General features: G+C 67.5%; 92 protein-coding genes, 1 tRNA gene and 1 pseudogene. 63 read left to right on the top strand and 31 right to left on the bottom strand.

Annotated elements, in window-relative coordinates:
* Nucleotides 1–367, top strand: a 367-nt coding sequence (locus MT490_RS15675) for a hypothetical protein (protein ID WP_297389732.1), incomplete at its 5' end; no start/stop codon positions are given.
* 72 nt (nucleotides 368–439) lie between these two features.
* On the opposite strand, the gene MT490_RS15680 is transcribed toward MT490_RS15675, so the two are convergent.
* Nucleotides 440–1,045 (bottom strand): hypothetical protein, encoded by a 606-nt coding sequence (locus MT490_RS15680; RefSeq protein ID WP_297389734.1) that lies wholly within the window; start codon nucleotides 1,043–1,045, stop codon nucleotides 440–442.
* Between the two features lie 108 nt (nucleotides 1,046–1,153).
* Entirely contained in the window at nucleotides 1,154–1,645 is a 492-nt protein-coding gene (locus MT490_RS15685) for a helix-turn-helix transcriptional regulator (protein ID WP_297389737.1), read from the bottom strand.
* A 69-nt stretch (nucleotides 1,646–1,714) separates the two neighbouring features.
* Between MT490_RS15685 and MT490_RS15690 the strand changes: the two genes are divergently transcribed.
* Entirely contained in the window at nucleotides 1,715–2,833 is a 1,119-nt protein-coding gene (locus MT490_RS15690; RefSeq protein ID WP_297389740.1) for a histidine kinase, read from the top strand.
* The gene (locus MT490_RS15695; protein WP_297389741.1) at nucleotides 2,830–3,609 is read left to right on the top strand and encodes a LytTR family DNA-binding domain-containing protein; all 780 of its coding nucleotides are present in this window, start codon (nucleotides 2,830–2,832) and stop codon (nucleotides 3,607–3,609) included. The genes MT490_RS15690 and MT490_RS15695 overlap by 4 nt, the downstream gene beginning before the upstream one ends.
* Nucleotides 3,610–3,653: 44 nt before the next feature.
* On the opposite strand, the gene MT490_RS15700 is transcribed toward MT490_RS15695, so the two are convergent.
* Entirely contained in the window at nucleotides 3,654–4,187 is a 534-nt protein-coding gene (locus MT490_RS15700) for a hypothetical protein (RefSeq protein ID WP_297389744.1), read from the bottom strand.
* Between the two features lie 195 nt (nucleotides 4,188–4,382).
* Here MT490_RS15700 and MT490_RS15705 point away from each other — a divergent pair, with 195 nt between their 5' ends.
* The 3 genes from MT490_RS15705 (at nucleotide 4,383) to MT490_RS15715 (ending at nucleotide 7,128) form a co-directional block, all read left to right on the top strand.
* Entirely contained in the window at nucleotides 4,383–5,363 is a 981-nt protein-coding gene (locus MT490_RS15705) for a DUF4189 domain-containing protein (RefSeq protein ID WP_297389745.1), read from the top strand.
* 102 nt (nucleotides 5,364–5,465) lie between these two features.
* Nucleotides 5,466–6,164 carry a hypothetical protein gene (locus MT490_RS15710; protein ID WP_297389747.1) on the top strand — a complete coding sequence of 233 codons (699 nt, stop codon included), beginning with the start codon at nucleotides 5,466–5,468 and terminating at the stop codon, nucleotides 6,162–6,164.
* A 169-nt stretch (nucleotides 6,165–6,333) separates the two neighbouring features.
* A complete protein-coding gene (locus tag MT490_RS15715) occupies nucleotides 6,334–7,128 on the top strand; it encodes a LytTR family DNA-binding domain-containing protein (protein WP_297389750.1) in 795 nt (264 codons plus the stop codon).
* A gap of 124 nt (nucleotides 7,129–7,252) precedes the next feature.
* On the opposite strand, the gene MT490_RS15720 is transcribed toward MT490_RS15715, so the two are convergent.
* Entirely contained in the window at nucleotides 7,253–7,432 is a 180-nt protein-coding gene (locus MT490_RS15720) for a hypothetical protein (RefSeq protein ID WP_297389753.1), read from the bottom strand.
* Here MT490_RS15720 and MT490_RS15725 point away from each other — a divergent pair.
* Together MT490_RS15725 and MT490_RS15730 are read left to right on the top strand one after the other, a co-directional pair.
* Nucleotides 7,415–7,873: a hypothetical protein gene (locus MT490_RS15725; RefSeq protein ID WP_297389756.1), complete on the top strand. Its 459-nt coding sequence runs from the start codon at nucleotides 7,415–7,417 to the stop codon at nucleotides 7,871–7,873. The genes MT490_RS15720 and MT490_RS15725 overlap by 18 nt on opposite strands.
* Before the next feature lie 61 nt (nucleotides 7,874–7,934).
* Nucleotides 7,935–11,093: a TonB-dependent receptor gene (locus tag MT490_RS15730; protein WP_297389758.1), complete on the top strand. Its 3,159-nt coding sequence runs from the start codon at nucleotides 7,935–7,937 to the stop codon at nucleotides 11,091–11,093.
* A gap of 865 nt (nucleotides 11,094–11,958) precedes the next feature.
* Here the strand turns inward: MT490_RS15730 and MT490_RS15735 are convergent.
* The 3 genes from MT490_RS15735 to MT490_RS15745 all read right to left on the bottom strand — a co-directional run bounded on the left by MT490_RS15735 (nucleotide 11,959) and on the right by MT490_RS15745 (nucleotide 16,315).
* A tRNA-Trp gene (locus tag MT490_RS15735) sits at nucleotides 11,959–12,035 on the bottom strand.
* A gap of 47 nt (nucleotides 12,036–12,082) precedes the next feature.
* Nucleotides 12,083–14,440, bottom strand: a complete 2,358-nt coding sequence (locus MT490_RS15740) for a GGDEF and EAL domain-containing protein (protein WP_297389760.1) — start codon at nucleotides 14,438–14,440, stop codon at nucleotides 12,083–12,085.
* Between the two features lie 138 nt (nucleotides 14,441–14,578).
* The gene (locus MT490_RS15745; RefSeq protein ID WP_297389762.1) at nucleotides 14,579–16,315 is read right to left on the bottom strand and encodes a fatty acyl-AMP ligase; all 1,737 of its coding nucleotides are present in this window, start codon (nucleotides 16,313–16,315) and stop codon (nucleotides 14,579–14,581) included.
* 190 nt (nucleotides 16,316–16,505) lie between these two features.
* Here MT490_RS15745 and MT490_RS15750 point away from each other — a divergent pair, with 190 nt between their 5' ends.
* The 5 genes and pseudogenes from MT490_RS15750 to MT490_RS15770 form a co-directional block, all read left to right on the top strand.
* Nucleotides 16,506–17,018, top strand: coding sequence for a RecX family transcriptional regulator (locus MT490_RS15750; RefSeq protein ID WP_297389765.1), 513 nt, complete (start codon nucleotides 16,506–16,508; stop codon nucleotides 17,016–17,018).
* An 86-nt stretch (nucleotides 17,019–17,104) separates the two neighbouring features.
* A complete protein-coding gene (locus MT490_RS15755) occupies nucleotides 17,105–17,689 on the top strand; it encodes a cold shock protein (RefSeq protein ID WP_297389767.1) in 585 nt (194 codons plus the stop codon).
* A 4-nt stretch (nucleotides 17,690–17,693) separates the two neighbouring features.
* Entirely contained in the window at nucleotides 17,694–18,197 is a 504-nt protein-coding gene (locus MT490_RS15760; protein ID WP_297389770.1) for a DUF192 domain-containing protein, read from the top strand.
* A 65-nt stretch (nucleotides 18,198–18,262) separates the two neighbouring features.
* On the top strand, nucleotides 18,263–18,655 hold the full coding sequence (locus MT490_RS15765; RefSeq protein ID WP_297389774.1) for an NADH:ubiquinone oxidoreductase subunit NDUFA12: 393 nt from the start codon (nucleotides 18,263–18,265) through the stop codon (nucleotides 18,653–18,655).
* A 191-nt stretch (nucleotides 18,656–18,846) separates the two neighbouring features.
* Nucleotides 18,847–19,080 (top strand): annotated as a pseudogene (locus MT490_RS15770) (DUF2155 domain-containing protein); the annotation flags it as partial.
* Nucleotides 19,081–19,115: 35 nt separating this feature from the next.
* On the opposite strand, the gene aat reads toward MT490_RS15770, so the two are convergent.
* The 4 genes from aat to MT490_RS15790 all read right to left on the bottom strand — a co-directional run bounded on the left by aat (nucleotide 19,116) and on the right by MT490_RS15790 (nucleotide 22,488).
* Nucleotides 19,116–19,865, bottom strand: coding sequence for a leucyl/phenylalanyl-tRNA--protein transferase (gene aat, locus MT490_RS15775; protein ID WP_297389776.1), 750 nt, complete (start codon nucleotides 19,863–19,865; stop codon nucleotides 19,116–19,118).
* Between the two features lie 7 nt (nucleotides 19,866–19,872).
* The gene (locus tag MT490_RS15780) at nucleotides 19,873–20,604 is read right to left on the bottom strand and encodes a ParA family protein (protein WP_297389779.1); all 732 of its coding nucleotides are present in this window, start codon (nucleotides 20,602–20,604) and stop codon (nucleotides 19,873–19,875) included.
* A gap of 93 nt (nucleotides 20,605–20,697) precedes the next feature.
* Complete coding sequence (locus MT490_RS15785; protein ID WP_297389782.1) at nucleotides 20,698–21,084, bottom strand: hypothetical protein; 387 nt, start codon at nucleotides 21,082–21,084, stop codon at nucleotides 20,698–20,700.
* A 114-nt stretch (nucleotides 21,085–21,198) separates the two neighbouring features.
* Nucleotides 21,199–22,488, bottom strand: a complete 1,290-nt coding sequence (locus MT490_RS15790; protein ID WP_297389784.1) for a type VI secretion protein ImpB — start codon at nucleotides 22,486–22,488, stop codon at nucleotides 21,199–21,201.
* A 202-nt stretch (nucleotides 22,489–22,690) separates the two neighbouring features.
* On the opposite strand from MT490_RS15790, the gene MT490_RS15795 reads away from it, so the two are divergent.
* Nucleotides 22,691–23,179 carry a hypothetical protein gene (locus tag MT490_RS15795; RefSeq protein ID WP_297389787.1) on the top strand — a complete coding sequence of 163 codons (489 nt, stop codon included), beginning with the start codon at nucleotides 22,691–22,693 and terminating at the stop codon, nucleotides 23,177–23,179.
* Nucleotides 23,180–23,340: 161 nt separating this feature from the next.
* Here MT490_RS15795 and MT490_RS15800 read toward each other — a convergent pair whose 3' ends face one another.
* Genes MT490_RS15800 through MT490_RS15830 form a run of 7 tightly spaced genes read right to left on the bottom strand, consistent with a single transcriptional unit; the run spans nucleotide 23,341 to nucleotide 26,959 of the window.
* Nucleotides 23,341–23,745 (bottom strand): potassium channel family protein, encoded by a 405-nt coding sequence (locus MT490_RS15800; protein ID WP_297389789.1) that lies wholly within the window; start codon nucleotides 23,743–23,745, stop codon nucleotides 23,341–23,343.
* 2 nt (nucleotides 23,746–23,747) lie between these two features.
* The gene (locus tag MT490_RS15805; RefSeq protein ID WP_297389792.1) at nucleotides 23,748–24,893 is read right to left on the bottom strand and encodes a glutathionylspermidine synthase family protein; all 1,146 of its coding nucleotides are present in this window, start codon (nucleotides 24,891–24,893) and stop codon (nucleotides 23,748–23,750) included.
* Between the two features lie 4 nt (nucleotides 24,894–24,897).
* Nucleotides 24,898–25,320 carry a hypothetical protein gene (locus MT490_RS15810; protein ID WP_297389795.1) on the bottom strand — a complete coding sequence of 141 codons (423 nt, stop codon included), beginning with the start codon at nucleotides 25,318–25,320 and terminating at the stop codon, nucleotides 24,898–24,900.
* A 25-nt stretch (nucleotides 25,321–25,345) separates the two neighbouring features.
* The gene (locus tag MT490_RS15815; RefSeq protein WP_297389796.1) at nucleotides 25,346–25,753 is read right to left on the bottom strand and encodes a DUF350 domain-containing protein; all 408 of its coding nucleotides are present in this window, start codon (nucleotides 25,751–25,753) and stop codon (nucleotides 25,346–25,348) included.
* Between the two features lie 41 nt (nucleotides 25,754–25,794).
* Nucleotides 25,795–26,307: a DNA-deoxyinosine glycosylase gene (locus MT490_RS15820; RefSeq protein ID WP_297389799.1), complete on the bottom strand. Its 513-nt coding sequence runs from the start codon at nucleotides 26,305–26,307 to the stop codon at nucleotides 25,795–25,797.
* A complete protein-coding gene (locus MT490_RS15825; protein WP_297389802.1) occupies nucleotides 26,304–26,696 on the bottom strand; it encodes a type II toxin-antitoxin system VapC family toxin in 393 nt (130 codons plus the stop codon). The genes MT490_RS15820 and MT490_RS15825 overlap by 4 nt, the downstream gene beginning before the upstream one ends.
* The gene (locus MT490_RS15830) at nucleotides 26,693–26,959 is read right to left on the bottom strand and encodes a type II toxin-antitoxin system VapB family antitoxin (protein ID WP_297389805.1); all 267 of its coding nucleotides are present in this window, start codon (nucleotides 26,957–26,959) and stop codon (nucleotides 26,693–26,695) included. Before MT490_RS15830 ends, MT490_RS15825 begins: the two co-directional genes overlap by 4 nt.
* Before the next feature lie 72 nt (nucleotides 26,960–27,031).
* Here MT490_RS15830 and MT490_RS15835 point away from each other — a divergent pair, with 72 nt between their 5' ends.
* The 20 genes from MT490_RS15835 to MT490_RS15930 all read left to right on the top strand — a co-directional run bounded on the left by MT490_RS15835 (nucleotide 27,032) and on the right by MT490_RS15930 (nucleotide 50,124).
* Nucleotides 27,032–27,361, top strand: coding sequence for a DUF962 domain-containing protein (locus MT490_RS15835; RefSeq protein WP_297389808.1), 330 nt, complete (start codon nucleotides 27,032–27,034; stop codon nucleotides 27,359–27,361).
* 46 nt (nucleotides 27,362–27,407) lie between these two features.
* Nucleotides 27,408–28,400, top strand: coding sequence for a cysteine synthase A (locus MT490_RS15840; RefSeq protein WP_297389811.1), 993 nt, complete (start codon nucleotides 27,408–27,410; stop codon nucleotides 28,398–28,400).
* Nucleotides 28,401–28,485: 85 nt separating this feature from the next.
* Nucleotides 28,486–28,758, top strand: coding sequence for a hypothetical protein (locus MT490_RS15845; RefSeq protein ID WP_297389814.1), 273 nt, complete (start codon nucleotides 28,486–28,488; stop codon nucleotides 28,756–28,758).
* A gap of 428 nt (nucleotides 28,759–29,186) precedes the next feature.
* Entirely contained in the window at nucleotides 29,187–29,672 is a 486-nt protein-coding gene (locus MT490_RS15850; RefSeq protein WP_297389817.1) for a division/cell wall cluster transcriptional repressor MraZ, read from the top strand.
* Nucleotides 29,669–30,613, top strand: coding sequence for a 16S rRNA (cytosine(1402)-N(4))-methyltransferase RsmH (gene rsmH, locus MT490_RS15855; protein ID WP_297389819.1), 945 nt, complete (start codon nucleotides 29,669–29,671; stop codon nucleotides 30,611–30,613). The genes MT490_RS15850 and rsmH overlap by 4 nt, the downstream gene beginning before the upstream one ends.
* A complete protein-coding gene (locus tag MT490_RS15860) occupies nucleotides 30,613–31,185 on the top strand; it encodes a hypothetical protein (RefSeq protein WP_297389823.1) in 573 nt (190 codons plus the stop codon). Before rsmH ends, MT490_RS15860 begins: the two co-directional genes overlap by 1 nt.
* On the top strand, nucleotides 31,182–32,885 hold the full coding sequence (locus MT490_RS15865; RefSeq protein WP_297389825.1) for a penicillin-binding protein 2: 1,704 nt from the start codon (nucleotides 31,182–31,184) through the stop codon (nucleotides 32,883–32,885). The genes MT490_RS15860 and MT490_RS15865 overlap by 4 nt, the downstream gene beginning before the upstream one ends.
* Nucleotides 32,882–34,297 (top strand): UDP-N-acetylmuramoyl-L-alanyl-D-glutamate--2,6-diaminopimelate ligase, encoded by a 1,416-nt coding sequence (locus tag MT490_RS15870; RefSeq protein WP_297389828.1) that lies wholly within the window; start codon nucleotides 32,882–32,884, stop codon nucleotides 34,295–34,297. The genes MT490_RS15865 and MT490_RS15870 overlap by 4 nt, the downstream gene beginning before the upstream one ends.
* A 190-nt stretch (nucleotides 34,298–34,487) precedes the next feature.
* Nucleotides 34,488–35,867 (top strand): UDP-N-acetylmuramoyl-tripeptide--D-alanyl-D-alanine ligase, encoded by a 1,380-nt coding sequence (murF, locus tag MT490_RS15875; protein ID WP_297389831.1) that lies wholly within the window; start codon nucleotides 34,488–34,490, stop codon nucleotides 35,865–35,867.
* Nucleotides 35,867–36,937: a phospho-N-acetylmuramoyl-pentapeptide-transferase gene (gene mraY, locus MT490_RS15880; RefSeq protein WP_297389834.1), complete on the top strand. Its 1,071-nt coding sequence runs from the start codon at nucleotides 35,867–35,869 to the stop codon at nucleotides 36,935–36,937. Before murF ends, mraY begins: the two co-directional genes overlap by 1 nt.
* Before the next feature lie 200 nt (nucleotides 36,938–37,137).
* On the top strand, nucleotides 37,138–38,319 hold the full coding sequence (murD, locus tag MT490_RS15885; protein ID WP_297389837.1) for a UDP-N-acetylmuramoyl-L-alanine--D-glutamate ligase: 1,182 nt from the start codon (nucleotides 37,138–37,140) through the stop codon (nucleotides 38,317–38,319).
* Entirely contained in the window at nucleotides 38,316–39,545 is a 1,230-nt protein-coding gene (locus tag MT490_RS15890; RefSeq protein ID WP_297389840.1) for a putative peptidoglycan glycosyltransferase FtsW, read from the top strand. Before murD ends, MT490_RS15890 begins: the two co-directional genes overlap by 4 nt.
* Nucleotides 39,542–40,693, top strand: coding sequence for an undecaprenyldiphospho-muramoylpentapeptide beta-N-acetylglucosaminyltransferase (gene murG / locus MT490_RS15895; protein ID WP_297389843.1), 1,152 nt, complete (start codon nucleotides 39,542–39,544; stop codon nucleotides 40,691–40,693). Before MT490_RS15890 ends, murG begins: the two co-directional genes overlap by 4 nt.
* The gene (murC, locus tag MT490_RS15900) at nucleotides 40,690–42,108 is read left to right on the top strand and encodes a UDP-N-acetylmuramate--L-alanine ligase (RefSeq protein WP_297389846.1); all 1,419 of its coding nucleotides are present in this window, start codon (nucleotides 40,690–40,692) and stop codon (nucleotides 42,106–42,108) included. Before murG ends, murC begins: the two co-directional genes overlap by 4 nt.
* Before the next feature lie 309 nt (nucleotides 42,109–42,417).
* Nucleotides 42,418–43,320, top strand: coding sequence for a UDP-N-acetylmuramate dehydrogenase (murB, locus tag MT490_RS15905; protein WP_297389848.1), 903 nt, complete (start codon nucleotides 42,418–42,420; stop codon nucleotides 43,318–43,320).
* A 139-nt stretch (nucleotides 43,321–43,459) separates the two neighbouring features.
* Nucleotides 43,460–44,383 carry a D-alanine--D-alanine ligase gene (locus tag MT490_RS15910; RefSeq protein WP_297389851.1) on the top strand — a complete coding sequence of 308 codons (924 nt, stop codon included), beginning with the start codon at nucleotides 43,460–43,462 and terminating at the stop codon, nucleotides 44,381–44,383.
* Nucleotides 44,380–45,282 (top strand): cell division protein FtsQ/DivIB, encoded by a 903-nt coding sequence (locus MT490_RS15915; RefSeq protein WP_297389854.1) that lies wholly within the window; start codon nucleotides 44,380–44,382, stop codon nucleotides 45,280–45,282. Before MT490_RS15910 ends, MT490_RS15915 begins: the two co-directional genes overlap by 4 nt.
* 3 nt (nucleotides 45,283–45,285) lie before the next feature.
* Entirely contained in the window at nucleotides 45,286–46,548 is a 1,263-nt protein-coding gene (gene ftsA, locus MT490_RS15920; RefSeq protein ID WP_297389857.1) for a cell division protein FtsA, read from the top strand.
* A gap of 111 nt (nucleotides 46,549–46,659) precedes the next feature.
* The gene (gene ftsZ / locus MT490_RS15925; RefSeq protein WP_297389860.1) at nucleotides 46,660–48,144 is read left to right on the top strand and encodes a cell division protein FtsZ; all 1,485 of its coding nucleotides are present in this window, start codon (nucleotides 46,660–46,662) and stop codon (nucleotides 48,142–48,144) included.
* 90 nt (nucleotides 48,145–48,234) lie between these two features.
* Complete coding sequence (locus MT490_RS15930) at nucleotides 48,235–50,124, top strand: SPOR domain-containing protein (RefSeq protein WP_297389862.1); 1,890 nt, start codon at nucleotides 48,235–48,237, stop codon at nucleotides 50,122–50,124.
* 12 nt (nucleotides 50,125–50,136) lie between these two features.
* Here MT490_RS15930 and MT490_RS15935 read toward each other — a convergent pair whose 3' ends face one another.
* Nucleotides 50,137–51,345: a serine hydrolase domain-containing protein gene (locus MT490_RS15935; RefSeq protein WP_297389864.1), complete on the bottom strand. Its 1,209-nt coding sequence runs from the start codon at nucleotides 51,343–51,345 to the stop codon at nucleotides 50,137–50,139.
* Nucleotides 51,346–51,436: 91 nt separating this feature from the next.
* On the opposite strand from MT490_RS15935, the gene MT490_RS15940 reads away from it, so the two are divergent.
* Entirely contained in the window at nucleotides 51,437–52,603 is a 1,167-nt protein-coding gene (locus MT490_RS15940) for a deoxyguanosinetriphosphate triphosphohydrolase (protein ID WP_297389867.1), read from the top strand.
* Between the two features lie 50 nt (nucleotides 52,604–52,653).
* Here the strand turns inward: MT490_RS15940 and MT490_RS15945 are convergent, their stop codons facing one another.
* Entirely contained in the window at nucleotides 52,654–52,926 is a 273-nt protein-coding gene (locus MT490_RS15945) for a hypothetical protein (protein WP_297389869.1), read from the bottom strand.
* A 220-nt stretch (nucleotides 52,927–53,146) separates the two neighbouring features.
* Between MT490_RS15945 and MT490_RS15950 the strand changes: the two genes are divergently transcribed.
* The 11 genes from MT490_RS15950 (at nucleotide 53,147) to tatC (ending at nucleotide 63,898) form a co-directional block, all read left to right on the top strand.
* On the top strand, nucleotides 53,147–54,628 hold the full coding sequence (locus MT490_RS15950) for a DUF1800 domain-containing protein (RefSeq protein ID WP_297389872.1): 1,482 nt from the start codon (nucleotides 53,147–53,149) through the stop codon (nucleotides 54,626–54,628).
* Between the two features lie 3 nt (nucleotides 54,629–54,631).
* Entirely contained in the window at nucleotides 54,632–55,783 is a 1,152-nt protein-coding gene (locus tag MT490_RS15955; protein ID WP_297389875.1) for a DUF1501 domain-containing protein, read from the top strand.
* Nucleotides 55,784–56,363: 580 nt separating this feature from the next.
* Entirely contained in the window at nucleotides 56,364–57,071 is a 708-nt protein-coding gene (locus MT490_RS15960; RefSeq protein ID WP_297389878.1) for a DNA helicase, read from the top strand.
* Between the two features lie 178 nt (nucleotides 57,072–57,249).
* Entirely contained in the window at nucleotides 57,250–58,974 is a 1,725-nt protein-coding gene (gene argS, locus MT490_RS15965; RefSeq protein WP_297389881.1) for an arginine--tRNA ligase, read from the top strand.
* Nucleotides 58,974–59,699: an SPOR domain-containing protein gene (locus MT490_RS15970; protein WP_297389884.1), complete on the top strand. Its 726-nt coding sequence runs from the start codon at nucleotides 58,974–58,976 to the stop codon at nucleotides 59,697–59,699. Before argS ends, MT490_RS15970 begins: the two co-directional genes overlap by 1 nt.
* 145 nt (nucleotides 59,700–59,844) lie before the next feature.
* Nucleotides 59,845–60,852, top strand: coding sequence for a beta-N-acetylhexosaminidase (gene nagZ, locus MT490_RS15975; RefSeq protein WP_297389887.1), 1,008 nt, complete (start codon nucleotides 59,845–59,847; stop codon nucleotides 60,850–60,852).
* 152 nt (nucleotides 60,853–61,004) lie between these two features.
* Nucleotides 61,005–61,742 carry a ScpA family protein gene (locus MT490_RS15980; protein ID WP_297389890.1) on the top strand — a complete coding sequence of 246 codons (738 nt, stop codon included), beginning with the start codon at nucleotides 61,005–61,007 and terminating at the stop codon, nucleotides 61,740–61,742.
* Nucleotides 61,739–62,317, top strand: a complete 579-nt coding sequence (gene scpB, locus MT490_RS15985) for an SMC-Scp complex subunit ScpB (protein WP_297389893.1) — start codon at nucleotides 61,739–61,741, stop codon at nucleotides 62,315–62,317. The genes MT490_RS15980 and scpB overlap by 4 nt, the downstream gene beginning before the upstream one ends.
* 92 nt (nucleotides 62,318–62,409) lie before the next feature.
* Nucleotides 62,410–62,655, top strand: a complete 246-nt coding sequence (locus MT490_RS15990) for a twin-arginine translocase TatA/TatE family subunit (RefSeq protein ID WP_297389896.1) — start codon at nucleotides 62,410–62,412, stop codon at nucleotides 62,653–62,655.
* A gap of 62 nt (nucleotides 62,656–62,717) precedes the next feature.
* On the top strand, nucleotides 62,718–63,134 hold the full coding sequence (gene tatB / locus MT490_RS15995) for a Sec-independent protein translocase protein TatB (protein ID WP_297389901.1): 417 nt from the start codon (nucleotides 62,718–62,720) through the stop codon (nucleotides 63,132–63,134).
* On the top strand, nucleotides 63,131–63,898 hold the full coding sequence (gene tatC, locus MT490_RS16000; protein WP_297389903.1) for a twin-arginine translocase subunit TatC: 768 nt from the start codon (nucleotides 63,131–63,133) through the stop codon (nucleotides 63,896–63,898). Before tatB ends, tatC begins: the two co-directional genes overlap by 4 nt.
* Nucleotides 63,899–63,951: 53 nt before the next feature.
* Here tatC and MT490_RS16005 read toward each other — a convergent pair whose 3' ends face one another.
* The 3 genes from MT490_RS16005 to MT490_RS16015 form a co-directional block, all read right to left on the bottom strand.
* A complete protein-coding gene (locus tag MT490_RS16005) occupies nucleotides 63,952–64,086 on the bottom strand; it encodes an entericidin EcnA/B family protein (protein WP_297389906.1) in 135 nt (44 codons plus the stop codon).
* Nucleotides 64,087–64,364: 278 nt separating this feature from the next.
* Nucleotides 64,365–65,933 carry a sensor histidine kinase gene (locus MT490_RS16010; RefSeq protein ID WP_297389908.1) on the bottom strand — a complete coding sequence of 523 codons (1,569 nt, stop codon included), beginning with the start codon at nucleotides 65,931–65,933 and terminating at the stop codon, nucleotides 64,365–64,367.
* A 9-nt stretch (nucleotides 65,934–65,942) separates the two neighbouring features.
* A complete protein-coding gene (locus MT490_RS16015; protein WP_297389911.1) occupies nucleotides 65,943–66,110 on the bottom strand; it encodes a NepR family anti-sigma factor in 168 nt (55 codons plus the stop codon).
* A gap of 277 nt (nucleotides 66,111–66,387) precedes the next feature.
* Between MT490_RS16015 and MT490_RS16020 the strand changes: the two genes are divergently transcribed.
* The 3 genes from MT490_RS16020 (at nucleotide 66,388) to MT490_RS16030 (ending at nucleotide 68,143) form a co-directional block, all read left to right on the top strand.
* The gene (locus tag MT490_RS16020) at nucleotides 66,388–67,191 is read left to right on the top strand and encodes a response regulator (protein WP_297389914.1); all 804 of its coding nucleotides are present in this window, start codon (nucleotides 66,388–66,390) and stop codon (nucleotides 67,189–67,191) included.
* A gap of 60 nt (nucleotides 67,192–67,251) precedes the next feature.
* Complete coding sequence (locus MT490_RS16025) at nucleotides 67,252–67,389, top strand: hypothetical protein (RefSeq protein WP_297389917.1); 138 nt, start codon at nucleotides 67,252–67,254, stop codon at nucleotides 67,387–67,389.
* 97 nt (nucleotides 67,390–67,486) lie between these two features.
* Nucleotides 67,487–68,143 carry a sigma-70 family RNA polymerase sigma factor gene (locus tag MT490_RS16030; RefSeq protein WP_297389920.1) on the top strand — a complete coding sequence of 219 codons (657 nt, stop codon included), beginning with the start codon at nucleotides 67,487–67,489 and terminating at the stop codon, nucleotides 68,141–68,143.
* Nucleotides 68,144–68,152: 9 nt separating this feature from the next.
* Here MT490_RS16030 and MT490_RS16035 read toward each other — a convergent pair whose 3' ends face one another.
* Entirely contained in the window at nucleotides 68,153–68,332 is a 180-nt protein-coding gene (locus MT490_RS16035; RefSeq protein ID WP_297389923.1) for a hypothetical protein, read from the bottom strand.
* Between the two features lie 85 nt (nucleotides 68,333–68,417).
* Between MT490_RS16035 and MT490_RS16040 the strand changes: the two genes are divergently transcribed.
* The 4 genes from MT490_RS16040 to MT490_RS16055 all read left to right on the top strand — a co-directional run bounded on the left by MT490_RS16040 (nucleotide 68,418) and on the right by MT490_RS16055 (nucleotide 73,677).
* Nucleotides 68,418–71,093: a bifunctional [glutamine synthetase] adenylyltransferase/[glutamine synthetase]-adenylyl-L-tyrosine phosphorylase gene (locus MT490_RS16040; RefSeq protein ID WP_297389925.1), complete on the top strand. Its 2,676-nt coding sequence runs from the start codon at nucleotides 68,418–68,420 to the stop codon at nucleotides 71,091–71,093.
* A 13-nt stretch (nucleotides 71,094–71,106) separates the two neighbouring features.
* Complete coding sequence (locus MT490_RS16045) at nucleotides 71,107–71,568, top strand: peroxiredoxin (RefSeq protein WP_297389928.1); 462 nt, start codon at nucleotides 71,107–71,109, stop codon at nucleotides 71,566–71,568.
* Nucleotides 71,565–72,362 (top strand): ferritin-like domain-containing protein, encoded by a 798-nt coding sequence (locus MT490_RS16050; protein WP_297389931.1) that lies wholly within the window; start codon nucleotides 71,565–71,567, stop codon nucleotides 72,360–72,362. Before MT490_RS16045 ends, MT490_RS16050 begins: the two co-directional genes overlap by 4 nt.
* 121 nt (nucleotides 72,363–72,483) lie before the next feature.
* Complete coding sequence (locus MT490_RS16055; RefSeq protein ID WP_297389933.1) at nucleotides 72,484–73,677, top strand: M23 family metallopeptidase; 1,194 nt, start codon at nucleotides 72,484–72,486, stop codon at nucleotides 73,675–73,677.
* A 240-nt stretch (nucleotides 73,678–73,917) separates the two neighbouring features.
* On the opposite strand, the gene MT490_RS16060 is transcribed toward MT490_RS16055, so the two are convergent.
* The gene (locus tag MT490_RS16060; protein WP_297389935.1) at nucleotides 73,918–74,574 is read right to left on the bottom strand and encodes a PilZ domain-containing protein; all 657 of its coding nucleotides are present in this window, start codon (nucleotides 74,572–74,574) and stop codon (nucleotides 73,918–73,920) included.
* A 239-nt stretch (nucleotides 74,575–74,813) separates the two neighbouring features.
* On the opposite strand from MT490_RS16060, the gene erpA reads away from it, so the two are divergent.
* The 3 genes from erpA (at nucleotide 74,814) to MT490_RS16075 (ending at nucleotide 76,490) form a co-directional block, all read left to right on the top strand.
* Nucleotides 74,814–75,155, top strand: a complete 342-nt coding sequence (gene erpA / locus MT490_RS16065) for an iron-sulfur cluster insertion protein ErpA (protein WP_297389938.1) — start codon at nucleotides 74,814–74,816, stop codon at nucleotides 75,153–75,155.
* A complete protein-coding gene (gene xth, locus MT490_RS16070; RefSeq protein WP_297389980.1) occupies nucleotides 75,152–75,931 on the top strand; it encodes an exodeoxyribonuclease III in 780 nt (259 codons plus the stop codon). Before erpA ends, xth begins: the two co-directional genes overlap by 4 nt.
* Before the next feature lie 277 nt (nucleotides 75,932–76,208).
* Complete coding sequence (locus MT490_RS16075) at nucleotides 76,209–76,490, top strand: hypothetical protein (RefSeq protein WP_297389940.1); 282 nt, start codon at nucleotides 76,209–76,211, stop codon at nucleotides 76,488–76,490.
* Nucleotides 76,491–76,533: 43 nt separating this feature from the next.
* Here MT490_RS16075 and MT490_RS16080 read toward each other — a convergent pair whose 3' ends face one another.
* Nucleotides 76,534–77,685 carry an N-acetyltransferase gene (locus MT490_RS16080; RefSeq protein WP_297389943.1) on the bottom strand — a complete coding sequence of 384 codons (1,152 nt, stop codon included), beginning with the start codon at nucleotides 77,683–77,685 and terminating at the stop codon, nucleotides 76,534–76,536.
* A 134-nt stretch (nucleotides 77,686–77,819) separates the two neighbouring features.
* Between MT490_RS16080 and MT490_RS16085 the strand changes: the two genes are divergently transcribed.
* Nucleotides 77,820–78,923, top strand: a complete 1,104-nt coding sequence (locus tag MT490_RS16085) for a fatty acid desaturase (protein WP_297389946.1) — start codon at nucleotides 77,820–77,822, stop codon at nucleotides 78,921–78,923.
* A gap of 63 nt (nucleotides 78,924–78,986) precedes the next feature.
* On the opposite strand, the gene MT490_RS16090 is transcribed toward MT490_RS16085, so the two are convergent.
* Genes MT490_RS16090 through lptF form a run of 4 tightly spaced genes read right to left on the bottom strand, consistent with a single transcriptional unit; the run spans nucleotide 78,987 to nucleotide 82,209 of the window.
* On the bottom strand, nucleotides 78,987–79,259 hold the full coding sequence (locus MT490_RS16090; protein ID WP_297389949.1) for a hypothetical protein: 273 nt from the start codon (nucleotides 79,257–79,259) through the stop codon (nucleotides 78,987–78,989).
* A 37-nt stretch (nucleotides 79,260–79,296) separates the two neighbouring features.
* The gene (locus tag MT490_RS16095) at nucleotides 79,297–79,905 is read right to left on the bottom strand and encodes a DNA-3-methyladenine glycosylase I (RefSeq protein WP_297389951.1); all 609 of its coding nucleotides are present in this window, start codon (nucleotides 79,903–79,905) and stop codon (nucleotides 79,297–79,299) included.
* Between the two features lie 7 nt (nucleotides 79,906–79,912).
* Nucleotides 79,913–81,010, bottom strand: a complete 1,098-nt coding sequence (gene lptG, locus MT490_RS16100) for an LPS export ABC transporter permease LptG (RefSeq protein ID WP_297389953.1) — start codon at nucleotides 81,008–81,010, stop codon at nucleotides 79,913–79,915.
* Nucleotides 81,007–82,209 (bottom strand): LPS export ABC transporter permease LptF, encoded by a 1,203-nt coding sequence (gene lptF, locus MT490_RS16105; protein ID WP_297389956.1) that lies wholly within the window; start codon nucleotides 82,207–82,209, stop codon nucleotides 81,007–81,009. The genes lptG and lptF overlap by 4 nt, the downstream gene beginning before the upstream one ends.
* A gap of 160 nt (nucleotides 82,210–82,369) precedes the next feature.
* Between lptF and obgE the strand changes: the two genes are divergently transcribed.
* The 3 genes from obgE to MT490_RS16120 all read left to right on the top strand — a co-directional run bounded on the left by obgE (nucleotide 82,370) and on the right by MT490_RS16120 (nucleotide 85,587).
* Nucleotides 82,370–83,419, top strand: a complete 1,050-nt coding sequence (gene obgE, locus MT490_RS16110) for a GTPase ObgE (RefSeq protein ID WP_297389958.1) — start codon at nucleotides 82,370–82,372, stop codon at nucleotides 83,417–83,419.
* 1 nt (nucleotide 83,420) lies between these two features.
* A complete protein-coding gene (gene proB, locus MT490_RS16115) occupies nucleotides 83,421–84,533 on the top strand; it encodes a glutamate 5-kinase (RefSeq protein ID WP_297389962.1) in 1,113 nt (370 codons plus the stop codon).
* 148 nt (nucleotides 84,534–84,681) lie between these two features.
* Nucleotides 84,682–85,587, top strand: coding sequence for an NAD-dependent epimerase/dehydratase family protein (locus MT490_RS16120; protein WP_297389965.1), 906 nt, complete (start codon nucleotides 84,682–84,684; stop codon nucleotides 85,585–85,587).
* 6 nt (nucleotides 85,588–85,593) lie between these two features.
* Here MT490_RS16120 and MT490_RS16125 read toward each other — a convergent pair whose 3' ends face one another.
* Nucleotides 85,594–86,136 (bottom strand): hypothetical protein, encoded by a 543-nt coding sequence (locus MT490_RS16125; protein ID WP_297389968.1) that lies wholly within the window; start codon nucleotides 86,134–86,136, stop codon nucleotides 85,594–85,596.
* A 179-nt stretch (nucleotides 86,137–86,315) separates the two neighbouring features.
* Here MT490_RS16125 and MT490_RS16130 point away from each other — a divergent pair, with 179 nt between their 5' ends.
* From MT490_RS16130 to MT490_RS16140, 3 genes are read left to right on the top strand one after another with little or no spacing between them, the layout of a single operon-like run.
* Complete coding sequence (locus MT490_RS16130) at nucleotides 86,316–86,558, top strand: acyl carrier protein (RefSeq protein ID WP_297389971.1); 243 nt, start codon at nucleotides 86,316–86,318, stop codon at nucleotides 86,556–86,558.
* 1 nt (nucleotide 86,559) lies between these two features.
* Complete coding sequence (locus MT490_RS16135; protein WP_297389974.1) at nucleotides 86,560–87,822, top strand: aminotransferase class I/II-fold pyridoxal phosphate-dependent enzyme; 1,263 nt, start codon at nucleotides 86,560–86,562, stop codon at nucleotides 87,820–87,822.
* A gap of 52 nt (nucleotides 87,823–87,874) precedes the next feature.
* Complete coding sequence (locus MT490_RS16140) at nucleotides 87,875–89,857, top strand: ATP-binding protein (RefSeq protein WP_297389978.1); 1,983 nt, start codon at nucleotides 87,875–87,877, stop codon at nucleotides 89,855–89,857.
* Nucleotides 89,858–89,931: the final 74 nt, after the last annotated feature.

An 89,931-nucleotide genomic window follows, 5' to 3' on the forward strand; every position in this document is an offset into this window, starting at 1 on the left:
TGTCGACATGCTGTTACGCGAACGAAGCGACTTTCTTGATCGTATTGACCCTGACCCTCCCGCCGGGCCAGTCGGCACGTGGGAAAACAGCATGGGCCGGGTGACGGTCAGCAAACAGGATGACGGCATATTCGTCACCTTCATCATCGCGATCGAGGATTTTGCAGGCGGCTGCTGGCTGCCGGCCACCGGGCTTCCGAAGATGATGAGCGGCGAAGCCGTGGCGGTGAACGGCGTGGAAGTGCGCCGCCGGCGTGACAGCCTCGAGCTGACGCTGGATGGCGGCACCTATGGCCAGGCGGACCCCTGTGCAATGATGGGCGGTATCTATTTCCCGGTCCGTCCCCCGCAGGCAATGGGTCCATGATGATCGCCGCCATCGGGCGTCAAGAGGCTGGCAGTTGGCCTCGCATTGCAGCGATGCCTGGGATGTACCGCTTCATGGTTTGTAGCGGATGTCCGACACCAATTCCCAGCAACCACCTGCAGGGCGGAACAAGAGTTGTCCGTCACTCGGACCGGCAGAGTCGTAGGGTTTGCCGTCGAGGGTGACGGCGTTGCCAAGATCATCGCCGCCATCCGACCTTCCGTCATAGTGGACTCGGGTCCATTCCACGGCCAGCTGATTTTGCGGGCCCTTATAGATCGAAATTTCGACATATTCGTCGTCATCGCCCGGCCGGAGGGGGCGTACCGGTTTGCGGTAATAGTCGACCATCATGATCGGGAAATCGCGGTAGCGTGAGCCAGGGATTTCAGACTGACGAAGCGGCCTGCTATCCTGTGTTTCCAGCGAGAAGGTGATTTTGGGTGCGGAATATTTTCGCCGCACCGCTGCGGACTGGATGAAGACATCGAAAAACGCATTGGCATCGGCGTCCGTGCAGGCTGCTGCGGCTTGGCGAAGCGACATGCGATCGGACTCGGTAAGCTGCTGGGCGAGAGGCTTCGGCCCCGCCGCCGCATGGCCCGTACCGCAGGCGGCAAACAGTAGCAGCGTGGCAATCACGGGCCAGGCCGAAATGCGCAGATTGTTGAACATCATGTCTCCAAAAAAGCGACGCAGGAACCGGCCTTCGCAAGATCCCGAAAAGGGCATGAGCCTGGTTTCGTACCGGTTCATCCGGTGGCGCGCTTTGCTCCCGTGACTGCGCTAACGTCCATTCCAATGCAGGGGATCATCCGGTGCCTCAACGGGTGCATCCGCCAATAGTCGAACGTGTCGGCGGGACGGGAATTGCAGAATTTGCAGGAGCTTCGAAACGTGGTTTCGCACCGTGAAATGAGAGATGCCGAGCTTGCGGCCGATTTCCTTGTTCGACAGCCCGCAAATCAAATGGTTCAAAATGTCATGCTGGCGATCGGTCAGCGCGAAAGCGCCAAGGTGCGGCTTCGCACTCTGCGTCTCCTGAGGAGGTGCTTGCCCGCCCGGTCCGAGAGCGAGCAATTGGGTATGGGGGAGGAATTCGTACAGTCGCCGGAAGCTGTCCTCGTCCTGACTGTCGATCACGGCCAGGATCGCAAGCTTCCTGGCGCCGCCCGTGCCACCGCGCGACAGGAGCCTGGCAAGGTCTTCGGAACGCGAAACAGATGGACAGGAGGGCTCCATGACGTTCCTGTCATGCGCAGGGCGGCGCGTGTCCATCTGCGGCGATGCGGCGCGCTTTGACCGGTGGACGAATGGCGGGAAAATTCTACGAATGGCTTGGAACGCATGACGATCGTTGCCCCAACAGCCGCCGGTTCTGTCTCCACGATCCATGACGTGGCTGCGTCGAGCCCGGGTTTTTGGAACGAACTGGGCGGTGCCACCCTCAAGCTCGCCGCGCTGTTCTGGCTGTCGGTTCTGATCACCGACAGCATCCTCTGGGGCGTGGCCGGTACGGATCCCGTCGAATCGGCGATCGGCAAGCTCGTCCTCAACAGCTTCGGGGCATTGCTGACGATCGTCGTCACGGCGCTGCTGTTCCGGTTCCGCCGGGCGAACCTCTTGACCAAGGCTGTGCTGGCCTTCGCATTCTCGCTCATCGCCGCGCCCGTCTACGGCCTGTTCGACTATGCGGTGCATCAATGGTGGGTGTGGCCGGTCATGCTCGAATTCAGCATGACCAATTTCGGCTATACGCTGGTCTCCAGCGCGGCGATGTTCTTCGGCTGGTCGTGCCTCTATGTCTCGCTGATCTACAGCTTCGAGGTTCGGGATCGCGAACGGAGCCTGGCCGCGGCGCGGGAGGAGGCACTGGCGGCGCAGATGCGGGCGCTGCGGTATCAGGTGAACCCGCATTTCCTGTTCAACACGCTGAACTCGATCGCGGGGTTGATGGAGGAAGGGGCGACCGCCCGCGCCGAACGCATGGTCCTTTCATTGTCGACCTTCCTGCGCACCACCCTGGCGCTCGATCCCATGCACGATGTGACGCTGGCCGATGAACTAACCTTGCAGGAGGACTATCTCGATATCGAAACCGAGCGCTTTTCCGATCGGATGAGCTACGCCATCGATGCGCCGGACGACGTCCGCCGGGCCTTGGTCCCAACCCTCATTCTGCAGCCGCTGATCGAAAACGCGGTCAAGCACGGCGTCGGGCGTTCGAGCGAGCCGATCGGCATCCGCATAGTCGCCCGGCGTGATGCCGGGCGACTTTCGATTCTGGTCGAGAACGATGTTCAGCGCGGTGACGGAGTCCTCGCGCCGGAGGGTTTCGGGATCGGGTTGCGCAATGTCGCCGATCGCATTCGAACCCGCTTCGGCAGCGAGGGGAGCCTCATGACCACCATGTCCGATGGCGACGCCTTCCTCGCCCGGGTCGAATTGCCGTGGCGAACGGCATGAACGGGCTGGCCGTGCTCGTCGTGGACGACGAACCACTGGCACGGCGGCGCGTCGTGCGCTTGCTGCGCCAGCTATCCTGGGTAGGCGCGGTGGAAGAGGCGGGAAACGTGCGGCAGGCGAAGGAGAAGCTGGCCGATTTTGACCCACGGATCCTCCTGCTCGACATCCAGATGCCCGGCGGCAGCGGCTTCGATCTCGTGCGACACCTGCCGCAACCCGCGCCGGCGCTGATCTTCATCACCGCCTTCGACGATCAGGCCCTGCGCGCCTTCGATGCGAATGCGGTCGATTATGTCACCAAGCCGATCGAGCCGGGACGCTTCCACGCGGCGCTGGAACGGGCGCGGACATCCGCCGAGCGGCAGAGCAGCGCGGACAGGATCATCGAGCTCGAGGAAGTGGTCGCCACCCTGCGCCGCCGGCCCGAGGCGCAGCCTCCACGAACGGCGGAGTTCTGGGTCAAGGCGAAGGGCGACTACATCCGGATCGCTTCGGCGGCGATAACGCGCATCCAGGCGGAACGCGACTATGTGCGCATCCATGCCGATGGGCAGGACTATCTCTACAGCGAGAATCTGGCGACGATCGAGCGCAGCCTCGCGCCCGACGAGTTCGTCCGTATCCACCGCAGCACGATCGTTCGCGTCGATGCGATCGAACGGATGAAGCCGGGCACCTTCTCCTCCCTGATCGCGGTGCTTTCCGACGGATCGGAAGTGCGGGTCGGGCGAACCTATACCGCCGGCATCCGGGGACGACTCATGCGGCAGGACTGAGCCCATCGTTCAACCCACTTGCGGGCGAAGCCGGCCGGGGATCCCTATTCGGCGTCTTCGAATGTGCTGAGCGTATGGCCCCTCGAGCTCTTGGTGACCAACTCGCGGCCACGACATTCGAGGCTCTGCTCCTCCCAGCTGTGGCTATATTCGATCTGCCCGAGATCGGGCCGCGGGCGGCCGTGCCGATACCACAGGCGCGCCGCGTAGCGCGCTCGCCTCTGACCGACACGCTCCACTCCCTTGGTCTTGGCCTCGACCTTGACTTCGCGGCTCGTCCCATCGGCATATGCGGTTAGCGCCAGCGCTGCCGCGCGGCCTGCCGCCTCGGCTGCATGAAGCCTGGCCAGGCAGGCCCGAGGGTTGGGGAGCATCTCGTGCATCGCCGGCAATTCGACCTCGTCGCTGGCAAGCGCCGGCGCGAACGGTAGCGCCAGATAAAGCAGAATGCCCAGTCGCAGCCGGGTGCCTTGATCGGCGAAACTACGGGTCCGTGAAATTGGATCGGCCTCCTCGGTGGCCCAGTCTGATAGACGATCAGGAGCGTAGGATGACCAGACGGGAATGTACTGGTTCATTTCTGCGGCCGACGCCGACCATGATCTTGCGTTAAGTCGCGGCAGTGAGAACCGCTCATTATTTGGTGCTGGAGACAGCGGCCCCGCCATCCGCATGTCGCGAACCCTCCGATCACTCGGAGCGGGGTCGTTGATGGCCCTGAACCCGGCGGGAAAGCCGGTTGCCCATACGCTGTCATCCGAAGGAGTGAGGGAATGAGTCGCCTGCTGGCTGCCGTGCTGATGACTGCGATTGCCTTCGGCCTGGCCATATTGACGCCCTTCGGCAGCGAAGGGAGGGCCGGGCAAGAACAAGGCTGCCCGCCGGGGCTTGCTCCCATCGGGCAGGCGCCGGGTCCCATCTGTGTTCCGATGCCCGGCTACGGCCTGGGTCCATCATCACAGCCACCGCGTCAGCCGGAGCCGCCGCCGATGCCCCTCCCGAACTATTACGGCGCTTTTGCAGCCGACCCGGAGCATGCAAAGCTGTCCTGGGCGGCACACTATCCGACGCGCCAGGCCGCCGCACAGGCAGCCATCGAGTCGTGCTCCCGGGGTTCGAAAACGCGGTGCCAGTCGCTGGGCGAATTCCGCAACCAATGCGCGGCTGTCGCCATCAACCAGAGCCGCAAGGTTTTCGTCGAGTTCGCCGAGATCCATCGAACGGCCGCGCGCAAGGCGCTGAAAACGTGCAATGCCGCCAGTCCGGACGAGGCATGCGGCCTATGGAAGATGCCGATCTGCGCGAGTGGAATCTACGGCGCGCAAGACAATGCGCGCGCGGATCAGGCTACGATAGCCGAGATGGATGCCTTCGCGGACGAAGTCGACAAGCGCGAATATTGGGGTGCGGTCGTCAGCGGCAATGGCCAGACCATGTCACGCATGAACCGGCCGAGCAGGGCGGTTGCCGAACGCGAAGCCTTGGCCAAGGAGACGTGCAGCGATTGCACGCTAAAGGTGAGCTTCAAGAACAGTTGCGTCGGCATCGCCTGGCCCGCCGATGACCGGCACTTCCTCGAAACCGTCGTCAATCGGGATCCGCAGGCCGCCGAAGCCGGCGCGCGCCGGCAATGTTCGGCGAAATATGGCCAGTGTGTCGGCACCGCCCGGTGTAGCGGGCGGATGGTGCTGGGCGATTTCCCGCATGGCGCCCCGCATTTCGACAGAGCTTCCAGTACTTGGCGAGACAAATAGATCAGGGCGGCAGGATGCGCGCTGCGGTGCCCGACTTTAGCTTCGTCGGCTCACATCTCCAAGGTGGGCGGTATGCCGAGACCCATATTGACGGAGAATATGATGCGTTTCCCAGTGACCCGGATTTCCCCGCGGCGTTTCATGTCGTTTGCAGCCCTGGCACCGCTCGGGTTGCTCCTGCTGCTCGTGCCGTCGCGGCCGGCGGCGGCGCAGGACTATGTCTGCCCGAACGGCGCGGGGCCGGGCGAAACGGTGGTCGCCATGCAATCGCAGGCTCCGGGCGCTCCGCCGGTGCCGATCTGCAGACGCGCGCCACAGGCACCGCAAAGCGCCCCTTCGGGGCCTGCGATGCCGCAAACCCCGATGATGTCCTATGTCAGGCCGAGACTCTATGGCGTGCATGTCACCGACGTCGACCGCACCGCACTCTACTCGTCGAACTGGAACCAGGATCCGCAGAATACTCTCGACATGGCGATCGAGTATTGCGAGCGGCAGACGGGCAAGAAATGCGTTTCGCTGGGGGGCTTTGTCGACGAATGCCAGGCCATCGTCATCGATGCCAGGCGCGCCACCTATCGCGGCCTCGACATCGACCCGCGCTTTGCCGCGCGGACTGCCATGGAAGCATGCGGCAACAAGGGCCCGATCGGACAATGCCGGCTCTGGCGGCTGCCGCTCTGCTCGGGACTGGGCTATGGCGAGGGCAATTATGTCGGCAACGACAACGGCCGCACGCCCGAGCAGATCCAGAACGAAATCGAGACGATGACCCGGGAACTGGCAGCCGAACTGAAATAGAAGCGAGCGCCGGGATGACCGGACGCCCGGATCGAGCGCGCGCGCCATGCCGTGATGTACTGGTACGTGCCGACGGCTCGCCTGCGCTGCTCAGCGCGTTATCGTTGCGGCCAAATCCCGCTGCGCAACGTGAAGAGGCGGCAAAGCGGCGTGGCGCGAGGAGTGACGGGTGGTGATCCGGGCTGTGCTCTGCGACGATGAGCCGATCGCCCGCCGCTGGCTGATCAGACGACTCGGCCAGATCACCGATGTCGAGGTGGTAGGCGCGGCGGAGCATGGTCGGGCGGCGCTCGACCTCATCATGTCACTACGGCCCGATCTGGTGCTGCTGGATATCGAGATGCCGGATCTCGATGGTCTTGCGGTAGCAGCGGAGCTTACATGCTGCTGCGATCATGCGCCGTTGGTTGTGTTCACCACCGCCTATCCCGAATTCGCGCGCTCGGCGTTTGACACCGGCGTGATCGACTTCTTGACCAAGCCGGTGCTCATGCAGCGGCTCGAGGTCGCCATTGCCAGGGTGCGCAGCGCGCTCGCCAATCGCGCCGCCGCGGCGCAACTCGCCGAACTGGCGAGGCAGCTTGATGCGCTGCGTGGGAACGGACGCACGCTCGATGCCGATCCGCATATCTGGATACATCGGCGGGGTGAAGCCTTGCGCCTCTCGCTGGAGCGCATCGACGCCGTCCATGCTGAAGCCGAATATGTCCGCATCGTCACGCGCGAGGCGACGTATCTGCACCGCGAGAGCCTCTCCGATTTCATCACGCGTCTGGATCCGGCGCATTATGTCCGCATCCACCGCTCGTTCGTGGTCAATCGCGCCAACATTCTCGCCGTGCGGCGCAGGTCGACCGGCAGCTACCGGTTGACCTTGCGCGACGGAACCGAGCTTCCCGTCGGCAAGAGCTATCGCAGCACGATCCGCGACATTGCGGCATTCGAGGCCGCCGACCAGCGCTGACCGCGCCTGGGCGACAGACCGACCCGATCATCCGCCAATTGCAATCAGCTCCCGAATCAGAACCGCCGGCCGTTTTTCCATCGCCTGATCGATCCTTCATGGCCGGGCACGCGAGGGTGCTCGTTCAGGCAAACGGGCGCGCGGCGCAGGCGAACGCGGGACGTTGGTGGGTATGGGCGGGACGATCAGCGCCGACCGGTCCGCTCATGGCTTTGAGCGCGACGGTCGTGGCTTCGCTGATCAGCCGCGGCGAGGCGATCTGTACTCCTTCGTCGAGGAGACTGCCGTGCAAATCGAAGGCCATAGCCAGCCCCTGCCGGGATCGCCGGGCCAATTCCACCACAGCCATGCCCGTCGCCACCTCGAACAGACGAGCGGGACCGTGATCAAACGCGGCGCGTTCGTCGTGTGGACCGATCCACTGGAAGTCTTGTGCAACGGTACCACGATCCCTTTGTCGCCGACCGAAGCCTGTCTGTTTCGCATTGTCGCGCTACGTGGGCGCGCGTCTTACGCGGCGATCGACGATGCTCTGATCGCCTTCGGATCGAAGCCGGCCACGCGCCCGGTCGTGATGCTCCACATCCGGCGCAAGTTCGCCGCGCTCGGTTACCCCGACCCGTTTGAGCGCCTCGGCAACCAGGGTGTGCGACTGCGCGTGACCGCTGATGAGACGGGATCGACCGCGACCATGATCGGCCTGGAAAGCAATGGGGCACGGTTGCCTGTGCCGTTCGGTCATTGAGCGCAACAGCATCAGGGGCATCGAGAAGTTATATAAAAGCACATTAAAACAGGGAGATAATATGATTCAGGGACGTTTGCTCGCCAGCACGATGCTGGCCCCGGTGGTGTTCGTGCTGGCCGCGCCCGCGGCATTTGCGCAGGATGAAGCGGCGCTGGAAGCGGCCAGCACCCAGGACGCAGCCACATCTCCCGGCGCAAAGCCTCAGGAGGTCGCGGGCTCGCAGGAGTCCGGGAGCGAGGCCGACTCCGGGGCGGACAATGACATCGTGGTTACCGGCTCGCTGTTTCGTCGCACCAATGCCGAGACGCCGTCGCCGGTGACCGTGCTGAGCTCCGAGACGCTCGCGCAACGCGGCATCAACACCGTCGCCGAGGCGCTGCAGCGCGTGTCGGCCAATGGCGCGGGGGCGGTGACCCAAGGCTGGAACAACGGCAACAATTTCGCGACCGGCGCCAATGCCGCGTCGCTGCGCGGGCTGACCGTCCAGTCGACACTCACCATCTTCGACGGCCTGCGTATGGCACCCTATCCACTGGCCGACGATGGTCACCGCAATTTCGTCGATCTGAACACCATCCCCAGTTCGATCATCGACCGAATCGAGGTCCTGCGCGACGGTGCGTCCTCGACCTACGGCGCCGACGCCGTCGCCGGCGTGATCAACGTCATCACCAAGAAGCAGGTGACCGGTCTCCACCTCAACGGCTCGGCGGGCATCTCGCAGCGCGGTGACGCAGGCGAGCGGCGCATCGACGCGACGTGGGGCTATGGCGATCTCGAGCGCCAGGGATTCAATTTCTACATCAACGCCGAATATCAGCGGCAGGACGTCCTGTGGGCGCGCGACCGCGACTATCCGTTCAATACTACCAATTTCAGCAGCGATTGCGCGCCGTCCGTCGGGCGCGCGCCGGGCACCCAGGGTGCTGGCGATCTCGGGGTTCCCGCGGGCACCATCGTGTGCCGCGCCAACGGCATCCAGAACTCGATCCGCCGGTCCAACACCCCGGCCGCGACACTCGTCGGAGGACTGGTGTTCAACGGCCTGTTCGCGACCCCGGTTCCGATCGTGCGCGGGGTGGGGCAGCCCGATCCGGTAACCGGCGCGGTTCCCAATTTGACCCGGTATAATTTGCTCAACACGGCAGACGGCTGCCGCGGATTCACGCCGGTCAACGTGCCCCAGAACCTTTCGGCGACCGCTGGCCCGCTGCAATGCTCGCGCGACAACCGTGCGCTCTACGCCTCGATCCTGCCCGCCCAGGAGCGCTTCGGCGGCACATTCCGCATCACCGCCAATCTGGGGGATCGCGCGCAATTCCATGCGATGGCCAACTATTATCAGGTGAGCACCGACACCCAGGCGAATCCGGTCGGTTTCACCGGAACCACGCCGCCGCCGACCCAGTTCGCGTTCGCCTCGCTATATCTTCCGGTTTACGTTTGTTCGAGCGGCGTGGGCTCGACGACGATGCTCAACACCGGCTGCACCGCCGCCAATGGCCGGCTCAATCCCAACAATCCGTTCGCTGCGGCAGGCAATCGCGCCCAAATCCTAGCGACCTACGACCGACCACGTGAACTGAGCACCAAGGCACGCAGCTTGCGCGGGGCGATGGGCATCTCGGGCTCATTCGGGGACGACTGGGCTTACCAGGTCGAGGGCACCGTCTCCAACGTGCGCCTCGACGTGATCAACCGCAATGTGTTGATCCCGCAGCGCGTGCTCGATGTCGTGGCGCAGGGCAGCTACAATTTCGTCAACCCGTCGTTCAATACCGAGGCGATCCGCGACTATATCGCCCCGCTGAGCGTCAATCGCTCGAACTCGGACCTGTGGCAGGCCTCGGCGACCTTGTCGAAGGCGCTGTTCGAGCTTCCCGGCGGCCCATTGCAAGCCGCGATCGGGGCGGCCTACCGGCATGAGTCGATCGACAATCCCAGTGCCAATCCCGCGAATGCCGCGAACCCGGCGTCGCGCTATTACGTGATCAACGCGGTCGGCGCGATCGGCAGCCGCAACGTCAAATCGGCCTATTTCGAGATCAATGCACCGATCGTCGAGCAGCTCGAGATCAATGCGTCGGGCCGCTACGACGATTATTCGTCGGGCCAGTCCAACTTCTCGCCCAAGATCGGCGCGAAGTTCACGCCGATCCCGCAGCTCGCGGTTCGCGGCACGTATTCCAAGGGTTTCCGCATCCCGAGCTTCAATGAGGCTTACGGCTTGCCCACTACCGGCTTTGTGACGCGCCAGCTCAATGCTTCGACGCCCGGCTATGCCCAGTTCGTCGCCGCACATGGCGGCAACCAATATGCGACCACGCAGTTCGCCGTCGGTCAGACCAATGTAGGCAATGCCGCGCTCGCGCCGGAGAAATCGACCAGCTGGACGGTTGGCGCGATTTTCGAGCCGGTGCGCAACGTCAGCTTCACGATCGACTATTACAATATCGAGGTGCGCGACCTGATCGCCAACGCGACCTACAATATCGATGACGTGTTTGCGCAATATTACAGCAATAACGGAGTCGTGAATATTCCGGGCATCCGCGTCACGCCGGGCGTTCCGGACGTCAGCTTCCCCAATGCGCTGCCGCATATCGGCTTTATCGAGGCGTCGTTCGAGAATACCGACTCGCAGCGCGTCTCGGGTATCGATCTCGGTGCAAGCGTGCGGCTGCCGATCACCGACCATATCGCGCTGACCAGCATCTTTGACGCTTCCTACACGATCAGCTTCAAGCGCGTGTATGCCGACCGCGTCGAAGAATATGCCGGAACCTTGTCGCCGTGCGACGTCACGTCCTGTTCGGGGGCGCCGCGTTGGCGTGGAAGCTGGCAGAACACGCTGCAGGCTGGCGGCACTTCGGTTTCGCTGACCGCCTATTATACGAGCGGCTATGATCTTGCCTCGATCGACTATGGCGGCGTGAAGGGCGATTGCTTCGGCAATATCGGCGCGTCGGTGGTGACCTATGAGGACGGCGTGACGCCGGTACAGTGCACGGGTGGCGCGACCTGGAATGTCGACATGGCGCTCAGCCAGAAGGTCGGCGACCGCTTCACGCTCTACGCCAACGTCCTGAACATCCTCGACCTCAAGCCGCCGGTCGATCCCAGCGCCGCCTACAGCATCTTTCAATATAATCCCGCCTGGGCCGGGGCGAATGTGCTGGGGCGCTATTTCAGGGTCGGTGCGAGAATGAGCTTCTGAGACATCGGTGGGGCAGGGCGCGCGACCGCCCTGTTCCGCCGCGCATGTGCAAACCAAATTGGCCGCCGTGCGATCGATCCGATGCCGGTCGGCGAGATGATCGGTCGGTGGCCTGACGACGATGGAGTTTAGCTAGGGTTGATCAGGATATCGGCGCAGCGCGGAAGCGTGAAGCGCCCGGCGAGGAGCGTGCATGGGAACGGCTACTATCGCGCGCTCGTCTCGCGAAAGCAGACGGGCAGCTTGCGGCCTGAATCATGCCGCTCTAACCCCTCGGCTCAGAGACGGGAGCGCTGCAGAACACGCTTGTCCAGGCCCCCGGCGCTCTCCTTCAAAGCATGTGCTGCCTCCTGCAGCCACAAGGAGATTGATGGATAGAATTCTGGACAGGAGAAGAACAAGGCGCTCGATTTTCCACGATGGCATTTGTTCACGTCGAAAATCGCAAAGGTTCTCAGATGCCCTAATGAAAGAGACTAAAGAGGTCTGGGAGCCATACTATGGAAGAAACTTAACCGACGAAGAGGCCGGCGACATAATAAGGAACGTTTGCGGATTCTTCAGGACATTTCACATGGATGACGCACAGGGAAAGCGCAAGAAGCGTACGGAATAAACAAAAACCCAAGGTGCTCTCGGTGGCCGATTTTCACCAGCGACCGAAATAAGGCGCTTGGATTGGGATGCCCGCCGCCATGACGGCGATTGGCCGATGACCTTTTCGGATTCGAACCAGAACCAATATATATTTCTTGTTTATCAGTGGTTTGGCTGCCTAGCGGAGACGCCTACCCTCCGTGTATGAAATTCGAACTTTCATCGTAAACAATTACGATAAAAGAGGAAAATAAGCATATTCGGGAGATGGCAGGGGCGCTCGGATTCGAACCGAGGGCCTTCGGTTTTGGAGACCGACGCTCTAACCAGCTGAGCTACGCCCCTGTGCGGCCGAAGCCCTTAGCGGGCCCTTGCGGCGCTAGCAAGGCTTCTCACGCGGCGACGCTGCCGCTGATCTGCCGCATCGCCAGTGCGCGCGCCTCGAGCACCGGCAGCGGACGGCCGAAATAATAGCCCTGGACCTTGGTGCAGCCCAGTCGCTGGATCATCTGGTGCTCCTCCTCGGTCTCGACGCCCTCGGCGGTCGTCGCCATGCCGAGGCTGTCGGCGAGCGCGACCACGGCGCGGATGATCGCGATCGCCTCCTTGGTGCCCTTGGAAGCGCCCTGGACGAAGCTGCGGTCGATCTTGATCGAACTGAAGCGGGTATGCGCGAGATAGCCGAGCGACGAATAGCCCGTCCCGAAATCGTCGAGGCTGAGGCGCACGCCGAGATCGAGGATTTTCTCGAGCACTTCCACCGCCACGGTGCCCTCGCGCATGAAGACGCTTTCGGTGACCTCGAGCTCGAGGCGCTCGGGGGGTAGGCCGGACTGGGCCAGCGCCTGCGCGACGATGCCGACAAAGGCGGGGTTATGCAGCTGCTCGGGGCTGACATTGACCGCGATGCGCACGGGAAGGTCCCAGCGCGCCGCCTCGTGGCACGCGGTGCGCAGCACCCATTCGCCGATCGGCGCGATCAGCCGGGCCTCTTCGGCGAGCGGCACGAACTTGGCGGGCGAGACGTTGCCGAATTCGGGATGCGTCCAGCGCAGCAGTGCCTCGAAGCCGGTGAGCTGGCTCGTCTCGGCATTGACCACCGGCTGATAGTTGAGGTGCATCTCGCCCTGCTCGACCGCGCTGCGCAAGGCGATCTCGAGCACGCGGCGCTCCTCGGCGGCCATGTGGAGCTGGGGCTCATAGGCGTGGAAGACGCCGCCGCCGGCGTCCTTCGAGCGATAGAGCGCGAGGTCGGCCGAGCGGATCAGCATCTCGGCGGTGCGCCCGTCGCGCGGGCCGACCGCGACGCCGACCGACGCGCCGATATAAAGCGTGTGCTGGTCCACCTCATAAGGATGCGACAGCGAATCGATGATCGTCTGGGCGAGCTGCTCGGTGCGATGGGTGTCGGTCGCATCGCGGACGACCACGGCGAATTCGTCGCCGCCGAGCCGGCCGATCATCTCGTTTTCGGTCATCAGCAGCTTGAGCCGCTCCGAGACCCGCCCGAGCAGGCGGTCGCCCACGGGGTGGCCCAGCGTGTCGTTGACCGCCTTGAACCGGTCGAGGTCGATCATCATGAACGCGCAGCGCGAGCCCCATTTGTCGGCGTCGGCCATGGCGCGGGCGAGCGTTTCGTTGATCAGCAGGCGATTGGGCAGCCCGGTGAGCGTGTCGAAGCGTGCCATGTGGCTGATCTTGTCGGCGGACTTGCGTGCCTCGGTGACGTCCGAGCCGACGCCGCGGAAGCCGATGAACGCACCGCGCTCGTCATAGCGCGGGCTCGCCGACATCTCCCACCAGCGCTCGTCCTCGGCGACATAGACCGGGAGCAGCAGGTCGCGGAACGGCTCGCGCGCCTTGAGCTTGTCGGCGAGCGCGCGCAGGCCGGGCGCGAAATTGCCGTCTTCCCAGGTCGGCCCGGCGAGCAGCTGGAGGAAGGGAGTGCCGTTGATCGTCTTCGGATCGGCGCCGAGCGAGACGGCGAAGCGCGGATTGGCGCGTGCGACGCGGCGCTGCGCGTCGATCTCCCAGAGCCAGTCGGAGCCCGAATCCTCGAATTCGCGGAGCAGCAGGCTGACGGTCTCGTCGCGCTCGGCGAGCGCCATCTCGCCGGCGCGGATGACGACGAGCGCGCGTCCGCGGCCGAAGGTGGCGATCGCGAGCAGCAGGGTGAAGAGCGCGGTCGCCGCGGCGAGCACCGGCGACGCGACCAGCGCCAGCATCGTCGTGATCGAGGCGCCGACGATCGATACGAAGGCGATGGTGGCGAGCGGCAGCGCGGCCATCGCGACCGCCGAAGCGGTCATCAGCAGCGAAATGATGACCCATAGGCCGAGCGCGGCGCCCGCATCGGCGGCATGGCCGAACGCCAGCGGCGGAATCGACCAGACCGCACCGAGCGCAATCCCGTCCAGCACGGTATCGCGAACGTCCCTGAGCGATGCGGTGACGGCGGCGCGGTGGCGGCGGGAAAGGCGGCGGAACGCGACCGCGCAGCCGACCGCCGCGACCAGCGCGCCCCAGCTCGCGAGCTGCCAGAGCGGCATCCGCGGCGCGAGGAGCATCGTGACGAGCGATGCGCCGACCAGATTGGCCGCGAGCATGAACAGCGCCAGCTGGCTGCCGGCATGCAATTGCGCGGCGCGAATCGGGCCCCAATCGATGGCGTCCGCCGGATCGTAAAGACCCAGGAGCGCGCGCGCGTCGATGCGCGGCCGGGCAAATTGGGAAATGGTCTGGCTGGTCACCCGGCGGGGTTAACCGAGGGGTGGTTAGCGAGAGGTTAGATTTGGCGGCGAAACGGATGAAATTTACATCGCTTCCGGATCATCGTCCTACGCGCGCAAAGCCTGAGGCGAGCCGGCAGCGCCGGCCCGCCCGGCGGTTCAGGCCGCGAGATCGTAGGGCTTGATCTCGCCGTTCAGATAGAGATTGCGCGCCTTGGCGCGGCTGAGCTTGCCCGAGCTGGTGCGCGGCAGCGTGCGCGGCGGCACCAGCTCGATCACGCAGTTCATGCCGGTGACCGAGCGGACGCGCTCGCGGATCTCGTCGCGCAGGCGGATGCGTTCCTTCTCGTCCGAGGTACGGCACTGGACGAGCACTGCGGGCGTTTCCTCGCCGCCGGGCGTGGTGATCGCGAAGGCCGCGACGTCGCCCTGCTTGAAGGCCGGCAGCTGCTCCACCGCCCATTCGATGTCCTGCGGCCAGTGGTTGCGGCCGTTGACGATGATCATGTCCTTCGCCCGGCCGACGATGTAGACGTAACCCTCGGAAATATAGCCCATGTCGCCGGTGTCGAGCCAGCCGTCCTTCATGCAGGCGTCGGTCGACTCCTGGTCGCGGAAATAGCCGACCATCACCGAGGGACCGCGGCACCACACCTTGCCGATCGCCTTTTCGGGCAGCGGCGTGCCGTCTTCCTCGCGGATCTGGACCTCCATGTCCTTCACCGGCTTGCCGCAATTGACGATCGCGCGGAAACGCTGCGGGCGGTCCTCACGCGCCACGTCGCCGCCGGAGAGCTGGGTCTCCTCGACGAGTTCGACGACGATGCCCTCGCCCGGCGGCATGATCGACACCGCAAGCGTCGCCTCGGCAAGGCCGTAGCTGGGCAGGAAGGTGGTCGCCTTGAACCCGGCATCGGCGAAGGCGTCGACGAACGACTGCATCACGTCCGGGCGGATCATGTCGGCGCCGTTGCCCGCGACGCGCCAGCGCGACAGGTCGAAGCGGTCGCTCGCCTTGGTCTGGCTCGACATGCGGCGCGCGCATATGTCGTAGCCGAAGGTCGGCGAGTAGGAGAGGGTGGTGCCCTGATTGCGGCTGATCAGGTCGAGCCAGGCGAGCGGGCGCCGGGCGAAATCCTCGGTCTTGAGATAGTCGGTCGAGACCTGGTTGGCGACGACCGACAGGAAGCAGCCGACCAGTCCCATGTCATGGTACCAGGGCAGCCAGGAGATGCAGCGATCGCTCTCTTGGAGCTGCATGCCGTGGCTGTGCGCCGACAGGTTGTTGAGCAGCGCGTGGTGGGTGATCGCAACCCCGTGCGGGAAGCGCGTCGAGCCGCTCGAATATTGGAGATAGGCGATGTCGCTGGTGCTCGCCTCGGGCAGCGCCACCTCGGGCGCGTCGCGCTCGGCGAATTCGGACCAGTCGATCCCCTGCACGCCGGTGATCCGCGCCGCCTCGGCGCACATCGCGCCGATCTCGGGCGGGAAGATCAGCATCGAGGGATCGCAGCTGTCGAGCTGGACGCGGAGCTGGTCGATATAGGATTGGGCGCCGCCGAAGCTGGTCGGCAGCGGCAGCGGCACCGGCCAGGCGCCAGCATAGACGACGCCGAAGAACAGCGAGGCGAACTCGACGCCGGTCTCCGCGATCAGCGCGATACGGTCCTCGGGCTTCACGCCGGCGGCGATCAGGCGGCGCGCCTGCGTCAGCGCGTCCCGGCGCAGCTCGGAGAAGGGATACGGCCGCGTCAGATTGCCGCGCGCGTCGTGGAAGTTGAGTCCGCGAACCCCCTGCGCCGCATAGTCGAGGGCCTCGCCGAGGGTGGCGAAGTCCGCGAGGCGGCGGGGGTGACTGTCCTCGGTCGGGGTAGGAACGGGTTTTCCCGTCTCCATGACACCCTGATGCGATCCCGTTTCGTCCAATACCATTCTTTGTCTCGTGCCCCTGTGAGCTGGCAGACCCGTTGTGCCCCCACAACGCATACTAAATGCGGACGGCTCTGCTACGCACTGGCGTTCAAAATCGGTTGGCACTGTGGCACAATCATGGCGCATGACCCGCCCGAGGCGCCCGCTAACCCCCTTGAACGCTACCGATCTGGAGCGATTCGCACTCCGTTACGTCGAGCGCTACGCCACCACAAGGGGCAGGCTCTCGGACTATCTGAAGCGCAAGATTCGCGAGCGTGGCTGGAGCGGCGAGGGGACTCCCGACACGATCGGACTGGCGCAGCGCATGTCGGATCTCGGCTATGTCGACGACCGGCTCTTCGCGGAGAGCAAGGCGAGCGCAATGGGGCGAAGAGGGCTTGGCGCGCGGCGGATCGATGAGGCGCTGCGTCAGGCCGGGATCGATGAGGGGGACGCCAGCGCGGTGGCGCCAGCGGTGCGTGCGAATGCCGCCGCGAGCGCGATCGCCTTCGCCCGCCGCAAGCGGATCGGACCCTATGCCCGCGAGGCCGTCGAACGCGCCGGGCAGGAGAAGCATCTGGCCGCGATGCTCCGCGCGGGCCATGCGCTCGATCTTTCGCGCAGGATCGTCCGGATGGCCCCGGGCGAGGATGTCGAAGCGCTGATCGTCCCTGAGTGGGACTGACATGGTTAAACCTTAAGGGAGACTCAACAAAGCAATTCCATATTTGGAAGGTGCTGTGTTAAATACAGTCCCTTGGGGGACTAGAAATGCGTGCTGAGCAACAGCTTGCGCCTCGCGACGAAACGGTCGCGCCGCCGGGGGAAGAGGGTTTCGTGGCGGAAACGGCGTCGGAAGGCCAGGTTTTTAGCGGTGTCGTCAAATGGTTCGATGTTACCCGGGGGTTTGGGTTCCTCGTTGCCGATGACGCCGCGGCTGGCGACATATTGATTCACTTCTCCGTGCTGCAGGAGCACGGCAGGCGGAGCCTACCCGAAGGCGCGCGGGTCGAATGCCTCGCGGTGCATCGACAACGCGGGCTTCAGGCCAAGGAAATCCGCTCGATCGACCTGAGCGAGGCGGTCGAGGCGCCGAAGCGGCAGCCCGAGCGTGCCGACCGGATCAAGCTGATCGACGAGGCCGGCCCGTTCGAGCCCGTCACGGTCAAATGGTTCAATCGCCTCAAGGGCTACGGATTTCTGGTGCGCGGCACGGACTCGGCGGATATATTCGTCCATATGGAGACGTTGCGCCGCGCCGAGATCGAGGAAGTCGAACCCGGCCAGTCCCTCAGCGCACGCATCGTCGCAGGCGACAAGGGACCGCTGGCAGTGGCGGTCGAGAGGACCGGCTGAGGCGATGATTCGCAGATCTGGATTACGGGCGGCGTTCGCCGCAGCGACGTTGCTCGTGTCCACTGCGTGCCAGGGAGATACCGGCGCCAACGCCGCGACCGAGCAGAGTGGCGCGGCCAAGGTCGTCGTCACGGTAGAGACCAGGAACGGGCCGAAGGCGTTCAACGTCGAGGTCGCGCGCACCGCCGCCGAGCAGGAGCGGGGCCTGATGTTCCGCACCAATATTCCGGCGGACGGCGGCATGCTCTTCGCACCCTATCCCGCGGGCGGCGCCGCGCCGCGCGAAGCCAGCTTCTGGATGAAGAACACGCCGACCCCGCTCGACATCATCTTCATCCGCCCCGACGGCACCATCGCGTCGATCGCCGAGAACACCATTCCCTATTCGGAGGAGCCTTCGCGATCGGGCGAGCCGGTGCGCGCGGTGCTGGAGATACTGGGCGGCAAGTCGGCCGAGCTGGGGATTGCGCCGGGCGACAAGGTGCGCTGGGCCGGCCAGGGCAAGTGACCGGACCCGCATCCGCGATGGCGGATTCGATTGCCTCCGTCCGCCCCTGGGGCTAATCGGCGCGCATGAGCCTGAATCGCAATCCCTTCACCTGGTGGAACGGCGCCACCTTCGGCACCTGGGTCGGCCTTCGCGGCAAGACCAAGGTGGGCGAGGATGCGCTGGGCAACGTCTATTGGCAGGGCGGCAAGGATCCCAACGGGCTCACCCGCCGCTGGGTGATCTACAGCGGTTCGAACGATGCGAGCCGCGTGCCGCCGGAATGGTTCAGCTGGCTCCACCACCAGATCGACGCCGCGCCCGATCAGGCGCTGCCGGCGCCGCGGGCATGGGAGAAGACGGCCGAGCCCAACCAGACGGGCACACGGCTGGCCTATCGGCCGTCCGGCGCGCTCGAGGCGGGCGGCCAGCGCGCGCGCTCGACCGGCGACTACGAGGCCTGGACCCCCGACGCATGAGGCGTGGCGCCGCAGTCGCGGCGGCCGCCGGGCTGCTGCTCGGTCTCGGCGCGTGCAAGGGTGGCGAGGAGGCCGGCAACAATGCCGCCGACGACCTGGTCATCACCACCGGCCCGGGCAATGCCGCGGGCGGTGCGGAGGTGGTGGCGGTCGGGCCCGACACCAGCGTGCTGGGCGCCGCGGCCACGCCGATGAACGAGCGCGAGGCGGTGCTCGGCCTGCTCAACAAGCGCAACGGCCAGGCGCGCGAGTTCAAGCTCCGGCCCGGCCAGGCTGCGCGGATCGGCGACGTCATCGTCCGGCTGCGCGCCTGCGACAAGACCGCACCCTGGGAGGCCGACCAGCTCACCGGCGCCTTCGTCCAGGTCGATGTCGAGCAGCTCGACAAGAGCTGGCGCCGGGTCTTCTCGGGCTGGCTCTACAAGGAACGGCCGGCGCTCAACGTCGTCCAGCACCCGATCTACGACGTCTGGCCCAAGAGCTGCGCGATGACCTTCCGCGACAGCGGCCCCGATACCGTGCCCGCACCCACCGCCGGCGGCTCGGGCAACGCGTCGAGCGCGAAGAAGTCGCCGTCGACCGAGGGCGCGCCCGAAGAGAGCCCCGCCGCCGAATCGCCGAGCGCGGCCCCCAGCAACGCGACATAATCGTCGCGCGGCACCTCGACCGCGCCGAGCGTGGCGAGATGCTCGGTCTGGAACTGGCAGTCGAGCAAGGTGAATCCGCCCGCCCTCAGCCGCGCGACCAGATGCGCGAAGGCGACCTTCGAGGCGTCGCGGACGCGCGTGACCATCGATTCGCCGAAAAAGGCCCGGCCGAGCGCGAGTCCGTAGAGCCCCCCGGCGAGGCGGTCGCCGTCCCAGCATTCGATCGAATGCGCGAAGCCGCGGCGATGGAGCTCGGTGAAGACGCGCTCGATCGGACCGTTGATCCAGGTATCCGGACGGTCCGTCGCCGATTCGGCGCAGAGCCGGATGACGCGATCGAACGCCGTGTCGACGGTGACGCGGAAACGATCGGCGAGGATCGTCTTCCGGAGCGAGCGCGAGAGGTGGAAGCGGTCGAGCGGCAGGATGCCGCGCAACTTGGGCTCGACCCAATAGACGCTGGAGGCGAGGCGGTGATCGGCCATCGGGAAGACGCCCATCGCATAGGCGCGAAGTACCAGATCCGGCTCGAGGTCCAATTGGGGCGGCAGGCGATGGGTCATCCCCGTCTCAACGCTTCGAGGCCAGCCGGCGTTCGATCGCCTGCCATAATTCCGCGAATGCCTGCGCGCCGGGGCTCCGCGGCGCGAAGGCGGCGAGCGGCGCGCGTCGCACCGTCATCGTCTCGATGATGCTCGCCATCGGGATCACCGGCCAGTCGGGCTGCGCGGCCAGCGCCTCGGCATGGAGCTTTCGGCGCCGGTCGACCATCGAATGGACGGGCATCAGCGCCACCTTGCCCCCGCGCTCGGCGAGGTGGCTCTCGACCTCGGCGAAGGCACGCGTGGCGAGCGGCGAGGGGATCACCGGCACCACGATCAGATCGGCGGCGCGCATCACCTGCTCGCTCGTCTCGGACAGGCCGGGCGCGCAATCGAGCAGCACGCGGTCATAGGAATCCGCCAGCGCGCCGAGCAGCTTGGCGAGGCGCTTCTTCTTGTCGAGCTCGTGGAAGGTCCGGTCGAGCGCGCGGAGCGACGTGTCGGCCGCGATCAGGTCGAGCCGGTCGATCGCGGTGTGCCGCGTCAGCTTCGCCGGCGCGACGTCGCGGGTGAAGATCGCCTGCGCCTGGCCCCGTCCACCCGTCTCGCCGGCGAGGAGGAAGGTGGAAGCGGCCTGGGGATCGAGGTCCCACAGCAAGGTGCGCCGCGAGGAGAGCGTCGCCGCCGCCCAGGCGAGGTTGACCGCCAGCGTCGTCTTACCGACGCCGCCCTTCAGGCTGTAGACCGCGATCGTCGCCAAGCGAGTCCCTCCCTTGCGCCGTGAGGCTGGCATGAAAAAGGGCCGGCGGGGAAGCCCCGCCGGCCCTTGGAAAACCACAATTCGACTTGTGCCTCAGGCGTGGCAGGTCTTGGCCGGCTTGCCGGGCAGGGTGACGCTGACGTTCTTCGGCGTGCCGGTGAGCTTGAAACCGCCCGCGGCCTCGAAGGGCTGGCCGGCTTCGGCCGCCTTGAGCATCGTGGCGGGGCCGCCCTTCTCGGTCTTGAGCTGGACCTGCTTGTTGCCCTGGAAGAAGTCGACATAGACGAGGCTGTTGTCGCCGCAGCGCAGCGTAACGCTCTCGGAGATCGCGGGCGGAAGCTCGACAGGCGCGGCGTTGGCGAGCTGCGACGCCATGGGATCGGGCGCGGTGCTGCTCACTTCTTCCGGAGCGTTGTTGTTGCATGCGGCTAGCGACAGGAGCGCAACGGCAGCGGCGGCAATAAGGGAGGGGTTCTTCATAGCGGGGTTCGCTTTCGATCAAGCAGCAAGAATCGTCAAGCGATTCGTGATACATGATTACATTATCGTTGTGCGCCGCAACATAACAGACACTTTGTTTCAGCCGTGTGACTTTCATTCGTGGAACTCGTCCAGATCCGGGATTCTCCCGAAGGCGATCTTGGTGCCCACTGCGTCGATACGGCCGCCGTTCAGCGGGCCGACGCTCACCGCGTGGCGGCCGAACTTCTCGTTGATCCGGTCCATCGCGCGGCTGAGCGATAATGTCCGCGTCTCGCGCGCCAGCGGATCGTCGGGATCCAGCGCGGCGAAGAGCGAGCCCTGCTCGCCCTCGACCCCCTCGATCTCGCAGAGCGTCACCCCCACCATGCGCAGGCGAAAGCCGCCGAGGCGTTCGCGCCCCGCGGCCGCCAGGCGGGGAAAGAGCGAATCGAGCGCCGAGAGGATGACGAAGCTGTCCTGCGTGTTCGGCAATTTGATCGCGGCGCGCCAATTGGACTTGTCGTCCTCGAACTTGCCGTGGAGCACGAGCAGCCGGCTGCGATAGCCCTTCCGCCGCAGCCGGCTCGCCGCCTTGAGCGCGAGGCGGCGCGCGGTGAGGCGGGTCGGTTCGAGCCCGCGCTTGCTGGGCGACAGGACGTGGCTGTGGCCGATCGTGCGGCTCTGGGTCGGCTTCTCCGGCAGTTCGACGCCGTGGAGCAGATACCAGAGCCGATCGCCATTGGTGCCGCCCCAGGCGGTCCCCGCGTCGCGCGGGCGGCGCTCGCAGAGTTGGCGGATGTCGAGGATGCCGTCGCGCGCGAGCCGCCGCTCCATCTTGGCGCCGATCCCCGCGATCTCGCGCAGCCGGAGGTCGTACAGCCGGTGCGGAAGCTGGTCCGCGGTGAGCACTACCAGCCCGTCGGGCTTCTGCATGTCGGAGGCGAGCTTGGCGAGCAGGCGGTTGGGGGCGATGCCGACCGAGCTGGTCAGGCATCCGCCGACATGCGCGCGGATGCCCGCCTTGATCCGCTTCGCCAGCGCGACCGCCGCTTCGGGCGAATTCTCGTTGTCGAGCAGCCGGCAGGCAACCTCGTCGATCGAGCAGACGTGCGTGACGGGGATGTGCTTCCAGATCTCGGCTAGGATCGCCTCGTGGAACTCGACATATTTCTCGTGCCGTGCGGGCGCGATCAATAGGTCGCGGCACTTGCGCTTCGCCTCCCAGACCGGCGTGCCGGTGGAGATGCCGTAGCTTTTGGCCTCGACCGAGGCGGCGATCGCGACGGTGGTGTCGGCATCCACGGGCGCGACGATCACCGGCTTGCCGCGCAGCGCCGGGTCCAGCTGCTGCTCGACGCTGGCGAAATAGCTGTTGAGATCGAGGAACAGCCAGCGCAGCGGCCGGGGCGGGAAGGCCAGCATGTTGGAAATGCCGGCCGTAACTTCGCATTTTTCCCGCGAATCGTGAACAAAAGTTTCAACCGCGCGATCGATCCTTGCGTGGCGCGAAGCGGCGCTCGGGATCGGAGCGGAAGCGGCGAGACTCACGCCTGGAACAATAGCAGAACATTTCCAACTAGGAAACGGGCTTGACCCGCGCGGGCCGGGTTCGCAGGACGGGGCGATGGAGGGCAGGATGCGGCGACTGGTGATTGCGGGACTGGCGCTGGCGCTCGCCGGGTGCGGCGGCGACGAAGAGCTGGCGAACAACAGCGCCGCGCCGACGCCGACGCCCACGCCGGGACCGATGCTCGGCGGCCTGGACCTCGACAAGCCGCTGCGCGCTTCGGGGACCGGGCCCTATTGGGCGATCCACATCGCGCCGGGGACGATCACCTTCACCGACAAGGCCGATGCGGCGCCGGTGGACCTCTATCCCGTCTCGCCCAAGCTCGCGGGCGAGACCGCAAGCTTCGAGACGCAGACGCCGCATGCCGAGCCGGTGACGATCACGCTGACGGCCAAGGCCTGCACGGCAGGCAAGGCGCAATTGCCGCTGACCGCCGAGGCGCGGATCGGCGGGCGCGTCCTGAAGGGCTGTGCGGGACCGGGCGCGTATGACTGGGCGGAGCGGGTGAAGAAAGCCTCGCCGACGCCTTCGACGGGGAAGTAGGGCATGTTGGAGGTGAGCTTGGGCACCCGTTCGTGCTGAGCTTGTCGAAGCACCGTCCTTCTTTCTCTACCGAGGCAAGAGAAGAACGGCCCTTCGACAAGCTCAGGGCGAACGGAGTTGGTGGAGCCACCCTACTCCCAACCTGGAACGGGGAGGCGTGTTCACCCCTCGACGGCGCGCCCGGGAGAGTCGGCCCCTCGCGCCGCCTCCAGTCGCGCCACCGATTCCTCGAGCCGCGCGAGCGACTCCAGGATCCGCACCTGCTCCTCGTGGGTGAAGGCGTCGCGGTCCTGGTTGATGCGTTCGATCAGCCGCACGACGATCAGCGGCGCGATGCCGAAGATCGAGAGGTGCATCAGCGCCAGCGCCAGCATCTCGCCGGCAGTGGTCTTGGGGCTGATGTCGCCATAGCCGGTCGAAGTGGCGGTGGTGCCTGCCCAATAGAGGCTGTTGGCGAAGCTGTGGCCTTCGATCGCCATGAACAGCAAGGTGAAGGTCAACAGCAAGATCGCATAAGCGAGCGCCAGTTCCTTGAGCGTGTCGGTCGCTGCCTGAAGCTTGTTCATCGTCACCCCCTGATAACGTGCGGAACGAAACGGGCGCGGTTGCCGGTGATCAGCCCGTCCTCGCGAATGCCCATCCCCGCGGCCTCGCCGTCTACCACCCAGCAGCCGAGCACCGGATAGCCGTTGCCGAAATCGCGCAGGGGATAGAGCGCCTGGTACATGGTCAGCCCCTGGCGATACTCGCCCGCCGAGCGCGCCAGGCTCCGGCCGTCGGCCACGACCTCGATGTTGGCGCCCTCGCGCGCGAGAAAGGGCTTGGCGACGTAGCTGGCGCCGATCTTCTCCTGGATCACCGACGCGGCGAGCAGGTTCGGATGATCGGGGAACATCGCCCAGAGTACCTGGAGCACCGCCTTGTTGCTCCACAGCATCTTCCAGATCGGCTCGATCCACGCGGTCTCGGGCAGATGGCGGACGATGTCCTGCCCGTAGCGCTCGCTGACGATCCACTCCCAGGGATAGAGCTTGAAGATCGCGGTGATGAGCTGATCGTCGGAGTCGACGATGCGGCCGCGGCCGTCGAGGCCGATATCGTCGATCAACACCGCCAGCGTCTCGAGCCCCGCCTGCTCGGCGAGGTCGCGCATATAGGTGGCGGTGATGGTGTCCTCGTGCGACGGATCGGCGGCGTGGGTGAACCAGATGCGCTGGTCGGGCAGGCGCGCGCGGATCTCGGCCCAGCGGCCGAGCAGTTTCTCGTGTAGGCTGTTGAACTGGTCGAGCTCGGGGAAGAGCGCTTCCTTCCAGTCCCACTGGACCACCGCCGCCTCGAGCATCGAAGTGGGGGTGTCGCAGTTGAACTCGAACAGCTTGGGCTCGCCCTCGCCGGTATAGCCGAAGTCGAAGCGGCCATAGTTGAGCGAGGGCGGCTCGTTCCGCCACGCCGCCTTGAGCGGACGATGGCAATATTCGGGGATGCCGAACAGGTCGAGGATCTCGGGATCCTCGACGATCCGCTCGCCCGCCTCGAGGAACAGGCCGTAGACGCTCTCGGCGGCCGCCTCGATCTTCTCGATCTCGGCGAGGCTGAACGCATAATAAGCGCGCTCGTCCCAATAAGGCTCGCCGTCCTGGCTGTGCCAGATCAGCCCCTGCGCCTCGACCTTGCCCTGCCAGTCGTCGCGCGGCGCGATCGCATGCCGCTCCACAGGCTCAGGACCTGCCGCCGCCGAAGCTGCGCCCGCTCGAGCCCAGCCCGCCGCGCGACACCGCCGCCGAGCGCGTCATCCGCGACGATGCCGGCGCGGCGGCATAGCTGACGCCAGCGGCCGGCGCGAACGAGCCGCGGCCGGCATAGCGGGGGTTGCGGATCGACTCGCCGTAATAGGGGACGGCCGAGTTGCGCCCGAGATAATACCAGAGGAACGCGGTCCCCACGCCGCTCCCGCCGCCGCTGTGGACGACGGTGCGCTGGCCGCACTGGCTGTCGTCGACGCGGTTGCCGTCCTTGTCGACGCAGATCGCGGTGTCGCGATCGGCGACGACGTCTTCGTTCCAGTCGTCGTTGGACGAGCATCCGGGCAGCGATAGCAGGGCCGCGGCCATCGCCGTCGTCATGGACAATTGCTTCTTCATCGCGTGTCTCCTGTCGACCGGCTGCTCAAGGGACCATGCAGGCCGCCTGGAGGATGCCGATCCCCAGCCCGGTGCCGCCGACGAAGATGCCCGAGGCGACGCAGCCGTCGGCGATCCGCTTGGAGATCGCCGTGAACAGCAGCCGCGCGATGGCGAAGAAGACGATGAGCTGGACCAGGGCCGCGACCGCGCCCCAGAGCAGCATGTCGGGGATGCTCACCGAATGGCCGATCACGATCGCCACGGGCACCGCGAAGCCGAGGAAGGTGCCGGTGAGCTGGGTCGCCGCCGCGGTGTTGCCCTCGCGGATCAGGGCGAATTCCTTGTGCGGTGTGATCAGCACGTAGATCGCCAGGAACGCCACCGCGAGCCCGAGCGCGGCGCCGAAATAGGCGAGGAAATGCGGCAAAGTATCGGTGAAATATTCGAACATGGCGTGCCCTCCCGTTTTCGCGCCCGTTTCCTCCATGCCTATCAGCGGTTCGGAGCTTCGGGAAGCCATGCCGCGAGCGTCTGCCACGCGGGCAGCTTCGCCGCGAATCCGATCGTGTGGAGCGGGCTGCTCGAGGGGAGGGCGACGACCTCGTAGCGGGTAGCCGCGGCGCCGAGCTGCTTGCGGCCGTGGCGCAGCGCGGTGCCGCCGTTGAACGCGATCGCGCGGAGATGGGGGAGGGTGGCGGCGAGCGCCGCGATGTCGTGCCCCTCGATGTCGCGTATCGCCGCGTCGGTGCTGCCCGGGCGCGTGGCGCTCGCGACGACGTCCCACAGGCCGATATGCGCGGCGAGCAAAGCGGCGAGGCGCTCGTCATAGGAGAGGGGAGACAGGTCGCGGCCGGCAGCGGGCGAGATCAGCCGCCAGAACTGGTTCTGCGGATGCGCGTAATAGCGCCGCTCCGCCAGGGAGCGCTCGCCGGGCAGCGAGCCCAGGACGAGCAGCCGCACGCGCGCGTCGACGACCGGCGGAAAGCTGTGCTTGCGCGCGCTCACAGTGCGGCGGTGATGTCGGTATGGACGAAGTCGTCGCCCTTGAAGAGCAAGGGCTCGCCGGTCGCCTTGGCGAGGGCGTAGGCGAAGCAATCGCCGAAGTTGAGGCGGGCGGGGTGGCGGGAGGCCTGGCCAAAGGTACGGTAGCCAGTCTCGCCGATGACTGCTTGTTCTGCGGTGACGGGCGCAATCTCCAACGGAAACAATTCGAGCAGTTCGCTCAGCTTTTTGCGGAGTATGGGGTCCGCGCGGCGAGTCAGGACGACCGTAAGCTCGATCCAACTGCCGGCTGAGATTCGCCGTATCGCGGCAGTGCGCAAGGCGCGGGTGATAGCGGCCTGCTCAGGCTCGTCGAGCAGCATCGCCATTACCGCGGAGGTGTCGACGATCACTTGGGCAGGCCGTCCTCGTCGTAGATTTCGTCCATGATCTCTTTCGAGGTCTTGCCATGCCAATCGGCGGGCATATGCGCACGAAACTCGCGGCTTATCTCCTGCACCCGCGCAATCGTTTCCTGAATTTCTTCCTCGCGCCGTTGCAATTCGCGCTCAAGCGCTTGGCGGATCGCCTTGGTCACCGGTTGGCCGGTGGCGTCGGCGAGCTCGCGCGCCAGCCGGACAGTTTCAGCATCCTTGATGTTGAGCTGCGCACCCATTTTTCTACCTCCAGGCGCACTCTTTCTACCATGGCTTGAAAGCAGGGGGAAGTCGGGTGTAGCTTCCCGACCATGGCGCGCACGATCACCCGTTACGCCGATTTCTGGCCCTACTATCTGCGCGAGCACGCGAAGCCCGAGACGCGGCGGCTGCATTATGTCGGGACCGCGCTGACCTTCCTGTTCCTCGCGCTTGCGCTGGCATGGGGCGGCTGGTGGTGGCTGCTGATTCCGCTGGCGGGCTACGGCTTCGCCTGGGCGGCGCATTTCGGGGTGGAGAAGAACCGGCCGGCGACCTTCACCTATCCGCTCTGGTCGCTCTTCTCGGACTATCGGATGTTCTTCCTGTGGCTCGGCCGAAGGCTGGGGCCGCATCTGAAGCGCGCGGGCGTCGCGACATAGTTTCACTTGCTTGCGGTTGCGGGCAGGACGCCCCTATCTAGCCGCCATGCATGTGACATCCGACACGCTGGGCCTGATCGGCAATACTCCGCTGGTGCGCCTCAAGGGCCCGAGCGAGGCGACCGGTTGCGACATCTTCGGCAAGTGCGAATTCGCCAATCCGGGCGCGTCGGTGAAGGACCGGGCGGCGCTGTTCATCGTCCAGGACGCCGAGGAGCGCGGGCTGATCCAGCCCGGCGGGACGATCGTCGAGGGAACCGCGGGCAATACCGGCATCGGCCTGGCGCTGGTCGCCAACGCCAAGGGCTACCGCACGATCATCGTGATGCCCGAGACGCAGAGCCGCGAGAAGATGGACACGCTGCGCGCATTGGGCGCTGAGCTGGTGCTGGTGCCGGCGGCGCCCTATTCGAACCCCGGGCATTTCGTCCACACCTCGCGCCGCATCGCCGAGGAGACGCCCAACGCGATCTGGGCCAACCAGTTCGACAATATCGCCAATCGCCGCGCGCACATCGTCGGCACCGCCGAGGAGATCTGGGCGCAGATGGAGGAGCGGGTCGACGGCTTCACCTGCTCGGTCGGAACCGGGGGCACGCTGGCGGGCGTGGGGCTGGGGCTCAAGGCCAAGGACGAGAAGGTCTGCATCGCGCTCAGCGATCCGCACGGCGCGGCGCTCTACGATTATTATGCCTGTGGCGAGCTCCGGTCCGAGGGCAGCTCGGTCGCCGAAGGGATCGGGCAGGGGCGGATCACCGGAAACCTCGAGGGCGCGCCGGTCGACGCCCAGTTCCGCATCTCCGACGAGGAGGGGCTCGAATGGGTGCGCCGGCTGCTCGCCGAGGAGGGGCTGTGCCTGGGGCTCTCCTCGGGCATCAACGTCGCGGGCGCGGTGCGGCTGGCGAAGCAATTGGGGCCGGGCAAGCGCATCGCCACGATCCTGTGCGACACCGGGTTCCGCTACCTCTCGACGCTGTACAATGGCGAGTGGCTGCGCACCAAGGGACTGCCCGTGCCGGAGTGGCTCGGCGGCGCCTGACCTTCGCGCCTCGACAAGGCTGTGACGAGACGTTACCTTTATCCCACAGCTTATGAAGTCGGGATCGCAAGACTCAGCTCAGGCGATGCAGCGTGTCCGGGTCGGCATGACCGGACTGGCGATGGTGCTTGTCCTCATCGGACTGGCCACCGCGATCTTTTCCTCGGCCAATCGCGACGAGCCGGTGACGGCGGTGGGCGCCCCCAATGCGTCGGTGGTCGCCAACATCATCATCGAGCCAGTCAACCTGGCGACCGAGAAGGAAAAGGACGAGCCGCTAGCCGAACTCGGCGTGGCGCCGAGCGCCTCTTCCACCGAGAGCCCGGCCGATGGCGCGGGCGGAACCGCGCAGCCCTGACCTACCGATATTGACGGGATGACGCGGGCGGCGCGGGGACGCGACCGCACGAGTCGCGCGCGTTCTGCACCTTCGCGCGTCGGTGAATAGCGGGTTCGCGGGCCGTACTTCCAGACCAACGATCTGAAATATCTCAAGAAAATTTGTCTCTGCCGGGTTCAGGCCTCTGTCCGAGCGCAATCCGGCCGTCTGGAGAAACGTAAATAGAACATACTATGATCTTGAGTAGAACACGGCGATTTTTAGGAGCAAAGTGGGGCAAATTCCCCCTAAATCCCCACTTTACCCGTTGTGTCCCGGCGTACTTTGTGATCAAAGGAGATGCTTAAGGGGGCACGAACCCTTTTCACCGTGAGATCACAGCGCCGGAGGCGGCAGGAAATCGCGATTCCGGAAACGGGGAAGGCGTGCCCAAAAGGGGTTTGGGCGTGGCGGATAGGGAGCTCTTCGAAGGATTTGCGCTCCAGGCGGTGGACCAGAAGGGTCGTGTCGCCATTCCCGCAGACCTGCGCGCCGCCGCCGAACGCAATTCCGACATTCGTCAGATCGTCGTGGGCCTCCACCCGGAGGATCCGTGCCTCTCCGCGCACGATCTGAGCTGGTCGAAAGAGAAGTATGACCGGCTCGATCGCAAGGAGGCGCTTGCCGAGGAGCGCGGCTCCGAGGTCGACACCCGCGCCAAGCGCCGCGCCTTCGGCCAGGTCGAAAAGGCGCCCTTCGACGACTCGGGCCGCTTCGTGATCCCGCCCTTCTTCCGCATGAAGGCGAAGATCGGGAAGTGGGCCTTCTTCAACGGATCGGGCGAGACGTTCGACGTCTGGGCCCCCGAAGTGCTGCTCGCCGACGACAATGCCGATCCGGGCCTGCGCGAGATCTGCGAATATCTCTGCCAATCCAAGGGCGTGAAGCTGTGAGCGCGCCCCACATCCCCGTGCTGCTCGACGAAGTGGTCGACGGCCTCGCCATCGTGCCCGGCGAGCGCCATGTCGACGCGACGTTCGGCGCGGGCGGCTACACCAACGCCATCCTCGAGCGGGGTGCCGAGGTGGCCGCCTTCGATCGCGACCCCCAGGCGATCGAGGGCGGCCAAACCTTGGTGGCGAAGGCAGGCGGGCGGCTGATCCTGATCGAGGCGCCGTTCAGCCAGATGGAAGGCGAGTTGGCGCGGCGCGGGATGACGCCGGTGGACGGCGTGACGATGGATATCGGCGTCTCGTCGATGCAGCTCGACCAGGCCGATCGCGGATTCTCGTTCCAGGCCGACGGTCCGCTCGACATGCGGATGAGCCAGTCCGGGATGACCGCCGAGGAGTGGCTCAACACCGCCGACGAAGAAGAGATCGCTAACGTTTTATTTAACTTTGGCGAGGAGCCGAAGTCCCGCCGAGTCGCCCGCGCGATCGTCTCCGCACGACCCCTTAAGCGGACTTCCGAACTGGCGAACGTGGTTAGAAAATCATTAAACCATAAACACTACGACAAGAAGGACCCGGCCACCCGGACCTTTCAGGCGATCCGCATCCACCTCAACCGCGAGCTCGACGAGCTCGCGGAAGGTCTCGCTGCGGCCGAGCGCGTGCTCAAGCCCGGAGGCCGGCTGGCGGTGGTCACCTTCCACTCGCTCGAGGACCGCATGGTGAAGCGGTTCCTGCGCGAGCGCAGTGGCAGCGAGCCCGCGGGTTCGCGGCATCGTCCGATGGCAGGCCCCCGGGCCGCGCCGAGTTTCGAGGCTCCCGCCAAGGCCGTCCGGCCCGGCGAGGAGGAAGTGGCGCGTAACCCGCGCGCCCGGTCTGCGACGCTGCGCGTGGCGCGTCGGACGGCCGCGGCGCCTTGGGACAGTGAGGGAGTGAGCTGATGGGAGTGCGAGGCTTCAAGGGACTGGGATGGTTCCTGTGCGGCGCTGTCGTGGCGCCCGCATGCTATCTCGTCAATTCGCACGGCGCCGCCGAACAGGCGAAGCTGAACGCGACGCGGCTGGCGATCGTCCAGGCGCAGCGCGACATCCGCAGCCTCGAGACCGAGTTCAACACGCGCGCCAACCTCGCCCAGCTCGAGCGCTGGAACGGCGAGGTGCTGGCACTCGCCGCGCCGGCGCCGCAGCAATATCTGGCGGGCGAGACCGCGCTGGCCAGCCTCGGCCAGCAGCCCGCCGACATTCAGGTCGCCGCATTGGTGATGCCGGCCGGCGCACCCGCGCCGCAGACTGCCGCCGCGACGATGGCGCCCGCCGCCAATCCGGTGCAGGGCGCGCCGCAAGTAGCCGCTGTCGCCACGAAGAGCGTGGCGCAGCAGGATGGGGAGCTTCGCAAGCTGATGAAGAAGGCAGACCGCCAGGCGATCGCCTCGGTGGATCGCGGCGTATTGAGCGCGTCGACGATGGAAGATCTGCAGAAGCTGGCGAAGCGCGAGAAATTGGCGCTGCGTTGATCGTCGTCGTCGCCCCGCCGGCCCGGCAGGGTCGTACGGGCGGTGCCCGTCAGGCGCTCGTCGCCATCGCCCAGCTGCGGCTTATGGTGCTGTCGCTGCTGTTCGGCTTCGGCATGCTGGTCGTGGTCGGCAAGCTCGCCTTGCTCGCGCTCTGGGCCGAGCCCGCCACCGCGCGCGACATCGCCGCATCCCTGATCCCGCCGCGCGGCGACATCGTCGACCGCAACGGCGCGCCGCTCGCGCGCAGCATCGAGGCCTGGTCGATCGCGGTGCACCCCAACCAGGTGATCGGCGACAAGACCGCGCTCGCCGAGCGGCTGGCCGAGCTGATCCCCGACAAGAGCGCCGGCGATTATTACGCCCTGCTGAGTTCGGGCAGCAGCTTCGCCTATCTCAAGCGCCGGGCGATGCCCGAGCTGGTGACCGCGGTGAACGCGCTCGGCGAGCCGGGCATGGAGTTCCAGCGCGAGCCTGACCGGCTCTATCCGCAATCCAACATGGCCGCGCACGTCCTCGGCTTTCTCGACGCCCAGGGGCGCGGGGTCTCCGGGATGGAGAAGGTGCTCGAGAAGCATCTGAGCGATCCGGCCAAGCGCGGCGCTCCGGTGGCGCTGTCGATCGACGCGCGCGTCCAGGCTGCGCTCGAGAACGAGCTGGGTCGCGCGATGGCCGACCTGCAGGCGCGCGGCGCGGCGGGAGTGATCCTCGACGTGCGCACCGGCGAAGTGCTCGCGATGACTTCGCTGCCCAGCTTCAATCCCAATGCGCTGCCGGGCGCGGCGCCGCCCAACAACGTCACCCAGAGCGTCTACGAGCTCGGCTCCACCTTCAAGCCGCTCGCGGTCGCCGCGGCGATCGATTCGGGCGCGATCACGTCGATGACGCGACGCTTCGACGCGACCAAGCCGCTGCACATCGGGCGCTTCTCGATCAACGACGATCCGGGCGACGAGCAGTTCCGCTGGCTCAACATCCCCGAGACGCTCGTCTTTTCGTCCAACATCGCCACCGCGCGGATCGCCGACGAACTGGGCGCGGCGCGGATGCAGGACCTGTTCCGCAGGCTGGGCTTCGACCGGCGGCCCGATATCGAGCTGGGCGGCGCGCGTCCGCTCTGGCCGAACTTCTGGGGCCGGCTGACGGTGATGACCACGGCTTATGGCCACGGCATCGCGGTGACGCCGCTGCATCTCGCCAATGCCTATGCGGTGATGGTCAATGGCGGCATCTTGCGGCCGACCACCTTGCTCAAGGTCGATCCGAACAACGTTCCTGCCGGGCAGCGCGCGCTGAAGGAATCGACCAGCGCGCGGATGCGCCAGCTGCTCCGGCTGATCGTGACCAAGGGCACCGGCCGCAAGGCCGACGCGCCGGGCTTCCGCGTCGCCGGCAAGACGGGCACTGCCGAGGCGGCGTCGGTGGGTGGATACGACAAGCATCGCAACGTCTCGACCTTCGCGGCGGCTTTCCCAATCGACGCGCCACGCTATGTGGTGGTCGCCATGCTCGACTCGCCCAAGGCCAATGCCAACACGCCGCGCACGACCGCGGGCTGGACTGCCGCGCCCGTCGTAGGACGCGTGGTTACCCGCACCGGCGCATTGCTGGGGGTGACCCCCGACAACAACCGCGACATCGACGAGAGCGACCTGCTCCCGCTGATCTGGGAAGGGCCGGAAGCGCAGAAGGCGGCCCGGTGAGGCTGGGCGTACTGACCGGCGGCGACGAGACCGCTGCGATCACCGGATTCGCGATCGATCACCGCAAGGTTGCGCCGGGAACGGTGTTCGGCGCCTTCGAGGGCGCGCGGGTCAATGGCGAGGACTTCATCCCGGCGGCGGTGAAGGCCGGCGCGGTGGCGATCGTCGCGCGGCCCGAGGCGGTGGTCGAGGGGGCGGTGCACATCGCGGACATCAACCCGCGCGAGCGCTTCGCCCGGCTGGCGGCGCAGTTCTTCGCGCCCTTCCCCGAGACCGCGGTCGCGGTGACGGGCACCAACGGCAAGACCTCCACCGTCGAGATGACGCGCCAATTGTGGCGGATGGCGGGGCAGCATGCGGCGTCGATCGGGACGCTGGGGGTGACCACGTCCGACGATACCGTCTCGACCGGGCTGACCACGCCCGATGTGGTGACCTTCCTCGCCAATGTCGCGGGGCTCGCGCGCGAGGGCGTCAGCCATGTGGCGTTCGAGGCCTCGAGCCACGGCCTGTCGCAATATCGCACCGAGGGGCTGCCGGTGCGCGCGGCGGCGTTCACCAATCTGAGCCGCGACCATCTCGACTATCACGGCGACATGGCGGCCTATTTCCACGCCAAGCTCCGCCTCTTCGCCGACGTGCTCGACATGGACGGCGCCGCGGTGGTCTGGGCCGACGATCCGCATGCGATGCGGGTGGAGGAACTCGCGCGGATGCGCGGCAACAAGCTGATCACGGTGGGCGAGCATGGCGAGACGCTGAGGCTCGTCGGGCGCGACCCGACCTTGCTGGGGCAGGGGCTGACGATCGAGGCCGAGGGCAGGACGCACAAGGTGATGCTGCCGCTGATCGGCGCGTACCAGGCGGCCAATGCGCTGACCGCGGCGGGGCTGGTGATCGCGACGGGCGGCGATGTGGGGACCACGCTTGCCAATCTGGCGCGGCTGCAGCCGGTGCGCGGGCGGCTCGAGCGCGCGGTGATCACGCGCAGCGGCGCGCCGGTCTATGTCGATTATGCGCATACCCCCGACGCGCTCGAGGCGGCGATCGCGGCATTGAAGCCGCATACCAGCGGGCGGCTGATCCTCGTCTTCGGCGCGGGCGGGGATCGCGATACCGGCAAGCGCGAGCCGATGGGGCAGGCCGCGGCGGCGGGCGCCGACGTGGTGATCGTCACCGACGACAACCCGCGTACCGAGGATCCGGCGGCGATCCGCGCTGAGGTGCTGAAAGGCGCTCCGCAAGCGACCGAGATCGGCGGGCGGCGCGAGGCGATCGCGGCGGCGGTCGCCATGGCCGGAGCCGAGGATATCGTGCTGATAGCAGGCAAGGGGCACGAGCAGGGCCAGATCGTCGGCGATAGCGTGCTTCCTTTCGACGATGTGAGCGTTGCCCGGGAATGCGCGGCGTGAGGGATCTTCTTACTTCAAGCCCCTCCCCTTCAGGGGAGGATCAATCGGGTCGAAATGCCCCCCGGGCATTTCTGAAGCAGGCCGGGGGCCTGCTTCACCCGATTGATGGGGTGGGGCCTGTCCGTCTCACCGAGACCTTTCGCCTGCCGCACTGCCCCACCCCAACCCCTCCCCTGAAGGGGAGGGGCTTATGAGTTCGCCGCTCTGGACCTCTGACGAGATCGCCGCCGCCACCGGCGGGACCGCCTCAGCGCCCTTCGACGCCACCGGCGTCACCTTCGACTCCCGCGAAGTCGGCCCCGGTGACCTGTTCCTGGCGCTGAAGGGCGAGACGACCGACGGGCATCGCTTCCTCGACCAGGCCTTTGCGCAGGGAGCGGCGGGGGCGGTGGTGTCGGAGGAGATCGCGCATCCCAATGTCCGGGTCGACGACACGACTGCGGCGCTCGACGCGCTCGGCATTGCCGCCCGCGCGCGGATGCAGGGCAAGGTGATCGGGGTCACCGGGTCGGTCGGCAAGACCGGGACCAAGGAAGCGCTGTTCGCGGCGCTCGATCGCATGAATCCGGGCTGCGCGCACCGATCGGTCAAGAGCTACAACAACCATACCGGAGTGCCGCTGAGCCTCGCCCGCATGCCGCGCGACGCGCGCTTCGGCGTATTCGAGATGGGGATGAACCATGCGGGCGAGCTCGCGCAGCTCACCCGGCTGGTGCGGCCGCATGTCGCGATGGTCACCACGATCGCACCGGCGCATATGGGCTTCTTCGCGAGCGAAGAGGCGATCGCCGACGCCAAAAGCGAGATCTTCGAGGGGCTCGAGCCGGACGGGACGGCGATCGTGCCGTTCGACAGCCCGCACCGCGACCGGCTGATCGCCGCCGCTACGCCGCACGCCGCCAGGGTGGTGACCTTCGGGATGAGCGAGGGCGCCGATTACCGCGCGGTCGAGATGATGCGGACGCGGATCGGCGGGACCTTCGTCACCGCGCGCTTCGGGTCACGCGAACTGAGCTTCACCATAGCCCAGCCCGGCGCGCACTGGGTCTCCAACGCGATGGGCATCATCGCCGCGGTCGACGCGGCGGGGGGCGACCTCGAAATGGCGGGCCTCGCGCTCGCCGAGATGGGCGGGCTCGCCGGGCGCGGCGCGCGCTTCATGGCGGCACTGCCGGACGGTGAGGCGCTGATCATCGACGAGAGCTACAACGCCAACCCCGCCTCGATGCGCGCGACCCTGGCGGTGCTGGCGAACGAGCCGGGGCGGAAGATCGCCGTGCTCGGCGAGATGCGCGAGCTGGGCACGCATTCGGACGCGTTCCATGCAGGGCTCGCCGAGCCGATCGCGGCCGCCGGCGTCTCGCACGCGATCCTGGTCGGCGAGGCGATGGGCGCGCTTGCGAATGCGCTTGAGGGGCGCGTGGAATTCGTCCATGTGCCCGACGCCGCAACCGCGCGCGAACGGCTGAATGCCGTGCTGGCGCCGGGCGATGCGGTTCTCGTGAAAGGCTCGAACGGCGTGCGTCTCTCGACGGTCGTGGCGGCATTGGCGGAAAGGGCGATGGCCTAATGCTCTACTGGATCGCGGAACAGCTGGGCTTCCCCGGCGTCCTCAATCTCTTCCGCTATCTCTCGTTCCGCACCGGCGCGGCGGTCGCCACCGCCTTGCTGCTCGGGCTTATCATCGGGCCCAGGTTCATCGGCTGGCTGCGCCTCCGCCAGGGCAAGGGGCAGCCGATCCGCAGCGACGGGCCGCAGAGCCACCTCGCCAAGCGCGGCACGCCGACGATGGGCGGGCTGATGATCCTCACCAGCCTCATGATCTCGCTGTTCCTGTGGATGAACCTCGCCAACCCGCTGGTCTGGGCGTGCATGTTCGTCACCTTCGGCTTCGGCGCGATCGGCTTCCTCGACGACTATGACAAGGTGCGCAAGGCGAGCACGGCGGGCGTATCGGGCAGGGTGCGGCTGCTCGGCGAGTTCGTGATCGCGGGCATCGCCAGCTGGGTGATCATCGGGCAGACGGGCACGCAGCTCTACGTGCCCTTCTTCGCCTGGATCCACCCCGATCTCGGCTGGTTCTACATCCCCTTCGCGGCCTTCACGATCGTCGCGTTCGGCAATGCGGTGAACCTCACCGACGGGCTCGACGGGCTCGCGACGATGCCGGTGGTGATCGCCAGCATGGCGTTCATGCTGATCGCCTACATCGCGGGCAACAAGGTGTTCGCGACCTATCTGGGCATCCCGCACGTGCCGGGCGCGGGCGACCTGGCGATCTTCTGCGGCGCGATCGTCGGCGCGGGGCTCGCCTTCCTGTGGTTCAACGCGCCCCCGGCGGCGGTGTTCATGGGCGATACCGGCAGCCTGGCGCTCGGCGGCGCGCTCGGCGCGATCGCGGTGTCGTCGCAGCACGAGCTGGTGCTCGGCATCATCGGCGGGCTGTTCGTCGTCGAGGCGCTGAGCGTGATCATCCAGGTGTTCTTCTTCAAGCGCACCGGCAAGCGCGTCTTCAAGATGGCGCCGATCCACCATCATTTCGAACAGCTCGGCTGGTCGGAGCCGACGGTGGTGATCCGCTTCTGGATCATCGCATTCGTGCTGGCGCTGGCGGGGCTCTCGACGCTGAAGCTGCGGTGATCACGTGTCCCGCCTGGCGCGGCAAACGCTATGCGGTGCTCGGACTTGCGCGGTCGGGGCTGACGACGGTCGATGCGCTGTTAGCGTCGGGCGCGGGCGTTGTGGCTTGGGATGCGAAGGAGGAAGCGCGGGACGCTCTTCTAGCCCCTCCCCTTCAGGGGAGGGGTTGGGGTGGGGCAGTGCCGCAGGCCGACCGCCCGTTGACAGGCCCCACCCCCAACCCCTCCCCTGAAGGGGAGGGGCTTAAGATTGCCGATCCGCTGGAGATCGATCTCGCCGGTTTCGCGGGCGTGGTCGTCTCCCCCGGGGTTCCCCTCAACAAGCACCCGATCGCCGCCAAGGCGCGCGACGCGGGCGTGCCGGTCATCGGCGATATCGAGCTGTTCGCCCAGGCCCGGGCCGAACTTCCGCCGCACAAGGTCGTCGGGATTACCGGGACCAACGGCAAGTCGACCACCACCGCGCTGATCGATCATATCGCCCGCACCGCTGGGCTGCCGAGCCTCGCGGGCGGCAATATCGGGCTGCCGATCCTCGGGCGCGATCCGCTCCCCGAGGGCGGCGTCTATGTGCTCGAGCTGTCGAGCTACCAGATCGACCTGAGCTTCAGCCTCGACTGCGACGTAGCGGTGCTGCTCAACATCACGCCTGACCATCTCGACCGCTATGACGGGTTCGAAGGCTATGCCGCGTCCAAGGCGCGGCTGTTCGCGATGCAGTCCAAGGGGCATGCCGCGGTGATCGGCATTGGCGATGCGCCCTCGGCGAACATCGCGCGGCAGGTGGCGCTGTCGGGCCGCAGCGAGGACCTGACCAAGATCGCGCCGGGCGTGTGCATGGACCAGTCGCGCTGGCCGACGCTGCAGGGGCCGCACAACGCGCAGAACGCACTCGCCGCGATCGCGGCCTGCGAGGCGTTGGGCATCGACAAGGAAGCGATCGACCGCGGGCTAGAAACCTTCCCCGGCCTGCCGCACCGGATGGAGCGCGTCGCGACGCGGAACGGGGTGCTGTTCGTCAACGACAGCAAGGCGACCAATGCCGATTCCACCACGCCGGCGCTCTCGGCCTATCCGAAGGTCCACTGGATCCTCGGCGGGCTCGCCAAGACCGACAGCCTCGAGGCGTGCCGGCCGGGCTTCGGCCATGTCGTCAAGGCGTACACGATCGGCGATGCGGGCGAGCTGTTCGCGTCGCTCCTCGAAGGCGAGATGCCGGTCGAGCGTTCGGGTACCCTCGAGGCTGCGGTGCGGAGCGCCGCGGCGCAGGCGCAGCCGGGCGAGACCGTCCTGCTCTCGCCGGCTTGCGCCTCGTTCGACCAGTTCAAGGATTATGAGGCACGCGGCCAGGCGTTCCGCGACGCAGTGAGCGCGCTCGGATGAGTGAGGCGGCCGAAACCGGCAAGCCCAACGGCGACGTCCGGCGGCGGGTGAGCAAGCAGCTCGGTCGCGCCAATACGACGCGCGCGGGCATGTGGTTCTGGGAAGTCGACCGCGTGCTGCTGCTGCTCGCGATGCTGCTGATCGCGATCGGCCTCGTCGCCGTCGCCGCCGCTTCTCCCGCCACCGCGCGGCGCTATTCGGACGCGACGCACATCATGCAGCCGATGTATTATTTCTGGCGGCAATTGGTGTGGGTGTGCCTCTCCGTGCCCGTGCTGATCGGCGTGTCGATGCTGCCGATCACCGCGGCGCGGCGCTTCGCTTTGTTCGGCGCGGCGTTCTTCCTGCTGCTGCTCGCGCTGGTGCCGTTCATCGGATCGGAGGCGAACGGGGCGCGGCGCTGGATCGATTTCGGCGTGGCCGACCTCCAGCCCTCGGAGTTCCTCAAGCCCTTCTTCATCGTCGCCACCGCGTGGATGCTGTCGTTCCGCGCCAAGGATCCCGAGCTGCCGGTGCTGTTCATCACCGGCGGGCTGACCGCGGTGATCGCGGTGCTGCTGATGCTCCAGCCCGATTTCGGCCAGACCATGGTGTTCGGGATCGTCTGGCTGATCCTGCTGACCCTCTCGGGCATCTCGACCGTGGCGATCGGCGGGCTGCTCGGCACCGCGGTGGCGGGCGTGGTCGCGGCCTATCTGTTCTACGATACCGCGCGGACGCGCATCAACAACTTCCTCTTCCCGACGAAGGAGGCCGCGCTGGCCGACCGCTATCAGGTCGACATGGCGCACCAGACCTTGAGCGCGGGCGGGCTCACCGGCGCGGGGCCAGGCAGCGGCCAGGTCAAGTTCAAGCTGCCCGAAGCGCATACCGACTATATCTTCTCGGTGATCGGCGAGGAGTTCGGGCTGGTCTCGTGCGCGGTGATCGTCGTGCTCTATGCCGCGATCGTGATCCGGGTGTTCATGAAGATGCTCGACGAGGAGGATGCCTTCCGCCTGCTCGCGGCCTCGGGGCTCGCCGCGCAATTCGGCGTGCAGGCGTTGATCAACATGGCGGTGAACACCGGCATCGCGCCGTCCAAGGGCATGACGCTGCCGTTCATCAGCTATGGCGGATCGTCGATGATCGCGCTTTCGATCGGCTATGGGTTGCTGCTCGCCTTCACGCGCCGAAACCCGTATCTGAAGCGCTCGCCATATACGGGTCGGTGGAGCAAGGGATGACGAATTCGCGCAGCTATGTCCTGGCAGCGGGCGGGACCGGAGGGCATATGGTGCCCGCCGCCGCCCTCGCGGCCGAGCTGGCGAAGAGGGGGCACAAGGTCGCGCTGGTGAGCGACGATCGCGGCGTGCGCTTCCCGGGCCTGTTCGACGGAATCGAGACGCATGTGCTGCCCGCAGGCCGGCTGGGCGGCGGGCCGCTCGGCTATCTGCGCGCGGCGAGCCGTATCATGGCGGGACGATCGATGGCGCTGCGGCTCTACAAGGAACTGCGTCCCTCGGCGGTGATCGGCTTCGGCGGCTATCCGGCGCTGCCCTCGATCCTCGCGGCGTTCCGTGCCGGCGTGCCGACGGTGATCCACGAGCAGAATGCGGTGCTGGGCCGGGTCAACCGCTTCGTCGCGGGCCGGGTCAGCGCGATCGCGACCTCCTATGACGCGGTCGAGCGGATGAAGCCGCGCTGGGCGCGCAAGACGCACCTGATCGGCAATCCGGTGCGCGAGGCGGTGCTCGCGCTGCGCGAACGACCTTACCCCATCCTCGACGAGGACGGGATCTTCCGCGTGCTCGTCACCGGCGGCAGCCAGGGTGCGACGGTGCTGAGCAAAGTGGTGCCCGACGGGTTGGCGTTGCTCCCCGTCCATTTCCGCCGCCGGCTGCAGGTGACGCACCAGGCGCGGATCGAGGATATCGACGCGGTGCGCGCGAAGTATCAGGCGCACGGCATCCCGGCCGACGTCTCGACCTATATCACCGACATGCCCGAGGCGCTGGCCTGGGCGCATATCGTCATCGCGCGCGCGGGCGCCTCGACCATCGCCGAGCTGACCGCGGCGGGGCGCCCGGCGATCCTCGTGCCGCTGCCGAGCGCTACCGACGACCACCAGACCGCCAATGCGCGCGAGATCACCAATGCCGGCGGCGCGCGGACCATCGCGCAGCGCGCGTTCACCGCGACCGAGCTCGCCAAGCAGATCCAGAAGCTCGGGCTCGACACGCAGGGGCTCGAAAATGCGGCGGCCCGTGCCAGGAGCGTCGGGCGTCCGCATGCGGCGAGCGACCTCGCCGATCTCGTCGAATCGATTCACGCCCCGACGGCGCCGATCAAGGTGCGCCGCGCGGCCATCCAGGGAAGGCTCGCTCACGCATGAAGGGTGTCGCAACCGATATCGGCACGATCCATTTCGTCGGGATCGGCGGTATCGGCATGTCGGGTATCGCCGAGGTGATGCACAATCTCGGCTACAAGGTGCAGGGCTCGGACGTCGCGGAGGGCTATGTCGTGCAGGGCCTGCGCGACCGCGGCATCCCGATCGAGATCGGCCACAAGGCCGGGAATATCGGCGACGCGGCGGTGGTCGTGGTCTCGACCGCGATCGTGCGCACCAATCCCGAGGTCGAGGCGGCATACCAGCGCCGCGTGCCGGTGGTGCGCCGCGCCGAGATGCTCGCCGAGCTGATGCGGCTGAAGTCCACCGTTGCGGTGGCGGGGACGCACGGCAAGACCACGACGACCTCGATGATCGCGGCCTTGCTCGACGCGGGCGGGGTGGATCCGACGGTGATCAACGGCGGGATCATCAACCAGTACGGCTCGAACGCCCGATTGGGCGACAGCGACTGGATGGTGGTCGAGGCCGACGAGAGCGACGGCAGTTTCCTGCGCCTCGACGGCACGATCGCGGTAGTGACCAACATCGATCCCGAGCATCTCGACCATTACGGCTCGTTCGACCGCGCCAAGGACGCCTATGTCGAGTTCGTCGAGAACGTGCCCTTCTATGGCGCAGCTTTGCTTTGCCTCGACCATCCCGAAGTGCAGGCAATCATCCCGCGCGTCCGCGATCGCCGGATCATCACCTATGGTTTCGCCGCCAGCGCCGATGTGCGTGGGGTGAACGTCACGCCGCATTCGGGGGGGAACCGTTTCGAGGCGATCATCCGCAATCGCGACGGCACGGTCCGCTCGATCGAGAATATCGAACTGCCGATGCCCGGCCGGCACAATGTCCAGAACGCGCTCGCCGCGATCGGCGTGGCGCTCGAGCTCGGCATCCCCGACGTGACGATCCAGAAGGGCTTTGCGCGCTTCGGCGGGGTCAAAAGGCGCTTCACCAAGGTGGGCGAGACGCAGGGCGTGACGGTGATCGACGATTACGGACACCACCCGGTTGAGATCCGCGCGGTGCTCGCCGCAGCGCGCGAGAGCGCCGAGGGCAGGGTGATCGCGGTGGTCCAGCCGCACCGCTATTCGCGCCTCGGCAATCTGATGGACGACTTCGCCCAGGCCTTCAACGACGCCGACATGGTGCTGGTGACGCCGGTCTATGCCGCCGGTGAGGAGCCGCGCGAGGGCGTCGACTCCGAGGCTCTGGTCGACGGGATCCGCCGGCGCGGGCACCGCTCGGCCGCCGCAGTCGCCGATGCCGATGCGCTGGCGCGCAGCCTCGCCGAAGTGGTGGTGCCGGGCGACATGGTCGTCTGCCTCGGCGCGGGCGACATCACGAAGTGGGCCGCGGGCCTCGCGCCGGCGATCGAGCAGGTCCGGCAGGGAGCGGCGGCATGAGCGACTGGTTCTCCACCGCGGTCGAGATGCAGCGCGAGATCCTCCGCGCGCAGAAGGCGGCCGAGGCGAACCTCGCGGCGTGGAAGCAATGGACGAAGCTGTGGGGATGGAAGTGAGCGTCTGCGTCTCTCTTAGCCCCTCCCCTTCAGGGGAGGATCAATCGGGTCGAAATGCCCCCCGGGCATTTCTGAAGCAGGCCGGGGGCCTGCTTCACCCGATTGATGGGGTGGGGCCTCGCCGTCTCACCGAGACCGATGGTCCGTGGACAGGCCCCACCCCAACCCCTCCCCTGAAGGGGAGGGGCTTTCGATGAGCCAGGTCTGCTACGCGCTTCCTCCTGTCCGCGGAAAACTGACTCACGGCGCGCCGCTCGCGCCTTTGGTGTGGTTCAAGAGCGGCGGCGCGGCGGAATGGCTGTTCGAGCCGGCGGATGTCGAGGATCTCAGCGCTTTCCTCTTCGCGCTCGATCCCGCCGTACCGGTGATGGGATTGGGGCTGGGCTCGAACATGATCGTCCGCGACGGCGGCGTGCCGGGCGTCGTGGTGCGGCTGGGCAAGCCTTTCGCGACGGTCGAGCAACTCGATGCGACCACGCTCAAATGCGGCGGCGGCGCGTCGGGCATCCTCGTTTCGTCCAAGGCGCGCGACGCGGGGATCGGCGGCGTCGAGTTCCTGCGTTCGATCCCGGGTACCGTCGGCGGGTTCGTGCGGATGAACGGCGGCGCCTATGGCCGCGAGACCAGCGACGTGCTGGTCGAGTGCGAGGTCGTGCTGCGCTCCGGCGAGCGGAAGACCCTCTCGCTGGCGGAGCTCGGCTACACCTATCGGCACAGCGAGCTTCCCGGCGGCGCGATCGTGGTGAGCGCGACTTTCCGTGGGCATGCCGGCGATCCGGCCGCCATCCAGACCGAGATGGACCGCATAGCCGCCGCGCGCGAGGAATCGCAGCCGCTGCGCTCCAAGACCGGGGGATCGACCTTCAAGAATCCGGAAGGGCACAAGGCCTGGGCGCTGATCGATGCGGCGGGTTGCCGCGGATTGCGGCGGGGCGATGCGCAGGTCAGCGAAAAACACTGCAATTTCCTGCTCAATCTGGGCAATGCTTCCTCGGCCGACATCGAGGCGCTGGGCGAGGACGTCCGCGCGAAGGTGAAGGCGCAGTCTGGCGTCGAGCTGGAGTGGGAAATCCAGCGTATCGGGGTGAACAAGTGAGTGTTGAGCTGAAATCCTCCCCCGCCAGGGGGAGGTGGCACGCGCAGCGTGACGGAGGGGGAGGACTCCCAACGATCGTTTGTGCTTCCGCCCCCTCCGTCGCCTTCGGCGCCACCTCCCCCTTGCGGGGGAGGATTGCATGAGCGGCAAGTTGCACATCGCCGTCCTCATGGGCGGGTGGTCCGCCGAGCGCGAGGTTTCGCTGATGTCGGGGAACGGCGTCGCGGATGCTCTCGAGAGCCTGGGCCACCGCGTCAGTCGCGTCGACATGACGCGCGACGTCGCGATCAAGCTCGCCGAGCTCAAGCCCGATCTCGTGTTCAACGCGCTCCACGGCACCCCCGGCGAGGACGGGACGGTGCAGGGCACGCTCGACCTGATGGGGCTGAAATACACGCATTCGGGCCTCGTCACGTCGGTGATCGCGATCGACAAGCAGCTCACCAAGCAGGCGCTGGTGCCGCACGGCATTCCGATGCCCGGCGGGCGGATGGTGCGCAGCGAGGAACTGTACGAGCGCGACCCGCTGCCGCGGCCCTATGTGCTCAAGCCGGTCAACGAAGGCTCGTCGGTGGGCGTGGCGATCGTCACCGCGGAGGGGAATTACGGCGATCCGATCGCGTGCGATGCCAAGGGGCCGTGGCAGGAGTTCGACGACCTGCTCGCCGAGCCCTTCATCCGCGGGCGCGAGCTGACCACCGCGGTGCTCGGCGACCAGGCCCTGGGCGTGACCGAATTGAAGCCCAAGAGCGGCTTCTACGACTATGACGCCAAGTACACCGACGGGCTGACCGAGCATGTTTTCCCGGCCGACATTCCCGAGGAAGTCGCCGATGCGTGCAAGCGCATCGCGCTCGACGCGCATCGGCTGCTCGGCTGCAAGGGTTGCTCGCGCTCGGACTTCCGCTGGGACGACAGCCAGGGCGCCGACGGGCTGTTCCTGCTCGAGGTCAACACCCAGCCGGGGATGACGCCGCTCAGCCTCGTGCCCGAGCAAGCGCGCCATCTCGGCATCTCCTATGCTGAGCTGGTCCAGCGCATCGTCGACGAGGCGCTCGCTTGAGCCGCAGGCCCGCCCAGCGCACCGCCACGCGGCGGGGTGCGGCGCCCAACAAGCGCAAGGCGAATGCGCGCCGGCCCAAGCGGCCCGGCCTGCTCGACCAGGCGGTCGCCGCGCTGCCGTTCAGCCAGGCGACGCTGACCCGGATCGCGACGTGGAGCATCGTGACCGCCGTGGGCGCGGCCGCGCTGGGCGTGGCGACCTGGTTCGGCGTGCCGGCGATGGCGGGTGTCGCGATCGCCAATGTCGTGGGCGAGGCGGGGCTCAAGGTCGACGAGATCCAGATCGACGGCATCAAGCGCATGGACAAGATGACGGTCTATGCGCAGGCGCTCGACCAGGATTCCCGCGCGATGCCGCTGGTCGATCTCGCCCTGGTCCGCGAGCGGCTGCTCAAATATCCCTGGGTCAAGGATGCGCGCGTTTCGCGCCGGCTGCCCAACACGCTGCGCATCTTCATCATCGAGCGCGAGCCCGCGGCGATCTGGCAGAGCCACGGCCAATTGATGCTCGTCGACACCACCGGCGTGCCGCTCGAGCCCGTATCGACCGACGCGATGCCCGACCTGCCATTGCTGGTCGGCGAGGGCGCCAATGCGCAGGAGCCCGCGCGGCGCAGGCTGCTCGACGGGGCGCCGGCGCTCAGGCCCCTGGTCAAGGCGGCGACCTGGATCGGCAATCGCCGCTGGGACCTGACCTTCAGCAGCGGCGAGAAGCTCCAGCTGCCCGAAGGGGAGGAAGAGGCGGCTAAGTCCTTACGCAAATTCGCAGAGTTGGATGCGGCGCAGGGTCTGCTACGTAAGGGAACAATACGCTTCGACATGCGCGTCCCCGGGAATATGGTGATGCAGCGGCCGTTGGGGCAGACGGCGACGACGACGAGCGTTGGGACAGGGGACTAGACGATGGCCAAGACAGTAGCCGAAGGGTTGATCACGGCGCTCGACGTCGGGTCGTCCAAGGTCTCGGCGCTGATCGCGCAGCGGATGGACGACGGCCATCTCGTCGTGCTCGGCACCGGCCAGCGCGAGAGCCGCGGCGTCAAGCGCGGCTATGTCGCCGACATGCACGCCACCGAGCTCGCGATCCGCGAGGCGGTGGAGCAGGCCGAGCGCATCGCCGGCACCAATATCGAGGACGTCTGGGTCAGCTTCTCGGCGGGCGGGCTGCTCTCCGACGTGGTCAAGCTCGAGGCCGATCTGGGCGGCCACCGCGTCGAGCAGGCGGATATCGACGAACTGCTCAAGGCGGGGCGCGACGCGATCGATCCGCAGGGCAAGATGGTGCTCCACGCCCAGCCGACCTGCTACACGATCGACGGTCTCGCCGGCGTCAAACGTCCCCTGGGTCTCCACGCCGACCGGCTCGGCATCGACATCCATGTCGTCTCGACCGAAGGCTCGCCGGTGCGCAACCTCGATCTGTGCGTCCGCTCGGCGCATCTCGAGGTCCGCTCGATCATTGCCGCACCCGTGGCCACCGGGCTTGCCTGCCTCACCGACGAGGAGCGCGAGCTGGGTGTCGCTTTGGTCGAGATCGGTGCGGGGGTGACCAACGTCTCGGTGTTCGCGGGCGGCGTGCTCGCCGGGCTCGCCTCGATCCCGATGGGCTCGGCCGACATCACCGACGACATCGCCTCGGCCTTCGGCACCGCGCGCAACTGGGCCGAGCGGACGAAGTGCTTCCACGGCTCGGCGAACCTCAGCCCACGCGACAATCACGAGATGATCGACGTCCAGCCGGCGATCCCCGACGACGGCGCAGAGGGGCCGCGCATCACGAAGGCGCAGCTCAACGCGACGATCCGCCAGCGATTGGAGCGGCTGATGGCCGAGATCCAGAAGGAGCTGCGGAAGCTCGGCTTCCAGGATCCGATCGGGCGTCAGATCGTGCTCACCGGCGGCGGCGCCGAATTGAAGGGCATCGCGGACTATGCCCAGCAGGCGCTCGGCAACGCGGTCCGCGTCGGCCGGCCCAAGGGGCTGATCGCGCTTCCGGAAGCGCATGCCGGACCCGCCTTCGCCACGCTCGCGGGGCTTGCCCGCTTCGCCGCTGCCGATCCGATCGACCTGCGCGCGCTCGAGCCCGCCGGTCATCAGATGGTCACCAAGGCCAGCCCGGGCGCGGTTCTTCAGCGCCTCATGGCTGCGTTTCGGTCCAATTATTAAAGAAATACGACCGGCAGGTCTGTTTCCACTAGAGTCGTTCGGGCCCTTGGTGCATCACAGGGTCAATGGGTGCCGCTCCAGCGCGATGTCGGCGCCAGGGGAGATTATGGAATGAGCATCGAATTTCTTCCGGCTGACGTCGACGAGCTGACGCCAAAGATCACGGTGATCGGCGTCGGCGGTGCCGGCGGCAATGCGATCGCGAACATGATCCGCGCCGATGTGCTGGGGGTCGAGTTCCTCGTCGCCAACACCGACGCGCAGGCGCTCAAGCAGTCGTCGGCCGGGCATCGCATCCAGCTGGGCGCGAAGATCACGCAAGGGCTGGGCGCAGGCTCGCGGCCCGAGATCGGCCGCGCCGCCGCCGAGGAGACGATCGACCAGGTCCAAAAGGCGCTCGAGGGCGCGCATATGTGCTTCATCGCCGCCGGCATGGGCGGGGGCACCGGCACCGGCGCCGCGCCGGTGATTGCCAAGGCCGCGCGCGACATGGGCATCCTGACCGTCGGCGTCGTCACCAAGCCCTTCGCCTTTGAAGGCCGCCGCCGCGCGCAATCGGCGGAAGCGGGCATCGAAGAGCTTCAGAAGTATGTCGACACGCTCATCGTCATCCCCAACCAGAATCTGTTCCTGATCGCCAACGCCAACACGACGTTCAAGCAGGCGTTCGAGATGGCCGACGAGGTGCTCCAGCAGGGCGTGCGCGGGATCACCGACCTGATGGTGATGCCGGGCCTCATCAACCTCGACTTCGCCGACGTCCGTTCGGTGATGCAGGAGATGGGCAAGGCGATGATGGGCACCGGCGAGGCGGACGGCGACGACCGCGCGCTGATCGCGGCGCAGAAGGCGATCGCCAACCCGCTGCTCGACGGCGTCTCGATGAACGGCGCCAAGGGCGTGATCGTCTCGATCACCGGCGGCGAGGACATGCGCCTGCTGGAGGTCGACGAGGCGGCGAACCATATCCGCGAGCTGGTCGATCCCGACGCGAACATCATCTGGGGCTCGGCGTTCAATCCGGACCTCGAGGGCAAGATCCGCGTGTCGGTCGTCGCGACCGGCATCGACGCCGATGCGCAGGCGCGCGTCGCCCCGGCGGCCGAGCAGCCGCGCGTCTTCTCCTTCTCGACCCCACGCCGTAGCGCCGCGGCAGCTGCCGCCGAGCCCGTCGCGGCCGAGCCGGCGCCGGAGCCGGGCTTCTCCGAACCCGCTTATGCGGCGGAGCCGCCGCAGGAGCCGGAGGCCGACGAGCTCGTCCTCGAGGCGCCCGAGGGGTTCGAGCCCGAGGCCCAGCCCGAGCCGGTGAGCTATGACGATGCCGACGATTCCGACGAGCTGCTGCTCGGCGAGCCGCTCGAGGAGCCGGTGGCGGAGGAAGAGCCCGCACCCGCACCCGAGCTGACCAGCCGTCGCCGTTGGCTGACCGGCGCCAGCGACGAGGAGCCCGCGCCCGAGGCCAAGCCGGCCGGGCGGCGCGCCGGCGGCACGCTGTTCGAGCGCATGGCCTCGCGCGGTGCCTCCAAGGCCGCGGACGAGGACGACAAGGATCCGCTCGACATTCCGCGGTTCCTGCGCAGCCAGAACAACCAGTAAGGCGTTCGTCGCCGGCGGATCTCGCTTCGGCGAGCCGCCGGCGACGCGTCATTGGCGGTTCAGCCAATGCCGTGTCTGGCTGATCGCTCGATGAAGCAAATTCGGTTCCTGCATCCAATTGCCCTGGCGCTCCTGCTCGCCATGGGCGCCTTGCCGGTGCGCGCCCAGACCGGGATGATCCAGCAGATCAATCCCGATGCCGACCGCCTCGCGCAGGAGATGCGCGTGCTCGCGGCAGACCCGCGCAACGTGCGGGCGCTGCTCGAGGCGGGGGCGCTGAGCGCCCGGCTCGGCGATACCGCCGCGTCGCTCGCCTTCTTCGCGCGCGCCGAGGCGATCGATCCGACCAACCCGCGCATCTTCGCCGGGCGCGGCGCGGCGCTGGTCCGGATGGAGCGGCCGGGCGAGGCGCTGCGGCTGTTCCAGACAGCGGAGGCGCGCGGACTGCTGGTGCGCGAATATGCCGCCGATCGCGGCCTTGCCTACGACCTGCTCGGCCAGCCGCTGCTCGCCCAGGCGGACTATAAGCTCGCGCTGCAGGCCGGGTACGAGGACGAGACGGTGCGCCGCTATGCGCTGTCGCTCGGCATCACCGGCAATGTCGAGGAGGCGATGCGCCTGCTCGATCCCCTGCTCCGCAAGACCGATCGTGCGGCGTGGCGCGCGCGCGCCTTCGTCCTTGCGATGAATGGAGACGTCGCCGGCGCAGAGCGGATCGCGGGGAGCATGATGCCGGGCAACATGGGATCGTCGCTCGCGCCCTTCTTCCGGCGCCTCGCCAATCTCGGCCCCGCCGACCGCGCCTTCGCGGTGCATTTCGGCCAGATCTCGCCCACTGCCGCGCGGCTGGCCGATGCGCGCCTGGCGCCGCCGCTCCCGCGCTATGTGCCGCCGGGCCGCCCGGTGCAGCTGGCGCAGGCGCAACCGCAGCCACAGCCAGCCCGCGCGCCGATCGTCGGGAACGCATCGAGGGAAGCGAGCCGGCAGCCACGCCGTGGCCAGGAGCGCGGCCTTCTTCCTGCTGCTCGAGTCACCGCGCCGGTGCAGACCGCCACGGCCGCGCCGTTGCCCGGGCCGCCGGTGGTGCCGCGGCAGGAGGCGCCGATAGTCCAGCCGCTGCCCGTGCCGCGCGCCGAGGAGATCGACGCGCCGGTGCGAGACGTCGCCGCCGTCCAGCCGGCGCAGCCCGAGACGCCGGCCGTTGGCCAAACCGAGCGGGCGACCGTCTCCGCGAACGATTCCGTTCCGAACAGCGCGCCGCAACCTGCGGCTTCGACCCCTGCGCCGGCCCCGGCGCCGACCGGTCTCGCCGCCACGCCGGAACGTCCTCCCGTCGAGGCGCTGCCCGCCAGCGCGCGTCCGGCGGCGGGTGGCCCGGAGGCGCCGGTAGCGGCGGCACGATCCGAGCCGGCACCGCCGGGCCCAGCGCGCGTCGGCCAGGAGGATTCGGTGCTCGCGGCCATCGTCAGGGGGATCACTATCCCCGCCGAGGAGCTTCAGGTCGTGACCGCGGTGCCGATCGATCCGGTGCCCGAGCCGGTGCGCATCGCAGCCGCCGCGCCCGAGACTGCGCGCCCGGTGCCGAAGCCCGAGGCTGCCAAGCCGCCGCCTCCCAAGCCGGTGGCGAAGGCAAAGCCCGAGACTGCCAAGCCCGATCCCAAGGCGAAGAAGCCCGACCCCAAGGCCAAGGATCCCGCCAGGGCCGAGCCGGCGCGCGTCTGGGTGCAGGTCGCAGGCGGCGCGAACGTGGCGAGCCTGCCCAAGGCGTGGAAGGCGGTCGTCGCCAAGGCGCCCGCGGCGTTCCGCGGCAAATCGGGCTGGTGGACGCCGCTCCGCGCCACCAATCGCGTGCTGGCGGGGCCGTTCAAGACCGCGGCCGAGGCGCAGGCCTTCGTCAACGCCCTCCGCAAGTCGGACGTGTCGGGATTCGTGTTCACCAGCGAGGCCGGCCAGAAGGTGACGAAACTGGCCGCCGACTGATCGCCCGACCCGTCAGCTTCCCGGCGTGCCCAGCGCCTTGCACAGGCCATCGGTCGCGAGTGCGATGCGTGACTCGGCGGTGGTGCGGTTCGAGCGATTGTTCTCCACTCCGCGGGTCTCTGTGTTGAAGGCGAGCAGGCTGCCCATGCGCTGATCGGGGCAGAGGCTCAGATAGGCGCGAAAGCCGTTCTGATCGCCGTTATGGCCGATGATGCGGATTCCCTCATTCTGGTCGATGAAGAAGGATAGTCCGCTCCGGGTCGTCGCCGCCATCCGGCCCTGGGTGAAGTCCTCGCCCGCGGCGATCTGCGGCTGCCACATCTCTTCGAGCGACGATCGCTTGAGGACAAGGTCATATTCGGCCCGGCGCTGCGGATCGCCGAGCAAGAAGGCCGCATATTTCGCCATGTCCGGCAGCGGCGCGTTGAGCCCGCCGTTCGACACCGTCACCCCGGTGTCGACGTCGAACGGAGCCGCGGTCCGCTTGCCATCGCGAATGTAATAACTGTGCGAACGATGCGGGAGCAGATGCGGCGGCGTGCGGTCGAAATAGCTTGCGTGCATGCCGAGCGGCTTCAGGATGTTCTTGTCGACATAGACTTCGAAATCCTCACCGGAGAGCCGCTCGATCACCTGGCCGAGATAGACGATGCCGGGATTGGAGTAGCTGAACCGGGTTCCGGGCCGGAACTGGACCTCGGTATAGGGGAGCATCGCCGCCAGCTGCGACCAGCTCTTGGGCTCGAACGGCTGCCAGTCGCGGTCCCGCCAGCGCCAGGTCGCTCCGCCGAAGCCGGCGCTGTGGCTCATCAGCTGGCGCAGCGTGATCGCGCTCGTGTCGCCGAAGGGATTATGCACCGCGGCCAGCTCGGGCACGTAGCGGAGGATCGGATCGTCGAGCTTCAGCAAGCCGCGATCGCGCAGCTGCATGATGGCGATCCCCGTCATCGTCTTGGTGATCGACGCCCAATGGTAGATCGTCCGCGCGTCCACGGGCACGTTCGTACCCGCATCCTGCTGCCCGATATGGTCCGCCACAAGGGTGCGGCCGTCGCGCACGACGTAGAAGCTGCTCCCGACAATGCCCGCTCGCCGGATCTCGGCACGATGGAGTTCGCGAAAGCCGGCCAGCGCCTGCTCGAAGGCGCGCTCGTCCGCCCATGCCGGGCTGGCGACCTGCGACGATGCGAGCAGGAGCCAGGCAGCGAGGCGACGGGGCATGGGGATCTTCCTTGTCTTGGGAAACGGTCGCCGATCTTGCGTGGCGTGGAAGCCTTCGACAAGCGCCGCCTGACTCGCTAGTGGGCTCCGCGTGAGAGCGATTTCCGCCTGGGCCTGCACACCGGAACAGAGCCGCGGCCGCCTCCACGAAGAACAAAGCGGGACTGTCCGCGGGCCGCGCGACGCCTTCCAGCGTGATCGCGACCGGATCATCCATTCGATCAGCTTCCGGCGGCTGCGGCACAAGACCCAGGTCTTCATGGCGCCCGACGGCGACCATTTCCGCGTGCGGCTCACCCATAGCCTCGAAGTCGCGCAGATCGGCCGGACGATCGCGCGCACGCTCGGGCTCAACGAGGACCTGACCGAGGCGCTCTGCCTGGCGCACGATATCGGCCATCCGCCCTTCGGCCATGCCGGCGAGGACGCGCTGGAGGCGGCGCTGGGCGGGAAGGGCGGGTTCGATCACAACGGCCACACCCTGCGCACGCTGACCGAGCTCGAGCGGCCCTATCCGGCGTGGTACGGGCTCAACCTGACCTGGGAGACGCTGGAGGGACTCGCCAAGCATAACGGTCCGATCGCCGGGCCCGAATGGGCGCTCGCCGCCGCGGATGCGCAATTCCCGCTCGAGTTGGAGCGCTGGCCCTCGCTCGAGGCGCAGGTCGCCGCGCTTGCCGACGACATTGCCTATGACAATCACGACATCGACGACGGCCTGCGCGCCGGGCTGCTGAGCCTCGACCAACTGATGCAGGTGCCGATGATCGCCGAGGGGTGGCACGGGGTCGAGGCGAAGTTCCCCGGCGTGCCGGCGCGGCGGCTGGTGGGCGAGCTGATCCGTGCGCAGATCGGCGAGATGGTCAACGACCTGATCGCCACGACGCGCAGGCAGTTGGGCGAGACCGGGATCGAGACTGCGGAGGAGGTGCGGGCGGCGGGCCGCTGCCTCGTCACCTTCTCGGAGGAGATGCGCGAGGCGGAGCGCGGGCTCAAGCGCTTCATGTACGCCAATCTCTACCACCATCCGAACCAGCTCGCCGCGGCGGAGGCGGCGCATGGCGTGGTGGCGGGGCTGTTCGCGGCCTATGCCGCGGATCCGGCGTTGATGCCGGCGGAGTGGCGGGAGGCCTTGCCGGCCGAGGAACCGTGGCGGAGCCGGCACATCGCCGACTTCATCGCGGGGATGACCGATCGCTATGCGATTGCGCGCTATCGCGAGGTCGTCGGCAGGATCGAGTTGCCCGACGGCTTCTGAGAGGAAAGGGCCTCCGCTTTCGCGAAGGCCCTTCCAGAATGCAGTTCGGTTCAGCGCTGCGCGAGCAGGATCGCCGCTTCGCGCTTCGGGGCGCGGAACGAGACGCGGGTGCCGCCGGCATAGCCGTTGACCCAGTCGCCCTTGACGACGAAGCGGAACTTGCCGCCCTTCGAAGCCGTGCCCTCGAGGACGACCGCATCGCCCTGGGTCTTGGAGGTATAGGCATAGGTGACGCCTTCGTGCGTGAAGACGCGCTCCTTGGCGGTGGCGGGAGCGGCAAAGGCGATTGCAGCGGCGGCGGTAGCGATAAGAAGCTTGGTCACGATCTTTCTCCTTCAGATTACTCGAAAGAGCCAGACCGGCATCCCTGTTACGTCTTGTTCTGTTCTCGAAACCAAAATGCTGCATCGCAACAAGGTCGGCAATCGCAAAGCACGTCCAGGGCGGTTGCAGTCCGTGCAAGAATCGCGGCGAACCGTGCGAGCGACAAACTTCTGCGACAAGCCGGGTGTATTTGTCGGACAGGCAGTCAGGGGTGATCGCATGGCCAGGGCAAGCATCGCGCTCAATCGGTTCGGCCTGGGTGGGCGCCCGGGGGACACGCCGGGCGCGGATCCGGCGCGCTGGGTGCTTGGGCAGCTCGATCGCTATGAGGCCAGGCCGGCGGCGATCGCCGCGCTGGCGCCGAGCAGCCGGATCGCCGGCGAGCTCACCGAATATCTGCGCGAGGTCCGCATGCTCCAGCGCGAGAAGCGCAGGAACGCCGCCCCGCAACCCGAGATGGAGACCGAGCCCGCGATGCGCGGCTCGGCGATGCAGTCCGAAGCCCAGGACAAGGCCGACGATCCCGTCGCGCAGGCGCGCCGCTTCGCGCGGCTGCAGGGACGCGACCATTATGCCGGCGCGGTCTCGGCGCGGGCGCTCGTCGCGCTCAACTCCCCGGCGCCGTTCGTCGAGCGGCTGGTGCATTTCTGGGCCAACCATTTCGCGGTGTCGGCGGACAAATTGACGATGGTCGGACTCGCCGGCAGCCTCGAGTTCGAGGCGGTGCGGCCGCACGTGCTCGGCAAGTTCGGCGACATGCTCCACGCGGTCGAGCGCCATCCAGCGATGCTGATCTATCTCGACCAGGCGCAGTCGGTGGGGCCGAACAGCCCCTTCGGCCAGGCAGGCGGGCGCCGCGGGCAGAAAGCGGGGCTCAACGAGAATCTCGCGCGCGAAATCTTCGAGCTGCACACGCTGGGCGTGCGCACCGGCTACAGCCAGGCCGACGTCACCGAATTCGCGCGGGCGATGACCGGGTGGACCGTCGCCGGGCTGGGGCGCGGACGCGGGCCTGCTTATGCCGGCGACGAGGGGCAGGTGGGGAGCTTCGTGTTCGCGCCGCGGCTGCACGAGCCCGGTACGCGGACGATCCTCGGCAGGAACTGGGCGCAGCAGGGCGAAGCGCAGGCCGCGTCGGTGCTCGACATGCTCGCGGCGCATCCCGCCACCGCGAAGCACATCGCCACCAAGCTCGCGCGGCATTTCGCGGGCGACGAGCCGCCGTCGGCCTTGGTGGGCAGGCTCGAGATGGCGTTCCTGAAGTCGGGCGGCGACCTGCCGACGGTCTATCGCGCCCTGGTCGAGGCGCCCGAATGCTGGGTGGCGCAGCCGGTCAAGTTCAAGTCCCCCTGGGAGTGGACGATCTCCGCACTGCGGGGCCTGGGCGCGCAGCAGCTGCCGCCGATGGCGATGAACGGGCTGATGACCCAGCTCGGCCAGCCGGTGTGGAAACCGGGTTCGCCCGCCGGATGGGACGATGTCGCGGCGAGTTGGGCAGGACCTGACGCGGTGATGCGCCGGGTCGAGGCGGCCGAGCGGCTGGCGCAGCGCACCCGCGACACCGTCGACGCCCGCCAGCGCGCCGCCGAGCTGTTTCCCGATGCGCTGAGCGAGAGCACGACGCAGTCGATCGCGCGGGCCGAGAGCCCGGGGCAGGGCGTCGCGCTGATGCTCGTTGCCCCCGAATTCATGCGGAGATAGCAGATGATCACGCGTCGCAACTTCGTCGCGCTCGGCGCCTCCGCGGTCCTGACCTCCGCCTTCGGGGCGCGGATGGCGCTTGCGAGGGCGGCCACCGAGCGCCGTTTCGTGTTCATCATCCAGCGCGGCGCCGCCGACGGGCTGGGGACGCTCGCGCCGATCGGCGACCCCGCCTTTGCGGGGCAGCGCGGGGCGCTGGCGCAGGACTTCGCGACTGCGCCCAAGCTCGATTCCATGTTCGCGCTGCACCCGGCGATGACCAACACGCTCGGGCTCTGGCAGGCCAAGCAGGCCCTGTTCGTCCATGCCGTCGCCTCGCCCTATCGCGAGCGCTCGCATTTCGACGGGCAGAACGTGCTCGAGACCGGCGGCAGCGCGGCCTATGCGCTCAAGGACGGCTGGCTCAACCGGCTGCTCTCGCTGCTTCCCGCCGACGACAAGGCGATCGCGCTCGCCGCTACGATCCCGATGGCGCTGCGCGGCGCGGTCGAGGTGGCGAGCTATGCGCCGTCGGCGCTGCCCGACGCGTCGGACGATCTGATCGCGCGCGTCTCGGCGATGTACCGCGACGATCCCCAGCTCCACGCGATCTGGGAGCAGGCGACGGCGACGCGGATGCTGACCAGCGATCTCGCCGCCGACAATGGCCGCAACGCTGCCGCTACCGGCGCGCTCGCGGCCAAGCTGCTCACGGCCGAGGGCGGCGCGCGGATCGCGATGATCGAGACCGGCGGCTGGGACACCCATGCCCAGCAGCGCGGCCGGCTGACCGGGCAGCTCAAGGGACTCGACGCGATGATCGGCGCGATCCGGCAGGGGCTGGGTCCGCTCTGGGCGGACACGATGGTGGTGGTGGCCACCGAATTCGGCCGCACGGTGAAGGTCAACGGCACGCAGGGGACCGATCACGGTACTGGCTCGCTGGCGATGCTGATGGGCGGCGCGGTCAATGGCGGGCGCGTGGTCGCCGACTGGCCGGGACTGGGCGATGCGGCGCTGTACGAGGGACGGGACCTGAAGCCGACCATGGGGCTCGACACGCTGATCAACAGCGCGGTCGCCTCGCATTTCGACCTGGTGCCGACGCGGTCGGCGGCGAAGCTCTTCCCCGACATGAAGAGTGCGGGCGTGCTGAAGGATCTGGTGCGCGCCTGAGTCGTGTCGGCGAGGCGCGCTGCCTGATTGACTCCGCTTGACCCCAAAACGTGTTTTTGCGCGGAAGCGGCGAGTTCGCGCCCGGCAAGCGCCGTCGACGCGGCGGAGACGCGACACTTGCGCGTCGAAGGCGCACCATCGACGCCACACGGACGCTCCACGTGCGCGGCGCCGACGCGACACCTGCGCGGCATCCACGCCGCAGCGACGCGGCACCTAAGCGCCAAGGGGGCGACACCGGCGCGCCTGTGCCGGGGTCGGCTTGCGATCTGATGCGATCGGCGGGGGATTCGTCCTTTGGGCACGGTTCGAACGAAAGCAGAACAAATCCTACTTTTCCAGAGAATCCGCGATGTCGGCTTCCGCCCCAAGGTTGGACGCTCACGCGATCCTAGGAGAGGGCCGCCTGGAGGCTTGCTCGGACCGCGGCTCCGCTATAGCTTCCGGAACAGGCTTGGCCCGCGCCTCCCCCCTCCATTGGGGAAGTATCGCACATACGGGGTGACTAGGTTCATCGGACCATCTGTTCGAGCGTTCGCATAAGGAGGGGTTGCGTTTCCGGCTCGGAATGGAGGTTACGATGCGCCTATCCGCACCGATCCATCAACTAAAGCGTCGGGCCAGATTGTTGGCGCGCAGCGAAAAAATTCCCCTGCATGAAGCGCAGGATCGGATCGCACGCGAGGAAGGCTTTGGCGCGTGGAGCGCGTTGTCGGCCCGTATGGCGGCGAGCTCGCCGGCATCCGCATTGCTGCCGAGGCTTGCCGAAGGCGATACGCTTCTGATCGGTGCTCGTCCGGGGCAAGGCAAAACCCTGATGGGCTTGCAGCTTTTGCTTGATGCTGCCCGTGACGGAAGACGAGCGGTCTTCTTCACGCTGGAGTATACCGATCAGGAGGTGACGCAGCGCATCCAATCGCTCGGCAATCGGCCAGTCAAATACGCGCCCGAGATCGTGACGTCGGGCGACATAAGCGCCGATTTCATGGTGCGATATCTCTCCGGCGCACCCCGAGGCACCGTGGCCGTCGTCGACTATCTGCAAATCCTGGATCAGCGGAGAAGCAAGCCGTCGCTTTCGGAGCAGATGCGGACGTTGCACAGCTTTGCTCGAGAGACTGGGATCATCCTTGGCTTCATTTCGCAGATCGACCGCGATTTCGACTCCGAGCGCCGTCCTTTGCCTGGTCTCGATGACGTTCGGCTTCCCAATCCGATACCGGCAGGCGTGTTCTCGAAGACCTTTTTCCTGCATGCCGGCAAAACGCGGTTTCAGCATGTGGGCTAGCCGCTCCGGCGCGGCGGCTTGAATACGTAGCGGTCGCCCGAGCCGATGCATCGAAGCGCCGCTTTTCACCAATAGCCGCCGCCCGCGACCCACGACCCCAATCCCCCGCCCGCGCGCCGATTGTCCCCGCGCGGCCCATCCGCTAAGGCGCCGGCTTCCGTTCACTGTTGGAACCGCGATGACTCTCTACGTCCGTTTTGCCGCGCACCTTGATGCTGCCCTCGACGCGCTTGTCGCCGCCGGCGACCTGCCTGCCGGGCTGGAGCGACGCGCGGTGACGGTCGAACCGCCGCGCGATACGAGCCATGGCGATCTCGCGACCAATGCGGCGATGGTGCTCGCCAAGCCGGCGGGGACCAATCCGCGTGCGCTGGCCGAGAAGATCGCGGCGGAGCTGGAGAAGCTCGACGCGGTCGCCGCGGTGTCGGTCGCGGGGCCGGGCTTCATCAACCTGACGCTCACCGACGACACCTGGCGCGGCGAGCTCGACGAGATCCTGAAGAGCGAAGGCGATTACGGCCGCTCGACGATCGGCGCGGGGACGACGGTCAATGTCGAGTACGTCTCGGCCAACCCCACGGGCCCGATGCATATGGGGCATTGCCGCGGCGCGGTGGTGGGCGACGCGCTGGCGAGCCTGCTCGAATATGTCGGGCACAAGGTGGTCCGCGAATATTATGTCAACGATGCGGGCGGGCAGGTCGATGTGCTCGCGCGCTCGGCGCACCTGCGCTACCGCGAGGCGCTGGGCGAGACGATCGAGATTCCCGAGGGCCTCTATCCGGGCGAATATCTGAAGCCGGTGGGCGAGAAGCTCGCCGCCGAGCACAAGGACGCGTTCGTCGGCAAGCCCGAGGCGGAATGGCTCGCGCTGTTCCGCAAGGAAGCGGTCGCCTCGATGCTGGTGATGATCAAGGCCGATCTCGCCCTGCTCGGCATCCATCATGACCTGTTCTCGTCCGAGGCCGAACTGCAGGCGGCGGGCAAGCCCGAGGCCGCCGAGGCGTGGCTGCGCGAGCGCGACCTCGTTTATGACGGCGTGCTCGAGGCGCCCAAGGGCGAGACCCCCGAGGATTGGGAGCCGGTCGAGCTGCCCTTGTTCCGCTCGACGCAGTTCGGCGACGATCAGGACCGGCCGATCAAGAAGTCGAACGGCAGCTGGACCTATTTCGGCGCCGACCTCGCTTATCATTTCCAGAAGGCGCAGGCGGCCGACCAGCTCATCGACATCTGGGGCGCCGACCATGCCGGCACGGTCAAGCGGATCGTCGCGGCGGTGCAGGCGCTGACCGGGGGCAAGACGCGGTTCGACGTCAAACTGGTGCAGATGGTGCGGCTGCTGCGCGCGGGCGAGCCGGTGAAGATGTCCAAGCGTTCCGGCAACTTCGTGACGCTTGCTGACGTTGTGAATGAAGTCGGCAAGGACGTGGTCCGCTTCACCATGCTGACCCGCAAGGCCGATGCGCAGATGGACTTCGACTTCGCCAAGGTGGTCGAGGCATCGAAGGACAATCCGGTCTTCTATGTGAACTATGCCCATGCCCGGATCGCCTCGCTCCACCGCCGCGCGGCCGAGGCGGGAATCGAGTGCCCGAGCGCCGATCTGTCCCTGCTTGATACGGATGAGCTGGCGCTGGTGAAGCTCGCCGCGCAGTTCCCGCGCGTCGTCGAGGGCGCGGCGCTGGCGCGGGAGCCGCACAGAATTGCGTTCTATCTCTATGACTTGTCGGCGGCTCTCCATGCACTGTGGAATGTCGGCAACGACCGCCCCGAGCGCCGCTTCCTGCAGCCCGATCAGCCCGGGCTGACCTGCGCGCGGCTTTTCTTGGCGCGCGGCGTGGGACAGATTATCCGTAACGGATTGGGCCTCATGGGTGTCGAGGCGGTCCAGGAGATGCATTGATGAGCCTGCGCACGGGCCAGGACTATGACGAGCAGGATCGCCTGCCCTGGCTGGAGACGGCCGAGGAGGACTATCCGCGGGACCATTCGGTCGCGCGCTTCATGCTCCTCGCGGTGCTGGCGCTCGCGGTCGTGGGTTTCGTGGCGGTCGGCTATCTCTGGTACCAGCGCTCGCAGACGGTGAGCGGCGGCAATGGCGAGCTGATCAAGGCCCCGGCGGGCGATTACAAGGTCAAGCCCGACGAGCCCGGCGGGATGAAGGCGGAAGGCGAGGGCGACACCGTCTTCGCGACCAGCCAGGGTGCGGCGAGCAATTCGAGCATCAATGTCGGCGCGCTGCCCGAGGCCCCGGTGGAAGGCACGCGCGCGGCGGTTCCGGGCAGCAACGTGCCGGGGACCAAGAACGTCAAGCTCGCGATTCCCGGGCCCACGATCGTGGGGCCGAACGCGTCGGCAGCGGGAACGCGGCCCGCGGCGGCGCGACCGGGCTCGGGTTCGCTGATCCAGCTCGGAGCCTTCCCGAACGAAGCGGGCGCCAATGTCGCCTGGGCGCGGCTGTCGAAGCGGTTCGCCTATCTCGCGCCGCTCGGCAAATCGGTCGAGCGCGGCGAGGCAAACGGCAACGCGGTCTGGCGGCTGCGGGTCAACGCGGGCAGCAATCCGCAGGCGCGCGAGCTTTGCGGGCGGCTGAAGGTCGCAGGCGAGAACTGCTTCATCGCGAACTAAATCCTCTCCCGGAGGGAGAGGGGGACCAGCGAAGCTGGTGGAGAGGTAGTCTCCTCGAGCGAGATGCGTTGATGCGTGGCGAATACCCCTCCACCGCTTCGCGGTCCCCCTCCCCCTCCGGGGGAGGATTGCGTAAAGGGCAAGCATGAAACCCGTCATCTTCGGCGTCTCCGGCCATGCACTGACCGCGGACGAGCGTGCTTTTTTCCGGGATGCCGACCCGCTCGGCTATATCCTGTTCAAGCGCAATTGCGGCGACGTCGCGCAGATGAAGGCGCTGACCGACAGCCTGCGCGACCTCTCCGGGCGCGAGGACCTGCCGATTTTGATCGATCAGGAGGGCGGCCGGGTGTCGCGGATGGTGCCGCCCGAATGGCCGGCTTTCCCCGCCGGTGCGGCGTTCGACGCGCTCTACGAACTCGCGCCGATCTCGGCGATCGAGGCGGCGCGGGCCAATGCGCAGGCGCTGGCGATGATGCTGGTCGAGGTCGGCGTGAATGTGAACTGCGCGCCCTTGCTCGACGTGCGCCAGGCCGACGTGACGCCGGCGATCGGCGACCGCGCGTTCGGCGGCGATCCGATGCGGGTGGCGGCCTTGGGGCAGGCGATGCTCGAAGGCATGCGGCGCGGCGGGGTGGTGGGCGTGGTCAAGCACATGCCCGGGCATGGCCGCGCTTTGGTCGACAGCCATTACGACCTGCCGCACGTCAAGGCGGACGCGGCAGCGCTGGAACTGGATCTGGAGCCCTTCACGCGCCTCGCCGACGCGCCGATGGGGATGACGTGCCACGTCGTGTTCGAGGCATGGGATGCGGAGCGGCCGGCGACGCTCTCGCCCAGGGTGATCGATGAGATCATCCGCGGGCGTATCGGGTTCGACGGGCTGCTGATGACCGACGATATCGACATGAAGGCGCTGTCGGGCACCGCGGGCGAGAAGGCGGCGCAGGCGCTCGCCGCGGGGTGCGACGTGGTGCTCGATTGCTGGGCACGGATGGACGAGATGGTCGAGATTGCCGGGCGGATCGGGGAGGCGACGCCGGAGTGCGTCGCGCGGCTGGCGCGCGCGATGGCGACGGTTGCGGATGAGGTGGAGGCGGCGGACTTCGGGGCGCTGATCGCCAAGCGGGACGAACTGCTGGCGTTGGTTTGAAATCCTCCCCCGCCAGGGGGAGGTGGCGCGCTTTGCGCGACGGAGGGGGAGGAAGCACGCCGGCAAGTGAGTCGCCATCCTCCCCCTCCGTCAGCCTTCGGCTGCCACCTCCCCCTTGCGGGGGAGGATAATAGGCTGCTTAACTCGCCGCAATGAGCGACGCCGATCCCTCCGACACACTCAAGATCGACATCGAGGGCTGGGAGGGCCCGCTCGACCTGCTGCTCGCGCTTGCGCGCAACCAGAAGGTCGATCTGCGGCAGATCTCGATCCTCCAGCTGGTCGAGCAATATCTGGCGTTCGTGAACCAGGCGCGCGAGCTACGGCTCGAGTTGGCCGCCGATTATCTCGTGATGGCGGCGTGGCTCGCCTATCTCAAGTCGGCGCTGCTGCTGCCGCGCAATCCCGAGGAGTCGCCCAGCCCCGAGGAGCTGGCGCTGCGGCTCCAGCTGCGGCTCGAGCGGCTGAACGCGATGCGCGAGGCGGGCGCGCGGCTGGTGGCGCGCGATCGGCTGGGGCGCGACGTCTTCCTGCGCGGGTGCCCGGAGGGACTGCGCGTCGTCCGCAAGGGACGCTACGAGGCCGAGATCTACGACCTGATCGCCGCCTATGGCCGGATCAGTGCGCGGACGCGGCCGGTGATGCACGTCGTGGCGCAGCGCGACGTGATGACGCTCGAGGAAGCGATCGACCGCGTGTCGGCCCTGATCGGCGCGCGGATCGAGTGGAGCACGATCGAGAGCTTCCTGCCCGAAGGCGCGAGCGGCACCTATCGCAAGTCGGCGCTGGCCTCGTCCTTCGTCGCCGCGCTCGAGCTGGCGCGGCAGGGGCGGCTCGAGCTGCGGCAGAAATCGGCGTTCGCGCCGCTCTATCTGAAGGCAAGCGCATGATCCGCCAAGACGATCTCGGCCGCGCCGTGGAGGCGGTGCTGTTCGCGTCGGAGCATCCGATGACAGTCGACGAGATCAAGGCGCATGTCGGCGCCGAGGCCGATGTGCGCGGGGCGCTGGCGGGGCTCGAGGCGCTCTATGCCGGGCGCGGGATCGAACTGGTCCGGCGCGGCGAGCGCTGGCATTTCCAGACCGCCGCCGATCTCGCGCATCTGCTGCGGCGCGACCGTGAGGAAAGCAGGAAGCTCAGCCGCGCGGGGATCGAGACGCTGGCGATCATCGCCTATCACGAGCCGGTGACGCGCGCCGAGATCGAGGCGATCCGCGGCGTGCAGATCTCCAAGGGGACGATCGACGTGCTGATGGAGGCGGGCTGGGTGCGCCCCGCCGGGCGCCGCGAAGTGCCCGGGCGGCCGCTCACTTATGCGACCACTGCCGGGTTCCTCAGCCAGTTCGGACTCGCCAGCCGGCGCGACCTGCCGGGGATCGACGATCTCAAGGCGGCGGGGCTGCTCGACCCGGTCGACCTCGCTTTCGAGGCCGAGACGAGCGAAACTGTCATTGAAGACGAATAGGGCTCGCCAACCGATTCTTCGGCGGCTTTCCCAGAGCCGTTGCCCCGGGCGCGCACCGCGCCTAGATAGACCCCGATACGAGGAGATTTCCCATGGGTAGCATGAGCCTGATGCACTGGCTGATCGTCGGTGTGCTGGTGATTCTTTTGTTCGGCGGCAGCCGTTTCTCCAACATGATGGGCGACGTCGCGAAGGGCATCAAGCAGTTCAAGAAGGGCATGGCCGAAGACGAGGAGGCGGAGACGCCTGCCAAGCCGACACGGATCGAAGGCAAGCCTTCGCCCACGCCCGAGGCGAGCTTCCAGGCCGAAGCCGAGCGCACCCGCGAAGAGCGCTGAGCTCCGATCCCTTCCACCGTTGATCCGCGCGGCCTTTTGACGCGCGCCCGAGGCAGTGCCGAATGTTAGACGTAGCGCCGACCGAGTTGCTGCTTGTGGCCGTGGTGGCGCTGCTGGTGATCGGACCCAAGGACCTGCCCAAGGCGATGCGTTTCGTCGGCAAATGGGTGGGCAAGGCGCGCGGCGTCGCGCGCCAGTTCCGCTCGGGCTTCGACACGATGATCCGCGAGTCCGAGCTTGCCGAGATGGAGAAGCAATGGGCGGCGGAGAATGAGCGCATCATGCGCGAGCATCCGCCCACGCCGTCGCTTCCCGCGCCCCAGCCCGAACATTTCGCCGAGCCGGCTGTGGATTCCGATCCGGTCATGGTCGAGCAGCCCATGCTGCTGCCGGAGGACGGAGGCGAGGCTGCGCCCAAGCCCAAGCCGAAGCGCGTCCGCAAGCCCAGGGCCGCTACTCCCGACGAGCCCCAATCGTGAACGAGATCGACGACACCCAGGCGCCGCTGCTCGACCATCTGATCGAGCTCAGGCGCCGCCTCCTCTGGTCGCTGGCGGCGCTGGTGGTGGCCTTCGCCGGCTGCCTCTATTTCGCGCGCCCGATCCTGGGGTTCCTCGTCGCGCCGCTCAAGGCGGCAGGGCAGGTGACGATCATCAACACCGCAGTGACCGGCGGGTTCATCGTCGAGCTCAAGGTCGCGTTCTTCGCGGCGCTGATGATCGCGTTCCCGGTGATCGCGAACCAATTGTGGCAGTTCGTCGCGCCCGGACTCTACCGCAAGGAAAAGCGGGCGTTGCTGCCGTTCCTGCTCGCCACTCCGGTGTTGTTCATCGCCGGGGCGTGCATGGCGTATTTCATCGCCATCCCGGTGGCGCTCAAGTTCCTGCTCGGCTTCCAGGGCGAGCTGGCCGGCGGCGTGCAGCAACAGGCGCTGCCGGAAGTGAACGAGTATCTGAAGTTCGTGATGCAGTTCATCTTCGGCTTCGGGCTGTCGTTCCTGCTGCCGGTGCTGCTGATGCTGCTCGAGCATGCGGGGATCGTCACCTACGAGCAATTGAAGGGCGCATGGCGCTATGCGGTGGTCGGGGCGTTCGCCTTGTCGGCCGTGCTGACCCCGCCCGACGTGGGATCGCAGTTGCTGCTCGCGGTGCCGCTGGTCGGGCTCTATTTCCTCGCGCTGATCGCGATCTGGTTCACGCGGCGGCGGCGCGAGCGCGCAGTCGAGAGCGAGCCGGCTTCCTGATACGAAAAACCCCTCCCGAGCGGGAGGGGTTTCCTGAAAACCGGCGGGACGACTTATTTGTTGTCGTCGGCGGCGTCGGCGACCGTGTCGCCGGCGGATGCCACGTCGCGGCCGACACCTTCGATGGTGTTGCAGGCCGAGACCAGGATCGCGCCGGCAAGCGCGGCACAGGTGAAAATCTTACGCATCGAAACTCTCCAACTTGCGCATTGGGTGCAGGGAAGAAATGCCCGAGCATCGGAAATCGTTCCGCTTCAGGCACGAAGTGACGGCCGAGCGGTGCGCAAATTCCGATGTTCCCAGAAAATGTTAGGCCCGGAAGCGTCACCGGGGGGGGGGAGGGTTGACGCTTCCGGGCCCATGTCTTGGATAGCGAGAGCGGGGGGGCAAAAGGTCACTATCCGAGGTGCAGAACGTACATTGCGTGCCCGGGTTCCCGCTCTGGCACATTTTTTTTCGAGGGGGTTCAGGGGCGCCCGGTGATCGCGATCGAGGCCTCATAGGCGCCGACCAGGGGGTCGTGGTGGAGCCGGGTGCGGAGCTGGCGCGCGAGGCCCGCGATCACCCGGCCGTAGCGGCTCTCCAGCAGCGCCTCGAGCTCGGCGCTCCCGACCAAGGCGGGCGCGTTGACGCGCAGCGTGGCGCGATCCTCGTCCTCGCCGCCCTTGACCGAGATCCGGACCTGGGTGGTGGGGTTGCAGCTGACCGCCAGCTCGACCAGCTCAGTGATCAGGAAGGCGACTGCGATCGCCACGTCCTGGTTGACCAGCAGCGGCTCGATCTCGAGCGTGATGCCGAGGCCCGCCGCGCGCTCGGGCGCGGTGGCGCGGATGTTGGCGGCGAGCTCGCCGAGCACCGAGCGTAGCTCCAGCCCGCGATTCTCCTCGAGCTCGGCATAATGGTGGCGGTGGACCACCGCGAGCGCGTCGACCCGGCGCTGGATCGAGGCATAGGCCTCGCTCGCCTCGGCGCTCTTCGCGCCGCGCGCGTGGAAATTGATCAGGCTGGAGATGACCTGGAGGTTGTTCTTGACCCGGTGATGGACCTCGCGCGTCAGCCGCGTCTGGCGCACCAGCCCCTCGGCGAGATCGGCTTCGTGGATCTGGACGGTGCGGGTGATCTGCTGGAACGTGTCGCCCAGCTCGCGGATCTCCTGCGCCGGCATGGCGCCGAAGCGCTTCATGTCGAGGACCTCGCCCGGCTGGTACTTGCCGACGCTGGTGCGCAGCCGCCTGAGCGGGCGGATCAGCAGCCGATCGACCACGAACCAGCCGATCGCCGCGGCGGCGATCCACATCAGCACGAGGAGCACGGTGGCGATGATCAGCGGCGACGTGATCGGCGCGCCGGGGACCGACATTTCGAGGGCAAGATCGTCGAGCGACAGGTCGCTGCGCGCGGTCTCGCGGCGCCCCAGCGGGCCCGAGGCGTCGAGATCGCGCAGGACCAGCCGCTCGCCGTCGCGGACGAGGGCGGCGCCGTAATCGGGCACGAAGCCGCTCGGCCGCGCGAGCGCCGAAAGCGCCGACACCGGATACCAGGCGGTCGCGTTCATCCCCAGGGCGCCGCCGATGCGGATGGCCAGCCCGTCGTCGAGGAAGGAGGCGCGCACCTCGGAAGGGCGCAGCGCCGGCGCCGCGGGAAGCGAGAAACGCTGCCCGCACACGATGCGCCCACGCTGGTCGGCGATCGCGAAACGGACATTGCCCTGCGCCGCGAAGCTGCCGGCGAGCTGGGTGCAGCTCGGCGCGTCCTGCGGGTCCTGCTCGAGCGCGGCGAGCGTGCGGCTCATCTGGCTCACCTGGTTGCTCAGCGCGTTCTCGACGATGCCCGAGCTCTCGTCGGCGATCGCGTGGAGCCGCGCGCGCGCCTCGGTATCGGCGGACTGGGTCGTTCGGATGGTGGTGAACAGGGCGATCAGCGCGAGCGGGAGCAGGGCGCCGACCAGGATCAGGAAGACTTTGGCACCCGTCGGCATGCGCGCCAGCGCCGCCGCGGGACCCCTCGCGTGCGGTTCCAGGTCGGTGCTGTCCATAGAATCTGGCTAGTCGAGCTTCTTCAGCAGGTCGAGCAAATCATCGGGCACTGCTTCGCGAACGGCTTCGTCATAGGCCTGGCGCAGCGCGTCGCCCACGCTGCGGCCGGGTTTGCGGCTCTCCGTTCCGCCTCTTGGCTTGGGCGGCCTGTTCGTCTCATCCTTAGCGGAACGCACCAATTCCCCCCGTGAGGACCCGAGCTGTCCGGGACCCGGACTGTGAAGCACGCATGAGCATCCTATGCCCGATTAACGCCATGACGCCGGAGCGCAAGCGCTCGTGGCGCACGGCGCGCCACATGGACTGGCCGATGAAACCAAATAGCGCGTCGATTGTTCCACAGGCGATGCGAAATCCAGGGAGGGGCTCCCTTCGGACAGCAGAAACGATTGCAATGGAAACGTCGGGGCGCGAGAAATGCGGCCCGCGCTTTCGAAGGAGAGAAGTTCCCTTATGTCGCTTGGTCAGCAACTCGCGCCGCATCTTCCTCTGCTTCGCCGCTACGCGCGCGCACTCACCGGCAGCCAGGCCGAAGGCGACCGCTATGTACGCGCGGCGCTCGAGGCGATCGTGGCGGCGCCCGACCAGTTTCCGCGCGAAGTCGATCCGCGACTGGGGCTCTATCGCACCTTCCAGGCGATCTGGCAGTCGACTCACCTCGAAGAGGACGACATCGTCGCGGACACGTCCAACCCGGCCGAGACGATCGCGCGCAAGCGGCTCGCGCGGCTCACGCCGCTGTCGCGCCAGGCGCTGCTGCTGACCACGGTCGAGGGCTTCAGCATCGAGGATGCCGGTTATCTGATCGAGGAGGAGCCGGGCCAGGTCTCCGCGCTCGTCGCCGAGGCGGTCGCCGAGATCGAGCGCCAGACGCGCACCCGCGTGATGATCATCGAGGACGAGCCGCTGATCGCGATGGACCTCGAGCAGATCGTCCGCGACCTGGGCCATGAGGTCACCGGCGTCGCGGTCACGCGCGATGAGGCGGTGGCGCTGGCGATGGAGGACCGTCCGGGCCTCGTCCTCGCCGACATCCAGCTCGCCGACGACAGCTCGGGCATCGACGCGGTCAAGGACATCCTCGCCGAATTCAGCCTGCCGGTGATCTTCATCACCGCCTTCCCCGAGCGGCTGCTGACCGGCGAGCGCCCCGAGCCGACCTTCCTGATCACCAAGCCCTTCCAGCGCGAGACGGTGAAGACGACGATCAGCCAGGCATTGTTCTTCGACCAAGCCACGGTGCCCGCCACGGCGTGAAAAACCGGCGCGGGTTCCACACGATACGGACCCAAAACGGTTCTGACGGGTTGAGAGGGCATGGCTGAGAACGACGAACCCATCCATATCTCCACCGATCGCGCCCGCGCCGGCACCACACCGCACATGACGCGCTACGTGCTGGGCTTCGGCCTGGCGCTGGTGATCATCGTCTTCGCCTTCCTCCTCTGGTCCTGAACCCTTCGGACCGTCGCCGAAAAGGCTGGCAATCGCGCCTGCGCCGCCTATCTCCAATCAGCGCCGCACAGCGGCACGCGAAACTGAACGGGATCGAATGACTGAGTCCGAACTGCCCGACGATCGCGAGGACGCGGCAGCCGAGCCGCCGCGCGAGCACGTTGCGCTATCCGATCCCGAGTTCAAGAAGCAGCTCGCGACCGTGATCCCGCATTTGCGCGCGTTCGGCCGCTCGCTCTCGGGCAGCCGCGACCTTGCCGACGATCTGGTGCAGGAGACCTTGCTCAAGGCCTGGGCGGCGCGCCAGCGCTTCCAGGCGGGCACCAACATGCGCGCATGGACCTTCATCATCCTGCGCAACCTCTATCTCTCGCAGATGCGCCGCGCGCGCTTCAAGGGCGAGTGGGACGATCTGGTCGCCGACCGGCTGCTGGCGGCGCCCGCGAGCCAGGACCGGCATGTCGAACTGAACGACATGCAGCGCGCCTTGCTGCACCTGCCGCAGCCGCAGCGCGAGGCGTTGATCCTCGTCGGTGCGGGCGGATTCGCCTATGAGGAGGCGGCCGAGATCTGCAACGTCGCGGTCGGCACGATCAAGAGCCGCGTCGCCCGCGGCCGCGTCGCGCTCGAGGCGCTGCTGACCGAAGGGCAATTGCCGTCGCGGCGCGAGAGCCTGCCCAATCCCGGCGGCAAGAGCGCGCTCGACACGATCATGGGCGAAGTCGACGATCTCAGCCGCGAGCGCCACGAATAGCCTCGCGCCTCAATGCGCGACGATCCGGTTGAGGCGGCGGAGCAGCGCCACCATGTCGCCGGGCAGTCCCGCCTCGCGATCGAAGGCGTCGCGCAGCGACAGCGCGATCGCGTCGCTGGCGCGGGGCCGCTCGACGCGATAAGCGCGGGGAGGTGCCTCGGGGGCTGAGCAGGATGACGTGCGGGTCACGATATAAAAACGCCTCGGATTCACATTTGTTGCTTGACTCTGCCAAATGTGTTGTCCCTGCCGCGCTTCGGCAAGGGGTTTCCGGATGAATTCCCGGGACTTGCAGCGCGCCGTTGATCGTGCCCGATCGCATGCGCCCTTCCTCGCGATGCTGCTCGATCGCGAGTCGCAGCTGGTCGAGAAGCTGGAACCGGCGCTCGATGATCCGCTGAAAGCTGCGCGTGCACTTGGCGAGGAAATGCCCGAGTCGCGGAGGTTGCGGCTCGAGCGGCGGCGGCTGGCGCTGCTGGTCGCGCTGGGCGACCTGGCGGGGCGCTTCGATCTGACGCGCGTCACGCGGTTGCTCAGCGACTTCGCCGACGACGCCCTCGACCGCGCCATCCGCACCGCGATCCGCGAGCGGACGCCCGACGCCGAGCCGCAGGGTTTCGCCGCGATCGCGCTCGGCAAGCTCGGCAGCCACGAGCTCAATTACTCGTCGGACATCGACCCTATCCTGATCTTCGATCCTCTGACATTGCCCTGCCGCCCGCGCGAAGTGCCCGAGGAAGCGGCGGTGCGGATCGGCCGGCGGGTGATCGAGCTTCTCCAGGCGCGCGATGCCGACGGCTATGTGATGCGCGTCGACCTGCGGCTGCGTCCCTCGCCCGAGGTCACGCCGATCGCGCTGCCGGTGAACGCGGCGATCTCCTATTACGAATCGCAGGCGCTGCCCTGGGAGCGCGCCGCCTTCATCCGCGCGCGCGCCTGTGCGGGCGACCTGGCGCTGGGCGAGCGCTTCCTCGCCGCGATCCGCCCGTTCGTCTGGCGCCGCGCGGTCGATTACGGGACGATCCGCGAGATCCGCGACATCTCGCGCCGGATCCGCGACCATTATGCCCAGGCGCAGGCGTTCGGCCCGGGCTACGACCTCAAGCGCGGGCGCGGCGGAATCCGCGAGGTCGAGTTCTTCGCGCAGATCCACCAGCTCATCCATGGCGGCCGCGATCCTGCGCTACGGGCACCAGCGACGCGCGACGCGCTGGCGGCACTGGCGGCGGATGGGCGGATCGACGCGCAAGACGCGGCGGCGCTCGCCGCGGCCTATACCGAGCTGCGCACGGTCGAGCACCGGCTGCAGATGGTCGACGATCTCCAGACGCACACATTGCCCGCCGGGCAGGCGCAGCTCGACAATGTCGCTGCGCTGCACGGGCTGGCGGACGGCGCGGCGCTGATCTCGCGGCTGCGGCCGCATGTCGAGCGCGCGGGGACCGTCTACGATTCGCTGGCAGGTGAGGAGGAGCCGCGGCTTCCCTCCGATCCCGAGACGTTGGAGGCGCGGCTGCGCACGGCGGGGTTCGACCATCCGGGCGGCGCGCTGCGCATCGTCGAGGGGTGGCGCGGAGGCGGCTATCCGGCGTTGCGCTCGCCCCAGGCGCGCGAGGCGCTCGAAGCGCTGCTGCCCGGGCTGATCGACGCGTTCGCTGAGGCGCCCGACAGCACGCACGCGATCACGCGCTTCGACGCGATGCTCTCGCGGCTGCCGAGCGCGATCAACTTCTTCCGGCTGCTCGAGGCGCAGCCCGGGCTTCGCCAGCTGATGAGCGCGATCCTGTGCCATGCGCCGACGCTCGCCGAGCAGCTCGGGCGGCGCGCGGAGCTGCTCGACGGGCTGATCGACGCGAGCGCGCTCGAGCCCGTGGCCGAATTGCCCCTGCTGATCGAGGCGATGGCGGCGCGCGAGCGCGGGGCGGACTATCAGTGGCAGCTCGAACATGTCCGGCGGCTGGTCGGCGAGAAGCGCTTCGCGCTCGGCGCGCAGATCGTCGCGGGGGCGAGCGATCCGCTCGAGGTGTCGGCCGGCTATGCGCGGATAGCCGAGGCGGCGATCGAAGTGCTCGCCGCGGCGACGGTCGAGGAGTTCACCCGGGCGCACGGGCGCGTGCCGGACAGCGAATTGGTGATCCTCGCGCTCGGGCGGATGGGCGGGCAGGCGCTCACCCACGCTTCGGACCTCGACCTGATCTATCTGTTCACTGGCGACTATTCCGCCGAATCCGACGGGGCGAAGCCGCTGGGGGCGGTGACTTACTACAACCGGCTGGCGCAGCGCGTGACGGCGGCGCTGTCGGTCGCGACCGCGGCGGGGCCGCTCTACGACGTCGATACGCGGCTGCGGCCGTCGGGCGCGCAGGGTCCGCTCTCGGTGTCGCTCGACGGCTTCGCGCGCTACCAGCGCGAGGACGCCTGGACATGGGAGCATATGGCGCTGACCCGGGCGCGGCCGGTGTTCGGATCGGCGCAGGCGCGGGCGGCGGTGCAGGAAATCGTCGACGACGTACTGCACGGCGCGCGGCCCGAGCGCGACATCCTTGCCGATGCGGTGAAGATGCGCGCGGACATGGCGGCGCACAAGCCACCGGCAGGGCCGCTCGACGCGAAATTGCTCCCCGGCGGGCTCGTCGACCTCGAATTCGCGGTGCACGTGCTCCAGCTGCGCCACAAGACCGCCTTCACCCCCCGATTGCGCGAGGCGATCCGGCTGCTGGCGGGGCAGGGGCTGCTCTCGGAGACGATGGTCGGCGCCCATGCGCTGCTCTCGCGGTTGCTGGTGACGCTGCGGCTGGTCGCCCCCGACGCGCAGCCGCCCGGGGAGACGACCCAGGCGCTGATCGCGCGGGCGGTGGGCCTGGGTTCGTGGGAGGAGGTGGTTGCCTCGCTCGAGCGGACCCGGCAGGAGGTGGCCGATTGCTGGGCGGAGGTCCGCGCCGGCGCCTGAGCGGAGACCGAGGATGATCGAACCGGGCGATGCGCTCCCCGCAGTGGAGCTGGAGGGCCCCGAAGGCCGGATCGCGCTGGCCAGGCAAGGCGGGCCGCTCCTCCTCTATTTCTATCCCAAGGACGACACGGCCGGCTGCACGCGCGAGGCGCAGGACTTCTCCGCGCTGCTGCCCGACTTCGCGGCGCTCGGCGTGGAACTTCTCGGCGTCTCGAAGGACAGTGCCGCAAAGCACAGGAAGTTCTCGGAAAAATACAGCCTGACCGTGCCGCTCGCGACCGATGACGGGAGCGTTATGGAAGCCTTTGGCGTGTGGGTCGAGAAGCAGCTCTACGGGCGGCGCTACATGGGCGTGGACCGCTCGACCTTCCTGTTCGATGGCGAGGGCAAGCTGTTCCGCGCGTGGCGCAAGGTGCGCGTGCCGGGGCATGCCGAGGCGGTGCTCGCGGCGGCGCGGGAGATGTTGGGCAAGTGAGCCGCAGCGTCGCCGAAGCGGCGCGGGCGGTGCTCGACGCCGCGGAGCCGCTCGCCAAGGTCAAGGCGGCGCGGGCGGCGGCGCGCGACTGGCGGCTGGGACGGCTCGACCATCGCTTCGACGTGGCGATGCCCGATCGGCCGGCCCGGCCGGCGCGGCCCGAACTGTTGCCGCCCAACCAGATGCCCAAGCGCGGCAAGGGCGGATCGGAGCGCGGGCGCGTCGCGCTGATCCACGCACTGGCGCATATCGAGTTCGCCGCGATCGACCTCGCCTTCGACGCCGTGGGCAGGTTCGGCGGGCAATTCGCGCGCGGCTTCACCGATGACTGGATGCAGGTCGGCGCCGACGAAGCGATGCATTTCGCATTGCTCGACCGTCGCCTCCGCCAGCTCGGCAGCCACTATGGCGCGATGCCCGCGCATGACGGATTGTGGGACGCGGCTGCCGCCACGGCGCACGACGCACTCGCGCGGCTGGCGGTGGTGCCGATGGTGCTCGAGGCACGCGGACTCGACGTAACCCCTTCCACGATCGAGCGATTCCAAGCAGTGGGTGATACTGCCACGGCGAAGATCCTGACCCGGATCCTGACCGACGAAGTGATCCATGTCCGGGCCGGTACGCGGTGGTTCGAATCAGCCTGTGCTGAACAAAATATTAACCCCGAAACCACCTGGCAGAGGCTGGTTAGCACCTATTTCCGGGGGCTGATTAAACCTCCGTTCAACGACTCGGCGCGCGACTCAGCCGGTCTGACGCGTGGTTACTACCAAGCGCTTGCGGTCCCCTGATTTCTCTGGCCAAAACCCGATGCGTCCAGACGCGGAGGGGCTGCAGCTGGAACTTTGGGATTTTTGTAAGCCGATCACCGGGTCGCATCGGTGCGCGCTTGCCTTGGACCGCCGGGGACTCATGGCTAACGTTTCGAACGACAAGAATGCGAACCTGGGCAAGCGGTTCCGCGATTTTTTCACTACCCGCGATTTTATTTTCCATGACGGCCGCGATCTGCGCCGTTTCAGCATCGCCGGCCGCACCCAGGCGCTGCTCGCCGGGGTCGCGACGGTCACCGTCCTCTTCTCGGGCTATGGCGTGTCGCAGGCGATGGCCGGCGCGATCGCCGTCAGCGGCGTGAGCGCGGCGGTCCCGGGTTCGCCCGAGGCACAGGTCGCCCAGATGCGCGCGCAGGTCGCCAAGATGCAGGCCGAAGTCGCCGCCGCCAAGGAAGCCGCCCGGCTGCAGGCCGCCCGCGTCGAGCAGCGCCAGGCGCTGATCTCCGCGGTGCTCTCGGGCAAGGGCGATGCCGTCGCGCTCGACGCCGCGCTCGCCGAGACCGCGACGGAGACCAGCGCCGTCGCCAACGAGATGCTCGCGCCGCTGCGCGAGGTCGAGCAGCGCCAGGCCGCCCTCGCCGGCAAGGCGATCGTCGCGGGCGAGGCGCGCTATCAGCAGACCGCCAGCCATTTCCGCCGCCTCGGCCTCGCCCCCGAACGCTTTGTCCGCGTGAGCGGCGCGATGGGCGGCCCCTATGAGCCGATGGACGACAATAACGACACCGTGGCGGGTTCGGATTCGGCCGAGAGCGCCGATGCGCAGTTCCGCGCGCTGTTCCTGACCTGGAAGAAGCTCGACGCGCTCGAGCAGACGGTGATCTCGATCCCGTCGATGCAGCCGGTCGACAAGATGCTCTTCACTTCGAGCTTCGGCGTCCGCTCGGATCCGTTCCGCGGCACCGCGGCGATGCACGCCGGCGTCGACATCCCCGGCACGATCGGCACGCCGATCTACGCGACCGCCGACGGCGTGATCAGCCATGCCGGCCGCCAGGGCGGCTACGGCAACCTCGTCCAGATCAACCATGGCCGCGGCATCGAGACGCGCTACGGCCACCTCTCGAAAATCCTGGTCGCCGACAACACCCGCGTCCGCCGCGGGCAGATGATCGGCTTGATGGGCTCGACCGGCCGTTCGACCGGCAGCCACCTCCATTATGAAGTCCGCGTCGACGGGAAGGCGGTCAATCCGATCCCGTTCCTGCAGAGCGGCGAATATCTGACCGCGGTCCAGAACCGCGCGCAGGGCGGCGTCGGCGGCCCCGCGAAGTAAGAGGCAGGAGAGGAGTGCCGGGGCTATGACCCCGGCACCGGCTCCGATACATCCCAGGACGTATCGACCTTCAAATCCTCCCCCGTCAGGGGGAGGTGGCGCCGAAGGCGTCGGAGGGGGAGGTTAGCAGCGCCCTCTCCAACCGAGCGCAATGATTCCGCCCCCTCCGTCAGCCTGCGGCTGACACCTCCCCCTGGCGGGGGAGGATAAAGTCCTCGCTCGCCGGAATGGCGATACGCCCTAAAAGATCGGCTTGCGCAGCAGGCGTTCGCGCAGATCCTGCATCGCTACGTCCTGCGCCGCGGCAGCGCGGTCCTCCGCCGCCAGCACCGTGCCGAGATGCGCCAGCACCTGGCTGGCCCGGTCGAGATTCTGCAGCACCCGCGAATGCCGCTGGAGCATCACCGGGTCCTCGACCAGTTCCTCGCCCAGCGCGTCGATCAGGCGCTGGACGTAGACGATCTCTTCCGAGATGCGCTGCTCGAGTTCGCCCGGGCGCAATGCCTTGGCCGCAGCGAGCCCCGGTTCCGGCGGAAGCGCGGAGCCGGCGCGGACGGCGGTCTGGATCGCGTCCACCCGCGCCTGGCCCCGCTGGCCGTTGAACGACGCCGCGCGCTTGCCCGTGACCCATTCGTCGACCGAGGCGGCGATATTGTCGAACCGGATCCCGCAGCGTCCAGCCTCGCGCCAGACGACGATCGCGGCGACCTGGATGTCGGCGCGGAGCAGCATGACCGGGGCGCCCGCCTCGGGAAGCACCGCGCCGTCGAGCATCGCCCCGCTTTCGGAGAGGTTTCGGATGCGCACCGGCGCGCGCATCCCGGCCGATTCGATCGAAGCGGCCAGCATCAGATTCTTCCGCGGCATCCGCTCGCGCTGTGCGGGGAGGCCGGTCATGGTGTGGTGCCGCCCGCAGCAATGCCGGGCGGGCGGGCGCGATTGCGCCGCCGAAGCGCCGCCGGTTGCCCGCCGCTTGTGGTTACCCTTGCATCCATATTTCCATTGTATCACGCCTGACGCGGCAAGCATCTCTCGCAGAATGAAAATCTCGGCTCAGCTCGCGCGCCGGGGTCATGCGATGTCCACAACGGCCGTGACGCATTGCCACCGCGGCGCCGCGCCCCTATCTCGGCGGCATGGCGACGATCACCCAGCCTGACATCGCGCTTACCCCGGCCGCGGCCGCGCGGGTAGCGGCGATCGCGGCGAAGCAGGGCAAGCCCGCGATCCTGCGGCTCTCGGTCGAGGGCGGCGGGTGCTCGGGCTTCCAGTACAAGTTCGGCTTTGCCGACGCAGTCGAGGGCGACGACACCGTCGCCGAGGTCGACGGGGTGCGGCTGGTGGTGGATTCGATCAGCCTCGATCTCGTCCGCGGGGCGCAGGTCGATTTCGTCGACTCGCTCGGCGGCGCGCATTTCAACGTCAGCAATCCCAACGCGGCCTCGGGCTGCGGCTGCGGCACCAGCTTCTCGGTCTGACCTTGCCCAAGATCGTCACGTACAACGTCAACGGGATCAAGGCGCGCATGGAGCGCCTGCTCGAATATCTCGACGAGCAGAAGCCCGATTTGGTGTGCCTCCAGGAGCTCAAGGGCGCCGACGAGACGCTGCCTGTCGGCGAGATCGAGAAGGCGGGTTACGGTGCCGTCTGGCATGGGCAGAAGGGTTTCAACGGCGTCGCGGTGCTCGCGCGCGGGCAACAGCCGGTCGAGCGCCAGCGCGGGCTCGCGGGCGATCCCGAGGATGCGCACAGCCGCTATGTCGAGGTCGAGGTCGGCGATCTGGTGATCGCCTCGATCTATCTGCCCAACGGCAATCCGCAGCCGGGACCCAAGTTCGACTACAAGCTCAAATGGATGGAGCGGCTGGCGGATCGCGCCCGCGCGCTGCTCGCCGAGGAACGGCCGGTGGTGCTGGCAGGCGACTATAACGTCATCCCCAATGACGACGACACCTTCTCGGTGCGCGCGATGGCGACCGACGCATTGATGCAGCCCGAATCGCGTCAGCGCTATCGCGGCCTGCTCGCGCAGGGCTGGACCGACGCGCTCAGGACGCGCTTCCCGGCCGGCGGGATCTGGACCTTCTGGGACTATCAGGCCGGCTGCTGGCAGCGCGACGCGGGGTTCCGCATCGACCATCTGCTGCTGAGCCCCCAGGCCGCCGACCGGCTCGTGGGGGCAGGCGTCGACAAGGACTATCGCGGCCGCGAGCGCGCGAGCGACCACGCCCCGACCTGGGTGACCTTGCGCTGAGGCGCTGACCCTCCCCGCACGAACACGAGTTGCCGCTACGGAATCGGACAGTCGCGACCGATTCCGGACACCGGCCATTGTCCCTTTCCGGACACTGGCGGGCGCCATCCGCCAAATTTTGGCGTGTATTGCTGTATTATAGCAGTGACTTTGAAACGTAACACAGTCAAGTCATTGAAATTCCACATCTCTGGAAACTGGCACGGGCGATGCAATGCTTATGGCGCAGGCGAAACGAGGGAGCGCCTGGTGTCTGAAAGTAAAGGAGTCAGGGATAATGTTCAGCAATCGCACCACCGGCCGCCGCATCTCGAGCGCTGCCGCCGCCATCGTCGCCGCCGCTGTCCTCGTCGCGGGCGCCACCGCGCCGGCCTATGCCGCGGACCCGACCAGCGACACGCCGGCCAAGTCTTCCGCAAAGGCGAGCAAGGAGCGGCGCTACTGCGTCAAGCCGCAGACGACCACCGGCACGATCTTCAACGCCAAGACCTGCATGACCCGCGAGCAGTGGATCGCCAAGACCGGGGTCGATCCCGCCGCCGCCGCCGAGCAGAAGTAACCGGAGGCCCGCGGCGGACGGATGTGCCGCCGCGGGCTCGCCCTCAGATCGGCTTCTGGTAGATCACATATTCGCGGTTTACCCGGCTCTCGATCGTGTCCGCGATGGCGATCATTCCCTGATTGTCCTCGAGGATCCAGCCGATCTCGCCGCGGCTCGCGCCATAATTGGGAACCGCGGCGCGGCGGATATATTCGATCATCATGAAGGCGAGCTGGCTCGCCATCCGCGAGCTCTGCAGCTTCTTGACCACGCCCATCAGCGGCACGCGCATCGTGCGGGCCTTGGGCTTGCGCAGCCATAGCAGGAGCTTCGCCCAGCCGAAGGGGAGGAGCGAGCCCTTGAGCGGCTTCAGCGGCTCGTTGAGGTCGGGCAGGGTGATCATGAAGGCCACCGGCTCGCCGTCGAGCTCGGCGATCATGATCAGATCCTCGAAGACGAGCGGCTTGAGCTTCTTGCCGACATCGTCGATCTCGGGCTGGGTCAGCGGCACGAAGCCCCAATTGTCCGACCATGCATCGTTGAGGATCGCGAGGATGACCGCGGCCTCCTCGTCGAAGCGCGACTTGTCGACGTTGCGGATGCGGATACGCGCATTCTTCTCGCCCGCGGCGACGATGCGCTGCACGAGCGGCGGGAATTGCTGCGTGATGTCGAGCTCATAGGTCACCAGCTTCTTGGCGGGGGCATAGCCCTGCGCCTCGATCCAGCCCTGATAACGCGCGGGATGGTGCCCCATCAGCACCGTCGGCGAATGGTCGTGGCCCTTGACCAGCAGGCCGGGCTCTTCCCAGATCGACAGGCTGACCGGGCCGAGTGCGCGGGTCATGCCCTTGTCGCGCAGCCACGCCTCGGCCTGCGCGATCAGCGCGACGGCGGTCTCCTCGTCCTCGGCATCGAAGAATCCCCAGAAGCCAGTGCCGGGGCCGAAGCCCTGCTCGGGCGGCATCTCGAGCGCGAGGCGGTCGATATGCGCGGAGATGCGGCCGACGGGCTTGCCGTCGCGCTCGGCGAGGAACAATTGCGCCTCGGCATGGCTGAACCAGCCATTCTTCGCCGGGCTTATCGTCGCCTTCACTTCGTCGCGCAGCGGGGCGACCCAATGGGGATCGTCGCCGTTCAGGCGATAGGCGAGCTCGACGAATGCGTTGATGTCCGCCTTGGACGTGACGGGGCGGACGACGGGTGCGGGCATGAACGGGCGCCTTTGACAGAGATGCGCCGAAGTCCCGCCAGAGGCCCATGCTTGTCAAGCGGAACCTGCTGCGTCGCGGCATCCCCCTGTTGCTGCCCCGTTCTAGCCACTATCTACGGGCAATGGACGTACCTATGAACCCTTCTATCGCACTGGATTTGCGCGAGGCGGCGGCACCGGCCGCGCCGACAGCGCGCGCCGCGGCGGGGCGCATCGCCGACGACAAGGCGATGCTCCGCGCCGCCGCCGAGATTGCGCGCGACCTGCACAAGCCTAACCGGGCCATCTTCTGGACCGACATGCTGGCTTCGGCCGCGATCGGCTATGGCGCGCTGGCGGCGACGATCCTGGCGCCGTCGACCGGCTGGGCGCTGCTCGCCGCGGCGGTGGCGGTGCTCGCTCTCTATCGCGCCCTGCTCTTCATCCACGAGATCAGCCATTTGAAGCACAGCAACCTGCCGGGCTTCCGGCTGGTGTGGAACACGCTGGTCGGCGTGCCGCTGATGGTGCCGTCCTTCATGTACGAGGGTGTTCACAACCTCCATCATGCCCGCACCCGCTACGGCACGGTCGAGGACCCCGAATATCTGCCGCTGGCGCTGATGAAGCCCTGGACGCTGCCGCTGTTCGTGCTCGTCTCCGCGCTGGCACCGATCGGGCTGCTGCTGCGCTACGCGGTGCTTTCGCCGTTGTCGCTGGCGGTGCCGCCGCTGCGCCGCATCGTGCGCGAGCGCTATTCGGGGCTTGTGATCAATCCCGCCTTCCGCCGTCGACCAGCCGAGGGCGCCGACCGCACGCGCTGGCTGGCGCAGGAAGTCGCGACGAGCGTCTGGGCGATCGCGCTGATCGCGTTGACCGCCACTGGCGTGATCCCGCTGGGCGCCTTCCTGATCTTCCTCGGGGTGATCAGCGCGGTCACGGTGATCAACCAGATTCGCACTCTGGTCGCGCATCTATGGGAGAATGAAGGCGAGGCGATGACCGTCACCGCCCAGTATCTCGACAGCGTCAACGTGCCGCCGCCGGGGTTGCTGCCCGCGCTCTGGGCGCCGGTAGGCCTGCGCTATCACGCGCTGCACCATCTGCTGCCGAGCGTGCCCTATCACAATCTGGGGATTGCGCATCGCCGCCTGACCGCGATGCTCGAGCCGGACTCGCCCTATCACAAGGCGAGCTACAAGGGCCTGCCGGGGCTGGTCGGCCAGCTGGCGCGGAGCACGATGGGCGCGCGGCGCTAGGCTCGACGCATCGGTAAAGCGATAGCGGGCCGGCCCTTCGCGGGGCCGGCCCGTTTCGTTTGACTAGAGGCAATCGCCGGTGGTGCAGACGATGCCCAGTATCGGATAGGGCCAGGTGACGATGGCGATCGTCAGCCAGATGCCTGCGCCCGCGACTTTCACAAGATCGGACCAGCGAGCGGTAGCGATGCCCGACAAGCCTGTTGCCGCTGCGATCGCGAGCGCGAGCAGGTCGAATCCGCTCCAGTGCGGACGGATCAGATGCGCCCAAAGCAGGAGCACCAGCGGAGGGCCGAGCACCGTGATGAACAACGAATGGAGGGTGGAGATCACCATGCAAGACTAGCGGGATACCGAACGCGCGCAACGGTGCTTAGATAGGCACCTTGAACGCCCTCCGCGCCTCCGCCGCCTGCTCTCGCACGACGCAGCCTTCAGCATGATCGTTGATCAAGCCCATGGCCTGCATGAAGGCATAGACCGTGGTCGGGCCGACAAAGGCCCAGCCCCGCTTCTTGAGGTCCTTCGACAGGGCGATCGACGTGACCGAAGTCGAGGCGGTCTGCGGGGGTGCCAGTTCCTCGGGCCGGGGCTCGAAACGCCAGATATAGGCGGCGAACGGACCCTCCTGCTTCACGAGCTCCTGCAGCCGCTTCGCGTTGTTGACGACGGCGGCGATCTTGCCGCGATGGCGGACGATGCCCGCGTCGCCGAGCAGGCGCTCCACGTCCGCATCGGTGAAGGTCGCGACCCGGTCGAAATCAAAGCCGTGAAAGGCGGCGCGGAAATTCTCGCGCTTGGCGAGGATCGTGCGCCAGCTCAGGCCCGACTGGAAGCCTTCGAGGCAGAGCTTCTCGAACAGCCGGCGATCGTCGCCGACCGGGAAGCCCCATTCGCGGTCGTGATAGGGCAGGAACTCGGGCGCCGCCGCGCACCAGCGGCAGCGGGGTTGTCCGTCCGGGCCGGGGATCGTCGCGCTCATGAAAGGGCTATTCTTCGGTCCTGAGCAGTACCGCTTCCCCGATCATCAGAAACAGCAGGAACGGCGCCCAGGCGGCGAGGAAGGGCGGATAGGCGCCTAGATTGCCCATCGCCAGCGCGAAATTGTCCGCGACGAAATAGAGGAAGCCGAGCGCCATGCCGATCACGGCCCGCACGAACAGCTTGCCCGAGCGCGCGATTCCGAAGGCCGCGACCGCGCCGAGCAGCGGCATCAGCACCGACGAGAGCGGTCCCGAAAGCTTGTGCCACAGCGATCCCTCGAGCGCCTTGGTCGGGCGGCCGGCGACCGTGAGATCGTCGATCACTTCGCGCAGCGCAGTGAAGGACAGCCCGTCGGCGTTGATGTGGCTGAGCGTGAACTGGTCGGGGCGCACGCCGTCGGCGATGCGGAGCGGCTGAAGCGGGGTCAGCTTGCCCGCCGCGACATCGAAGCGCTGCACCCCGTCGACCTTCCAGCCCTCGCCGTCGCGCACGCCGTGCCGGGCGGTGAGGATCGAGCGGAGCGACTGGCCGGAGCGCTCGTAGACGGAAATGTCGTAGAGTTGCGCCGCGTCGCCGCGGCCGCGGATCTGGCCGACGACGATCAGGTCGTCGCCGTCCTTTACCCAGACGTTCGATCGGTCGCCGCGATCGACGGGGAGGGGGCCGTAATCGACCTTCTTCCATTGCTCGAGCGTGGCGGTGGCGCGGCTGACGATGCGTTCGTTGAAGGCGAAGGAGAGCGCGGCGACGCCCAATGCGGCGACGATCAGCGGCGCGAGCACCTGGTGCGCCGAGAGTCCCGACGCCTTCATCGCGATCACTTCGCTGTTCTGGTTGAGCTGCGACAGCGCGAGGATCGTGCCGAGCAGCACCGAGAAGGGCAGGAAGCGCGCGATGATCTCCGGCGTGCGCAGCCCGACATAGCGCCAGACCTCGGCTTCGCCATTGCCCTCGAAGGCGAGGATGCGTCCGGATTCGCTGAGCAGGTCGAGCGCCTGGAGCACGAGCACCAACGCCGCCAGGATGGCGAAGGTGCGCACGAGGAACATCCGCCCCATGTAGAGCGACATGGTGCGCGACGGGAAGAAGTTGAGCGGGCTCATGCCGGGATCTCGGTCGTCTTGCGGCGGCGGCCGGGCAGGCGCTTGCGGATCGCCCGCCACGCCTTGGCAAAGGCCTTTTCAAGGCCCCCGATCGGCTGGCCGCCAGGGACATAGGCGACGGTGCGGTACATCCAGATCACCAGCCCCGCGAAGATCGCGAACGGCACCCACAGGGCGATGATCGGATCGACCCGGCCGAGGCTGCCGAACGACTGCCCGTATTCGTTCACCTTGTGATAGGTGACGATCATCACGATCGACAGGAACACGCCCAGCGCCGAGGTCGATCGCTTCGGTGGGATGCCGAGCGCGACGGCGAGCATCGGCAGCAGGAACATCGACACGACTTCGGCGAGGCGGAAGTGGAACGCGGCGCGGCTGGTGGCGCGCTGCGTCTGGGTCGCGGCGTCGTTGCGGCCGATCACCGCGAGCTCGGGAAGCGTCAGCTCGAGATTCTTGTCGCCGCGCGCGCGGAACTGCTCATATTTGGGCAGCGGGATCGGCAGGTTGTGCGTGTCGAAGGTGAGCACGCGCGGGACCGCAGAGCCTTGGGCGGTGTGGACGAGCGTGCCCTTGGTCAGCCGGAAGATGATCGTGTCGGGATCGTCGGAGCGAAGGAACTGGCCCTTCTCGGCGGTCACCGCCAGCGGCCCGTCGCGCGTGGTCATGCGGACGAAGATGCCCGAAAGGTCACGCCCCTCGTTGGCGCTTCCCTCGATCCGGAGGGTCATCCGGCTGCCGAAGCTGGTGAACTCGCCGACCTTGATCGACGCGCCGAGCGCGCCCGAGCGGAGCTCGAAGCGGAGCTGCTCGTAATTGTAGCGCGCCCAGGGCTGGACGAAGCCGACGATCGTCAGGTTGAGCAGCGCCAGCGCGATCGCGTATATATAGGGCACGCGCAGCAGCCGCGTATAGCCGATCCCCACCGCGCGCAGCACGTCGAGCTCGGACGAGGTGGCGAGGCGGCGGAAGGCGAGCAGGCAGCCGAGCATCAGCCCGATCGGGATGCCGAGCCCGAGATATTCGGGAAGCAGATTGGCGAGCATCCGCCAGACGACGCTGACGGGTCCGCCCTCGGTCGCGACGAAGTCGAACAGCCGCAGCATGCGATCGAGCACGAGCAGCATCGCCGAGATCAGCAGCGTCGAGATCAGCGGAACCGCGATCAGCCGCGCCATGTAGCGATCGATCGAATTCATGCGGGGTCGCCGGTCGCCTTGTCCTGTTCGCCGACGCGAAGCGCGCCGCTCGGCTGCCAAAGGAAGAGCCTATACTCCCGGTTCGGCTATGCGCCACCCCGAAACGACGGATGGCCCGTCATGGGGTGACGGATCGGCGCCAGCGTCTATATGACGGCCCATGCATTTTCTGGATCAGGCGAAGATTTTCGTGCGCTCGGGCGCCGGCGGCCCCGGCGCGGTGAGCTTCCGGCGCGAGAAGTTCATCGAATATGGCGGCCCCGACGGCGGCAATGGCGGCAAGGGCGGCGACATCGTGTTCGAGGCGGTGGCCGGCCTCAACACGCTGATCGACTTCCGCTACACCCAGCATTTCCGCGCGCCGCGCGGGCAGGGCGGCTCGGGCTCGAACAGGACCGGGGGTGGCGGCGACGATCTGGTGATCAAGGTGCCGGTGGGCACCCAGATCCTTGCCGACGACGACGAGCGGACGCTGCTCGCGGACCTCACCAAGGTGGGCGAGCGCATCGTCTTCCTGCGCGGTGGCGACGGCGGGCGCGGCAATGCCAGCTACAAGACATCGACCAACCGCGCCCCGCGCCAGCACGGCACCGGCTGGCCGAGCGACGAGGCCTGGGTGTGGCTGCGCCTGAAGCTGCTCGCCGACGCGGGGCTGGTCGGGCTGCCCAACGCCGGCAAGTCGACCTTCATCAATGCGGTCACCAATGCGCAGGCCAAGGTCGGCGCCTATGCCTTCACCACCACGCGGCCGCAGCTCGGCGTGGTGCGCCACAAGCAACGCGAGTTCGTGGTCGCCGACATTCCTGGGCTGATCGAGGGTGCCGCCGAGGGCGCGGGGATCGGCGACCGTTTCCTCGGGCATATCGAACGCTGCCGGGTGCTGCTCCATTTGGTGGATGCGAACGACGAGGACGTGGCGGAAAGCTACCGCATCGTCCGCGACGAGCTTGAGAATTACGGCGCCGGGCTCACCGACAAGCAGGTGATCGTCGCGCTCAACAAGATCGACACGCTCGACGACGAACTGATCGCGGCGCTCTCGGCCGAACTCGAGGAAGCCAGCGGCGCGGAAGTGATCCCGATCTCGGGCGCGAGCGGCGTCGGCGTCGACTGGGTGCTCGACAAGTTGCTCGAGGCGATCGGGCCGGAGCCCGGCGCGGTGAGCGACGACGACGATGGCGAGGACGCGATCGAGTGGTCGCCGGTTTGAGATGAGCACGGCACTTTTTCCGCCCGCATCCTGCCCGCGCATCGTCGTCAAGATCGGCTCGGCGCTGCTCGTCGACCCTGAAGGCGGCGTGCGGCGTGCGTGGCTGGAGGGGATCGCGGCGGATATCGCCGAACGCGCGCGTGCGGGGCAGCAGGTCGCGGTGGTCTCGTCCGGCGCGATCGCGCTGGGTGCGCGGCGGCTGGGGCTGGCCAAGGGCGGACGCGCGAGTCTCGAGGATGCACAGGCGGCTGCGGCTACCGGGCAGATCGCGTTGAGCCAGGTCTGGGCCGAGACGCTGGGGGCCAACGGCCTCACCGCGGCGCAGATGCTGGTGACGCTCGACGATCTCGAGGACCGGCGGCGCTATCTCAACGCCGCGGCGACGCTCGACCGGCTGCTCGGGCTCGGCGTGGTGCCGGTGCTCAACGAGAATGACAGCGTCGCGACCGAGGAGATCCGCTTCGGCGACAATGACCGGCTCGCGGCGCGCGTCGCGCAGGCGGCGGGGGCGCAGGGAGTGGTGCTGCTCTCCGACGTCGACGGGCTGTACGATCGCAACCCTGCTCTGCCGGGCGCGCAGCATATCGCGCGGGTTGAGCGGATCGACGCCGTGATCGAGGCGATGGCCGACAAGGGCTCGGCTTCGGGCATGGGATCGGGCGGGATGGTCTCCAAGATCCAGGCTGCACGGATCGCCAATGCCGCGGGCGCGCATCTCGCCATCGCCTCGGGGCGGGTCGAGCGTCCGCTTTCGGGGGATGCGAAGCACACGCTGTTCGTCGCCGAGAAGGCGGCGCCGGCACGCAAGGCGTGGCTGGCGGGCGGGCTGACCGCGCGGGGGACGATCCATGTCGATGCGGGCGCGGCAAAGGCGCTTGCGGGCGGCAAGAGCCTGCTTGCCGCGGGCGCGACGCGAGTCGAGGGCGCGTTCGCGCGGGGCGACCTGGTGGTGATAGCGGGCCCCGACGGGCGGCCGCTCGCGCGCGGGCTCGCCGAATATCCGCGCGACGACGCGGCGCGATTGGTCGGGCGGCGTAGCGAGGAGCATGCCGAGATCCTCGGCTATGCCCCGCGATCGGCGCTGGTGCACCGTAGCCACATGGCGCTGCTGTGATGTGGTGCTCATCTGAAACCGTTCGTGCTGAGCTTGTCGAAGCACCGCCCCCCTTGTGGGCAGAAACAGGACTGCCCCCTTCGACGCCGCCTGCGGCGTCGCTCAGGACAGGCTTCGACAAGCTCAGGGCGAACGGAGGTTGGTGCTGATGGCCACGCTCGCGATCACCGGCGGCACCGGCTTCGTCGGATCGCGGCTGATCGCGCTCGCCACCGCGGCGGGGCATCAGGTGCGCGCGCTGACCCGGCGCGAGCAGGCAGCGCGGGCGCATATCGACTGGATCGCCGGCGATCTGGGCAATTTGGCGGCGCTTGCCCAACTCTGCGAAGGCGCCGATGCGGTGATCCATGTCGCGGGCGTGGTCAACGCGCCCGATCGCGCCGGCTTTGCCGAGGGCAATATCGAGGGCACGCGCAACATGCTGGCGGCCACCGAGGGCGCAGGCGTGCAGCGCTTCGTCCATGTCTCGTCGCTTGCCGCGCGCGAGCCGGGCATGTCGGACTATGGTTGGTCCAAGGCCGAGGCCGAGCAACTTGCCGCCGACTCGCTGCTCGACACCGCGATCGTGCGGCCCCCGGCGATCTATGGCCCGGGCGACATGGAGATGCTCGAGCTGTTCAAGCTCGCCAGGAAGGGCATCGCGCTGCTGCCGCCTGGGGGACGGCTCTCGGTGATCGAGGTCGGCGATCTCGGACGGCTGCTGCTCGCGCTGGCGACTGGCGGTAACGGCGGCCGCTCCTATGATTGCGACGATGGCCGAGAGAATGGCTGGAGCCACAAGGAATTCGCCCAGGCGATCGGCACCGCCACCGGCAAGCGGGTCGCCGCGCTCGCGCTGCCGCGGCCGCTGATGATGGCGGGCGCGCATCTCGACCGGCTGGTGCGTGGGCCCGGCGCCAAGCTCACGCCCGACCGGGTCGCCTATTTCTGCCACGAGGATTGGGTGATCGATCCCGCGCGCCGGCCGCCCGCCGATCTATGGGCCCCGACGGTCGAGACGCAGGCCGGGCTCGCCGCGACTGCCGCCTGGTATCGCGAGCAGGGACTGCTCTAGCCGCGGCTATCGGTGCGGAACCCCGGTCTTTCGAGTGACCGGCACATGCTTCCAGACATATTGCCACTTGCCGGTCTTCGGATTGAAGCAGTCGAGCCGCGGGACGGTTGCCTTGCCTTTCGTGCCGGCCATGGTCCATTGGGTCTGCCGGCACTGGAAAGGCCCCACCGGCGCCGTGCCGATCAGCGTGAACGAGCCCTTGTAGCCGCGGCCGTCCCAGGTCTCGATCTGGCCGGGCTTCATCTCGCCGATGAACTTGTTCAATGCCGCGCCCGCCAGCTCGGGGCGGTAGCGCTCGATCCGATGATAGAGCTCGGGCATGCCCATCACCTTATGATCGGTGGCGAATTCGATATAGGCGTCGAGCGCGGCGCTATATTCGGCGCTCAGCGTGATCTGGTGGATGTCGGTGCTGTCGTTGACCGGCCAGAGCATCGCCGAGGGATAGCCGGCTGGCGGGCCGTCATTCCGCCACGTTCGCTGCGCGGCGGCCGGGTTCGCCACTCCCGCCAGCGCGATGCCCGCTACGATCGCGGCGGTTCTGATCACGTCATTCTCCCTCACCTTGCGCACGCCTAGATTGGCGCCGAAGCGGGCGGCGTGGACAAGGCAGGCTCGGCGAAAGCCGCTTCCGGATCGACGAGCATGTATTTCCAATGCCCCGCGAGCGGCCCGTTTCCGCCGCATTCGCTTGGCACTGCCCTGCGGTGCCGTTAAGGGACCCGCCCATGACCGAACGCTCTGAAATCTTCGAAACCGTCGCCGCCCAGATCGAGCCCTTCAACAAGAAGGGCGTGACGCTGACCGAGACCACCACCTTCGCCGGCGATCTCGAATGGGACAGCCTGACCGTGATGGATTTCGTCGCCGCGATCGAGGACGAGTTCGACATCATCATCACGATGAACATGCAGGCCGAGATCGAGAGTGTCGGCCAGCTCGTCGACGCGGTGCAGAAGCTGAAGGGCTGACATGACCGACGCGATCCAGACCGCCGACGCGCTTCCCGAGAATCCCGAGCCCGTCGCGCCCGAGCGCGACCTGATGTCCAAGTTCGACGGGTTGATCGCCGAGCGCCAGGCACTGCTCGACAGCGGCGTCACCGATCCCTTTGCGATCGTGATGGACGAAGTGAAGTCGCCCACCGAAGCGGTGATCAAGGGCAAGGACACGATCCTGCTCGGCACCTACAACTATATGGGCATGACCTTCGACCCGGACGTGATCCAGGCCGGCAAGGACGCGCTCGACCAGTTCGGCTCGGGCACCAACGGCAGCCGCATGCTCAACGGCACCTTCCGCGACCATATGGAAGTCGAGGAGGCGCTGCGCGAATTCTACGGCGTCTCGGGCGCGATCGTCTTCTCGACCGGCTACATGGCCAATCTCGGCATGATCTCGACGCTGGCGGGGAAGGGCGAGTACGTCATCCTCGACGCCGACAGCCACGCCTCGATCTATGACGGCTGCAAGCAGGGCTATGCCGAGATCGTCCGCTTCCGCCACAACGACATCGAGGACCTCGACAAAAGGCTCGGCCGGCTTCCCAAGGAAGCGGGCAAGCTGGTCGTGCTCGAGGGCGTCTATTCGATGCTCGGCGACATCGCGCCGCTCAAGGAGATGGTCGCGGTCGCCAAGAAGCATGGCGCGATGGTGCTGAGCGACGAGGCGCATTCGATGGGCTTTTTCGGGCCCAATGGTCGAGGCGTTTACGAGGCGCAGGGCTGCGAGGGCGATGTCGATTTCATCGTCGGCACCTTCTCCAAGTCGGTGGGGACGGTCGGCGGGTTCTGCGTGTCCAATCATCCCAAGTTCGAGGCGATTCGGCTGGCGTGCCGGCCGTACATCTTTACCGCGTCGCTGCCGCCCTCGGTGGTCGCCACCGCGGCCGCGTCGATCCGCAAGCTCCGCCACGCGCACAACAAGCGCCAGCATCTCTGGGAAAATGCCCGCACGCTGCACGGCGGGCTCAAGCAAATGGGCTTCCGCCTCGGCACCGAGACCCCGGACAGCGCGATCATCGCGGTGATCCTCGAGGACCAGGCACAGGCGGTGACGATGTGGCAGGCGCTGCTCGACGGAGGTCTCTACGTCAACATGGCCCGCCCGCCCGCGACGCCGGCCGGAACCTACCTGCTCCGCTGCTCGCTTTGCGCCGAGCATACGGCCGAGCAGGTTGGACGAATCCTGGAAATGTTCCGTACTGCGGGCCGAAGCGTTGGTGTGATAAGCTGAGCCGAGTCGTTTAGCTTTCCACCGGAGGCCCGTCGTCCCTAGATTCAATCTTATGAGTGAGGGGCAAGGCATAGCGCTGGAGCAGGTTCGTCGCGTGACGAACTGGCGCATCCTCGTGCTCGGCCTGCTCGCGCTGCTCGGGCTGGGCGTGCTCGTCGCGATCATCATCCTCCAGCAGCGCACGGACCAGGAGCGCGACCGCGCCGTCGCGCTCCAACAGCATACCTACGAAGTCGTGATCCGCGCCAACCAGCTGTCGGGCGAGATCTCCGCCGCCGAAGCCGCGCTGGGGCGCTATGTGGTGAGCGCCGACCGGACGCTGGGCCAGCAATATTCGGCGCATTGGGCGCGCGCCAACGAACAGCTCATCCGGCTGCAGCAGCTCACGCGCGACAGCGCGCGCCAGCAGGCGCAGATCGCGCAGTTGCGGCGCGCCTTCGACGCGCGCGGCAACGAGCTGAGCGAGACCGCGCTCTATTCGACCTACAAGCGCCACAACGACGCGTGGGGTAGCTATTATCGCGTGCGGCAGAGCCCTGCGCGCCAGGCAGTGGAGACTCTGCTCACGCGGATCGTCGATTCCGAACGCGTGCTGCTGCGCGACCGTACGCGCGCCGCGGGCGATCTGATCGACAATTCGAGCTTCGCCTCGCGGATCCTGACCGCGTTCGGCATGATGATCGTCGTCGGCGCGGTGCTGCTCGGCTGGCTGGCGATCGCGGCCGAGGGCGAGCGGGCGGCCGCCGATGCCGAGGCGACCGCGCAGCGCGAGCGCGCGGCGGAGCTCCAGCTGGCGGTGGATACGGCCACGGCGGAGCTCCGCGCCGAGGCGCACGAGCGCGCGCAGGCCGAAGCGAAGCTGCGCCAGGTCCAGAAGATGGAGGCGGTCGGGCAGCTCACCGGCGGCATCGCGCACGACTTCAACAACATGTTGGCGGTGGTGCTGGGCGGGCTCGAGCTCGCCAAGCGGCACCTGCATACCGGAGGCCCCGACGCACAGCAGCATATCGAGAACGCGATGGAGGGCGCCAACCGCGCCGCGGCGCTTACCCGGCGCCTGCTCGCTTTCTCGCGTTCCGAGCCGCTGCTCCCCGAGCCGGTCGAGGCGGGCGGGCTGATCGCGGGCATGTCCGACCTGCTCGATCGTACGCTGGGCGACACGATCAAGGTCAAGACCCAGGACGCGGGCACGGGATGGACCGTGTGGGTCGACCGCCACCAGCTCGAGAACGCGCTGCTCAACCTCGCGGTCAACGCCCGCGACGCGATGGAAGGGCGGGGGACGCTGACGATCACGACGGGCGGCAAGACGCTTGTCGAGAACGAGATCGGCGAGTGCCCGGCGGGCGACTATGTCATGATCACCGTGGCCGACACCGGCTGCGGCATGACCCCCGAGGTGCTCGACCGCGTGTTCGAGCCGTTCTTCACCACCAAGCCGGTTGGCAAGGGGACGGGGCTGGGGCTCAGCCAGATCTTCGGCTTCGTGCGACAATCCGGGGGCGAGATCGCGATCGACACCAAGCCCGGCAGCGGCACCAGCGTCATGGTCTATCTGCCGCGCCATATCGGCGAGGCGGCGACCGCCGCCGCGACTGTGGAAGCGCCGGTGCCCCAGGCACCCGTCGCGGAGGAGAGCGCACCCATCCGGAGCCTCGACATCCTGGTGGTGGAGGATGATCCGCGCGTGCTGGGGGCGACGGTGGGCGCGCTACAGGAGCTCGGCCACCGCGTGACCTCGTGCACCGATCCGCTGGCGGCACCCGCCGCGATCGCCGGCATGGCGACGCTGGACCTCATCATCTCGGACGTGCTGATGCCGGGGCAGACAGGCCCGGAGATGATCGCCGGACTCGGCGATCGGCTGGAGGGCGTCGCGGTGCTGTTCGTGACCGGGTTCGCCGGCGAGGCCGAGGCGGACATGTTCGGCGGGCGCGGCGTGCTGCGCAAGCCGTTCACCATGGCCTCGCTTGCGCGCGCGGTCAGCGAAGCGGTCGATTTCGAGGCGCGCCGCGCCGCCCAGCAGGCGGCGTAGGGTCGGGGCGATTGATACTCATATTCCCCTCCCTGAAAGGGAGGGGCAAGGGGTGGGTTTTGAAGCGGCCGGGG

Origin of the sequence: Sphingomonas sp. (genome assembly GCF_026460985.1) — a bacterium.
GTDB lineage: Bacteria > Pseudomonadota > Alphaproteobacteria > Sphingomonadales > Sphingomonadaceae > Sphingomonas.

Bases quoted from the DNA above. Each gene is read 5' to 3' on its own strand.
- MT490_RS15680 (WP_297389734.1), bottom strand. From the start codon at position 1,045: ATGATGTTCAACAATCTGCGCATTTCGGCCTGGCCCGTGATTGCCACG.
- MT490_RS15685 (WP_297389737.1), bottom strand. From the start codon at position 1,645: ATGGACACGCGCCGCCCTGCGCATGACAGGAACGTCATGGAGCCCTCC.
- MT490_RS15690 (WP_297389740.1), top strand. From the start codon at position 1,715: ATGACGATCGTTGCCCCAACAGCCGCCGGTTCTGTCTCCACGATCCAT.
- MT490_RS15695 (WP_297389741.1), top strand. From the start codon at position 2,830: ATGAACGGGCTGGCCGTGCTCGTCGTGGACGACGAACCACTGGCACGG.
- MT490_RS15700 (WP_297389744.1), bottom strand. From the start codon at position 4,187: ATGAACCAGTACATTCCCGTCTGGTCATCCTACGCTCCTGATCGTCTA.
- MT490_RS15705 (WP_297389745.1), top strand. From the start codon at position 4,383: ATGAGTCGCCTGCTGGCTGCCGTGCTGATGACTGCGATTGCCTTCGGC.
- MT490_RS15710 (WP_297389747.1), top strand. From the start codon at position 5,466: ATGCGTTTCCCAGTGACCCGGATTTCCCCGCGGCGTTTCATGTCGTTT.
- MT490_RS15720 (WP_297389753.1), bottom strand. From the start codon at position 7,432: ATGGCCTTCGATTTGCACGGCAGTCTCCTCGACGAAGGAGTACAGATC.
- MT490_RS15730 (WP_297389758.1), top strand. From the start codon at position 7,935: ATGATTCAGGGACGTTTGCTCGCCAGCACGATGCTGGCCCCGGTGGTG.
- MT490_RS15745 (WP_297389762.1), bottom strand. From the start codon at position 16,315: ATGGAGACGGGAAAACCCGTTCCTACCCCGACCGAGGACAGTCACCCC.
- MT490_RS15755 (WP_297389767.1), top strand. From the start codon at position 17,105: ATGCGTGCTGAGCAACAGCTTGCGCCTCGCGACGAAACGGTCGCGCCG.
- MT490_RS15760 (WP_297389770.1), top strand. From the start codon at position 17,694: ATGATTCGCAGATCTGGATTACGGGCGGCGTTCGCCGCAGCGACGTTG.
- MT490_RS15765 (WP_297389774.1), top strand. From the start codon at position 18,263: ATGAGCCTGAATCGCAATCCCTTCACCTGGTGGAACGGCGCCACCTTC.
- aat (WP_297389776.1), bottom strand. From the start codon at position 19,865: ATGACCCATCGCCTGCCGCCCCAATTGGACCTCGAGCCGGATCTGGTA.
- MT490_RS15785 (WP_297389782.1), bottom strand. From the start codon at position 21,084: ATGAAGAACCCCTCCCTTATTGCCGCCGCTGCCGTTGCGCTCCTGTCG.
- MT490_RS15790 (WP_297389784.1), bottom strand. From the start codon at position 22,488: ATGCTGGCCTTCCCGCCCCGGCCGCTGCGCTGGCTGTTCCTCGATCTC.
- MT490_RS15795 (WP_297389787.1), top strand. From the start codon at position 22,691: ATGGAGGGCAGGATGCGGCGACTGGTGATTGCGGGACTGGCGCTGGCG.
- MT490_RS15800 (WP_297389789.1), bottom strand. From the start codon at position 23,745: ATGAACAAGCTTCAGGCAGCGACCGACACGCTCAAGGAACTGGCGCTC.
- MT490_RS15810 (WP_297389795.1), bottom strand. From the start codon at position 25,320: ATGAAGAAGCAATTGTCCATGACGACGGCGATGGCCGCGGCCCTGCTA.
- MT490_RS15815 (WP_297389796.1), bottom strand. From the start codon at position 25,753: ATGTTCGAATATTTCACCGATACTTTGCCGCATTTCCTCGCCTATTTC.
- MT490_RS15830 (WP_297389805.1), bottom strand. From the start codon at position 26,959: ATGGGTGCGCAGCTCAACATCAAGGATGCTGAAACTGTCCGGCTGGCG.
- MT490_RS15835 (WP_297389808.1), top strand. From the start codon at position 27,032: ATGGCGCGCACGATCACCCGTTACGCCGATTTCTGGCCCTACTATCTG.
- MT490_RS15840 (WP_297389811.1), top strand. From the start codon at position 27,408: ATGCATGTGACATCCGACACGCTGGGCCTGATCGGCAATACTCCGCTG.
- MT490_RS15845 (WP_297389814.1), top strand. From the start codon at position 28,486: ATGCAGCGTGTCCGGGTCGGCATGACCGGACTGGCGATGGTGCTTGTC.
- MT490_RS15860 (WP_297389823.1), top strand. From the start codon at position 30,613: ATGGGAGTGCGAGGCTTCAAGGGACTGGGATGGTTCCTGTGCGGCGCT.
- murF (WP_297389831.1), top strand. From the start codon at position 34,488: ATGAGTTCGCCGCTCTGGACCTCTGACGAGATCGCCGCCGCCACCGGC.
- mraY (WP_297389834.1), top strand. From the start codon at position 35,867: ATGCTCTACTGGATCGCGGAACAGCTGGGCTTCCCCGGCGTCCTCAAT.
- MT490_RS15890 (WP_297389840.1), top strand. From the start codon at position 38,316: ATGAGTGAGGCGGCCGAAACCGGCAAGCCCAACGGCGACGTCCGGCGG.
- murG (WP_297389843.1), top strand. From the start codon at position 39,542: ATGACGAATTCGCGCAGCTATGTCCTGGCAGCGGGCGGGACCGGAGGG.
- murC (WP_297389846.1), top strand. From the start codon at position 40,690: ATGAAGGGTGTCGCAACCGATATCGGCACGATCCATTTCGTCGGGATC.
- murB (WP_297389848.1), top strand. From the start codon at position 42,418: ATGAGCCAGGTCTGCTACGCGCTTCCTCCTGTCCGCGGAAAACTGACT.
- MT490_RS15910 (WP_297389851.1), top strand. From the start codon at position 43,460: ATGAGCGGCAAGTTGCACATCGCCGTCCTCATGGGCGGGTGGTCCGCC.
- ftsA (WP_297389857.1), top strand. From the start codon at position 45,286: ATGGCCAAGACAGTAGCCGAAGGGTTGATCACGGCGCTCGACGTCGGG.
- ftsZ (WP_297389860.1), top strand. From the start codon at position 46,660: ATGAGCATCGAATTTCTTCCGGCTGACGTCGACGAGCTGACGCCAAAG.
- MT490_RS15930 (WP_297389862.1), top strand. From the start codon at position 48,235: ATGAAGCAAATTCGGTTCCTGCATCCAATTGCCCTGGCGCTCCTGCTC.
- MT490_RS15935 (WP_297389864.1), bottom strand. From the start codon at position 51,345: ATGCCCCGTCGCCTCGCTGCCTGGCTCCTGCTCGCATCGTCGCAGGTC.
- MT490_RS15950 (WP_297389872.1), top strand. From the start codon at position 53,147: ATGGCCAGGGCAAGCATCGCGCTCAATCGGTTCGGCCTGGGTGGGCGC.
- MT490_RS15955 (WP_297389875.1), top strand. From the start codon at position 54,632: ATGATCACGCGTCGCAACTTCGTCGCGCTCGGCGCCTCCGCGGTCCTG.
- MT490_RS15960 (WP_297389878.1), top strand. From the start codon at position 56,364: ATGCGCCTATCCGCACCGATCCATCAACTAAAGCGTCGGGCCAGATTG.
- argS (WP_297389881.1), top strand. From the start codon at position 57,250: ATGACTCTCTACGTCCGTTTTGCCGCGCACCTTGATGCTGCCCTCGAC.
- MT490_RS15970 (WP_297389884.1), top strand. From the start codon at position 58,974: ATGAGCCTGCGCACGGGCCAGGACTATGACGAGCAGGATCGCCTGCCC.
- nagZ (WP_297389887.1), top strand. From the start codon at position 59,845: ATGAAACCCGTCATCTTCGGCGTCTCCGGCCATGCACTGACCGCGGAC.
- MT490_RS15980 (WP_297389890.1), top strand. From the start codon at position 61,005: ATGAGCGACGCCGATCCCTCCGACACACTCAAGATCGACATCGAGGGC.
- scpB (WP_297389893.1), top strand. From the start codon at position 61,739: ATGATCCGCCAAGACGATCTCGGCCGCGCCGTGGAGGCGGTGCTGTTC.
- MT490_RS15990 (WP_297389896.1), top strand. From the start codon at position 62,410: ATGGGTAGCATGAGCCTGATGCACTGGCTGATCGTCGGTGTGCTGGTG.
- tatB (WP_297389901.1), top strand. From the start codon at position 62,718: ATGTTAGACGTAGCGCCGACCGAGTTGCTGCTTGTGGCCGTGGTGGCG.
- MT490_RS16005 (WP_297389906.1), bottom strand. From the start codon at position 64,086: ATGCGTAAGATTTTCACCTGTGCCGCGCTTGCCGGCGCGATCCTGGTC.
- MT490_RS16010 (WP_297389908.1), bottom strand. From the start codon at position 65,933: ATGGACAGCACCGACCTGGAACCGCACGCGAGGGGTCCCGCGGCGGCG.
- MT490_RS16020 (WP_297389914.1), top strand. From the start codon at position 66,388: ATGTCGCTTGGTCAGCAACTCGCGCCGCATCTTCCTCTGCTTCGCCGC.
- MT490_RS16025 (WP_297389917.1), top strand. From the start codon at position 67,252: ATGGCTGAGAACGACGAACCCATCCATATCTCCACCGATCGCGCCCGC.
- MT490_RS16030 (WP_297389920.1), top strand. From the start codon at position 67,487: ATGACTGAGTCCGAACTGCCCGACGATCGCGAGGACGCGGCAGCCGAG.
- MT490_RS16040 (WP_297389925.1), top strand. From the start codon at position 68,418: ATGAATTCCCGGGACTTGCAGCGCGCCGTTGATCGTGCCCGATCGCAT.
- MT490_RS16045 (WP_297389928.1), top strand. From the start codon at position 71,107: ATGATCGAACCGGGCGATGCGCTCCCCGCAGTGGAGCTGGAGGGCCCC.
- MT490_RS16055 (WP_297389933.1), top strand. From the start codon at position 72,484: ATGGCTAACGTTTCGAACGACAAGAATGCGAACCTGGGCAAGCGGTTC.
- MT490_RS16060 (WP_297389935.1), bottom strand. From the start codon at position 74,574: ATGACCGGCCTCCCCGCACAGCGCGAGCGGATGCCGCGGAAGAATCTG.
- erpA (WP_297389938.1), top strand. From the start codon at position 74,814: ATGGCGACGATCACCCAGCCTGACATCGCGCTTACCCCGGCCGCGGCC.
- MT490_RS16075 (WP_297389940.1), top strand. From the start codon at position 76,209: ATGTTCAGCAATCGCACCACCGGCCGCCGCATCTCGAGCGCTGCCGCC.
- MT490_RS16080 (WP_297389943.1), bottom strand. From the start codon at position 77,685: ATGCCCGCACCCGTCGTCCGCCCCGTCACGTCCAAGGCGGACATCAAC.
- MT490_RS16085 (WP_297389946.1), top strand. From the start codon at position 77,820: ATGAACCCTTCTATCGCACTGGATTTGCGCGAGGCGGCGGCACCGGCC.
- MT490_RS16090 (WP_297389949.1), bottom strand. From the start codon at position 79,259: ATGGTGATCTCCACCCTCCATTCGTTGTTCATCACGGTGCTCGGCCCT.
- MT490_RS16095 (WP_297389951.1), bottom strand. From the start codon at position 79,905: ATGAGCGCGACGATCCCCGGCCCGGACGGACAACCCCGCTGCCGCTGG.
- lptG (WP_297389953.1), bottom strand. From the start codon at position 81,010: ATGAGCCCGCTCAACTTCTTCCCGTCGCGCACCATGTCGCTCTACATG.
- lptF (WP_297389956.1), bottom strand. From the start codon at position 82,209: ATGAATTCGATCGATCGCTACATGGCGCGGCTGATCGCGGTTCCGCTG.
- obgE (WP_297389958.1), top strand. From the start codon at position 82,370: ATGCATTTTCTGGATCAGGCGAAGATTTTCGTGCGCTCGGGCGCCGGC.
- proB (WP_297389962.1), top strand. From the start codon at position 83,421: ATGAGCACGGCACTTTTTCCGCCCGCATCCTGCCCGCGCATCGTCGTC.
- MT490_RS16120 (WP_297389965.1), top strand. From the start codon at position 84,682: ATGGCCACGCTCGCGATCACCGGCGGCACCGGCTTCGTCGGATCGCGG.
- MT490_RS16130 (WP_297389971.1), top strand. From the start codon at position 86,316: ATGACCGAACGCTCTGAAATCTTCGAAACCGTCGCCGCCCAGATCGAG.
- MT490_RS16135 (WP_297389974.1), top strand. From the start codon at position 86,560: ATGACCGACGCGATCCAGACCGCCGACGCGCTTCCCGAGAATCCCGAG.
- MT490_RS16140 (WP_297389978.1), top strand. From the start codon at position 87,875: ATGAGTGAGGGGCAAGGCATAGCGCTGGAGCAGGTTCGTCGCGTGACG.